At 63.7% G+C, this 115,343-nt stretch carries 98 protein-coding genes and 1 tRNA gene (2 of these 99 cut by a window edge); 41 read left to right on the forward strand and 58 right to left on the reverse strand.

The features are described 5' to 3' along the window. The 3 genes from PCO31110_RS04240 to PCO31110_RS04250 form a co-directional block, all read left to right on the forward strand. Nucleotides 1-20: the 3' end of an ABC transporter ATP-binding protein gene (locus PCO31110_RS04240; protein WP_010806703.1), read on the forward strand. The gene continues 682 nt to the left of window position 1, outside the view; the window shows 20 of its 702 coding nt (coding positions 683-702); its start codon lies beyond the left edge, outside the window; it ends in the stop codon at nt 18-20. A gap of 117 nt (nt 21-137) precedes the next feature. Then, entirely contained in the window at nt 138-1,400 is a 1,263-nt protein-coding gene (locus tag PCO31110_RS04245; protein WP_150689694.1) for a Zn-dependent hydrolase, read from the forward strand. Next, nucleotides 1,397-2,896, forward strand: a complete 1,500-nt coding sequence (locus PCO31110_RS04250; RefSeq protein ID WP_010806705.1) for a M81 family metallopeptidase — start codon at nt 1,397-1,399, stop codon at nt 2,894-2,896. The genes PCO31110_RS04245 and PCO31110_RS04250 overlap by 4 nt, the downstream gene beginning before the upstream one ends. 35 nt (nt 2,897-2,931) lie before the next feature. Here PCO31110_RS04250 and PCO31110_RS04255 read toward each other — a convergent pair whose 3' ends face one another. The 8 genes from PCO31110_RS04255 to urtA form a co-directional block, all read right to left on the reverse strand. Further along, nucleotides 2,932-3,960 (reverse strand): aliphatic amidase, encoded by a 1,029-nt coding sequence (locus tag PCO31110_RS04255; RefSeq protein WP_010806706.1) that lies wholly within the window; start codon nt 3,958-3,960, stop codon nt 2,932-2,934. Between the two features lie 79 nt (nt 3,961-4,039). After that, nucleotides 4,040-4,393 (reverse strand): FmdB family zinc ribbon protein, encoded by a 354-nt coding sequence (locus tag PCO31110_RS04260; RefSeq protein WP_010806707.1) that lies wholly within the window; start codon nt 4,391-4,393, stop codon nt 4,040-4,042. A gap of 52 nt (nt 4,394-4,445) precedes the next feature. Beyond that, on the reverse strand, nt 4,446-5,684 hold the full coding sequence (fmdA, locus tag PCO31110_RS04265; RefSeq protein ID WP_010806708.1) for a formamidase: 1,239 nt from the start codon (nt 5,682-5,684) through the stop codon (nt 4,446-4,448). Nucleotides 5,685-5,752: 68 nt separating this feature from the next. Then, nucleotides 5,753-6,442, reverse strand: a complete 690-nt coding sequence (gene urtE, locus PCO31110_RS04270; protein ID WP_150689695.1) for an urea ABC transporter ATP-binding subunit UrtE — start codon at nt 6,440-6,442, stop codon at nt 5,753-5,755. Nucleotides 6,443-6,456: 14 nt separating this feature from the next. Then, complete coding sequence (gene urtD / locus PCO31110_RS04275; protein WP_010806710.1) at nt 6,457-7,200, reverse strand: urea ABC transporter ATP-binding protein UrtD; 744 nt, start codon at nt 7,198-7,200, stop codon at nt 6,457-6,459. Then, the gene (gene urtC, locus PCO31110_RS04280) at nt 7,197-8,381 is read right to left on the reverse strand and encodes an urea ABC transporter permease subunit UrtC (protein WP_010806711.1); all 1,185 of its coding nucleotides are present in this window, start codon (nt 8,379-8,381) and stop codon (nt 7,197-7,199) included. Before urtC ends, urtD begins: the two co-directional genes overlap by 4 nt. Nucleotides 8,382-8,439: 58 nt before the next feature. Continuing rightward, nucleotides 8,440-9,357 (reverse strand): urea ABC transporter permease subunit UrtB, encoded by a 918-nt coding sequence (urtB, locus tag PCO31110_RS04285; RefSeq protein WP_010806712.1) that lies wholly within the window; start codon nt 9,355-9,357, stop codon nt 8,440-8,442. Nucleotides 9,358-9,412: 55 nt separating this feature from the next. After that, nucleotides 9,413-10,687 carry an urea ABC transporter substrate-binding protein gene (gene urtA / locus PCO31110_RS04290; protein WP_010806713.1) on the reverse strand — a complete coding sequence of 425 codons (1,275 nt, stop codon included), beginning with the start codon at nt 10,685-10,687 and terminating at the stop codon, nt 9,413-9,415. A gap of 207 nt (nt 10,688-10,894) precedes the next feature. Here urtA and PCO31110_RS04295 point away from each other — a divergent pair, with 207 nt between their 5' ends. Both PCO31110_RS04295 and PCO31110_RS04300 read left to right on the forward strand, forming a co-directional pair. Further along, nucleotides 10,895-14,320 (forward strand): ATP-binding protein, encoded by a 3,426-nt coding sequence (locus tag PCO31110_RS04295; RefSeq protein ID WP_168162945.1) that lies wholly within the window; start codon nt 10,895-10,897, stop codon nt 14,318-14,320. Continuing rightward, the gene (locus PCO31110_RS04300) at nt 14,283-15,269 is read left to right on the forward strand and encodes a response regulator transcription factor (protein ID WP_246189717.1); all 987 of its coding nucleotides are present in this window, start codon (nt 14,283-14,285) and stop codon (nt 15,267-15,269) included. Before PCO31110_RS04295 ends, PCO31110_RS04300 begins: the two co-directional genes overlap by 38 nt. Before the next feature lie 65 nt (nt 15,270-15,334). On the opposite strand, the gene PCO31110_RS04305 is transcribed toward PCO31110_RS04300, so the two are convergent. Both PCO31110_RS04305 and PCO31110_RS04310 read right to left on the reverse strand, forming a co-directional pair. Then, entirely contained in the window at nt 15,335-16,645 is a 1,311-nt protein-coding gene (locus PCO31110_RS04305; RefSeq protein WP_010806716.1) for an MFS transporter, read from the reverse strand. Further along, complete coding sequence (locus PCO31110_RS04310; RefSeq protein WP_010806717.1) at nt 16,642-17,832, reverse strand: M20 aminoacylase family protein; 1,191 nt, start codon at nt 17,830-17,832, stop codon at nt 16,642-16,644. Before PCO31110_RS04310 ends, PCO31110_RS04305 begins: the two co-directional genes overlap by 4 nt. 267 nt (nt 17,833-18,099) lie before the next feature. On the opposite strand from PCO31110_RS04310, the gene PCO31110_RS04315 reads away from it, so the two are divergent. From PCO31110_RS04315 to PCO31110_RS04325, 3 genes are all read left to right on the forward strand, one after another. Next, nucleotides 18,100-19,020, forward strand: a complete 921-nt coding sequence (locus PCO31110_RS04315) for a LysR family transcriptional regulator (protein ID WP_150689696.1) — start codon at nt 18,100-18,102, stop codon at nt 19,018-19,020. Between the two features lie 74 nt (nt 19,021-19,094). Then, on the forward strand, nt 19,095-20,480 hold the full coding sequence (locus tag PCO31110_RS04320; RefSeq protein ID WP_010806719.1) for a TAXI family TRAP transporter solute-binding subunit: 1,386 nt from the start codon (nt 19,095-19,097) through the stop codon (nt 20,478-20,480). Between the two features lie 133 nt (nt 20,481-20,613). Then, on the forward strand, nt 20,614-21,207 hold the full coding sequence (locus PCO31110_RS04325; RefSeq protein ID WP_010806720.1) for a GNAT family N-acetyltransferase: 594 nt from the start codon (nt 20,614-20,616) through the stop codon (nt 21,205-21,207). Nucleotides 21,208-21,220: 13 nt separating this feature from the next. On the opposite strand, the gene PCO31110_RS04330 is transcribed toward PCO31110_RS04325, so the two are convergent. From PCO31110_RS04330 to PCO31110_RS04375, 10 genes are all read right to left on the reverse strand, one after another. Beyond that, nucleotides 21,221-21,958 carry a glutathione S-transferase gene (locus tag PCO31110_RS04330; RefSeq protein ID WP_010806721.1) on the reverse strand — a complete coding sequence of 246 codons (738 nt, stop codon included), beginning with the start codon at nt 21,956-21,958 and terminating at the stop codon, nt 21,221-21,223. Between the two features lie 16 nt (nt 21,959-21,974). Further along, nucleotides 21,975-23,018, reverse strand: coding sequence for a diguanylate cyclase (locus PCO31110_RS04335; protein WP_010806722.1), 1,044 nt, complete (start codon nt 23,016-23,018; stop codon nt 21,975-21,977). Nucleotides 23,019-23,031: 13 nt separating this feature from the next. Then, the gene (locus tag PCO31110_RS04340) at nt 23,032-24,039 is read right to left on the reverse strand and encodes a chemotaxis response regulator protein-glutamate methylesterase (RefSeq protein WP_150689697.1); all 1,008 of its coding nucleotides are present in this window, start codon (nt 24,037-24,039) and stop codon (nt 23,032-23,034) included. Beyond that, the gene (locus PCO31110_RS04345) at nt 24,036-26,426 is read right to left on the reverse strand and encodes a hybrid sensor histidine kinase/response regulator (RefSeq protein ID WP_150689698.1); all 2,391 of its coding nucleotides are present in this window, start codon (nt 26,424-26,426) and stop codon (nt 24,036-24,038) included. The genes PCO31110_RS04340 and PCO31110_RS04345 overlap by 4 nt, the downstream gene beginning before the upstream one ends. Next, nucleotides 26,423-27,076 (reverse strand): chemotaxis protein CheW, encoded by a 654-nt coding sequence (locus PCO31110_RS04350; RefSeq protein ID WP_150689699.1) that lies wholly within the window; start codon nt 27,074-27,076, stop codon nt 26,423-26,425. Before PCO31110_RS04350 ends, PCO31110_RS04345 begins: the two co-directional genes overlap by 4 nt. After that, nucleotides 27,073-28,509 carry a CheR family methyltransferase gene (locus PCO31110_RS04355; protein WP_150689700.1) on the reverse strand — a complete coding sequence of 479 codons (1,437 nt, stop codon included), beginning with the start codon at nt 28,507-28,509 and terminating at the stop codon, nt 27,073-27,075. Before PCO31110_RS04355 ends, PCO31110_RS04350 begins: the two co-directional genes overlap by 4 nt. After that, complete coding sequence (locus PCO31110_RS04360) at nt 28,506-28,994, reverse strand: chemotaxis protein CheW (protein ID WP_150689701.1); 489 nt, start codon at nt 28,992-28,994, stop codon at nt 28,506-28,508. The genes PCO31110_RS04355 and PCO31110_RS04360 overlap by 4 nt, the downstream gene beginning before the upstream one ends. 35 nt (nt 28,995-29,029) lie before the next feature. Continuing rightward, nucleotides 29,030-30,679: a methyl-accepting chemotaxis protein gene (locus tag PCO31110_RS04365; protein ID WP_036663960.1), complete on the reverse strand. Its 1,650-nt coding sequence runs from the start codon at nt 30,677-30,679 to the stop codon at nt 29,030-29,032. Nucleotides 30,680-30,855: 176 nt separating this feature from the next. After that, nucleotides 30,856-31,698, reverse strand: a complete 843-nt coding sequence (locus PCO31110_RS04370) for a beta-keto acid cleavage family enzyme (protein ID WP_150689702.1) — start codon at nt 31,696-31,698, stop codon at nt 30,856-30,858. Beyond that, nucleotides 31,695-33,038, reverse strand: coding sequence for an aspartate aminotransferase family protein (locus PCO31110_RS04375; protein ID WP_010806730.1), 1,344 nt, complete (start codon nt 33,036-33,038; stop codon nt 31,695-31,697). Before PCO31110_RS04375 ends, PCO31110_RS04370 begins: the two co-directional genes overlap by 4 nt. A 264-nt stretch (nt 33,039-33,302) precedes the next feature. Between PCO31110_RS04375 and PCO31110_RS04380 the strand changes: the two genes are divergently transcribed. Next, entirely contained in the window at nt 33,303-34,235 is a 933-nt protein-coding gene (locus PCO31110_RS04380; RefSeq protein WP_150689703.1) for a MurR/RpiR family transcriptional regulator, read from the forward strand. Nucleotides 34,236-34,384: 149 nt separating this feature from the next. Then, nucleotides 34,385-34,798, forward strand: a complete 414-nt coding sequence (locus PCO31110_RS04385; protein ID WP_150689704.1) for a hypothetical protein — start codon at nt 34,385-34,387, stop codon at nt 34,796-34,798. Between the two features lie 115 nt (nt 34,799-34,913). Here the strand turns inward: PCO31110_RS04385 and PCO31110_RS04390 are convergent, their stop codons facing one another. Next, entirely contained in the window at nt 34,914-36,149 is a 1,236-nt protein-coding gene (locus tag PCO31110_RS04390; protein ID WP_150689705.1) for an MFS transporter, read from the reverse strand. A gap of 402 nt (nt 36,150-36,551) precedes the next feature. Between PCO31110_RS04390 and PCO31110_RS04395 the strand changes: the two genes are divergently transcribed. Next, entirely contained in the window at nt 36,552-38,156 is a 1,605-nt protein-coding gene (locus PCO31110_RS04395; protein WP_168162939.1) for an EAL domain-containing protein, read from the forward strand. Nucleotides 38,157-38,238: 82 nt separating this feature from the next. Here the strand turns inward: PCO31110_RS04395 and PCO31110_RS04400 are convergent, their stop codons facing one another. Continuing rightward, entirely contained in the window at nt 38,239-38,538 is a 300-nt protein-coding gene (locus tag PCO31110_RS04400; RefSeq protein WP_144265878.1) for a hypothetical protein, read from the reverse strand. Between the two features lie 275 nt (nt 38,539-38,813). Between PCO31110_RS04400 and PCO31110_RS04405 the strand changes: the two genes are divergently transcribed. Further along, complete coding sequence (locus PCO31110_RS04405; protein WP_246189718.1) at nt 38,814-39,617, forward strand: TOBE domain-containing protein; 804 nt, start codon at nt 38,814-38,816, stop codon at nt 39,615-39,617. A gap of 45 nt (nt 39,618-39,662) precedes the next feature. On the opposite strand, the gene PCO31110_RS04410 is transcribed toward PCO31110_RS04405, so the two are convergent. Beyond that, entirely contained in the window at nt 39,663-40,838 is a 1,176-nt protein-coding gene (locus tag PCO31110_RS04410) for an MFS transporter (RefSeq protein WP_010806737.1), read from the reverse strand. A gap of 179 nt (nt 40,839-41,017) precedes the next feature. Between PCO31110_RS04410 and PCO31110_RS04415 the strand changes: the two genes are divergently transcribed. Beyond that, nucleotides 41,018-41,926, forward strand: coding sequence for a LysR family transcriptional regulator (locus PCO31110_RS04415; protein WP_150689706.1), 909 nt, complete (start codon nt 41,018-41,020; stop codon nt 41,924-41,926). A gap of 38 nt (nt 41,927-41,964) precedes the next feature. Here the strand turns inward: PCO31110_RS04415 and PCO31110_RS04420 are convergent, their stop codons facing one another. The 4 genes from PCO31110_RS04420 to PCO31110_RS04435 form a co-directional block, all read right to left on the reverse strand. Next, nucleotides 41,965-42,855 (reverse strand): oxidoreductase, encoded by an 891-nt coding sequence (locus PCO31110_RS04420; protein ID WP_150689707.1) that lies wholly within the window; start codon nt 42,853-42,855, stop codon nt 41,965-41,967. A 67-nt stretch (nt 42,856-42,922) separates the two neighbouring features. Continuing rightward, entirely contained in the window at nt 42,923-43,750 is an 828-nt protein-coding gene (locus PCO31110_RS04425) for an EamA family transporter (protein WP_010806740.1), read from the reverse strand. A gap of 74 nt (nt 43,751-43,824) precedes the next feature. Further along, a complete protein-coding gene (locus tag PCO31110_RS04430) occupies nt 43,825-44,730 on the reverse strand; it encodes a LysR substrate-binding domain-containing protein (RefSeq protein ID WP_150689708.1) in 906 nt (301 codons plus the stop codon). A 234-nt stretch (nt 44,731-44,964) separates the two neighbouring features. Further along, nucleotides 44,965-46,260, reverse strand: a complete 1,296-nt coding sequence (locus tag PCO31110_RS04435) for an MFS transporter (RefSeq protein WP_246189719.1) — start codon at nt 46,258-46,260, stop codon at nt 44,965-44,967. A gap of 309 nt (nt 46,261-46,569) precedes the next feature. Between PCO31110_RS04435 and PCO31110_RS04440 the strand changes: the two genes are divergently transcribed. Together PCO31110_RS04440 and PCO31110_RS04445 are read left to right on the forward strand one after the other, a co-directional pair. Further along, on the forward strand, nt 46,570-47,463 hold the full coding sequence (locus PCO31110_RS04440) for a LysR family transcriptional regulator (protein WP_150583652.1): 894 nt from the start codon (nt 46,570-46,572) through the stop codon (nt 47,461-47,463). A 49-nt stretch (nt 47,464-47,512) separates the two neighbouring features. After that, on the forward strand, nt 47,513-47,887 hold the full coding sequence (locus PCO31110_RS04445) for a hypothetical protein (RefSeq protein WP_010806744.1): 375 nt from the start codon (nt 47,513-47,515) through the stop codon (nt 47,885-47,887). Nucleotides 47,888-47,933: 46 nt separating this feature from the next. On the opposite strand, the gene PCO31110_RS04450 is transcribed toward PCO31110_RS04445, so the two are convergent. Further along, nucleotides 47,934-48,296 carry a DUF2288 domain-containing protein gene (locus PCO31110_RS04450; protein WP_150689710.1) on the reverse strand — a complete coding sequence of 121 codons (363 nt, stop codon included), beginning with the start codon at nt 48,294-48,296 and terminating at the stop codon, nt 47,934-47,936. 192 nt (nt 48,297-48,488) lie between these two features. Here PCO31110_RS04450 and PCO31110_RS04455 point away from each other — a divergent pair, with 192 nt between their 5' ends. Next, nucleotides 48,489-48,911, forward strand: coding sequence for a hypothetical protein (locus tag PCO31110_RS04455; protein ID WP_010806746.1), 423 nt, complete (start codon nt 48,489-48,491; stop codon nt 48,909-48,911). A 108-nt stretch (nt 48,912-49,019) separates the two neighbouring features. On the opposite strand, the gene PCO31110_RS04460 is transcribed toward PCO31110_RS04455, so the two are convergent. From PCO31110_RS04460 to pepE, 3 genes are all read right to left on the reverse strand, one after another. Continuing rightward, nucleotides 49,020-49,931, reverse strand: coding sequence for a DMT family transporter (locus PCO31110_RS04460; protein ID WP_150689711.1), 912 nt, complete (start codon nt 49,929-49,931; stop codon nt 49,020-49,022). A gap of 39 nt (nt 49,932-49,970) precedes the next feature. After that, the gene (locus PCO31110_RS04465) at nt 49,971-50,945 is read right to left on the reverse strand and encodes a fatty acid desaturase family protein (protein WP_174979308.1); all 975 of its coding nucleotides are present in this window, start codon (nt 50,943-50,945) and stop codon (nt 49,971-49,973) included. 230 nt (nt 50,946-51,175) lie between these two features. After that, entirely contained in the window at nt 51,176-51,889 is a 714-nt protein-coding gene (pepE, locus tag PCO31110_RS04470) for a dipeptidase PepE (protein ID WP_010806749.1), read from the reverse strand. A 466-nt stretch (nt 51,890-52,355) separates the two neighbouring features. Here pepE and PCO31110_RS04475 point away from each other — a divergent pair, with 466 nt between their 5' ends. From PCO31110_RS04475 to PCO31110_RS04490, 4 genes are all read left to right on the forward strand, one after another. After that, nucleotides 52,356-54,536, forward strand: a complete 2,181-nt coding sequence (locus tag PCO31110_RS04475; protein WP_150689713.1) for a malate synthase G — start codon at nt 52,356-52,358, stop codon at nt 54,534-54,536. A gap of 109 nt (nt 54,537-54,645) precedes the next feature. Then, entirely contained in the window at nt 54,646-55,923 is a 1,278-nt protein-coding gene (locus tag PCO31110_RS04480) for a DUF445 domain-containing protein (RefSeq protein ID WP_150689714.1), read from the forward strand. Between the two features lie 293 nt (nt 55,924-56,216). Continuing rightward, complete coding sequence (locus tag PCO31110_RS04485) at nt 56,217-57,323, forward strand: porin (RefSeq protein ID WP_246177692.1); 1,107 nt, start codon at nt 56,217-56,219, stop codon at nt 57,321-57,323. 39 nt (nt 57,324-57,362) lie between these two features. Then, nucleotides 57,363-58,493 (forward strand): nucleoside hydrolase, encoded by a 1,131-nt coding sequence (locus PCO31110_RS04490; RefSeq protein WP_150689925.1) that lies wholly within the window; start codon nt 57,363-57,365, stop codon nt 58,491-58,493. An 88-nt stretch (nt 58,494-58,581) separates the two neighbouring features. Here the strand turns inward: PCO31110_RS04490 and PCO31110_RS04495 are convergent, their stop codons facing one another. Next, the gene (locus PCO31110_RS04495) at nt 58,582-59,619 is read right to left on the reverse strand and encodes a LysR family transcriptional regulator (RefSeq protein WP_010806754.1); all 1,038 of its coding nucleotides are present in this window, start codon (nt 59,617-59,619) and stop codon (nt 58,582-58,584) included. Nucleotides 59,620-59,816: 197 nt separating this feature from the next. Here PCO31110_RS04495 and PCO31110_RS04500 point away from each other — a divergent pair, with 197 nt between their 5' ends. Continuing rightward, nucleotides 59,817-61,211 carry an NCS2 family permease gene (locus tag PCO31110_RS04500; protein ID WP_150689715.1) on the forward strand — a complete coding sequence of 465 codons (1,395 nt, stop codon included), beginning with the start codon at nt 59,817-59,819 and terminating at the stop codon, nt 61,209-61,211. Nucleotides 61,212-61,275: 64 nt separating this feature from the next. Beyond that, complete coding sequence (locus PCO31110_RS04505; protein WP_150689716.1) at nt 61,276-62,385, forward strand: adenosine deaminase family protein; 1,110 nt, start codon at nt 61,276-61,278, stop codon at nt 62,383-62,385. Nucleotides 62,386-62,670: 285 nt separating this feature from the next. On the opposite strand, the gene PCO31110_RS04510 is transcribed toward PCO31110_RS04505, so the two are convergent. Further along, entirely contained in the window at nt 62,671-62,985 is a 315-nt protein-coding gene (locus PCO31110_RS04510) for a DUF4148 domain-containing protein (RefSeq protein WP_174979311.1), read from the reverse strand. A gap of 355 nt (nt 62,986-63,340) precedes the next feature. On the opposite strand from PCO31110_RS04510, the gene PCO31110_RS04515 reads away from it, so the two are divergent. Further along, nucleotides 63,341-63,535 (forward strand): hypothetical protein, encoded by a 195-nt coding sequence (locus PCO31110_RS04515; RefSeq protein ID WP_010806758.1) that lies wholly within the window; start codon nt 63,341-63,343, stop codon nt 63,533-63,535. A gap of 218 nt (nt 63,536-63,753) precedes the next feature. After that, complete coding sequence (locus PCO31110_RS04520; RefSeq protein ID WP_150689718.1) at nt 63,754-64,017, forward strand: hypothetical protein; 264 nt, start codon at nt 63,754-63,756, stop codon at nt 64,015-64,017. A gap of 168 nt (nt 64,018-64,185) precedes the next feature. Here PCO31110_RS04520 and PCO31110_RS04525 read toward each other — a convergent pair whose 3' ends face one another. Both PCO31110_RS04525 and PCO31110_RS04530 read right to left on the reverse strand, forming a co-directional pair. After that, nucleotides 64,186-65,037, reverse strand: coding sequence for an undecaprenyl-diphosphate phosphatase (locus tag PCO31110_RS04525; protein ID WP_150689719.1), 852 nt, complete (start codon nt 65,035-65,037; stop codon nt 64,186-64,188). 160 nt (nt 65,038-65,197) lie between these two features. Then, nucleotides 65,198-66,514 (reverse strand): O-acetylhomoserine aminocarboxypropyltransferase/cysteine synthase family protein, encoded by a 1,317-nt coding sequence (locus tag PCO31110_RS04530; protein WP_010806761.1) that lies wholly within the window; start codon nt 66,512-66,514, stop codon nt 65,198-65,200. A gap of 385 nt (nt 66,515-66,899) precedes the next feature. Here PCO31110_RS04530 and PCO31110_RS04535 point away from each other — a divergent pair, with 385 nt between their 5' ends. Continuing rightward, nucleotides 66,900-67,706, forward strand: coding sequence for a dienelactone hydrolase family protein (locus PCO31110_RS04535; RefSeq protein ID WP_246189720.1), 807 nt, complete (start codon nt 66,900-66,902; stop codon nt 67,704-67,706). Nucleotides 67,707-68,223: 517 nt separating this feature from the next. Here PCO31110_RS04535 and uvrA read toward each other — a convergent pair. Beyond that, on the reverse strand, nt 68,224-74,154 hold the full coding sequence (gene uvrA / locus PCO31110_RS04540) for an excinuclease ABC subunit UvrA (protein WP_150689721.1): 5,931 nt from the start codon (nt 74,152-74,154) through the stop codon (nt 68,224-68,226). A 276-nt stretch (nt 74,155-74,430) separates the two neighbouring features. Here uvrA and PCO31110_RS04545 point away from each other — a divergent pair, with 276 nt between their 5' ends. Further along, nucleotides 74,431-76,080, forward strand: coding sequence for an SH3 domain-containing C40 family peptidase (locus PCO31110_RS04545; protein WP_150689722.1), 1,650 nt, complete (start codon nt 74,431-74,433; stop codon nt 76,078-76,080). A 23-nt stretch (nt 76,081-76,103) separates the two neighbouring features. Here the strand turns inward: PCO31110_RS04545 and PCO31110_RS04550 are convergent, their stop codons facing one another. The 3 genes from PCO31110_RS04550 to PCO31110_RS04560 form a co-directional block, all read right to left on the reverse strand. Next, nucleotides 76,104-77,336, reverse strand: coding sequence for an NAD(P)/FAD-dependent oxidoreductase (locus PCO31110_RS04550; protein ID WP_150689723.1), 1,233 nt, complete (start codon nt 77,334-77,336; stop codon nt 76,104-76,106). 99 nt (nt 77,337-77,435) lie between these two features. Then, nucleotides 77,436-77,789, reverse strand: coding sequence for a RidA family protein (locus PCO31110_RS04555; RefSeq protein WP_010806766.1), 354 nt, complete (start codon nt 77,787-77,789; stop codon nt 77,436-77,438). A 100-nt stretch (nt 77,790-77,889) separates the two neighbouring features. Then, on the reverse strand, nt 77,890-78,549 hold the full coding sequence (locus PCO31110_RS04560) for a TetR/AcrR family transcriptional regulator (protein WP_010806767.1): 660 nt from the start codon (nt 78,547-78,549) through the stop codon (nt 77,890-77,892). A 156-nt stretch (nt 78,550-78,705) separates the two neighbouring features. Between PCO31110_RS04560 and PCO31110_RS04565 the strand changes: the two genes are divergently transcribed. The 3 genes from PCO31110_RS04565 (at nt 78,706) to blaPNC (ending at nt 82,233) form a co-directional block, all read left to right on the forward strand. After that, nucleotides 78,706-79,998: an NAD(P)/FAD-dependent oxidoreductase gene (locus PCO31110_RS04565; RefSeq protein WP_150689724.1), complete on the forward strand. Its 1,293-nt coding sequence runs from the start codon at nt 78,706-78,708 to the stop codon at nt 79,996-79,998. Nucleotides 79,999-80,135: 137 nt separating this feature from the next. Continuing rightward, a complete protein-coding gene (locus tag PCO31110_RS25590; protein ID WP_010806769.1) occupies nt 80,136-80,468 on the forward strand; it encodes a DUF3331 domain-containing protein in 333 nt (110 codons plus the stop codon). 535 nt (nt 80,469-81,003) lie between these two features. Then, entirely contained in the window at nt 81,004-82,233 is a 1,230-nt protein-coding gene (gene blaPNC, locus PCO31110_RS04575) for a PNC family class C beta-lactamase (protein ID WP_150689725.1), read from the forward strand. A 40-nt stretch (nt 82,234-82,273) separates the two neighbouring features. Here the strand turns inward: blaPNC and metC are convergent, their stop codons facing one another. The 7 genes from metC to PCO31110_RS04610 form a co-directional block, all read right to left on the reverse strand. Beyond that, complete coding sequence (gene metC / locus PCO31110_RS04580) at nt 82,274-83,464, reverse strand: cystathionine beta-lyase (RefSeq protein ID WP_150689726.1); 1,191 nt, start codon at nt 83,462-83,464, stop codon at nt 82,274-82,276. Nucleotides 83,465-83,542: 78 nt separating this feature from the next. After that, nucleotides 83,543-85,144 carry a rhodanese-like domain-containing protein gene (locus PCO31110_RS04585; RefSeq protein WP_150689727.1) on the reverse strand — a complete coding sequence of 534 codons (1,602 nt, stop codon included), beginning with the start codon at nt 85,142-85,144 and terminating at the stop codon, nt 83,543-83,545. A gap of 157 nt (nt 85,145-85,301) precedes the next feature. Next, nucleotides 85,302-85,898, reverse strand: coding sequence for a cysteine dioxygenase family protein (locus PCO31110_RS04590; RefSeq protein ID WP_010806773.1), 597 nt, complete (start codon nt 85,896-85,898; stop codon nt 85,302-85,304). 77 nt (nt 85,899-85,975) lie between these two features. Further along, entirely contained in the window at nt 85,976-86,749 is a 774-nt protein-coding gene (locus PCO31110_RS04595) for an amino acid ABC transporter ATP-binding protein (RefSeq protein WP_281350601.1), read from the reverse strand. A gap of 29 nt (nt 86,750-86,778) precedes the next feature. Next, nucleotides 86,779-87,471 carry an amino acid ABC transporter permease gene (locus PCO31110_RS04600; RefSeq protein WP_010806775.1) on the reverse strand — a complete coding sequence of 231 codons (693 nt, stop codon included), beginning with the start codon at nt 87,469-87,471 and terminating at the stop codon, nt 86,779-86,781. A 4-nt stretch (nt 87,472-87,475) separates the two neighbouring features. After that, nucleotides 87,476-88,168: an amino acid ABC transporter permease gene (locus PCO31110_RS04605; protein WP_010806776.1), complete on the reverse strand. Its 693-nt coding sequence runs from the start codon at nt 88,166-88,168 to the stop codon at nt 87,476-87,478. A gap of 15 nt (nt 88,169-88,183) precedes the next feature. Next, the gene (locus PCO31110_RS04610; RefSeq protein WP_010806777.1) at nt 88,184-89,008 is read right to left on the reverse strand and encodes a transporter substrate-binding domain-containing protein; all 825 of its coding nucleotides are present in this window, start codon (nt 89,006-89,008) and stop codon (nt 88,184-88,186) included. Nucleotides 89,009-89,198: 190 nt separating this feature from the next. On the opposite strand from PCO31110_RS04610, the gene PCO31110_RS04615 reads away from it, so the two are divergent. Then, a complete protein-coding gene (locus tag PCO31110_RS04615) occupies nt 89,199-90,077 on the forward strand; it encodes a LysR substrate-binding domain-containing protein (protein WP_010806778.1) in 879 nt (292 codons plus the stop codon). Nucleotides 90,078-90,221: 144 nt separating this feature from the next. On the opposite strand, the gene PCO31110_RS04620 is transcribed toward PCO31110_RS04615, so the two are convergent. Next, on the reverse strand, nt 90,222-91,082 hold the full coding sequence (locus tag PCO31110_RS04620) for a class I SAM-dependent methyltransferase (protein WP_150689728.1): 861 nt from the start codon (nt 91,080-91,082) through the stop codon (nt 90,222-90,224). A gap of 98 nt (nt 91,083-91,180) precedes the next feature. Beyond that, nucleotides 91,181-92,047 (reverse strand): nickel/cobalt efflux protein RcnA, encoded by an 867-nt coding sequence (locus PCO31110_RS04625; RefSeq protein ID WP_150689729.1) that lies wholly within the window; start codon nt 92,045-92,047, stop codon nt 91,181-91,183. Nucleotides 92,048-92,169: 122 nt separating this feature from the next. Here PCO31110_RS04625 and PCO31110_RS04630 point away from each other — a divergent pair, with 122 nt between their 5' ends. From PCO31110_RS04630 to PCO31110_RS04655, 6 genes are all read left to right on the forward strand, one after another. Further along, entirely contained in the window at nt 92,170-92,439 is a 270-nt protein-coding gene (locus tag PCO31110_RS04630; protein WP_036663987.1) for a metal/formaldehyde-sensitive transcriptional repressor, read from the forward strand. 28 nt (nt 92,440-92,467) lie between these two features. Continuing rightward, entirely contained in the window at nt 92,468-93,652 is a 1,185-nt protein-coding gene (locus tag PCO31110_RS04635; RefSeq protein WP_150689730.1) for a DUF6136 family protein, read from the forward strand. A gap of 13 nt (nt 93,653-93,665) precedes the next feature. Further along, nucleotides 93,666-94,295, forward strand: a complete 630-nt coding sequence (locus tag PCO31110_RS04640) for an ABC transporter ATP-binding protein (protein ID WP_010806783.1) — start codon at nt 93,666-93,668, stop codon at nt 94,293-94,295. Nucleotides 94,296-94,401: 106 nt separating this feature from the next. Further along, the gene (locus PCO31110_RS04645; protein ID WP_217427259.1) at nt 94,402-95,823 is read left to right on the forward strand and encodes an MFS transporter; all 1,422 of its coding nucleotides are present in this window, start codon (nt 94,402-94,404) and stop codon (nt 95,821-95,823) included. Between the two features lie 146 nt (nt 95,824-95,969). After that, on the forward strand, nt 95,970-97,856 hold the full coding sequence (locus tag PCO31110_RS04650; RefSeq protein ID WP_010806785.1) for a methyl-accepting chemotaxis protein: 1,887 nt from the start codon (nt 95,970-95,972) through the stop codon (nt 97,854-97,856). 111 nt (nt 97,857-97,967) lie between these two features. Next, a tRNA-Leu gene (locus PCO31110_RS04655) sits at nt 97,968-98,052 on the forward strand. Nucleotides 98,053-98,136: 84 nt separating this feature from the next. On the opposite strand, the gene PCO31110_RS04660 is transcribed toward PCO31110_RS04655, so the two are convergent. The 3 genes from PCO31110_RS04660 to PCO31110_RS04670 all read right to left on the reverse strand — a co-directional run bounded on the left by PCO31110_RS04660 (nt 98,137) and on the right by PCO31110_RS04670 (nt 101,043). Next, a complete protein-coding gene (locus tag PCO31110_RS04660) occupies nt 98,137-98,865 on the reverse strand; it encodes a superoxide dismutase (protein WP_246189721.1) in 729 nt (242 codons plus the stop codon). A gap of 30 nt (nt 98,866-98,895) precedes the next feature. Next, the gene (locus PCO31110_RS04665) at nt 98,896-100,017 is read right to left on the reverse strand and encodes a chromate transporter (RefSeq protein WP_144265905.1); all 1,122 of its coding nucleotides are present in this window, start codon (nt 100,015-100,017) and stop codon (nt 98,896-98,898) included. Between the two features lie 69 nt (nt 100,018-100,086). After that, complete coding sequence (locus PCO31110_RS04670) at nt 100,087-101,043, reverse strand: chromate resistance protein ChrB domain-containing protein (protein ID WP_150689731.1); 957 nt, start codon at nt 101,041-101,043, stop codon at nt 100,087-100,089. Nucleotides 101,044-101,298: 255 nt separating this feature from the next. On the opposite strand from PCO31110_RS04670, the gene PCO31110_RS04675 reads away from it, so the two are divergent. Next, on the forward strand, nt 101,299-101,682 hold the full coding sequence (locus PCO31110_RS04675; protein WP_010806789.1) for a single-stranded DNA-binding protein: 384 nt from the start codon (nt 101,299-101,301) through the stop codon (nt 101,680-101,682). Nucleotides 101,683-101,689: 7 nt separating this feature from the next. Here PCO31110_RS04675 and PCO31110_RS04680 read toward each other — a convergent pair whose 3' ends face one another. Genes PCO31110_RS04680 through PCO31110_RS04695 form a run of 4 tightly spaced genes read right to left on the reverse strand, consistent with a single transcriptional unit; the run spans nt 101,690 to nt 108,016 of the window. Beyond that, entirely contained in the window at nt 101,690-103,336 is a 1,647-nt protein-coding gene (locus tag PCO31110_RS04680; RefSeq protein WP_150689732.1) for a gamma-glutamyltransferase family protein, read from the reverse strand. Beyond that, nucleotides 103,333-105,933 carry a branched-chain amino acid ABC transporter ATP-binding protein/permease gene (locus PCO31110_RS04685; protein ID WP_150689733.1) on the reverse strand — a complete coding sequence of 867 codons (2,601 nt, stop codon included), beginning with the start codon at nt 105,931-105,933 and terminating at the stop codon, nt 103,333-103,335. Before PCO31110_RS04685 ends, PCO31110_RS04680 begins: the two co-directional genes overlap by 4 nt. After that, a complete protein-coding gene (locus PCO31110_RS04690) occupies nt 105,930-106,808 on the reverse strand; it encodes a branched-chain amino acid ABC transporter permease (protein WP_010806792.1) in 879 nt (292 codons plus the stop codon). Before PCO31110_RS04690 ends, PCO31110_RS04685 begins: the two co-directional genes overlap by 4 nt. A gap of 56 nt (nt 106,809-106,864) precedes the next feature. After that, nucleotides 106,865-108,016, reverse strand: coding sequence for an ABC transporter substrate-binding protein (locus PCO31110_RS04695; RefSeq protein ID WP_174979348.1), 1,152 nt, complete (start codon nt 108,014-108,016; stop codon nt 106,865-106,867). A gap of 468 nt (nt 108,017-108,484) precedes the next feature. Here PCO31110_RS04695 and PCO31110_RS04700 point away from each other — a divergent pair, with 468 nt between their 5' ends. The 3 genes from PCO31110_RS04700 (at nt 108,485) to PCO31110_RS04710 (ending at nt 111,081) form a co-directional block, all read left to right on the forward strand. Then, on the forward strand, nt 108,485-109,462 hold the full coding sequence (locus tag PCO31110_RS04700) for a polysaccharide deacetylase family protein (protein ID WP_150689735.1): 978 nt from the start codon (nt 108,485-108,487) through the stop codon (nt 109,460-109,462). Between the two features lie 128 nt (nt 109,463-109,590). Next, on the forward strand, nt 109,591-110,436 hold the full coding sequence (locus PCO31110_RS04705; protein ID WP_370855805.1) for a GntR family transcriptional regulator: 846 nt from the start codon (nt 109,591-109,593) through the stop codon (nt 110,434-110,436). Between the two features lie 9 nt (nt 110,437-110,445). Then, the gene (locus tag PCO31110_RS04710) at nt 110,446-111,081 is read left to right on the forward strand and encodes a flavin reductase family protein (RefSeq protein WP_010806796.1); all 636 of its coding nucleotides are present in this window, start codon (nt 110,446-110,448) and stop codon (nt 111,079-111,081) included. 66 nt (nt 111,082-111,147) lie between these two features. Here the strand turns inward: PCO31110_RS04710 and PCO31110_RS04715 are convergent, their stop codons facing one another. The 3 genes from PCO31110_RS04715 to PCO31110_RS04725 all read right to left on the reverse strand — a co-directional run bounded on the left by PCO31110_RS04715 (nt 111,148) and on the right by PCO31110_RS04725 (nt 114,434). Next, entirely contained in the window at nt 111,148-111,936 is a 789-nt protein-coding gene (locus PCO31110_RS04715; protein ID WP_150689736.1) for an alpha/beta fold hydrolase, read from the reverse strand. Between the two features lie 149 nt (nt 111,937-112,085). Further along, complete coding sequence (locus PCO31110_RS04720) at nt 112,086-113,420, reverse strand: MFS transporter (protein ID WP_246189722.1); 1,335 nt, start codon at nt 113,418-113,420, stop codon at nt 112,086-112,088. 132 nt (nt 113,421-113,552) lie between these two features. Beyond that, complete coding sequence (locus PCO31110_RS04725) at nt 113,553-114,434, reverse strand: isocitrate lyase/PEP mutase family protein (protein ID WP_150689738.1); 882 nt, start codon at nt 114,432-114,434, stop codon at nt 113,553-113,555. A gap of 238 nt (nt 114,435-114,672) precedes the next feature. Between PCO31110_RS04725 and prpR the strand changes: the two genes are divergently transcribed. Beyond that, nucleotides 114,673-115,343: the 5' portion of a propionate catabolism operon regulatory protein PrpR gene (prpR, locus tag PCO31110_RS04730; protein WP_150689739.1), read on the forward strand. 1,330 nt of this gene lie beyond the right edge of the window; 671 of the gene's 2,001 nt are visible here — the first part of the coding sequence; it begins with the start codon at nt 114,673-114,675; its stop codon lies beyond the right edge, outside the window.

Genomic DNA, 115,343 nt, shown 5'->3' on the forward strand with positions numbered 1-115,343 from the left:
TCGGCGTGGGCGTGGCGTGATCCGCGCGTCCCGCATTCCCCCGGCGCGCGTCGTCAAGCCGCTAGGCGAGCGCGCCGTTCTGCCAACGCATGCGTCATCGTGAACCGCGCGGCGCACGCTCTGAAGGACTTGTGAACATGGAACGTCTCGATCAACCGGCAGCCGCAGTGCGCGTCGACGGCGCGCGCCTGTGGGACAGCCTCATGCAACTCGCGCAAATCGGCGCGACCGCCAAGGGCGGTGTCTGCCGTCTGGCGCTGACCGAACTCGACCGCCAGGGCCGCGATCTGTTCGTGAAGTGGGCAAAGGAGATCGGTTGCACGGTGCGTATCGACGCCATCGGCAACATCTTCGCGCGCCGCGCCGGACGCAACAACGCATTGCCGCCCGTCATGACCGGCAGCCACATCGACACCCAGCCGACCGGCGGCAAGTTCGACGGCAACTACGGTGTGCTCGCCGGACTGGAGGTGCTGCGCGCGCTGAACGACCACGCCATCGTGACCGAAGCGCCGCTCGAAGTTGCCGTCTGGACCAACGAGGAAGGGTCGCGCTTCGTCCCCGTGATGATGGGGTCCGGCGTCTATGCCGGCGCCTTCACGCTGGAGCACGCGCTCGCACAGAAAGACCACGACGGCGTGAGCGTCGCCGAAGCGTTGCGCGCCATCGGCTATGCCGGCGCGGCATCGGCAGCCGGTCAGACAGGGGCTGTCGGGGCGTACTTCGAAGCCCACATCGAACAAGGCCCGGTGCTCGAAGCTCACGAGAAAACCATCGGCGTAGTGCAGGGTGCATTGGGGCAGCGCTGGTACGACGTTACCGTCACCGGGATGGAGGCGCACGCGGGCCCCACACCGATGGAATTGCGGCGCGACGCGTTGCTCGCCGCTGCCCAGTTGATTCAGGCAGTGAATCGCATCGCGTGCGAGCACGCACCGCACGCACGCGGCACCGTCGGCTGGGTCGACAACTATCCGAACTCGCGCAACGTCATTCCGGGCCGGGTGAAGCTCTCCGTCGATCTGCGCGCGGCCGACGACGCCACGCTCGACACCCTGAACGCCAAGCTGCGCGCCGAGTGCGCTGCGTTGAGCACGAAGGGCATCGACGTCGCCATCGAACAGGTGGTGTACTTCCCGCCGCAACCGTTTGCGCCGGCACTCGTGGACGCGATTCGCGATGGCGCCAAAGCGCTCGGCCTGTCGTCGATGGATGCCATCAGCGGTGCCGGGCACGATGCGGTTTATCTGGCGCGCGTGGCCCCGACGGCGATGATCTTCGTGCCGTGCAAGGACGGCATCAGCCACAACGAAATCGAAGATGCCGATCCGGCACACCTCGAAGCCGGTTGCAACGTGCTGTTGCAGGCGATGCTGCAACGCGCGGGAGGTGCCGCATGAAGGTCATGATCGCGCGAATGAATCACGAGACGAACACATTCTCGCCGGTGCCCACACCGCTCGAAGCCTTCGGCAATCACGGACCGACGTACGACGAGGCCGCCTATCGCGACAACAAAGGCATGCGCACGGCGATGGCCGCGTTCATCGACCTGGCCGAAGCCGCAGGCGCCGAAATGGTGACGCCCGTCTCCGCCAGCGCCAATCCGAGTGGCCCGGTGGCGGCCAGCGCCTATGACGAACTGTGCCGCCGGATCGTGGCGGCGGCAAGCGGCGTCGACGCCATCCTGCTCGATCTGCATGGCGCGATGGTCGCCGAGAACAGCGACGACGGCGAAGGCGATTTGCTCGAACGCGTGCGCGCAGTGGCGCCCGGCACGCCGATTGCCGTGGCCCTGGACCTTCATTCGAACATCACACCGAAGATCGTGACCCATGCGGATATCGTCGTGGGCTTCAAGACATACCCTCACATCGACATGTACGAAACCGGCGAGCACGCCGGACGGCTTCTCTTTGAGAGGCTCGCAGGCAAGCGCCGCCCCAAGGTGGTGTGGCAACAGCCGCCGCTGATGGTGCACACGCTGCGCAGCACCAGTCACGGCGGCGCGATGAAACGCGCCCTCGACGCCGCGCGGCGGGCCGAAGCCGAGGAGGGCATCCCGGCGGTGTCGGTGTTCTCCGGCTTCTCGCTCGCCGACATACCCGCGCCGTGCATCAGCGTCGTGGTCACAGCGGACGACGGCGAGGCGGGCGTGGCGCGTGCGCAGGCTGTCGCGGACCGTATCGCGGCACAGATCTGGGACGAACGCGACGGCTTCGTCTATCGCAGCGCACCGCTGGCCGAATCGATTGCGCAAGCGAAGCAAATGGCCGACGGTGCCGACAAGCCGGTGCTGCTGCTCGATCACAGCGACAACTGCATGTCGGGCGGCACCTGCGACACGATGGACGTGCTCGAAGCCGCACTCGCGGGTGGCCTCACGGGCATCGGCGTCGGTCCGCTGTGCGACCCGGAAGCAGTGGCGACGTTGATCGCCGCAGGCGAGGGCGCCGAAGTCACGCTGGCCGTCGGCAACAAACGGCCGATGCCGCAATTGGGCATTACCAAGACGCCCCCGGTCCTCACGGGCATCGTGCGCAAGATCGGCGATGGCGAATACGTCGTCACCGGACCGACGTACACGGGCCAACGCTGCTACATGGGACGCACGGTGCTGTTCGATATCGGTCCGGCGCGTATTGTCGTGACGGAACGCACGCACGAGGCGTGGGACCACGGCGTCTTCACCTGCGTTGGCCTCGATCCGCGCAGCGAACGCTTCCTGCTGCTCAAGTCGCGCATGTATTGCCGTCCGGTGTTCGTGCCGATCTCGGCAGGGCTCGTCGAATGCGATAGCGACGGCGTGACGAGTTCGAATTACGCGCTGTTCCCGTTCTCGCACCTGAACCGTCCGGTGTATCCGCTGGATCGGGAGGTGAAGTTCGGCGGATAAGTATGCGGTGGCGGGCCTTCACGGCCCGCCCCCACTCAACCTCCCCCACAAGGAATCCCGTCAATCGGGCATTCTTCAGTCCCGGGTGTCGAGCGGGTGATGGCCTCGACTTTGCGCTGCGTGCCTTCCGGGTCGGTGACCCAATCGCGGTAGAACCCGAACGGGCAATCGGCTACACCGTTCGCGCTTTCGCCGGAATGGATCGTCCCGGTGTATCCGCGGTGAAGCAGCTTATACAGATGGTTCTGCGACTGCATGTTCTTGCGCGCGTCACGAATCGCGCTCACGGACAGCTCCGCGTATTGCACGCCCATCTCCTCCTCGCCGCACTCACCGAGTGTGCGGCCATCGAAGCCGACGATCGCCGAGTGGCCGAAGTACGAATACACACCGTCCCAGCCCGTCGCGTTCGCGACAGCCACATACGTGTTGTTCATCCACGCCATCGCCTTCGCCACCAGCACCTGCTGATCCTTGGCCGGATACATATACCCCTGACAACGCACCACCAGCTCCGCACCGTTCATCGTGCAATCCCGCCAGATCTCCGGATAGTTGCCGTCATCGCAGATGATCAGACTGATCTTCAGCCCCTTTGGCCCCTCCGTCACGTAAGTGCGCTCGCCGGGGTACCAGCCTTCGATGGGTGTCCACGGCATAATCTTGCGGTACTTCTGCACGATCTCCCCGCGATTGTCGATCAGCACCAGCGTGTTGTAAGGCACCTTGTTCGGATGATCCTCGTGCCGCTCCCCCGTGAGCGAAAACACGCCCCACACATTCGCCTTGCGACATGCCGCCGAGAAAATGTCCGTCTCTTCGCCCGGCACCGTCGCTGCGGTGTCGAACATCTCCTGACGGTCGTACATGATCCCGTGCGTCGAGTACTCGGGAAAGATCACGAGATCCATGCCGGGCAACCCCTGCTTCATGCCGACGACCATGTCGGCGATCTTGCGCGCGTTCTCCAATACCTCAGCCTTCGTATGCAAACGCGGCATCTTGTAGTTGACGACCGCAACGCCCACACAGTCGCGGCTACTCGAAATATCCCCATGTCGCATGAATTCCTTCTCCTTCAAAACTCGCGGTCCCGACGCACGGCCCGCAGACCCCGGGCCGTACCGAACCCTTCCAAGAGAATCAGTGGCTGATCATCCAGGGCCTTCCCGCCGGCCGCTTCAGCCCGCCCGTTGCCGTGGACGTCTGCCCACCCGCCCCCGCCAGCGACACCTTGCCGCCGGTGCAGCAACTGCACCCCGGTCGATGACGCGACGACGGCCCGTCGCCCGAATGACGCGGTGCATGTGCAGCCCGCTCGTTCGTGGCGTGCGCCGCGCGACTCGCACTTCCCATCAACGCAAGCGATGGCGCCGTCATCACGCGCGTGCCCTCACCCCCACAATCCGGGCAGTGGCACGGCGTGTCGCGATCCGCCATGCGCCGCATGACGGCGAACGGTCCGCACGTCGCACATTCGAAGTCGTAAATCGGCATCTCCGCCTCCTGTTGTCCTATCTCGTGAGTGATGCGCGTGACGCACGCCGCGTCAGCCCTTCACCAGATCCGGCGAACACGGCATGTCGACGCTACCCGTCACATGACGAATCGGTCCGTCGGCATTCGGACGGATGTCGAAGTCGAAGATCTGCGTCGGCAACCACAACGTCGCACACGCATTCGGAATGTCGACCACGCCGCTGATATGCCCCTGCACCGGCGCACAACCGAGCAACGAGTACGCCTGTGCCCCCGAGTAGCCGAACTTCTTTAGATACTCGATGGCGTTCAGACACGCTTGACGATAGGCGAGCGTGACATCCAGATAGTGCTGCCCGCCCTGCTCGTCGACCGAGATACCCTCGAAGATCAGATAGTCGTTGTACGCCGGCGTGATGGGACTCGGCTGGAACACCGGATTGCGAATGCCGTATTTGGCCATGCCGCCTTTGATCACGTTGACACGCATGTGCACCCACCCCGCCATCTCGATGGCGCCGCAGAACGTGATCTCACCGTCCCCCTGACTGAAGTGAAGGTCGCCCACAGACAGCCCTGCGCCATCGACATACACCGGGAAGAAAACCTTCGAGCCGCGCGAGAGATCCTTGATGTCGCAGTTCCCACCATGCTCGCGCGGCGGCACCGTGCGCGCGCCTTCGGCGGCAGCCTTGTTGCGCGCGTCGCCCGTCAGCTTGCCCATATGCGCCGTCGCGGCGAACGGCGGGTTGGCCAGCGGCGGCACGCGGTCCGGCGCCGTCGCGATCAGGCCGACCTCGCGCTCGTTCCACGTCTGAAGCAATTTCGGATCCGGCAGACAGCCGATCAGTCCCGGGTGAATCAGTCCGGCGAAATTCACGCCCGGAATATGCCGCGAACTCGTGTAAAGCCCGTGGAAATCCCAGATCGACTTCTGCGCATGCGGAAAATGATCGGTCAGAAAGCCACCGCCGTTCGTCTTCGAGAAGAAGCCGTTGAAGCCCCACTGACTGTCCTGCTTCGCGCCGATGTCGAGTAGATCGACGACCAGCAGATCGCCGGGCTGCGCGCCATGCACGCCCACCGGCCCCGAGAGAAAATGCACAATCGACAGGTCGATATCGCGAACATCGTCGGCGCTGTCGTCGTTCTTGATGAAGCCGCCGGTCCAGTCGTATGTCTCGAGAATGAAGTCGTCGCCGGGATTCACCCAGCACGCCATCGGGATGTCCGGATGCCAACGGTTATGCACCTGCTCGTTTTCATACGCGGATTGGTTCAGGTCGACCTTGATGAGAGTTTCGGCCATTGCACTCGCTCCTGGTTTCAAATGCCGGTGCCAGACACCGGCGATCAATGACGCCACGCGGCGTCGGATTACACGGAGAGGTATTCGCGTATGCGCCCGGCATCGCCGGTGTCCCGCGTGCTCTGATGAACGAAGCGCCCGCCCTCGATAACGAACAGTCGGTCCGCCACGTCCATCGCGAAACTCAGCACCTGCTCGGAAACGACCACGGCGATGTTGCGCGTCGCGCGAATGTGATTGAGCGCCCGGGCAATGTCCTTGATGACGGACGGCTGAATCCCCTCGGTCGGCTCGTCGAGCAGCAGTACCTTGGGATTGGTCGCGAGCGCGCGCGCAATGGCGAGTTGTTGCTGCTGTCCGCCGGAGAGATTGCCGCCCTTGCGGCGGCGCATGTCGAACAGCACGGGAAACAACGCGTAGAGATCGTCGGGAACGGACTGACTCGCCGCATTCTCGAGCCCGGTCTGGATGTTCTCTTCGACGGTGAGCGATGCAAAAATCTGGCGGCCCTGCGGAACGTAACCGATCCCCTTGGCCACGCGCCGGAAGCTCTCCTCCCTCGACACGTCGACACCGTCCACACGAACGGTGCCGCGATTCGCGGGCAACATGCCGATCAACGACTTGAACAACGTTGTTTTGCCCATCCCGTTGCGGCCCATCACCGCAACGCTTTCGCCGCTGGCGACGGAAAAGCCGATGCCGTGCAGCACCTCGCTCTGGCCATAGCTGACGACAAGATCATCGACTTCCAACATGATGTGTCCTCCGATCAGTGTCCGAGATAAACATCGATCACACGCGGGTCGGATTGCACCTTGGCCATCGGGCCCTCGGCGAGAATCTTTCCCTGATGCATCACGGTGACCTTGTGCGCAATCCGCTCGACGAAAGCCATGTCGTGCTCGATGACGATCATTGAGCGGTTGCGACAGATTCGATCGAGCAGCTCAGCCGTCAGCTCGCGCTCGCGCACGCTCATACCGGCAATCGGCTCATCCAGCATTAAAAGTTCGGGATCCTGCATAAGAAGCATACCAATTTCCAGCCACTGCTTCTGTCCGTGCGACAGCAAACCGGCTTCGAGGTCGAGCAAGGCCGACAGACCGATCTCTTCAGCAACGGATCGGACACGATCCGCAACCTCGCTATCCGTGCGGTAGAAAAGCGCACCGAACACGCCGCGCCCACGCGGGAACGACACTTCGAGGTTCTGCGCGACGCTCAGGTTTTCGTAGATCGACGGCGTCTGAAACTTGCGGCCTATCCCCTTGTGCACGCGTCTGAACTCGGCCAGTCGCGTGATTTCCTCGTTGCGAAACTTGATGCTGCCCGCCGTCTCCTTCGTCTTGCCGCAGATAAGATCGAGCAGCGTCGTCTTGCCGGCGCCGTTGGGACCGATCACGACACGCAACTCACCACGCTCCAGATACAGATTCAGGGAATCGATCGCCTTGAACCCATCGAACGAAACAGTGAGATCTTCTATCGCCAGAAGAAAGTCGGTGTTGCTCATGCTTTACGCTCCCTTTCTGCCTTGCTCCCGGCGCCGAGAAAACGGCGAATTCGCGGGCGCACATGCGCATCGAAAAGACCGGCCAGACCGTTCGGGAAGGCCATCACCACGCCGATGAACATGGCCGCCATCAGATACAGCCAGAGGTTGGGGAAACTCTCGGAGAACCAGCTCTTGCCCAGATTGACGAGAATCGCGCCGTACACCGCGCCGACAAGAGACATACGTCCGCCGACCGCCGCATAAATCACCATCTCGATGGACGGCACGATGCCCACGAACGACGGCGACATGAAACCGACCTGAAGCGTGAACATCGCGCCGCCGATCGCAGCGAGCAACGCGGCGAAGCAGAACGAGAACACCTTGAACATCGAGACGTCGTAGCCCGAGAACCGCACGCGGTCCTCCTTGTCTCGCATGGCCAGCAGCAGCGTACCGAGCTTGCCGCGCTGCACCCACCGGCACAGCAGCAACGCGACGATCAGCAACGCCGCGTTGACAAAGTAAAGAACGAGCTTCGCGTGGTCCGTGCGAATGTCCCAGCCGAGCAGCGTGCGCAGATCGGTGATGCCGTTCACCCCACCGGTATATCCCTGTTGGCCGATGATGAGCACCGACAGAATCAGCGCGACGGCCTGCGTGATGATGGCGAAATACACGCCGCCGACCCGCCGTTTGAACATCGCGTAACCGATCACGAAGGCAAGCGCCGTCGGCACGACGAGCACCGCGAGGATCGAGAACGGCAGATAGTGAAACGGCTTCCACCAATCCGGCAGCGCGGTGAGCTGATTCCAGTCCATGAAGTCCGGAATGCCCGGGGTGGTCTGCGTGCTCGTGGCTGCGGCGCTCGACGCTTCGAGCTTGAGAAACATCGCCATCGCATACCCGCCAAGCCCGAAGAAGACGCCCTGCCCGAGACTGAGCACGCCGCCGTAACCCCATGCGATCACCAGTCCGACGGCGACGAATGCATACGTCAGGTACTTGCCCATGAGGTTCAGGCGAAACGCGTCGAGCGCGAGCGGAAACACGACGACGATGAGCACGGCCAGTATCACGATGCCCGCGTAGCCCGAAGCATCGAAGCGCGCCAGCATTGCGCGCCAGCCGACGGGCGGGACGGGGGCCTCGGCTCGGAGGGAGACGCCGCCCGCCGAGGTTTGGATGGGTTCCATGTACATCTCTCCATACAGAGGAATCGGTCGACGACCGGGACACCGGCGCACCGGCGAATCACACGCGCCGGACTTTCGAGGCGAACAGGCCCTGCGGGCGCAGCATTAGAATGACCACTACGGTGAGGAGCGTCACCACGCGGGCAATCGAACCGGAAAGGAAAAACTCGCTGATCGACTGCATCTGCGCAATGCCGAAGGCCGAGGCCACCGTGCCGAGCAGGCTCGCCGCACCGCCGAACGTCACCACCAGGAACGAATCGACGATATAGAGCGAGCCGCTGGTCGGCCCTGTCGACCCGATGGCCGTGAACGCCGCACCGGCGACGCCGGCGATGCCGCAGCCGATCGCGAATGTCATCCGGTCGGTGCGGCGGGTATTGATGCCCGCCGCATTTGCCATCGGCCGGTTGGCGACGGTCGCGCGCACACGCAGCCCCCAACGCGAGCGGTACAGCGCCAGCAACAGGCCGCCCGTCATGACGAGCGCGAGCGCCATCACGAACATGCCGCTCACCGGAATGTCGAGACCGGGTGCCGGCTCCCACGACCCCATGAGCCAGTCGGGCAGCGCCGGGCTGACTTCTTTCGGTCCGAACGTCGAACGGAACACTTGCTGCATGCCCAGACTCAGGCCCCAAGTAGCGAGCAACGTGTCGAGCGGACGCCGGTACAGATGCCGGATCAGCGCCCATTCCGCCAGCCATCCCGCCCCGAAGGCGAGCACGAAGGCAGCGACGATGGCGAAGAAGAAATACACGGGCGCGAATACCGGCCAGACGTTCTGGGTGACCCACGAGAACATGTAGACGGTATAGGCGCCGATGGTCATGAATTCGCCGTGCGCCATGTTGATGACGCCCATCTGCCCGAAGATCACGGCCAGTCCGAGCCCCATGAGCAGCAGAACGCTGAACAGGCGCAGTCCCGCAAAGCCTTGCATCAGCGTGATATTGAAAATGTCGTTGGCGGACATCTGACGCTCCTCGCGCGACGACCGTCCGGTCGTCGCGCCTGTGCGGGTTGAGGGATTACATGTAGCCCTTCGGGAACGGATCCGGATGGATCGGCTCCGGCGAACTCGCCACGACCTTGAACTGTCCGTCCGCCTGCCCTTCGCCGATCAGCGATCGGCTCCACAGGTGATGGTTCGGATCGACCTTCGCGTAGCCCTGGGGTGCGTTGGGCAGTTCAATGCCCGCAGACGCGGCGACCACCTTGTTCACGTCGAAGCTGCCCGCGCGCTCGCACGCGGCCTTCCAGATCCAGGGGCCGAGGTAGGCCGCCTGTGTCACGTCGCCGATCACCGATTTCGCGCCGTAACGCGCCTTGAATGCGGCGACGAACTTCTTGTTGTTGTCGTTATCCAGCGACTGGAAGTACTTCATCGACGAGTAGAAGCCTGCGAAGTTTTCGCCGCCGATACCCAGCACTTCGTCTTCCGTGACGGAAAGGGTCAGCAGGAATTGCTTCTGGGGCGTGATGCCCGCTGCCTTGAGTTGCTTGTAGAACGCCACGTTCGAGCCCCCCACCACCGTCGCGAAAATGCAGTCGGGACGTGCGAGCTTGATCTTGTTCATCAGCGAATTGAACTCGGTCGTGCCGAGCGGGTAATACTCTTCGCCGACCACCTTCGCGTGAAGATGCTGCTCGATATGACGGCGCGCGATCTTGTTCGACGTGCGCGGCCAGATGTAGTCGGAGCCGATCAGGAAGAACGTCTTGGCCTTCTTCGTGTTCGACGCCCAGTCGAGCGCCCAGAGAATCTGCTGCGTGGCTTCCTGACCGGTATAGAAGACGTTCTTCGACTGCTCCAGACCTTCATAGAACGTCGGGTAGTACAGCAAGCCGTTGTCCTTCTCGAACACCGGCAGCACCGCCTTGCGCGAGGCCGACGTCCAGCAACCGAAAACGGCCGCGACGTGGTCGTTCTCGAGCAGCTTCTTGGATTTCTCGGCGTAGGTCGGCCAGTCGGATGCACCGTCTTCCTGAATGATGTTGATCTTACGTCCGAGCACACCGCCCATCGCATTGATCTGTTCGATGGCAAGACGCTCTGCCTGAATCGAGCCCGTCTCGGAGATCGCCATCGTGCCGGTTGCCGAGTGCAACTGGCCGACCGTGACCGTGGTGTCGGTCACGGCGAGGCCGGTGGTGTTCACCTTGGCCGTCGGCGGCACCTGTGCGAACGACGTTCGCGGCAGGCCCAGCGCCACGAGCGGGGCCGCGGCGAGGCCGCCGAGCAACCGCCTGCGCAACGGCGAAGCCATGCGCTCGTCATCTTCGAATCGATCGTCTGCGGACATCACGTTCTCCTGATCATAGGCCCTGTGCGAGAAGCGCGGCGGGCGGGTTTCACGGGTTTGAACGCAATGTAGGGAGCCAATTTGACGATCGGAATACGTCGATTGACGTATTCCCCGGGTGGGGCGGTGGAATGTAATTTGCTTTGGGCTTTACACCCGACGCTTTTTTGCACCAATCCGGATCGTCTTCACGTCTTCATGGCCAAGATGCACCAAAGTTCAGTCAGCGCGCTCAGCACTCAGCGCATCGTGAAGGTGCGGCGGGATTACAACGCCTGGGTCGGCGACGAGACGCTGGAAGACTATGCGCTGCGCTTCACCCCGCGCTCGTTTCGCCGCTGGTCGGAATTACGCGTCGCGACCACGGCAATCGGCGGCGTGTCGTTTCTGGTGCTGGAGGCCATCGGCGGCAGCCTTGTCATCAATTACGGCTTCACCAACGCGGTCTGGGCCATCGCCGCCGTCTCGATCCTGATTTTCCTGACGAGCCTGCCGATCAGCTATTACGCGGCGCGCTACGGCGTGGACATGGATCTGCTCACGCGCGGCGCCGGCTTCGGTTACATAGGCTCGACGGTGACGTCGTTCCTTTACGCCATCTTCACATTCCTGTTCTTCGCGCTCGAAGCGGCCATCATGGCGCTGGCGTTACAGCTCTATTTCCACATCTCGCTGGCGCTCGCGTATGTCGTGAGTTCGCTCGTCGTGATTCCGCTGGTGATGTTCGGCATCACGCTCATCAACCGGCTGCAAAGCTGGACGCAGCCCCTGTGGATCGTGTTGTTCGTGTTGCCCTACGCCGCAGTGCTGTGGCACCACCCTGGGATGATGCGCGAGTGGACCACGTTCGCGGGATTCGCCCCGCAAGGCCGGGCGTTCAGTCTCATTGCGTTCGGGCAGGCGTCGACGGTCGTGTTCGCGCTGATCGTGCAGATCGGCGAACAGGTGGACTATCTGCGCTTTCTGCCGCCGCTGACGGCGCGCAACCGCAAGCGCTGGTGGCTCGCGCTATTGTCCGCCGGTCCGGGCTGGATCGTACCCGGTGCGCTGAAGATGCTCGGCGGCGCCTTCCTCGCATTCGTGGCGATCCAGCATGAAGTGGGTGTCGCACAAGCCGCGCAGCCCACGCAGATGTATCTCGTCGCGTATCACATCCTGCTCGATCCGGCAGGGCTGGCTAGCTGGGCGCTGCCGGCCATGACGCTTTTCGTCATCGTCTCGCAACTCAAGATCAACGTGACGAACGCGTATGCAGGATCGCTGGCCTGGTCGAACTTCTTTGCACGTCTCACGCACAGTCATCCGGGGCGCGTGGTGTGGCTCGTCTTCAACGTGATGATCGCGTTGCTGCTCGTGGAGATCGGTGTCTTCGAGGTGATCGGCAAGGTGCTCTCGCTGTATGCGAATGTCGCCGTGGCCTGGATAGGCGCGCTGTGCGCCGATCTCGTCATCAACAAACCATTGGGATACAGCCCGCGTCACATCGAGTTCAAACGCGCGCATCTCTATGATGTGAATCCCGTCGGGCTGGGCGCGATGTTGCTGGGCGTCGTGGCGGCCCTCACGGCCCGGGCCGGCGTCTTCGGCGAGCTTGGCGAGGCGATGTCGCTGTTCCTCGCCTTCGGCGTGGCGTTCGTCTGCGCGCCGATCATTGCCATCGCGACACGCGGCAAGTACTACCTCGCGCGCGAGCCGCAATCGACCGGCGACGCCGGATCGCTGCGCTGTGCGATCTGTGAGCACGCATTCGAGCCGGAGGACACGGCCCACTGTCCGGCATATGGCGGCACGATCTGCTCGCTTTGCTGCTCGCTGGACTCCCGCTGCCACGATCGCTGCAAGCCGCACGCGCGCTTCTCCGCGCAGGCCGATCGCGCATTGCACTCCGTGTTTCCGCGCCTGCGACTGGGGCCGGCCGCGTTGCGGCTCATTCGCTATGCGAGCCTCGTGCTGGCCATCCTTATCGTGTTGGCCGGCGTTCTGCTTCTGATCTGGTCGCAGAGTGTGGCGTCGATCAGCGCGGCGGAAGTCGGGGTCATAGGCAGCAGCTTCCTCAAGATCTTCTTCTCGCTCGCCCTCGTGGGCTGCATCGCGGCGTGGTGGTTCGTGCTGGAGCGCGAGAGCCGCCGCGTCACGGAAGAGGAATCGCAACGGCAGAACGAATTGCTGATGCAGGAAATCGAAGCGCACCAGAAGACCGACGAGGCGCTCAAGCGCGCGACCGCAGCCGCCGAGTCGGCGAATCAGGCCAAGAGCCGTTATGTATCGGGCCTCAGTCACGAACTACGGACGCCGCTCAACAGCATCCTCGGCTACGCGCAGCTTCTGATGCAGGCGAAGGAAGAACTGTCCCCAACACGCTACAACGCGGTTCGCACCATCCATCGCAGCGGCGAGCATCTGCTTGCGCTGGTCGACGGACTGCTGGACGTCGCGCGCATCGAGGCCGGCAAGCTGCAATTGAACATCACGAAAGTGTCGCTGACCGATTTCGTGTCTCACGTGTCGTCGATGATGAGTCCGTTGGCGATGGAAAAGGCGCTCGCCTTCGATGTCCAGACCGTCGGTCGAATTCCGGGAACGGTGAAGTGCGATCAGAAGTACCTCGGGCAGATTCTCACCAACCTGATCGGCAACGCGATTCGCTTCACGTCGGCAGGGACGGTGACGCTGCGCGTGAGTCACGCGCTGGACACGCTGAAGTTCGAAGTGATCGATACCGGACCCGGCATCGCCCCTGAGGAAATGGCGCGTCTCTTCCTGCCGTTCGAGCGCGGCGACGCCGCCCATGCGAACGATCACGGCGCGGGCCTCGGACTGACGATCTGCCGATTGCTCACGCATGCGCTCGGCGGCAGTCTGGACGCGCACAGCGAGGTCGGACGCGGCACGCGCTTCATCGTGAAACTCTTCGCACCGGCGGTGCGAAGCGCACCCGACGTCTACACCGAGTTGGCGGGCATTCGCGGGTACGCCGGTCCGCGCCGCACGATTCTGGTGGTGGACGACCTGGCCGATCAGCGGGGGATCGTCGTCCAACTGCTCACGCCGCTGGGCTTCGACGTGACCGAAGTCGCCAGCGGTCCCGACGCGTTGCGATGGCTCGGCACCCACACCGCCGACGCGATCATCATGGACATCTCCATGCCGTTGATGGATGGCTACGAAACCAGCCGCCTGATTCGCGAGAATCAGCTCTCGGAGGCGCCCGTCGTATTGCTCTCGGCCAACGCTTTCGCCGACGATCGCGAGCGTGCCGGCGCGTCCGGCTGCGCAGGCTATCTGGCCAAGCCGTTGCAGGTGAATCTGTTGCTCGACAAGCTCGCGCAACTGCTTTCGCTGGAATGGATTGCGTCGGAACCGACGGCGCCGCCCAGCCGGGCGCGGGCGGAAACATCGGCGGCGACGTCCGGCGCCATCCAGCTCGCGCTGCCCGAGGGGGTCTTGCAGCGTATCCGCGAGCATCTCGACGTCGGCTATGTGCAGGGGGTCGTCGAGCAACTCGACGAGGCGCGTCGCGTCCACCCGGCGTTGTCCGCCCAGATCGACACGCTACGCGCACTTGCCGAACGCTTTCAGCTAAGGGAACTTGAAAATGAGCTTGTCCACCTGCCCCGCGCCACCGGCGCATGACGTACGCACGGAGGCGAGCGACCCGCCGGAGTGGCTGGGAAACCGTCCTGTCGTGCTCATCGTGGACGACACACCCGACAATCTCGCCTTTCTCTCCGATACCCTGCAAGCGAACGGTTATGCGGTGCTCGTCGCGTTAAGCGGCGAGGCGGCATTGAAGTGTCTGTCGCGGGTCACGCCGGATGTCGTGCTGCTCGACGCGATGATGCCCGCGATGGACGGCTTCGAGACCTGCACGCGGATCAAACAGGACCCGCGTCACGAGCATCTTCCGGTCATCTTCATGACGTCACTGACGGAAAGCGAGCATGTCGTGCGTGGCTTTCGCGTCGGGGGTATCGATTACGTGACGAAACCCGTGCGCCCGGAAGAGGTGTGCGCGCGCATTGGCGCGCATGTGGTGCGCTCGCGCGCGCAATCCTATGCACAAGCGGCGCTCTCGCTCGACGCGCGCGCGGCGCTCATCGTCTCGGAGGACGGCACGATCCGCTGGCAGAGTCCTCAGGCGGCGCGGCAGATCGCGGCCTACGGGGCGACGCACGAGGACGTCGTCGAACCGCGTTTGCCTGCGCCATTGCTGCATTGGTTCGTAACCTGGCTTGCGCACGGCGCGCCGGCGGACGTCGTCCATGAATGCGTACTCGAGAACGTTCGCCGTTCCGCCACGGCTGCCCCGGCCCCGAAGAGCGGTGAGTGGATCGTCACGCTCACGGAAGCCGACGACACCGCTTACTGCACGGCGCTTGCCCTGCGCTTCGGCCTGACCGCACGCGAAGCCGAAGTGCTCCTGTGGGTGTCGCGCGGCAAAGCCAATCGCGACATCGGGGACATCCTCGGCATGGCGCCCCGCACGGTCAACAAGCACCTCGAACACCTGTTCCGAAAGCTCCACGTGGAAACCCGCGCGACCGCCGCCGCGCTGGTGGTGAAGGTCCTCGATCGGCGGTGAAGTCGGCCTTCATGCAGCGAGACTGATTGGCACGGCGTTCGCACGGGGCCACCTATCTCGGACGATTACTCGTCGAGCGCCTTGTTGCCGGTTTCCTCGAACATCGATACGGCGATGAGCGAGATGACCACGCAGGCGATCATGTACCAGGCCGGCGCCATCTTGTTGCCGGTCGTGCGAATCAGCCAGCCCGCGACGAGCTGCGCCGTACCGCCGAACACCGACACCGCGATGGCATACGCGCTCGACATGTAGCCCGCACGCAGATGCTTCGGGAAGTTCTCCGGCATCAGCGCGTAAGCCGGGGCCGAGCCCATCGTGTAGCAGAGCATCAGCACGATCAGGGCGGCAAGCACCACCGGCAGCGACGGGAAGTGCGTCATGATCCAGAACGCCGGATACAGCAGCACGATGAGCCCCACGCGCCCGGCAATCGTAAGCGGCTTGCGGCGGCCCATCTTGTCCGACAACGCGCCGTAGATCGGGCACATCACCAGCGAGATCGTGCTGGCGGCAACGCCGGCGAGCATCGACATCTTCGGCGGCAGGCCCAGGTACTGAATGCAGTACGTCGGCATGTAGTACATCATCACGTACGTCGACACCGACATCCCCATGATCGAGAAGATCGTGAGGAACCAGTTGCGCACGTACAGGCCATGCTTGGGATCGTCACGACCGGCAACAGTCTTCGGCTTCGGCGGCTCTTCCTGAATGTGACGGCGCAGGTAGATACCGACCGGCGCGATCAGCGTGCCCAGCAGGAACGGGATACGCCAGCCCCAGCTATGCATGGTGTCGTCCGAGAGCAGGAAGCCGAGGCTTGCGGCCAGCCCCGAGCCGAGCAGCGCGGCCGCGCCCTGGCTCGCCAACTGCCAGCTTGCACGGAAGCCACGGCTCTTCGCACCCCCCATTTCCAGCAGCGTGGCCGTCGCCGCGCCAAACTCGCCGCCTTGCGCAAAGCCTTGCAGCAAACGCGCCGCCACGATCAGCAGCGGTGCCGCCAGACCGATCTGCGCATACGTCGGCGCAAGGCCGATGGCCACCGAACCGAGTGCCATCAGACCGATGGTGAGCGTGAGCGCCGGCTTGCGCCCGGCACGGTCGGCATAGCGGCCGATCACGATGCCGCCCAGCGGGCGCATCACGAAGCCCACGGCAAACACGGCGAACGCGAGCAGCGACGACGTGATGGGGTCGTCCGCCGGGAAGAACTGCTTGCCGATGGTCAGCGCGAAATAGCTGTAGACCGTGAAGTCGAAGAACTCCAGCAGGTTGCCGATGACGGCGGCGAAAACGATCTTGCGCTGCTGCGCCGGGCTCATTGTCGACGGCTGTGCGCCGTCAACCGGGAACGATTGCGTTGCGATGCTCATGCGCGATCCTTGCTGAGAAAGCGTTCGACCAGTCGCGTCCAGAAGGCGGCCCCGATGGTCAGATTGTCGTCGTTGAAGTCGTACTTGGCGTTGTGCAGCATCGGCTTGCCTTCGCCGTTACCCAGGCGAATGAAGCAGCCCGGCACCTTCTGCAGGTAGTAGGCGAAGTCCTCGCTGCCCGCGATCGGCGGGAACGGCGAGATGATGTGCTCGGCACCGACCAGCGCTTCGGCCACGCCGCGCGCAAATTCCGTCTCTGCCTCGCTGTTCACCAGCACCGGATAACCGCGGATGTACTCGATGTCGGCGCTCGCGCCGTAGCCTTCCGTATGCGACGTCACCAGCGCGCGGATACGCGCTTCGAGCGTGGCGCGCACCTTCGCAGAGAACGAGCGCACGCTCAGTTCCATCGTGGCGTCTTCGGGAATCACGTTGGGGGCAAAACCGGCATGGAACGTGCCGACGGTGACCACTGCGGCTTCTGTCGGGTCGATATTGCGTGCGACCACGGTTTGCAAGGCCATCACGAGGCTGCTGCCGATCACCACCGGATCGATGGCCAGGTGCGGGCGCGCCGCGTGGCCGCCACGGCCGTGAATGCGGATCTTGACGGTGTCGCACGCGGCCATGAGCGGACCGGCGCGAAAACCGAACGTGCCCGTGGCCACGCCAGGGTGATTGTGCAGACCGAAGATCGCTTCGCACGGGAAGCGCTCGAACAGGCCGTCGGCAATCATCTGCTCGGCGCCGCTGTTCGAACCGGCTTCTTCCGCCGGCTGGAAAATCAAATGGACGGTGCCGTCGAAATTGCGCGTCTTCGCCAGATGTTGTGCCGCGCCGAGCAGCACGGTCGTATGGCCGTCATGGCCGCAGGCGTGCATCTTGCCGTCGTGCACGCTGGCATACGCGAGACCGGTCTGCTCGTGAATCGGCAGCGCATCCATGTCGGCACGCACCCCCACCGTGCGACCGCTCGTGCCCACGGTGAGCGAGGCCACTACGCCGTGACCGCCAACGTTACGCGTGACCTGATAACCCCAGCTCTCGAGCTTCTCCGCCACGTAGCGCGACGTGTCGACTTCCTCGTAGGACAGCTCGGGGTGTTGGTGGATATGGTGACGAATGTCGGCCAGTTGCTCGCGGGCATCGGCCAGATCACCCACTTCGCAATAGCGAATCTCGCTCATCGGGGACTCCTCATTTTTTTGAATATCGCGGAGTATTGCACCGACGAAAATCCCCACCCATGACGTAAACCACGGCAAAATGTTGCTCTCAAGTCAACAATTGGACTCGCTGTCACGATAGGTAAATACCGGCATCGACGGCACAAATCATTTCCAATTCAATGGCTTACAGAGAATCACCGGCGCATTGGACGCGTCCGGCGGCGGCCACCGGGTCAACGCCGGGGCGGACCGGCGTATTCGCTCGAACGTAACAGTGAAGCAAACATGGCAAACGCGTCGTGGATGGACGACATTGGCGAGCGTCCGCTCAAATATCTCGCCGAAATTGCCGCGACGGGCGGCGTGCGCATGGCCGCCGAAGCGCTGAGCGTGAATCCGTCCGTGGTCAGCCGGCAGGTCGCGGCACTTGAGCGGCGTCTGCGTTTCCCGTTGATCGAGCGGCGCGGACGCAATGTGAGCGTCACCGAGATCGGTCAGGTGCTCATCGACTATTACCGCGACGGTCAACGCCGTCAGCACGACCTGTCGGCGCGGCTGGAGGAATACCGGCATCTGAAGCGCGGCAGGGTCGCTATCGGGGTCGGGGAAGGTTTCATCGGCCGCCTGATCGCGCAGGCATTGCAACGATTCTCGATGAGCTATCCGGACATCCTCGTCGAGATTCGCTCCGGCCCGACGCCCGCGGTGCTCTCGCTGGTGCGCGACGACGTGGTGGATATCGGCCTGTGCGCGCGCTCGGCGGACGATCCCGCCATGCGCATACACCCGTTCGCACCGAAAGCCCTTTGCGCCGTGGTCGCGCCCACGCATCGCTTCGCCAGGATGACGAGCGTGCCGCCGTCGGAACTGGTGCACGAGCGGCTCATCTTCATGACCGAGGCGCACGGTGTGCAGCACTTCGTGCACTCGGTGCTCGACACGGCACGTCTGAACGTGACGCCCGCCTATCGCGTCGATCTGTTCAACACAGCGCAAACACTCGCGGCGGCGGGCCTGGGCGTGGCCTTCATGTCGGCCATTACGGCGCGGCGCGGCATCGAACTCGGCGAGTTGGTGGCCGTGCCCATCGACCACCCGATTGCGATGGGCTTCTCCAGCCAGATGATGACGCGCGTGGGACGGCGTCTGTCGCCCGCTGCCGACCACCTCTGGAAACAACTCGCGCAAAGCCTCGCACATCGCTGATTTGCCCGCGCGGCGTCGCCAGTTGCCGCGGATGGCGTATGATCGGCCGGGTGCTGGATATGCCTGCCTGTTAGATGACAACCGACTCGAACCCACCCGCCCACCGGCGACTCCGTGCGCGCTTCGTCGCCATTTCCTGGCGCGATCTCGCCGTGTCCTTCGGCCCCGTGGTGCTCATCGCGATTGCGGCCGTCTGGCTCGCGGTATGGCTCGTGAAACCAGCGCCGCCGCGCACCGTCACGCTCAGTGCCGGCCCGGAAGGCAGCTCCTTCTGGAACGCCGCACAACGCTACAAGACGATCCTCGCGCGCGACGGAATCACGCTCAACGTACTCACCTCCGAAGGCTCGCGCCAGAACGTCGAGCGGCTCGCCGACGAAACGCAGGATGTCGACCTCGGACTGGTGCAGGGCGGCGTATCGCAGGGTCTCGGCGTCGACGGTCTCGTGTCGCTCGGCAGCGTGTTCTACGCCCCGATCTCCGTGTTCTATCGCGGCGCGCGCGTGACCAAGCTCTCGGACCTGACGGGCAAGCGCATCGCCATCGGCCGCGAGGGCAGCGGCGCCCGAACGCTGTCGCTCACGCTGCTCAAGGCGAACGGCATCGAGCCGGGCGGTGCAACCACGCTCACCGCCTACGACGGACAAGAGGCCGCGCAAGCGCTGATCGACGGCCGTGTGGACGCCACCATGCTCACCGGCGACACCGCCACCGGGCCGACGATGGGCAAGTTGATGCGCACCCCCGGCGTGCATCTGATGGATTTCGCGCAAGCCGACGCGTACACGCGCCGCTTCACCTATCTGAATCAATTGACGCTACCGCGCGGGGTCTTCGATCTCGGACGCAATCTCCCGGCGCACCCGGTGCACGTCATCAGCCCGACAGTCGAACTCGTGGCGCGCGACAGCTTGCATCCGGCGCTGTCGGACCTGCTCATCGAAGCCGCCAAGGAAGTGCACGGCAAAGCCAATCTGTTGCAGCGAGCCGGAGAATTTCCGTCGGCGCAGGTGCATGAATTCCCGATCTCGGACGACGCCGCGCGCTACTACCAGTCGGGCAAGGGCTTCCTGTACCGGCATCTGCCGTTCTGGATCGCGAGCCTCGCCGACCGCATCGTCGTACTGCTCGTGCCGATCATCGTGGTGTTGATTCCGGCATTCCGGCTGGTGCCGTCGCTGTATAGCTGGCGCGTGAAATCACGGTTATATCGCTGGTACGGGGCGCTCATCGCATTGGAACGCGAAGCGCTGGCCAACGACGCGCACGTCGAGTACCGGAACCTTCGCCACCGGCTCGACGCCATCGAAGCCGCCGTCAATCGTCTGAAGATTCCGCTCGCCTACGCCGACCAGTTCTATGTGCTGCGCGAACACATCGGCTTCGTGCGTCAGCGCCTCGACACCATGAATGCAGAATCGAGCGCTGCCGGAGGCGAGGAAAGCGTGCAGGGCGCTTGAGCATCTCAAAGCAATGCTTATGCGATTCATAATCAGCACCAGCTTTTCTTATGAACGGACAAAGCGCAAACTGCTGACAGTCCTGGGCCGGAACACCGGCCCGTCGTGAAATTCAACGTCCTGGTCTGTTCGTATGCCGTCGTCCTCCTCACCTTCCTCCGCTCCCGGCGCACCGCAACGCGTCGGCGTCGAACTGGCGCGCAGCGCATGCACGGTGCGCGCCGTGTGCGACGAGGATCTGCCGGCCATCACGGCCATCTACGCCCATCATGTGCGTACCGGCACCGCATCGTTCGAGGAAGTGCCGCCCGACGAGGCCGAAATGCGCACCCGTTGCGCGAAAGTGCTCGACGCGGGGCTGCCGTATCTCGTCGCCGAGCGCGACGGCAAGCTGCTCGGCTACGCGTACGCCACGCATTACCGGCCGCGTTCGGCCTACCGCTTCACGCTGGAAGACTCCGTGTATATTGCCGCCGATGCGACCGGGCAGGGCGTGGGCCGCGCGCTGCTGCTCACACTCATCGCGCAGTGCGAAGGCGGTCCGTGGCGGCAGTTGATTGCCAACGTCGGCGACAGCGGCAACGCGGCATCGCTCGCCCTGCATACCGCGTGCGGCTTCGTGCAGGCGGGCGTGCTCAAATCCGTCGGCTTCAAGTTCGGCCGCTGGATCGACACCGTGCTCATGCAACGGCCGCTGAGCGCGGGCGACACAACGCTGCCGGCCTGACCCGCCCGCCGCGTCAAAACGGCGAGGCGCGATCCAGTTCCTTGTAGTGGCGGAAGATGCCGGTAGTGTTGAACGCGATGCGGCGCGATGACTTCAGATACGCCGCGATCCGCGGCACGCGCGCCACGGCGTCATGCGTCGCCTGACAGCGTGGAAACGCCTTGGCGAATTCCGACATCGCACGCGGGAACGCGTAACGCAGGCCCTCGACGACCTGAAACAGCGAAAGGTCGGCATACGACATTTCGCCTTCGGAAAGCCAGCCACCGGCGTGTGGGTTGTTCGCCAGCACGCGTTCGAAGTATTCGAAGAACTTCGGCAGACGGTAGTCGATCAGTTCCGCCGTGCGCTTGCGCGCTTCCGTGCGCTGATTACTGTAGTACAGACGACCCGCGATGGGATGGTGAGCGTCGTGCACTTCGGCCACGAGATCGGCCAGCGTCAGTTGCAACTGGTTGACCCAACGGCGCGCGCGGGGCGACGCGCCCACGAGGCCGAGCAACGGTCCGAGATACGCCAGAATGTTTGCCGTCTGCCCGATCAGTTCGTCGCCCACGCGCAGAAAGGGCGGCGCGAAGGGCGGGTCGGTGCACAGGGGATCGTCCATCGTGCGCAGCAGGCCGTCCATACCCTGACCGGGCGGCTCGCCCTGCACGATCTCGACATACGGCGTGCCGGTGGCCTCGAAGGCGAGGCGGACAAACTCGCCGCGCCCTTGCAGGCCCGGCCAATAGAACAGTTCGAAGGTCATGTCCCCCCCTCAGGCTTCAGGAAGCGCCCGGCTGCATCTCCACGCGATTCTTGCCCCGTTGTTTGGCGCGATAGAGCGCCAGATCCGCCGACTCGATCAACGACGTCGACGCCATGTGAGTGCGCGGAACCAACGCGGCGCCGCCGAGGCTGATCGTCACGTGGCGGCCGTTGGCCGAACCCACGTGGGGAATCGCCATCGCGTCGATCTGCGCGCGCACCTTCTCGGCGATGACTGCCGCGCCGTCGCCCGCCGTATTCGGCAGCACCATCACGAACTCTTCGCCGCCGAAGCGCGCGGCAAGATCGGCCGGACGCGACGCAGCATCGGCAATCGTGCTGGCAATGCGGCGCAGCACATCGTCACCCGCGATGTGGCCGTACGTGTCGTTATAGATCTTGAAGTTGTCGACGTCGATCATCAGCAACGCCATCTCGCGTTGCTCACGCAACGCGCGACGCCATTCCGCACCGAAATACTCGTCGAAATAGCGGCGGTTCGCCAATCCGGTGAGGCCGTCGGAATGCGTCAGCCGCTGCAACTCCAGATTCGTTTCCAGCAACTGCTGCTGACTCTCGCGTAGCGCACGATACGCCTCATCGCGCTGAAGCAGGTTCATGTACGAGCGCGAGTGGTAACGAATGCGGGCCACCAGCTCGATGGTGTCGGGCAGCTTCACCAGATAGTCGTTGGCCCCCGCCGCGAAGGCTTCGCGCTTGATCGTCGACTCTTCCTTCGTCGAGAGCACGATGATCGGAATGTCGCGCGTGAGCGGACTGGCGCGATACTGTCGTACCAGCGACAAACCGTCGGTGCCCGGCATCACGAGGTCCTGAAGGATCACGGTAGGACGCGTCTGTTCCGCCACGCGCACTGCGTCGTCGGGATTCGCGCAGTAGTGGAAGTCGATATTCGGCTCGTTGGCCAACGCTCGCCGGATCGCTTCGCCGACCATCGCCTGATCGTCGACGAGCAATACCATCGCCGACGAATCGTTCAGGCTACTCGCGGCGCCAAGCGTTTGCTCCACCGGCTTCGGTTGACGTGGGGTCGTCGTCATGATTTACGTCCTGTCATACAGTTCCAAACAACGCCACCAATTGTGGCGCAATGGTCGGTAGCGCCAGAATCTCCGACGCCGCGCCCGCTTCGGCTGCCGCTTTGGGCATGCCGTACACGGCGCTCGTCGCGCGATCCTGAGCGATCGTAATAAAGCCTCGCGCGCGCATGGCGCCGAGCCCGGACGCACCATCGCGCCCCATGCCCGTGAGCAGCACGCCCACCGCGCTCGAGCGCCAGTTCTCGGCCACGCTTTGCAGGAAGACGTCGATGGACGGCCGATACACGGCATCCTTGGGATCGTCGGTATACACGCAACGGCCGCTCGCCTCGACACGCAGATGACGATTGCCGCCCGCGAGCAGCACCACCCCCGTCGCCGGGCGCTCGCCCGCCTGCGCCAGACGCACGGTGAGCGGTGTTTGCTGATCGAGCCAGGTCGCCATGCCGGGGGTAAACGCATCGTCCACATGCTGTACGACGATCACGCCCGCGGCAAAGTTCGCGGGCAGCCGTCCAAGCAGCGTGGCGAGCGCGGCCGGCCCGCCAGCGGACGCACCGATGGCCACCAGCGCGTCGGTACTCGTAGCGGCGACGGGTGCGATCACGGGTTGCGGCACCCGCGCGTCGGCCTGCTGCGCAGCAATGGCGTCGATCTTCGCGAGCAGCGACGACGCCGGGCGCGCCAGATCCGACGCCCCGAGCACCGGCGTGTCGACGGCGTCCACGGCACCTGCCCCCATCGCGTCGAACACGAGGCTCGCATGATGGCCGACGTCCGAGGTCACGATGAGAACCGGACAGGGCGTGCGGCGCATGATCTCGCGTGTGGCGGCCACGCCGTCCATCACCGGCATGACAAGATCCATCAGCACGAGATCCGGCGGCACAGGTGCGCACATCGCCACCGCCTGCGCGCCGTCGTGCGCCACCCAGGCCACGTCGAATCCCGGGCGTTGCGCGAGCGTGCGGCGCAGCGCTTCGACGGCGATGATCGAATCGTTCACGATCCCGATTTTCATGAGCCCGACTCCCCGATGAGATCCACCACGGCACGCAGCAGCGTGTCGTCGTGGAAGCTGCCTTTCGCAAGGTAATAATCCGCGCCCGCGTCGAGTCCGCGCTGGCGATCTTCCTCGCGATCCTTGTATGAAACGATCATGACCGGTACATCGGCAGTGCGTGCGTCGCGCTTGATGAGCGAGACCAGTTCGATGCCGTCCAGGCGCGGCATGTCGACGTCCGTAATCACCATGTCGAAGGTTTCGCTGCGCACGGCATTCCAGCCATCCATGCCGTCGACGGCCACGCTGACGTCGTAGCCGCGCGCGGCGAGCAGTTTACGCTCGAGTTCGCGCACGGTCAGCGAATCGTCGACGACCAGCACGCGCTTGCGGCCGCGCCCGCTCGCCTGTGCGGCTCTCACCGGCAGCCGTTCGAGCGACCCCATCTCCACGGCCTTCGCAATCGAGCGCACCAGATCGGCCGTGTCGATGATGAGCAGCGGCGAGCCGTCTTCGGTGAGCGCACCGGCAGCGATGTTGGGCACCTTGCCCAGCCGCGTATCCAAAGGCTGTACAACGAGCATACGTTCGCCGAGGAATTTATCGACGGTCAAACCGTAGCGCGCATCGCCCTCGCCGAACACGACCACCGGCTGGTCTGCGGCCGCCGCAACAGGTTCGCTGCCGCACAGCACCTGCTGCGCACTCACCAGCCCGATCTGTTTGCCGTCCAGCGTAAAGTGCGGGCGGCCTTCGAGCATGGCGATATTCTCCTGTGGCAGCGCCAACGTGCGCGACAGACTCGCCAGCGGCAGCGCATACGGCTCGCCGTCGATCTCGACCAGCAAGCTGCGCACCACCGACAGCGTCAGCGGCAATTGCAGGATGAACTTCGTGCCGCGCCCCGGCGCATGCTCGATACGCACCGTGCCGCGCACCAGCGCCGCCATGGCCCGTACCGCATCGAGGCCGACGCCTCGGCCCGAGACATCCGTCACTGTATCGCGCAGCGTGAAGCCGGGCAGCATCAGGAATTCGAGCAGTTCGTTGTCGTCGAGCTGCTGCGCGGTGTCTTGCGCAACCAGCCCGCGTGCGATGACCGACCGCCGCACGCGCTCGAGATCGATACCTGCGCCGTCGTCGGCCACGCTCACGAGCAGCAGACCCGCGCTGTGCCGCGCACTCAGCGTGATGACACCCTCGGCAGGTTTGCCTGCCGCAGCACGCTCGGCCGGGCTCTCTAGTCCGTGGTCGACGGCGTTGCGCAGCAAATGGCCCAGCGGCGCTTCGAGCTGATCGAGAATGTCGCGGTCGACTTGCGTGTCTGCGCCGCGAATTTCCAGCCGCGCCGGTTTGCCGAGCGCGCGGCCCAGATCGCGCACCATGCGCGCGAATCCGCCCAGCCGGTCGTCGAGCGGCCGCATACGGCAAGCGAGCGCTTCGTCGTATAACCGCTGCGACAGTTGTGTCGAGCGCCGGTCGAACTGGTCAAGTTCGTGGATCTGCTCGGCCAGCAACGATCCGCCTACACCGAGTGCACGTCGCAGATCGGCCAGTGCCGCGAGAAGCTGCTGACGATCTTCGTCGGAACGATCTGCCGCTCGCGCGAGCGCCGAGCTTACCCGGTCGAGCGCATCGCCCGCTTCGTGTTGGTGCCGCTTGAGCCGTTGCAGCGATTGCGCAAACGGCTGCGACCAGCGCGAGGCCACCAACGCCTCGCTCGACAGCCGCAATAGCCGGTTCAGGCTATCGGCCGATACGCGCAGCGCGCGCGAGGCGTGATCCGTACCTTCATCGTCTTCTCGCGCGTGATATTCGGGGTCGGCGGGACGAGTATCGCGCGTGTCGTGCGACGCGGGGGCAAGCGGCGGCTCCTCCGTCCCCCCAGGCACCGGCCCGGACACAACGGATGGCTGCGCCGTCTCCATGCCATAGCTGGCGTAATCGAACGACTCGGGCGCGTGTGAGGTGGCAGCTTCCGGCGTCGCACCGCTCGTCAGCGTGGCGAGTTGTTCGGTGAGTGCGGAAACGAAGGTGTCGATCTCTGCCTTGCCGGCGCCTTGCGCCCAGAGCGCATCGCGGCCCGGCGGATGCGCCAGCCGCATAAGCAGATCCACGCCCTGCAGCAGGCGGTCGATGATCGCCACATCAAGAACCAGCGCGCCGCGTTGCGCCGCCACGAAGGCATCTTCGAGCACATGCGCGAGCGAGACGCCGGCCTCGATGCCAACGATGCGCGCCGCGCCTTTGAGCGAGTGCGCCGCGCGCATGCAGGCTTCGAGGCGCGACGCGTCGGCTGGTGTTCGCTCCAGCGCCAACAGCCCATCGCCAAGCACTTGCGCCTGCGCCTCAGTCTCCATACGGAACAGGTCGAGCAATGTGGCGTTCTGCAGATCGTCGCTCATGCGAGACTCCGGTCGAACGCCGCACCAACGCGCAACGGATCGAGCACGCCAACGACATGTTCGCGCCAGCGCAGTACCGCGACGGCGAAACCGTCGGTCGCACCCAGCGTCGTAGCAGGCACAGACCCCATTGCCGTTTTTGCCGGTGTGACGGTGCCGTGGACTTCCGTCACGGGAAACACACTCAGATGGTGACCATGACGCAGTGCCAGCAGACGCGACGTACTCGTGCGCAAGAGACTCGAGGGCGCGGCCTGAGCTTTCGGTGCGGGTTGCACACCGAGCAGTTTCTCCAACGACAGGCAAGGCACCAGCGCGCCACGCAAGTTGACCAGCCCAAGCAGGGCTCGCTGACGATGCCCCGGCACCGAATGCCAGGCACGCATCGGCGCCACCTCTTCGATGGTCGAGGCAGGTAACGCCAGCCATTCGTCGGCTACACGGAACAGCAGCAGCGACGGGCCGCGCGCCGCTTCGTCCTCACCGGGAACGGCGCGCCAGGGCGATGGGTCGACGGGCACGACCGGCAACCGGTCGAGCAACTCGGCCGCCTGCCGATGCAAGGCATGCGTGTCGGCGTTCAGCCTGAGATTCGGGTCGCGCTCGCCGGGGGCAAGACCGGTCTCACGCGCGATTTCGCGATTTGTCATCGATGTCGAGTCCCATCGCGATGTGCGTGGTCATGAGGTTCGGTGGCCGAGGCGCCAGCCGTGCCTGCCGTGCTTTGTATGCGTTCGGCGCGTTCGAGCATCCGTTTGGCACCGTCAGCGTCGCCTCGCGCATCGAGCTGCGCAGCACAATGCACGAGCGCTTCGTAATGTGCCGGATCGAGATACAACGCGCGACGGTAGTGAATGAGCGCCCCTTGCGCGTCGCCGCGCGCGTCTTCGACCAGTCCGAGCAAATATTCCGCCTGCGCATTGGCACGCTCCGTCGCGAGCACGTGGCGGCACAACGCCGCCGCGCGGACGAAATCGCCCGCATCGGCAGCAACGCGCGCCTGCTCGAGTTGTTCGCGAATGTCGGCGGTGGCGGCAACGCTCGGCACAACTGGCGGGGTCACCGGTGGCGTTGGTGGCAACGGCACGAAGGCGCGGGCGGGGCCGGCGGGCGCCACGCGAATCGCCGGCGTGCGCCGTTGCGCAGCCGCATCGACGGGACTCACCGGCAGTGCCGTATTGAACGAGCCGAGTGTCCCGGCGATATGAGATATGCCGGCGGACGAGGGCGCCACATCGCTCACGGGCCCGGTTGCACGGAACGAAAACGCCTGTACGTGCCCGGTCGACGTCATCCCGTTGCTGGTCAGCGTGCCGCCTTCGGCCGGTCCGGCGAAGAGCGTCGCGCCCAGACGCATGAGACGCAAGAGCGCGGCAATCGCACGGCACTGGCCCTCGCGGTCGAAATAGATCAACACGTTACGGAAGAACACGAAGTCGAACGTGCCAAGCCGGTCGGCGAGCGACGCGTCGAACAGATTGCCCGAATGCCAGCGCACCTGCGTACGCAGTGCATCGACGATGCGAAAGCTGTCGTCTTCCTTCGTGAAATAGTGCTCGCGAAACTGCATCGATGCGGGCGGCCCGCGAAATGAATTGCGCCCGTATACCCCCTCGCGGGCCACGGCGAGCGCACGTTCGCTGATGTCGAGCGCGTCGACGGTGAATTCATTCGCGGCGAAGCCAGCGTCCAGCATCGTCATGGCGATGGAGTACGGCTCCTCACCGGTGGCACAGGGCAGACTCAACAGTCGTAACGCCTGCCCCTCGCGCATCGTCCCGCTTCGTGCATTTCGTTCGTCGCGCGCCATTTGCGCCAGTGCCGTGAAGGCGTCGCGGTGACGGAAGAACCAGGTCTCGGGCACCACCACCGCTTCGATCAGTGCCTGAAGCTCCTGCGGCGATTGTTGAAGTTGCTGCCAGTACTGCGAATAGGAGGACGCATCGTGCAAGTCATGCAGGTCGGGCGACAGCGCGGCGAGCCGGGCACGCACGGCGCGCTCGATGGCATTCGCCCCGAGCGTTTGTGCGTCGAGGCCCATGGTGTCGCGCAGCAAACGTTCGATGTTTCGCACATGGCTCATGACGACGCCTCCGGCGCTTCGGCCAAGGCGTCGCGCGACGCATCGAACAGCAACGCGCGCGCTTCGTCGGTGAGCAATTGATCGACGCGCACCCACTGCACGAGTCCCTCATCGGTATCGAGCACCGGGCCGAGGTAGCGGCCTTCGGGCAGATCGACGCCGCTTGCCTGGAAGGCTGAAGCGTCGGCACGCAGCATATCCGTCGCGCGCTCGACGAGGATGCCGAGGCGACGCGCGTTGGGGCCGGGCGCCGGGTAGTGCACGAGTACCAGACGCGTCGACCGGCGCTCGGGCGCTCCCGCGCCGGTGGCGAGCCGCGTCAGATCGATGACGGGCACCGGCTCGCCGCGATAGCTGAACGCCCCCGCCACCCAGGCCGGTGCGGCGGGCATGCGCTTGAGCGCGAGCCACGGCAGCACCTCGGCCACATGTTGGGCTTCGATGACGTAATGATCGGTCGCGATGGCGAAACGCAGGAACAACATGGCGATGTCCGCGAATGACGAAGAGGGCCGTTACTTCACACCAGCCCCGAGGGCGGCAGGGCCAGCACCTTGAAGCGCGACACGCCGCTCTTGAGGCCGTTGGCGACGTGATTGAGTTCTTCGATGGCCTGGCTCGACTGTTGCAGCGATTCGGCCGTCTGCTGTGCCGCCTCGGAGAGCTGCACCAGCGCCTGATTGATCTGTTCGGCACCGGTGGCCTGCGCCTGCATGCCCTCGTTGACGACCTGGAAGCGCGGCGGCAACGTCTGCACCTGCGCAATGATTTGTGCGAGCTGATCGCCGACCTGACGCATCTCGTCCATGCCGCGCCGCACTTCCTCGGCGAACTTGTCCATGCCCATCACGCCGGCCGACACCGCCGACTGGATCTCCTTGATCATCTGCTCGATGTCGTAGGTGGCGACAGCCGTCTGGTCGGCCAGACGCCGGATCTCGGTGGCCACGACGGCAAAACCGCGTCCGTACTCGCCTGCCTTCTCGGCCTCGATGGCTGCGTTGAGCGAGAGCAGGTTGGTCTGGTCGGCAACCTTCGTAATCGTGGTGACGACCTGATTGATGTTGCCCGCCTTCTCGTTGAGGATGCCCAGCTTGCCATTGACCGAGCCCGCCGCGTCCATCACATGGCGCATGGCGTCTTCCATGCGCGTGAGGCCGACGTGGCCGGTGCCCGCGAGCGAAGCTGCGTGGTTGGCCACCCCCGCCACTTCGGTCATGGTGTGCGCCAGATCGCGCGACGTGGCGAAGATCTCGCGCGACGTCGCGCCGATCTCCGTCGTGGTCGCCGCCGTCTCCGACGCCGTGGCCTGCTGCTGACGCGACGTGGCGGCAATCTCGGTCACCGACGTCGTCACCTGCAACGCCGACTTCTGCGCCTGCCCGACGAGCCCCGTCAACTCATCCGTCATCCGGTTGAAACCGGATTCCAATGCGCCGAATTCGTCGCGGCGCGCCAGATCGAGACGCTTGGTCAGATCGCCCGAGCGCATGATTTCCAGAATCTGCATCACGCTTGCGAGCGGCACGCTGATCGCCCGGAACAGCAACCAGCCGCACAACACCGCGCACCCCAATGCCACGGCCAGCGTGATGAGCAATGTCGCCTTGGCCGCCCTCACCGCTTCGGCAATGTTGCGAGTCGACTCGTCGGCGAAGGTCTTGTTGGTGTCGACCAGGCGCTGGATGGCGGAGCGCCCGCGCCCCCATTCCGGCAGGAGCTGATCCGATAGCATCGCGCGCGCGGCGGGCATCTGGCCATCGCTCACCAGCTTGAGCACCTGATTGCTGATGCGGCCGTATTGCTGGCGAATACCGCTCACCTCGTCGTACTGCATGCGATCGACAGCGCGGTTGACGGTGGTGGCGTAGTCCTTGATCCAGCCATCGATCGTCGTATCCGCAGTACGAAGCGCGTCGAGATCGATCGCGCGGGTCTTGTCGTTCTCGTCGATGGCCACGACTTGCTGGAGCAACTGGTAGCTCTCGAACCAGGCGCCGCGCAGCATTGTGCTGTAGTACAGCCCCGGCGTGGAATCGGTCTCCACGCTGTGCGCCTCCTGCTCGATGGCCGCCAGCCGGGTATAGGCGACGCCCGCCATAAGAGCCATCAGGGCCAGGATCAGGCCAAAACTGGCCAGAATGCGATGTCGGATCGACCAGTGTTTCACGCCGCGCTCCCGTTCGTTGTTCACGCCCGGTGCCGGGGGAGGGCGACGCGGGCCTCTTTGAGGTTACGCCGATTCTATTACAGCGGCCCGGCCGGGCAACGCCGGTCAGGCCATGTATTTGGGTTTATTTTCGATTTCGGCGGACCGGCCAATGCAAGCGAGGCTCGGGCCTGCGCTCAGCGGGTGAGGTCGCGCAAGGCGTCCGCCGTCATGGGGACGAGCGAGAGCGGGGTTGCCGCCGCAGTCAGTGCTGCGAGCGACGCCGCGTTGTCCGGCGAAACGCTGCCGTCCGGCAGGTGGAGATTGTTTTCGAAGCCGATGCGCGCGTGGCCGCCCTGCAACACTGCCGCCAGCGCGCACTCGGCCTCGCGCGGGCCAAAGGCGCACATCGCCCAAGGGGGGGCGGCGGCAGCTTCGCCCAGCGCTTGCACGCCGTTCTGCCAGGCCGAGAGAAACGGCAGCAGATCGGAGGGCGACGACAACTGCCCCTTGCTGTACCGGCCCAGCACGAACAACACCCAATGGCGGCCCGCCCGGATCGCCCCGCTCGCGCGCAGACGCCAATAGTGCGCCACGTCTTCGGTGTCGTACAGGATGTATTGCGCGGTGATGTTCTCCTGCCAGAGCCACGAGAAGAACGCTTCGGCCGCCGGCGCGTGCGCCGCATCGGGCGACACTTCGCGCAATGCCACCGAAATCGCTTCGGGATGCAGCGCGTACACGGTCGCGATCTGCTGCGCCGGCGAATAGATACCTACCGCCTCGGTCGTCACCTGCAATACGAGTTCGTTGCCCACGGCTCGCTGCACGGCGGCGATGCCGGCCGTGTAGTCCGGCACTTCGAGACTGTGCGTGCCGTCGGCCTTGCGCACGTGCAGGTGGATCATCGCCGCGCCGGCGTCCAGACACGCCTTCGCGCACGCGCCAAGGGCTTCCGGCGTCATGGGCAGCGCGCGATGGTCGACATGCGTGCGACGCGCGCCGTTGGGCGCCACAGCCAGGGCAAAGGCTCGCGTCATGCGGCACCTGCGGCTTTCACGCCGGTGACATCGGCCACCGCCAGCGCCAACCGTTCGACGATGCGATCGATGTCGTCCGGCCCGCAGATGAACGGCGGCGCGATCAGCGCATGGTCGCCATGCACGCCGTCGACCGTCCCGCCCATCGGATAGATGAGCAACCCGCGCTCCTTGGCGGCGGCCTTCAGACGCGCATGGGTCTTGTCAGCCGTAGGCAGCGTTTGCTTGGTGGCACGCTCGGCCACGAATTCGACACCGACGAAAAGCCCCCGGCCGCGTATGTCGCCCACGTTCGGGTGATCGGCGAAGACTTCGCGCAGACGGGCGCGCAGTTGCTCGCCGCGCGTCTTCACGTTCTCCAGCAGATGCTCTTGTGCAATTGTGCGTTGCACGGCCAGCGCCGCCGCGCAGGCCATCGCGTGGCCCAGATAGGTATGACCGTGCTGGAAGAAACCCGACCCGCCGACCACGGCGTCGAATATCTTGTCGGAACACAGCATTGCCCCGATCGGCTGATAACCCGCGCCCAGCCCCTTGGCGATCACCAGAATGTCCGGCACCACGCCGTCTTCTTCACAAGCGAACAGATAGCCCGTGCGGCCCATGCCCGACATGACTTCGTCGAGCAGCAGCAGCACACCGTACTTGTCGCACACAGCGCGGATGCGCTTGAAGTAGTCGCCCACCGGCGGCACGGCACCGGCGGTGGCGCCCACGACGGTCTCCGCCACGAACGCGATCACCGTGTCGCCGCCGAGTTCGAGAATTTTCGCTTCGAGTTCGTCGGCCAGACGCTGCACGTACGTCGCATCGCTTTCGCCCTCGAACCGCTCGCGATACGCGAAGCAGGGCGAGACGTGGTGTGCCGGCACCAGCAGCGGGAGGAACGGCTCGCGTCGCCATGCGTTGCCGCCGATGGCCAGCGCACCGAGTGTGTTGCCGTGATAGCTCTGACGGCGCGCGATGAAATACCGGCGTTGTGGCTGTCCGATCTCGACGAAGTATTGCCGCGCCAGCTTGAGCGCCGCCTCCACGCCCTCCGACCCGCCGCTCACGAAGTACACGTGGTTCAGATCGCCGGGCGCGCTCGCGGCCAGCATGTCGGCCAGATGCTCGGCGACTTCCGTCGTGAAGAACGACGTATGCGCGTACGCCAACTGGGCCGCCTGCTGCTGCATCGCCTCGATCACACGGGGATGACCGTGCCCAAGACACGAGACCGCCGCGCCACCGCAGGCGTCGAGATAGTGCTTGCCGGTGCTGTCGATCAGCTCGATTCCCTGGCCGCCGACCGCGACGGGCAACGTTTGGCGCGGATTGCGGTGAAACACATGAGTCATGCCTGAACCCCTGACGGAAAGATGGTGCGTCGCGCGATGGCCCCAACCACCCGCATGCGAACAATGTCGCCAAGTGTAGGCGTATCTCCGCTCGTTTGCAACATATGTTTCATGCATTTTGTCGTCGCAACACTTCGCGCAATCCCCTGACCACCTTCGATGTCTCCGCGAAGCCCACGAGCATCGGGGGGAAAGCACGTGCGCGGCTGGGGCATTTCATGCAACAATCGTTACATTCTTTCGTTGCCGTGTTGCGATCCCCCAATGCCAGAAGCCCCAGCGCTGCCACAAACGCTCGATCAACTCAACGCGCAGTTGCGTGAGCGCTATCCCCAGCTCAGCCCGCAGTTTCAGGCGGGCGCGCGTTTCCTGCTCGATCATCCGCAGCGCGTACCGATCAGTTCGATGCGGGCAATTGCCGCCGAGGCCGGTGTCCAACCCGCCACTTTCGTGCGGCTCGCGCAACATCTCGGTTTCGAAGGCTGGCATGGCTTGCGTGAATTGTTTCTCGAATCGATCCGGCTCGGGCCGCAGCCGTATGCGAGTCGCGCACGTCAGGTGATTCGCGAAGGCGACGCTGCGCGCATGGTGCCCGAGATGTTCCGCGTGCAACACAACAACCTCGACCTGACCGAGGCAGGCGCCAATGCGTCGCTGGGCGCTGCCGTCGATCTGCTCGCCAATGCGGGCACCGTCCATGTGGCAGGCTTTCGCGCGTGCTTCCCCATCGCGTTCACGTTTCAGTACGTCTATCGGCTGTTCCGGCCGACGGTGCACCTGATTCGCGGCGAGGCCGGCACGTTGGAGATGGAGTTGCGCGCGCTCTCGGCGCGCGATGTGGTCGTCGTCATCAGCTTCGCACCCTATTCCAATGAAGCGCTGATTGTCGCCCGCGCCGCCCGGGCCGCCGGTGCACGCGTGCTCGCGCTCACGGATTCCACGGTCTCGCCGCTCGCCCTCGACGCCGACGTGACGGTGCTCTTCTCGCACGAAAGCCCGTCGTTCTTCCCCTCGATCACTGCGGGCATCGCCGTGGTGGAGACGCTTGTGGAAATGCTGCTCGCCCGCAAGGGGCGCGGCGCGGTGCGCGCGCTGGCGCTGGCCGAAGACCAGTTGCACGGCACCGGCGCCTACGTCAGGCCGGGCGCAGACGGCGACAGTGCTGCCAGCGGCGAGCGCGCCAAACCGGACGCGTGAGTTGTGACGTGCGCCAGCGACGCGCCGGGATGACTCCACGCGCAGTTTCTTTTATGATCGACGTGCTCCCTGCGGCCGGACCGTCGACGCAAGTCCCGGCACGGCCTTATGCAGGACTCATCCCCTGTCGACAATCTCAAGGACTCCGAATGTCGCATTCTCATCTGTCGCGTGCCCGCCGGGTCGCACTCGGCACGGCGCTCGTCATCGGCGCCAGCCTGGCCGCCCCCGCGTTTGCCGCTTCCAATCTCATGTTCATGAGCAACTCGCCGCTGGCCTACATGAAAAAGGCCGACAACGAGTCGTTCGCCAAGGCCGCCGACGAGGTCCTATCCACCAAGCAGGACAACGAAACCGTCGTGTGGACCAACAAAGGCACGCACAACTCGGTCGCGATCACGGCTCACCTCACGCCGACCAATACCCAGAAGGACGACACCAAGACCTGCCGCGACCTGAACGTGCTGCTCGGCGCGAAGGGTCAGGAAGTCTTGCTCAAGCTCCCCGCCTGCAAGAAGGGCGACACCGGCCGCTGGGAACTGCAAAAGCGCGGCACGCAGTAATCCCCCTTGCCTTCGCGGCATCAGACAAGAAAAACGCCGGCCCCGAAATCTCGGGCCGGCGTTTTTCATTGCGTCGCAGGTGTACAGGCACCGGCGAATCCTGCAAGCAGCGGCCTCAGGCCGCAGCCACCTTCTTTTTGCCTTCGACATCAGGCAGCAGAATCGTCACGATACCCAGCAGCGGCAGATAGGCGCACACGTGGTAGACGAAGTCGATGCTCGTCGAGTCGGCGAGTTGCCCCAACACGGCGGCACCCACGCCTCCCATCCCGAACGCGAAGCCGAAGAACAGCCCCGACACGGTACCGACCTTGCCCGGAATCAGCTCTTGCGCATAGACGAGAATGGCCGAGAACGCCGAGGCGAGAATCAGGCCGATCGCAACCGTCAGAATGCCGGTCCAGAAGAGATTCGCGTACGGCAGCATCAGCGTGAACGGTGCCGCGCCGAGGATCGAACCCCAGATCACATACTTACGGCCAATCTTGTCGCCCAGCGGCCCGCCGATCATCGTGCCCGCCGCCACAGCGAACAGGAACACGAACAGATGTACCTGAGCGCTTTGCACCGACACGTGGAACTTGCTGATCAGATAAAACGTGAAGTAGCTGCTGATGCTCGCGAGATAGAAGTACTTCGAGAAGATGAGCACCAGCAGAATGCCGATGGCAAATATCACCTTGCCGCGCGACAGGTGCGCGTGGCCGCCCCGGCGCGCCGCCGGCTTTCCCTTGCTCGCGGCGCGCTGCGAGGCATACCAGCGGCTCACCTGGAACAGCACCGCAATCGCCACGAGCGCCGCCACGGAAAACCACGCCACGCTGCCGCGGCCATGCGGCACGATGATCAGCGCGGCGAGTAACGGGCCAAGCGACGAGCCGACGTTGCCGCCGACCTGGAAGAACGATTGCGCCATGCCGTGGCGTCCGCCCGAGGCCATGCGTGCGACGCGCGAGGACTCCGGATGGAACACCGACGAGCCCATGCCGACGAGCGCAGCCGCGACCAGCAGCACGCCGAAGTTCGGTGCGACCGCCAGCAACAGCAGGCCGACAAGCGTGAAACCCATGCCGACCGGCAGCGAATATGGCTTCGGATGCTTGTCGGTATAGAGACCGACGACCGGTTGCAACAACGACGCCGTGATCTGATACGTGAGCGTGATCAGACCGACCTGGCCGAAGCTCAGGTCAAAGCTCGCCTTGAGCAGCGGATAGATGGCCAGGATCAACGACTGAATCATGTCGTTGAGCAAATGGGAGAAGCTGATCGCAGACAGCACGCGAAACGCCGTGCCCTGCGCAGCCGGCGAGGAGGCGCCGGGAAGGGACGTTGCAGGTTGACTCGACATGGGATGAGGATTTACGTCAAAGGCTTTGGAAAATCGAACTTTCCGGCGGCTTTCGTGCAGATATGCATGAAAGTTGGGATATATCCCATTTTCTGCCGAAAATTGAATAAGTGAAGTGTAGAGCATGCGTAAATCGTCGTTACGCCAAGTTTTGTCGCGATTCCGCCATCCCAGCCCACCGCTGCATGCGTTGTAGAAAACGACAAGAGGGGCTCGGCAGGTGGTCGCGGATCTGGCCCCTGATATACCACCGACGAGCCGGCCCGGCCCTTTATCGCAAGGGTTTGTGCGGGTTTATCGGGCGTTGGTCGGCGTCAGGGATTCGTGTAGAGTCGATTGACGAGTTGTGCCATGCAGCACAAAGCACAAGGGCCCTACTCCTTCCTTGGTTCGCGGCAAAACATGATTCAACATTCCAGAGTCGTGCAGTGGCTGGTGACCGGGCTTGTGGTGACGGTCACGCTTCTTATTGTTCTCCTGCTCGGCTGGTTACGCGTCGTCGGCGCATCGCAAACGATTTTGCAGGAAGAGGCCGAACGCCAACGCGATGCGCTCGAGCGCATTGTCGACCGCGCCGACACCACGCTTCAGGGTGCCACCGCCTGGGTCGGGCGCAACTGTAGCGAGGTCAACAGCGCGCTACAGGCCGAAGGTACGCTCAGCCCTTACTTTCGTTCCATCTGGCTTGTGTCTCACGGCAAGATGTATTGCTCGTCGGTGCTTCGCACGAACGAGGCCATCGATATGCCGCTGCCGAACGAACTGGTGCCGTTACTCACGGGAACGCGCGCCCTTTTTGTCGCCAGCACGCCTTATGTTCGAGACGCCCCTGCGTTGGCGATTTTCGTTCCCACCTCCGCCACCGACGGCGTGCTGGGATTTGTCGACGGGGTGTACCTCACCGAGTCTTTACATAGCGTGAAGAACAACAATCTCGAATGGACGGCGATGACCATCGGGAAGCTATCGCTGACGTCCGAGGCGCCAACGCTGGAATCCGCCAATGTCGCCACGCGCGGCGCGCAAACTACACTCACCTCGGAACTCTTCGCGACGTCGCTCGCGGGTAGCCCGTCGTTGACCCGCAGGCTGATTGCCAATTACACCCCCATCTTTCTATCCTTCGGCGCCGTGATCGCGGTCTTGCTGGGCATTCTGACGTTCCGCCATCTCAGCCCGGCGCAGTTCATGCGGCGACAGATCGCACTCGGCATCAAACGCAACGAATTCAAGGTGTACTACCAGCCCGTGATGGAGCTGGCGACGGGACGCTGCACCGGTGCCGAGGCGCTGGTGCGCTGGCATCACCCCGTGGCCGGTCTGGTCCGGCCCGACGCCTTCATTCCCATCGCGGAGGGCAACGGTCTGATTATCGAACTCACACGTTCGTTGCTTAAGCTGATTCGCAACGACGTTGCGAAGGGCGCGTTACCGCAAGGCTTTCATATTGCGATCAATCTCGCCGAGCGCCACTTGCGGGATAACACCATCGTGCAGGATATCGAACGGATTTATGGGTCGCTGAACGACACCTATCCGCTCATCGCCGAGATCACCGAACGTTATGTCATTCGCGACTCGGCAGCCGCGCGCAACGTGATGGCGGAACTCCAGCGCCGGGGTATCGAAACGGCACTGGACGACTTCGGCGCCGAGAACAACTCCATCGGCTACCTGAAGCGCTACGACTTCAACTATCTGAAGATCGACAAGGAGTTCTTGCCGGTTACCGAAGACGACGTGGTCACGCGCAACATCTGCGACTCCATCATCGATCTGGCCGAGCGCATGGGGATGACGATCGTTGCTGAGGGTGTCGAGAGCGAAATGCAGGCGAATTATCTGCGCGAGCGCAACGTCACCTACGCACAGGGATACCTGTTCGCGCGGCCGATCTCGTTCGACGAATTGGTGCCGTTTGCGGTGGCCCATGCGGGCGCGACGGTGAAGCAGGTGTCTGCGACAGTCACACCGATCACGCCCCTGACGCAACCCAAGGCGGTTTGAGCACCAGCGCAACGCACGACGAAAACGCCTGACCGGAAAACACAACCGGCCAGGCGTTTTGCCTGACGGTACTGCGAAGAGATCAGAAGACCAACTGCGGCATATTGTTGCGCGGTGCGGGCATAGCTGCCGCACGCGTGCTATCCCTCATTTCGGCGCGCAGCAACCACAATCGCTGTGCGACGAAACGTCTGAAGCGCATTTCACCCGCGGAGAAAGAGATTTGCATCTGATGTCGCTTGCCGTTGGGCAGCGTGCGAACCAGACGATAGTATCGAGCCCCGTCAACCGTTTCCTTGATATTCCTGACGCGCATCATTTCACCCCGTTTCTGTTGTGTCAGGTGAGTGGGCACTTCGGCAAACGTCGCATTCCCGGTCAAGCCGCATCAAACCTGAACTTCAGCCTGACGCGACGCCGACCGGCACTGGGGGGGCATGCGGCGAAATTCAATGTAGTGGAGAAACGTCCCCCATTCGTCCCCCAAAAGGGCGGCCGAAGTGCGCTTCGTTGGTGCGCCGCAACACTTCCGCGTCCAGCGCCGGTTTTCGCTGGTTCGCCCACCTTCTACAATGCGGTCACCTGCTGCGTTTGATCGAGAAAATCACTATGGTTTCCGAACCTTCTTCAATGCCGGACGGCGTTTTACACGACGAAATGAATGACGCCCTGCAAGTGAGCGGTTCGCTTTGGCTGCATCGCGGCAACTCGTCGCTCGGTGGTCAGGCCCGGATTGCACTGCTCGAACAGATTGCCGCACACGGATCGATCACTGCGGCGGCAAAGGCCACGGGCATGAGTTACAAGGCGGCATGGGATGCCGTGGATGCGATGAATCAGCTTGCCGGCGAGCCGTTGGTCGCGCGCAGCACAGGCGGTCGCGGCGGTGGCGGCACACGCCTTACCGCGCGCGGCGCGAAACTCGTGGCGGCCTTTCGGGCGGTAGAAGCGGCCCAACGGCAATTCCTCGCGCGCGTGGCCAACGATCTGGAACATTTCGACGAGCAGTGGCCCGTGATCGCCCGGCTCGGTCTGCAAACGAGTGCACGCAATCAGTTGCACGGCACCATCACCGACATTCGACGCTGTGGTGTGAACGACGAAGTCACGCTGACCTTGCCCGGCGGCGAAGCGATTACGGCGTCACTCACGCATCACAGCACGCAAACGTTGGGGCTTGCCATCGGTGGCGATGCGTTCGCGCTCATCAAGGCGCCATGGATCGATATCGCGCGCGGCGCAGATCTCGCAGGACTGCCAACGGCAAACCGGCTCTCGGGCACGGTCGACGCCATCACCGACGACGCCGGACAAGCCGAAATCATGCTGGCGTTGCCCGGTGGCAGCCGGCTCGCCGCCGTCATGCCGCACGAGACGCTGGCGGCTCGGGGACTGGCGGAAGGCGTTGGCGCAACAGCCGTATTCCCGGCCGCCAGTGTGATTGTGGGCGTGATGGCCTGACGCAAGGGCGTCAGGCCATCGAGCACGTTACAGCGCAGGCGTTTCTCAGTTCGTCGCGACTTGCAGGCTCGCATCGCGACGGTCCAGGCGCAGGCTGAGCAACGCAACACCCACGCCGGCCAGCGGCACGAGCGCGGCCACCCAGGGCACCGCCGCCAGACCCGGACCGTGGTCGATGACGAAGCCCCCCAGCCACGCGCCGATGGCGTTGCCGAGATTGAAGGCGGCGATGTTGAAGCTCGATGCGAGGCTTTCCCCCGCCCCCGAGGCCTTTTCCATCACCCACAGTTGCAGCGGTGCGACTGTCGCGAACGCTGCCGCGCCAAGCAGGGCCACGAACACGATGGCCAGCCAGTGCGAGTGCAGCGCAAAGGTCATCAGCCCGAGAACGACGGAGAGCGCCAGCAAGCTGCCCAACACGGTCGGCACCACGCGACGATCCGCGAGTTTGCCGCCAAGCAGGTTACCGATCACCAGGCCGCCGCCGAAGATCAGCAGAATCGGCGAAACGGCACCTTCGGCAAAACCGGTGACTTCGGTGAGCAGCGGGGCAATGTACGTGAATACGCCGAACACACCTACCCAACCGAGCACCGTCGTAAGCAAGCCGAGCAGCACCGGACGGCGTGCCAGTGCACGCAGATCGGCACGCCAGTCACCCGCATCCTTCGGTGCTGCAATCTTCGGCACGAACCAGGCGATCACGAGGAACGCGAGTGCGCCAATGACCGTGACCGCCCAGAAGCTGGCGCGCCAGCCGAAGTGCTGACCCAGCCACGTACCGAACGGCACGCCGAGAATGTTGGCGACGGTCAGCCCCGTGAACATCACGGCAATGGCCGACGCACGGCGCTCACGCGGCACCAGACCGGTTGCGACGACCGAACCGACACCGAAGAACGTACCGTGGGCGAACGACGTCAGCACGCGGGCAGCCATCAGCGCCCCGTAGCTCGGCGCCAGCGCACACGCGGCGTTACCGATGGTGAAGATCGCCATGAGCACCAGCAGCACCGTCTTGCGCGGCCAGCGGGCGGTGGCGGTTGTCATGAGCGGGGCGCCAACGACGACACCCAGCGCATAACCGGAGATAAGCAAGCCTGCGGCCGCGATCGAGACACCGAAATCGGCGCCGACGTTGAGCAGCAGACCCATGATGACAAATTCCGTCACGCCGATGCCGAAGGCACCGGCGGTCAGGGCGTAGAGGGCGATGGGCACGGAAGACTCCTGTCTGAATATAAGGAAAGGTCACGCCGCCGAGGTGACAGCCGTAACCGATGTGCGGAATATAGACGCCCTCGCATTGATGAAATAGACTGCGCGAAGGAAAATGATTTGTGACTTGGCGTCACAGCGTCGCGCAAAGCCAGTTGTGGCAAGGGACAGGGACACATTCGATGGGTCGACAGGACGTCAATCGCTCAGGCGATATGGAAGTTTTCGTGCGGGTCGTGGCGCATGGCGGCTTCTCGGCGGCGGCGCGCGCGTTGCATATGACACCGTCTGCCGTAAGCAAGCTGATTGCCCGGCTCGAGTCTCGCCTGGGAGCGCGCCTGTTCAATCGCTCGACGCGTCGTCTGCAACTCACGCCCGAGGGCACGTCGTTCCACGAGCGCGCGTTGCGCGTGCTGGCCGACATCGAAGCGGCCGAGCGCGAAGCTGCGGCCGGGGCCGTGCCGCGCGGCCTGCTGCGCGTGAATTCGAGCGTACCGATCGGCTCGCTCTATCTGTTGCCGGTGATTCCGGCATTTCTGGCGCAGTACCCCGAGATCCGTCTGGATCTGACACTCACCGATACGGTGGTCGACCTGCTGGAGCAGCGTGCCGACGTTGCCGTGCGCGCAGGTCCGCTGCGTGACTCGCGGTTGGTGGCCCGCAAGCTTGGCGAGAGCCGCCTGCATGTGGTCGCGTCGCCCGAGTATCTCGCGCGCAACGGCCCGTTGCGATCCCCAGCCGACCTGATTCATCACAACGTCATGGCCTTCAATTTCGACCGTCAGGTGCAGGGGTGGCCGTTTCTCGACGGCGCCGGCGGTATCACGCACTATCCGCAGATCGGCAACATGGCCGTGAGCGACGGCGATACCATGCGCAAGCTCGCGATCGAGGGGCTGGGTCTGGCCCGCCATTCGCGCTATCACGTCGATGCCGATTTGCGTGCGGGACGGCTCGTCACCGTGCTGGAAGACTACAATCCCGGCGATCTGGAACCGGTGCATGCGGTGTATGTCGGGCAGGGCGGCCACTTGCCCGCGCGCGTGCGCGCGTTTCTCGACTTTCTCGTGGCCAACGTTCACCTGCCCTGAACCCGCAGAGATTCTGCCCCCTTCCCGGACTCCGCGACTTAACCTGGCCCGTCACTGGCCGCAGCCAGAAGTGGCACGATCAGATCGCTGATTGGCGTAGGGATGCCGCGCGCACGCGCATATCGCTGCACCACCCCGTTTCGGCTGTCCCATTCGAGCGGGCGCCCGGCTTGCCGGTCGGCGAGGATCGACGTGCCCAAGTCGGGCGGGGAATGGGCAAATTGATCCACGATCGCTTGCGCGACGTCGTCGCCCAGTGTTGCACCCGCCGCACGAGCCACCTCAAGACACTCCCGTAGATAGGCGAGCGCCAGCCCGGCGATGTCGCTTCGGGAGAACATGCCTGCGCGACGATTTGTCAGCACCATCAACCCTGCTACCGCGTTCTGTAGGAGCTTTCGCCAAGCGACGGATGTGAAATCCGTCGCGACGTCGACCGAACACCATGTGCCACGCAAAGCCTCGAGCACCAGGCGGGTCCCCGGCGCGTCAGGCAATGTGAGGCGCGCTTGGCCACGCAGCCAAACCGAGGCATCCGGTTCGCGTTGTGCGGGAAACCAGACCACCGAGGGCAGCACTGGCCCCCCATGCAAGTGCGGCGCAACAAGCGCTTTCTGCTCAAGACCGTTTTGCAGCACGCAGACCACCGTCCTTGCGTCGCACAGTGCCGAAAGCAAGGAGGCGGCTGCCGCCACCTGTGTCGACTTGACCGCGACGAACACCAGATCGAATGTGCCCCTGATCTCGACAGGATCAATCCGCACCGGACCAGGAACCACAATGCGATCGCTATCGATACGCAGCACCAGGTGCTCATGCATCGTACGGCCGTATATCGCCGGCGTGCGTCCAACCGCATGCATCGCAGCAGCGACAGTCGTGCCAATTGCCCCCGGGCCCAGGATGGCAACGGATGGATTCTCAGACATCGTGGTGGTTCTCCTGTCGTCTTGTCATTCCGGTCATACGAGTGCGCGACGCTCGTTAATGTGAGCGTCATCCGATGATCGCCGCCCCGATGGCAATGACGGTGCACGCCAGCATCTTCCGAACGGTCAACGCATCGCCAAGGAAGAAATACCCAATCAACGCTGCGAAAAGCACGCTGGTTTCGCGCAGCGCCGATACCGCCCCCATGGGCGCGCCAGCCATGGCGTAGATCACAATCCCGTAGGCCAGAAGAGAGACCAACCCGCCGACAAATGCCTGGGTGAATCCGGGGCGGATGGCCAGCAAACTACCTGCGCCGCGCAGCCCGATGTACACCACTGGCATCAAGATGCCCCACAAGGCGCACATCCAGACCGTGTAGGCCAGCGGAGCGCCGGACAGGCGCACGCCGATGCCGTCTGCCACGCTATAGGCAGCAATGAAACACCCGGTTCCCAAGGCGTACGGCAGGCTGGTGACCGCAAGCCCGCGCCCGTTGAAGGCCAGGAAAACGATACCGCCTGACACCAGCACAACGCCGAGCAGGGCATCGATCCCGATTTTCTCTCCAGCGAACGCCGATGCCGCGACGACGATCATCACGGGGGAGGAGCCTCGTGCAATCGGATAGGTCTGCCCGAGTTCGCCCGCGCGATAGCTCCTGACAAGAAACAGGTTATAGCCAACGTGCAGCACCGCGGAAAGCACGGCATACCCCCAACTGGCTTCGGCTGGCGGCTTCAGAAACAGGGCGATTGTGGCGCTGGCGATCGCAACGGCCACACACATGATCGTCATCGACCAAAGCCGGTCGGCCCCGCCACGCAGCAGCGCATTCCAACTGGCGTGCAGAAGGGCCGCCATCAGTACCAGGAGAACGATGTGAAAAGGCATGCGCCATACTAAGCATCGTCGGCCCCTTGGTTAAGCGAAGTCTCCTCATTGCATGATGAGTCAATCCTCATGGGTTACCGATAGCTTTGCTGAGCCTTGCCGGACTCCGCCAGCAGCCAGTGGCGAAAGTTGACGATGTGGGGCTGTGACTCGACGCCCTTCGGGCAGACAAAGTAGTAGGCCACCGGAGAAGGGAATGGGACGTCAAACAGTCGGACCAGACTGCCGTCGCCGATCTCGGCTTCAACGTGTCCACTTCTTGCCAGTGCAATCCCCTGCCCCAACAGCGCCGCTTCAATCGTCATGTTGGTGTCGGCAAATCTGACGCTTTCCTTGAGCGCCGATATGGCCACCCCGACGTGTTGAAACCAAAGCGCCCATTTCGGCACCAAATCTGAGCCATCACGCGTGAGCAGCGGGTAGCGTAATAATTCGACAGGTTCGCACGGTACGCCAAAGCGGTTCAGAAGATCGGGACTGGCCACCGGAAAAATCTGCTCCCTGAACATGAAATCCGAATGCAGTGCCGGGTAATTTCCACTACCGAAACGGATCGCAACCTCCGGTTCCGTGCTCGAAAACTTGATGGCAGTGTCGGTGGTTTCGAGTGTGACCAGAATTTCCGGGTGCTGCCGGGACAGACTCGGCAGCCGGGGCAACAGCCATTTCAGGGCAAAGGAATACGTCGTACTGACCCTCAGCCGGACTCGGCCTTTTTTCTCTCTCAGGTCGGCGAGCGTTGCCCCCAGACTCATGAAGAACTCACGCACGATCGGCGCGAGGGCTGCACCTGCAGGTGTCAGGCGTAATGACTTGCCTCGCTCGAACAGCTGCAACCCCCACAGGTCTTCGAGGTGCTTTAGCTGATGACTGACCGCACTTTGGGTGATGTGCAGCTCCTCTGACGCAGAGGTAAACGTCGCGTGCCGTGTCGCGACCTCAAATGTGCGCAAAGTGGCGGTAGGCGGCAGATCTCTCATGTCATCGCTTCCTCGGTGAGCGTTCCAGAATTTCACACGTATGAATCGATGCTCATGATGGGGCCTCTCGCCGCAGCGCTCAAGATGCCCGTTGGCGATGTCCTAACGCCCCCCCCTAAGGGCTAGGGATGCGAAAGCGCTCGCGCCGCTTCGCGACCAACGAATAGGCCACGCAACGCATCCCCCTCAGCCATGTCGACTCCCGATGACCGCGCTTATGACTTTCGCCAAGGCTCAGCCGCGCGACCGGTCGCGATGCGACCAGACAAAGAGCGGCCACGCCAGCGCGGCGCAAATCAAGCCACCCGCCCATACCAGCCCCCAACCGCCAATCGACAGCAGCAGCGGGATCGTGAGCGGCGTAAGGAACATCGTCAGGAAGACGCCTGTGTTACCGATGCCGAGCGCTGTCCCGGCACGTGAGGCGCCCGCGAGCGTTGCCAGCTCCGTGAATGCGACACCGTGCCACGCCGACGCGACGACGCCGCCCGCAATCAACAGCGCGATCAACCACGGTGTGCCGTGTGCGAGCCAATCGGGGCGATGCGCGAGCGCCGTCACGAGCAGCGCCAGAAGCGCGAAAACCACGCCGACGACAATCGTGCACACGCGCAAATACACCGGGCGATTACGACGCTTGTCCGTATAACGCCCGCTCCACACACGCGTGATCGCAGCCCCCGTCTGCACAGCGACTAGCGTGAACGAGATCGTCGCCACGCTCACGTGCGCAAAGTCATGCAAAAACACGGTGCCGAACGTCAATACGGCGACTTGCGGCATCACGAGCACTGCCATGCCCAGCGCTGTGCTCAGTAAGCGCGCGTCGCGCAACGGGGTGTAGCTCGCGGCGGGACGCCCGCCCGTAGCGCTCGCGGCACGGGCTGCCGTGCTCACCTTGTCATCCGGTTCGTGCGGTTCCTCCGGCGGCTCAATCAACCACAGCCACGCCATGAATGCGGCGGCGACACACGCGAGCGCCAATTCGAAGTACACCGCGCGGAAGCCGAAATACAGCGCCGTGCCCGGCAATACCAGCGCACCGATGCCGCCGCCCATCGGCACGGCGCATTGCCGCACGCTCATCGCCAGACCGCGCTCGCTATCATGAAACCAGCGCATGATCGCGCGCCCGCTCGATCCGTTCACACTGCCACCGAGTACGCCGATGGCCAGCATCCCCGCTGCGAGCATCGGCATCGACGGCACGAAATGTGCCGTCGGCACCCCCCACAACGCCAGGCCGGCGAGCGCCGCCGCCGTCACCAGCAGCCCGACAAGCAGCACCCGCCTGTCGCCCCAGCGATCGGTGAGCATGCCCCACGGTAATTCGGAAATGGCGATACCCAGGCCGATCATGCCGAGCACGATGCCGAGATCGCCGTTAGCCAGCCCGTAAGCGCTGCGCATCTGCACGGCGGTGGCGGGAATGCCGCCCATGGCGGCAGCAAAGCTACCGTTGGCCGCCACGCCGACGCCCAATACCTTCCAGCGATGGTTACGACCGAGGGCGTGGGTAACGGTTGGCACAGCCGGAACGGCCAGAACAGGTGGCGCCTGATTGGCGGTAGCAGGGGCAGTACATAGGCGTTCATTCATGTGTGACACGGTGCGCGGCCCACAGGCACGCGGCTCAGAGGAGAGAAGTCGCGGCGTCCATCTCCCCGTGAAGCCTGGGTTCAAGACGCCATGCTCCGCATCCTACGGATAGACAATCCATCGGAAAAGCGGGAAAATTCGATGCCTTATATCGTTTTTTCCGGATTAACTCCGAATGTAGGCGGTGTGCGGTGCGCGCCTCCGACGCCTCTTCAAAAGCGAGACTTCCCAAGAGCCACCATGAACGCCCGCGCCTTCGATCTCACGCAGTTGCGTACCTTTATCGCCGTTCACGACGCCGGCAGCATTTCGGCAGCCGCAGAGCAGATCTTTCTGTCGCAATCGAGCGTCAGCGAGCAGCTCAAGAAGCTCGAAGCGCGTGCCGGACAGCCGTTGCTCGTGCGTTCGCGCAAAGGCATGCGACCCACCCCCGCCGGCACGCGACTGCTCGCCTATGCGCGGCAGATCTCGGCGCTGTCCGAGGCGGCGTTCGAAGACCTGCAAGGCGTGCTGCTCGATGGCGAGTTGCGCATCGCCATCACCGATTACTACCGTCCGCACGACGTTGGCCGTGTCCTCAAACGGTTCACGAGTCTGTATCCGCGCCTGCGCCTGCATGTGAGCGCCATGCAAAGTGCGCAGATCGAGCGCACCGCGCTGACTGGCGAACACTTCGATGTGGGATTGGCGTTGCGCCTGATGAACGAGGATGTCGGCCGAGGCGCCAAAGCGCTGGGCTATCGAACGCCGGGCACGCTGGTGCGCCGCGAACGTCTCGTGTGGGCGATGTCGTCGTCGCTGGCCGAGCCCGTCGGCGAACCGCTGCCGCTGGTGACGCTGCCGCCGTCGTGCGCGCTGCAAAGCCTCGTGCTCGGTGTGCTCGAGCGACACAAAGTGCCTTACCGCGTCTCTCACTCCGCAGCGGGCGTGGCCGGCATGCAACTGGCGCTCGGTGCAGGGCTGGGCATCTCGTGCCTGAACGAATCGGCACTCACGTCCGATCTCATCGTGTGCCCGCCGTCCCTCGGTCTGCCGCCGCTGCCGCGCGCAGAATTCCACCTGCTGCCCGGACGCGCCGACGAAACCGATCTGATCCGGCACGCCCGCAATGCGCTGCTGCGACTCTTCGCGTGATACCTTTGCCCCCTGATCCCGATTTTGTCCGCTTAATGCGGTTGCCGTCATGCCGGAAGCCACTCCGATTCGTCTGAATTTCAACACCCGCCGCGCGCTGCTGTTCGCGTTGACGGCCGAGCGTCTGTCGGCGTTCTACGAGCATGGACAGTGGATGACGGACAAGCAGGGCGCCACACTCGCGCAAATGTGGCTATCGCGCTCGAAGCTGCAATTGCCGCTGGAAGAACGGCGTCTGCTCTCGACGCTGAGCGACGACTTCGCGCGCGAGCTGGCTGGCTCACTCTCTCGCGAAGCCGGCTTGTACACCGCGCATGAAATGATGGAATCGCTCGACGCAGACTACGCGTACGCGTCGGTCGTCGCGCAAGATCTGCTGGAAGATTGCACGCGACGCCTCGTCGAGGCGGGGGTTACAGAATAACCGCGAGGCATCACGCCGCATCGGGAGCGGCCGCAACGCCGATTCATTACACGACGATGCCGCGCTCCTGCACCAGCACCCAGGGCGCCACGACGACGGCCCACAACGCCGGCGTGCGCGCGGCGAAATCGGTCGCGTGTTCGGCCTGCATACGTTGCACCATACCCGACGAAAGCCATTGGGACACGGTGTCCTTATCGTCGTTGGCAACCGCCTCGGCGACCGACACGAGATCAACACCGGGGGCAACGTATAGCAGCACGCCGCGCGCGAAAAAGGACTCCAGATCCTTCCAGTCGATCTTGGCAGTTTCGCCGAGCAGGCGTATATAGACATCGCTCGCCCCCGGCGTGGCGTTTTGCGGCGACTGACCGGCTTGGGCGGGCTTTGACGACTTTGGCGAATCCATGACAGCGTGGCTCCAGGGCAGCGCAGGCCGAAGAGCGGCGGCGTGCGGAAAACCGGAAATATCGAAAACCCGCATTGTAATGCGCCCCGGCGTGCGCGACGGTGGTAGCATCGGAACCCCACGTATGACGCCGGTGTCGCAGCGACATGGCACGGCCGCTACGTGGTGGCTAACGCTTTACCGAGGAACCGCATGTCCAAACAAAAAACCGATCCCAAGCTGGAACAAGCGCTGACGCGCGGCGATCTCGCCATGCGCCAGATCAACTCTGCCCGTGCAACTGCGCTACTGCGCGCGCTTGGCGAGATGATCGTGGCGGCGTCGGCAACGATCGGCGTCGAAGCGGTGGTAGACGTGCCTAACGGCGACAAGGTCTACGACCCGGAAAACGGTGTGTGGCCGCAGGCACTCGTGCTGTCGTTCGACGGCCCCATCGACGAGGCCGAAGAAGAAGAGCTGCGCACCGTGCAGTTGATCGCCGACAAGTATCCGGAGACGTTCCGGGTGGTGTGGCATCGCGCCGATGGCAAGATGGGCCGCCATGAAGCGCGTCCGCTCGCGATGGTCGCCTTCCTGACCGACGTCGAAGTGCCGTGGCTCGACGACGACGCCTGATACCGGATCGACACTGCCAGCACGAGGGACGGCATCGCCGCACTCCCTCATGACGCGTGCCGACCGACCGCCGCCCGAGGCTCACGCCCGGGCGGCGGTTTTGTTTGGTCACTCGGCTGATGCGCTATGCAAACATCGGTCGGGCCGATGCCAGACCGCGATCAGGAGTCCCACCGCAATCAAACCTGCGCCAAGCATCCCTGCATCGCTCAATCGGTCGCCAAGCAGCGCGAATCCAAAAAGCGTGGCAAACAGGGGATCGCTGGTCTCGATGATCTGCACTTTGCTGGCTTGCCCGCCTTCCACCGCACGCGTTGTGAAATAGAAGCCACCGATGGTGGGAAGCAAGACGAGCGCACACACGGTTATCCATGTGGAACCCTCAGGTATCGCGAAGCCCTCGCGCAAAAGCGGCATCAGCAGAAACAGACTTCCGAATCCGAAGAGCCATACCAGTTGAGGCAATCCCGAACCGATCCTGAACCACTTGGAAAGGAAGATGAACAGCGCATAGCCGCACCCGCCAGCCAACGCCAGCACAATGCCGGACAAACTACCGGTCACGCCGTGCTCGAACAGGCTCATCAATCCCACACCCACGACGATCGCAGCGAAGGCGATAATCGTCTGGCGCGTGACCTTTTCCCCAAGCAACAGGCCGGATAACGCGATAGTGGCACCGCCTGCGGCATAGGTGAGGAAGGAAACCAGCGGAATCGACGCCTGCGCGAACGCCTTCGTTTCAAAGGAGTAAAGACCGAAGATACCCAGTAGCGAAAGACACGCAAACTGCGGCCAGCGTCTGACGAGACTGACGGTTTGCTGCCTTAGCTGCGGTCGACATGCGCAGAGTCCAGCGACCAATACGAATGCGCCGAAGCACTTCCAGAAGGCGATCAAGCCGGGCGTTGCCCCTTGATCGAATCCGGTGCGCGTCAATACACCGATCGTGCCGTTCAAGAGGGCGGCGAGCAGCGCACAGGCCTCGGGCCCATAGCTCGTTCGAGCGAAGAAGCGCATTTCGAATATGGCGTTTGCGGTGGCGCTGAAACGGCACCGTCAGGGCGTCGAGGGTGTTTTCACGAAGTGGATAAAGGACACTCGGCTTTTACGGTCCGACGAGAAGATGCCGCCCCACCTGTCGTCCCATTCCGCGAACGCACGGTCTGCCCTGAGAATCCGGGTCGCGGCAGCGAGATGCCAATGGGGAACGCCGGGCAACAGATGATGTGTCAGGTGAAACGAGTCACCATGCATGCCGATGAACAGGCGCTCGACCCAGAAGGAATATCGGTTTCGCGAGCTGAATGGCCACTCGTTGGCCGCCTCCATGAATGGGTAATGCTCCGATAACTCGCTGAACCAGCCGACGAGGGGAAAGACCAGAACCAAAGGGATCCACCAAAAGAGCATCAGGCTCCCCAACCAGCCGTAAGCGTAGGCAGTGGCAGCGATGGACACATGAAAGGCGACGATCAACCAAGACTCGATCTGCGTCTCGTTCGGCCGGGATGAGAACGACAAGCGACTCAGGAGGAGAGATTTGATGTACCGGATCGTCAAACGACCGCCTATCGCGCTTAGAACGAATCGCCGGAAAAAGCGCGGACCTCGTGGGGTCTCATACACTCCCGCGTCGTTCAATTCCCGGAAATCCGGATCGCGAACGGCATCGCCCAATCGGGCGTGGTGTGCGATCACGTGGGATCGGCGATAAGCCAGCATGGATTGCATGACTGGCCAGCCGCAAAAGACTCGGCCCGCAGCGCGATTCAATCCCTGGAATCTGAATAAGATTCCGTGCGATGCGTCATGAAAAAGACTTGCCAATGCGCGCTGTCGTGTCCCGATAATCAGGATCGACAAGGGGTACAGCAACGGATGTACCTTTAGCGACAGCGCACAAGCCGCAAGGATCCAGACGTAGTCGGAAACAAGGGAAACAACCCCTCGGTAATTGTTTCGCTCGCATAGTGCTTTGATGCTGCGCTTCTGGTCTCGGGTCAGTTCGAGATTCGTGTATTTGCGTACCATGCTCCCCCCATCGAACATGCCGACGACGGTTGAGGGGCATCCCCATCTCCCGTCATCCCATCTCACGCTCCGAGGGGAAAGCGCGCATCCAGTTTGACCTTGCATTCTGCCAGCGGAAGTACGCCAGCAGAACGCGATCGGGTGCGAAAAGTCAGAATTCAGAATTTTCGGATGACTGATCTTTCACGGCGTCATCCGTCAGATGCGCAGTCGCATCGAATCCGCACAACTCAGATTGACGCCAGCGCAAACGTACTGCCCGTCGCGATCTTGTCGACGGCGCCGCCCTGCCTGAAGTGCAACGCGTCGAATTCGCCGAGCACCGTGGCGTTCTCCCCCTGCACGTGCAGTGCCGTGCCTTCGGGGATACCGACGACGCTCTCGTCCGGATTGATCGCCAGATACTCGGCGAGACGCTCCTCGCGCGACTCGCCGTTATGCCCGGCCGGCTTGCCGCTGATGAAGTGCGGATTCACCTGAAACGGAATCAGGTTGAGCGCCTTGAGTGTCGGCGGCTCAACGATGGGCATGTCATTGGTCGTGCGAATGGTCGGGCAGACAACGTTCGCCCCGGCGCTCCATCCCACGTACGGCATGCCGGCGTTCACACGCTCGCGCAACAGACCCACAATCCCCGCGTTGTACATGCGGTCGAGCAACGCGAACGTATTGCCGCCCCCCACCACAACGGCTTGCGCCTGTTCGATGGCCGCCCGCGCGTCCTTGTGGCGATGAATCGATTCGAGCACGTAGCCCAGCCGGTCGAACGTCGGTTTCACGCGCGCTTCGTACTCGTCGTAGCTGAAGGTGATGCCCCCGGCGTAGGGCACGAACAGGACGCTTTTCACGCGCCCCCTGAGCACCGCGTGCACCTGATCGCCGGCGTGCGCCAGAAAGCCCAGGTTGCCCTTGCGGGAGCTGCTCATCATCAAGATCTGTTTCACGACTCATGCCTCCTGGGCAGATGTTCTCGGGGGTGCGGCCAGGTTCCGGCGCACAGCGTGCATTCGGTGCAGACGAAGAGTGTACCCGGCGGCCCACGCATTCCCCTGCCAATCGTGGACATCGCCATTTCGCATTTGCGACGCCCACGCTTCTCATGAAGTGAAATGTCATACCGAATGCTGCAATCGCACACGAGAAATCGAGCACCGGGCGCAAAGCCTTATGTCACGGGTGTCATATGCCAACCCATATGCCACCTATAAGCTACGGGGGGTCTGACGGATCGCAATCCTGGGTTTCCGATCGCCCGGAGAAGGATTACACTCAAACTCTTATATAAGACTGCCCCTTATCGTCTGTTCCGTCTGTCCTGGCGAAGCGCTTTCCGGCAAACAATATGCCGTTACGCGCGCCGGGGCCGGACGACATCGCGTCAAACTGGTTTTCAAACTCGAGTACAGCATCATGACTTCCACTTCCCAGCGTGGCGGCCTGAAGGTCGCAGACAATCTGATCGCGTTCATCGAAAAGGAAGCCCTGCCGGGCACCGGCGTCGATGTGGAGGCGTTCTGGAAAGGCTTCGACGCCATCGTCCACGACCTCGCCCCGAAGAACCGCGCCCTGCTCGCCGAGCGCGACCGCCTGCAAGGCGAACTCGATGGCTGGCACCGCGCCAACCCGGGCCCGATTGCCGACGCCGCCGCCTACCGTGCGTTTCTCGAAAAGATCGGTTACCTGCTGCCGGCACCGGCCAGCGTCAAGGCCACCACGGCCAACGTCGACTATGAAATCGCCGAACAGGCCGGCCCGCAGCTCGTCGTGCCGCTCTCCAACGCCCGCTACGCCCTGAATGCCGCGAACGCGCGCTGGGGCAGCCTGTACGACGCGCTTTACGGCACCGACGCCATCGCCGAAACGGGCGGCGCCGAGAAGGGCACCGGCTACAACCCGAAGCGCGGCGAACTCGTGATCGCCTTTGCGCGCGGCTTCCTCGATCAGGCCGCGCCGCTGGCCGACGGCTCGCACAAGGACGCCACCGGCTACAGCGTCGAGAACGGCAAGCTCGTCATTGCGACCAAGAGCGGCAAGACCGCACTGGCAACGCCTGCCCAATTCATCGGCTATCAGGGCGACGCTGCCGCGCCGGTCGCCGTGCTGCTCAAGCACAACGGTCTGCACTTCGAGATCCAGTTTGACGCCACGCACCCGATCGGCAAGACCGACGCGGCCCATATCAAGGACGTGCTCGTCGAAGCCGCCGTGACGACCATCATCGACTGCGAAGACTCGGTCGCCGCCGTGGATGCCGACGACAAGGTCGACCTGTACCGCAACTGGCTCGGCCTGATGCAAGGCACGCTCACGGAAGACGTGTCGAAGGGCGGCAAGACCTTCACCCGCCGCCTGAACGCCGACCGCGAGTACACCGGTGCCGATGGCAAGCCCGTGAAGCTGCATGGCCGCTCGCTGCTGTTCATCCGCAACGTCGGCCACTTGATGACCAACCCGGCGATCACCGACCGCGAAGGCCGCGAGATTCCCGAGGGCATTCTCGACGGCGTGGTCACAGTGCTCGCCTCGCTGCATGACCGCAAGCATCAACTGAACTCGCGCACCGGCTCGATCTACATCGTCAAGCCGAAGATGCACGGCCCGGCCGAAGTCGCTTTCGCCGACGAGCTGTTCAGCCGCGTCGAAGACCTGTACAGCCTGCCGCGCAACACGCTCAAGATGGGCATCATGGACGAAGAGCGCCGCACCAGCGTGAACCTCTCGGCCTGTATCGCCGCCGCCGCATCGCGCGTCGCGTTCATCAACACGGGCTTCCTGGATCGCACGGGCGACGAAATGCACACCGCGATGGAAGCCGGTCCGATGATGCGCAAGGGCGACATGAAGTCGTCGGCATGGATCACCGCCTACGAGAAGAGCAACGTGCTCGTGGGTCTGGCCGCCGGCCTGCGCGGCCGCGCACAGATCGGCAAGGGCATGTGGGCCATGCCGGATCTGATGCACGCCATGCTCGAGCAGAAAATCGCGCATCCGAAGGCCGGTGCGAACACGGCCTGGGTGCCGTCGCCGACCGCCGCCACGCTGCACGCACTGCACTACCACATGGTCGACGTGCAGGCTGTCCAGCAGGCACTCGAGAAGATCGATTACGCCAAGGAACGCGACACGCTGCTCACGGGTCTGCTGACCGTGCCGGTCGTGGCCAAGGCCGAGTGGAGCGCCGACGAGATCCGCAAGGAAATCGAAAACAATGCGCAGGGCATTCTCGGCTACGTCGTTCGCTGGATCGATCAGGGCGTGGGTTGCTCGAAGGTGCCGGACATCAACGACATCGGCCTGATGGAAGACCGCGCCACGCTGCGCATTTCGAGCCAGCATCTGGCGAACTGGCTGCGTCACGGCGTGGTCACGCGCGCGCAGGTCGAAGAGACGCTCAAGCGCATGGCCGCCGTGGTCGACAAGCAGAACGCCGGCGACAAGCAGTATCGTCCGATGGCGCCGAACTTCGACGACTCGCTGGCGTTCAAGGCCGCAAGCGCGCTGGTATTCGAAGGTCTGACGCAGCCCAACGGCTACACCGAGCCGCTGCTGCACAAGTACCGTCTCGAGTTGAAGGCCAAGCAACGCGGATAATCGCCTGAGGTGATCGCCCGACGATAAGTCAAAGCCGCACAGGACTTATCATCCGACGCCCGACGGGGTAACCTGTCGGGCGTTTGTATTTTCAGGAGCCGGCCTGCGCATGGACCCCGCCATCGCCCTGCAACGCGCCGAACGGCGTGCCCTGTCCTTCCTGCTGGTAGCGCTGGCGATTTTCATCGCTACGCTCTTCATGCCCGTGCACTTCGCTACGGGCTGGATTCGCGCGGCGGCCGAAGCCGCGATGGTCGGCGGACTGGCCGACTGGTTTGCGGTCGAAGCGCTGTTCCGGCGCATTCCGATCCCCGGCCTCGCCCGGCATACCAACATCCTGATCCGAAAAAAGGACGCCCTCGGTGACGGCCTCGCCCGCTTCGTGCGCGAGAAGTTTCTCGACACGCCGTCGGTCGTACGGCTCATCCAGCAACAAAATCCGGCGGATGCCGTCTCGCACTGGCTCGGCTCGCACGAGAACACGCGCCAATTGAGTGCGGTGTTGGTGAAAGTGGCGAGCGGCGTGCTCGACGTGATGGACGAGCGCAACGTGCAGGCCTTCATCCGCCGCGCGCTCGACACGATGATCGACCGGCTGGACCTGTCGCAATCGGCGGCCGCCATTCTGGACACGCTCACGCGCGACGGCCGCCATCAGGCACTGCTCGACGAGACGCTCGACTATCTTGTCGAACTTCTCAACGAGCCGCAGACGCGCGAATTCATCTCGGCACGCATCGTCGACTGGCTCAAGACCGATCATCCGAAGAAGGAAAAAGTGCTGCCGTCAGCGTGGCTCGGCGACAAGGGCTCGGACATGATCTCGGCGGCCGTCACCCGCCTGCTTGCGCAAATGGAGGCCGACGAGTCGCATCAACTCCGTCAGGCATTCGATCGAGCGGTGGCGGGGCTGATCGAACGGCTGAAGCACGACGCCGAATTTCAGGCGAAGCTCGACGCATTCAAGACACAACTCAAGGGCGACACGGCGCTGAACGCCTATGCAGGCGGTCTGTGGAACGAATGGCGAAGCTGGGTGAAGCGCGATCTTGCACGCGACGATTCGGTGATCGGCGCCAAGATCACCGGCGCGGCAGCGTGGATCGGTCAGGAACTGGCGCGCAGCGCATCGCTGCGAAAAGCGCTCGACGCGCAATTGCTCGACGCCGCCGAGCGCATGGCGCCGGGCTTCGCCGACTTCGTGACGGATCACATCCGCTCGACGGTGCATGGTTGGAACGCCGAGCATCTGTCCCGGCAGATTCGCCTGAGCGTTGGGCAGGATCTGCAATACATCCGCATCAACGGCACCCTCGTCGGCGGACTGATCGGTGCGGTGCTGTATCTGATCGCGCAAGCGCCGGTGCTTCTCGCGCGCGCCCACTGACGACTCCCCCTCCGGCAGCCCGGCAGACACCACCGCTCAGGCCGGTGTCTGCCTCGCGCAACGCTAAGGCGGCGGGTCACGACACTCGCCCGGCGTCCGCCTTCCCGAGATGCCACGCGGCTTCCCCGTTTATATCGATTCAATTTATCGATATATAAAAAATCAAAATTATATTTATACAACCTCGTTCCCTATAGTTCGGTCCCAGCCGCGCCGTCTCTCGCAAGCGCGCAGATGCTTCCCGAATACCCTAGAGAACGCCACACCTCATGAAGACCACGATTCTGGCCCGTATGGGCTTTGCCGGCGCATGCGCCGCAGTGAGCCTTGCCGCGACCACCGCGCATGCGCAAAGCAACGTCACCATTTACGGCCTGATTTCGGGCGGCGTGGGCTACGTGAGCAATCAGGGCGGCAACAAGACGTGGCAGGCGCTCTCGGGCACCAACCAGAATCCGCGCTGGGGTTTCCGAGGCTCGGAAGATCTCGGTAACGGCACCAAAGCCATCTTCACGCTCGAAGCCGGCTTCAGCATCGTGAATGGCACGGGCGCCCAGAACGGCCGCGCCTTCGGCCGTCAGTCGTTCGTCGGTCTGTCGGACAACACCTGGGGCACGCTCACGCTGGGTCGTCAGTACGACACTATTCACGATTACGTCGGCCCGATCATCATCTCGAGCAACGGCGTGAACATCGGCGACAACGACAACGGATACAACGATATCCGCATGCAGAATTCAGTGAAGTGGGTGAGCCCGACGCTCGGCGGCTTCCACGGCACGGCGCAATACGGCTTCTCGAACTCGGCCACGGGCTTCCGTAACAACAATGCCTACAGCTTCGGCCTCGCCTACAAGTACGCCGACTTCGACTGGAATGCGGCCTACGCGCAGTACAACAACCCGTTCAGCGGCACGAACAACGACGGCGCCATCGCCAACGATTACGCCAGCCCGCTGCTGATCTTCTCGAAGAGCGCCACGCGTGCGAACGTCTACGCGAACCAGCAGCGCATCTTCGCCACGGGCGGCTTCTACCGCTGGGGCCCGGCCCTCATCGGCGCGATGTTCTCGGACGTGCGTTATACGTACCTCGATGCGTCGCACCTGCATCTCCAGAACTACAACCTGACGCTGAACTACAACATCACCCCGGCCCTCGTGCTCGGCGCAGCGTATGGCTTCACATCGGGCAAGTACGATGTGATCAATACGCGTCCGCAATGGCATCAGGTGAACCTGCAAGCCGATTACTGGCTGTCCAAGCGCACGGACGTCGCGCTCACGCTCAACGCCCAGCAAGCCGCCGGCGATGCGCGATACGCCCAGCTCTTCGGCTACGCGGCCTCGAGCACGAAGCGCCAGATGGCCGTGACGCTCGGCATGCGCCACACGTTCTGACGCGCGCTGTCTTCCTCAATGCATAACAAGTTCGACACCATGGCCGACCTGAACGAACCGAACGCACCGCTCGACACGAGCGCATCGCGCCATCGCAGCCGCCGCAGCTTCCTGCGCACGTCGCTCGCCGCCTCGCTCGCCACGTTGGGCTCGACCGGCGCCGGCAGCGCTTTCGCAGAACTCACGTCGACCGAAGGCGCCACCCGTCTGGCGGCCGGCGGCACCGCACGCCGCAGCGTCATCATCGACTGCGACCCCGGTCAGGACGACGCGATCGCCATCCTCTTCGCCCTGGGCGCGCATGACCAGATCGACCTGAAGGCGCTCACCGCCGTGGGCGGCAACGTGCCGTTGAATCTGACCGAGCGCAACGCCCGCATCGTGCGCGACTGGGCGGACAAGACGACGACGCTGCCGGTCTACGCCGGTTGCCCGAAGCCGCTCATGCGCGAGCTGATTACCGCTGCGAACGTGCACGGCCGCACGGGTCTCGATGGCGTGACGCTGCACGAGCCGCGCGGCCCGCTCGCTCCGCAGCACGCCGTTACGTATCTGATCGATACCCTGCGCGCCGCCGCGCCGGGCAGCGTGACACTCGTGGCGCTCGGTCCGCTGACGAATATCGCCACCGCTCTCACCGCCGCACCGGAAGGCGCCAAGGCTCTGCGCGAGATCGTGTTGATGGGGGGCGCGTGGTTCGAGCGCGGCAACATCACGCCGGCGGCCGAATTCAACATCTATGTCGACCCGGACGCCGCGAGCATTGTGCTCGGCGCGGGCGTGCCCGTGACGGTGTTGCCGCGCGACGTCTGCGTGAAGGCACCGATCACGCCGGAGCGCGTGGCCCCGTTCCGCGCGCTGAAGAATCGTTGCGGCCCGATCGTCGCGGACATTCTCGCGGCGGAAGTGGCGTACCAGAAGGGACGTCGCGGTGTGGAATCCGCTCCGATGTACGACCCGTGCACCATCGGCTATCTGGTCGATCCGACAATGTTTGGCGGCCGCCGTGTGAATGTAGCCGTGGAGACGACGGGCCAGCTCACGCTGGGTGAGACGGTCGTGGACTGGAATGGCCGCTCGAAGCGCGCCGTGAATGCCACGTGGATCGCCGATGTGGACGCCGACCGCTTCTACGACACGCTGCTCGCCCGTATCGCACGACTGCCGTAATTCGTCGCCATGAAGACGTCGGCGTAGAAATAACGCGGTGGCCCGGAACGGCCGCCGCGTTTTTGCGTGACACACGGCGCGCGGCCAATCACGTTGCGAGATGCCTCACGATCCAGTCGCGGCAAGCGCTGACCTGCGGGCCGCGCTCCTTGCCTTCAAGCGACATCAGCGCCACGGTGCGCGTGACGCGCGGCGCCGTGACCTCGAGGGCGACGAGCGCCGGGTCGTGCAGATGCAAGGTGTAGAGCCTGGGCAGAATCGCCAGGGCAAGCCCGCTGCGCACCAGCGCGTAAAGCGGCTCGGTGTACTCCATGCGGTACTTCGGTTCGAGCCGCAGATTCTGCGAGCCACCGGTGCGTTGCAGGGAATCGCTGACGTTGCCGCGCACGAAAACCGCGAGGTCGCGCTCGGTGAGCTGCGTCCATGTGACAGACGCCACCGAAGCGAGCGGGTCGTCGCGACGCGCCACGAGCACGATCTCATCGTCGAACAGGTCGTCGCACCGAAAGCCATCGGCACGCGCGGCGTGACCGGCCTCGTCGGCATCGTCGCGAACGCCGACGCCGAGGTCGATTTCACCGCGCGCGAGGGCTGCGACGAGTTCGCTGTTCGGCAGATCGGACAGCGCGAAGCGCACATTCGGATGGGCCTCGCGCAAGGTGCCGAGCACCGGTAACAGACGCGCCGCGACCGACGGAATGAAGCCGATGCGCACCGTCTGGGCTTGCAGCGCGAAGGTGCTCGTCATGTCGTCGAATGTGCCGCGCGCGGCGTTGAGCAAACGCTCGGCGAGCGGCAGGATGGTCGTACCGGCTTCGGTCAGCGTCAGGCGGTGCGCCGAGCGCTCGAACAACCGGCCACCGAGCAGGAATTCGATCTGCCGGATCGCCGCCGTGAGGGCCGGCTGCGTGACCGAGAGCGCGTGCGCCGCCTGCGTGAAACTGCGCGAGTGGGCAAGCGCCACGAAGTACTGCACCTGACGCAACGTGAGCGCGGGCAGCGGTGGCACCTGCGAAACCGCCGGGTTCGGCGAACCCGGCGCCGCTATCGTTGGGGCAGCCCTGGATGCCTTCGGCTCGCTCGCACTGGCCGCAGCGTTCTGGGTACGTCGGGACGAAGTCGCCATGGCGAGTTCCTGTTGTGTGTCCTGACGAGGGGACAGGACGACGATTTCGCAAGACCACGGAAGCCCCGGATACCTCAGGAATCCACGGCCTTCGTGAAGAATAGATTCGAATTATCGAATCATAAGTAATTTCATTTTTTATTTATAGTCGCGTGCACGTACAGTGCCATGCAAAGACCCCCCACTATTCTTGGCTTATGCAGACTTCTACTCCTGAGCGCGACACGGCGCGTCCGACGGCTCGCGCGACGCCCCTGGGCCAGACTGCGCCCGCCCAGGGCGGCTGGCTCGAGCGCCGCTTCGCCATCGCCAGGCGCGGTTCCAGCGTGCGCACCGAAGTGCTGGCCGGCATCACCACGTTCCTCGCCGCCGCCTATCTGCTCGTTGTCATTCCGTCGCTGCTTGCCACCGGCGGCATGGATCGCGGCGCGGCCACCACGGCCGTCATGCTGGTCTTCGTGCTGTTCTCGGTGCTGATGGGTCTGTACGCGAACCTGCCGTTCGTTGTCGGGCCGGGCATCGGCGGGTCGGTCATCGTGGGGGTCACACTTGCCGCCACCGAACACGTGGCCTGGCAGACGGGCATCGCCATCGCGTTCCTGTCGGGCGTGCTGTTCCTGTTGCTGACTGCCGTCGGTGCACGCAGCGTGGTGGCGCGACTGATTCCGACGGCCATCAAGCTCGGTCTGGGCGCTTCCATCGGCTTGTTCATCGCCGTACTCGGCGTGCGCAATGCCGGCATGGTCGTCGCCAACGCCAAGACCAACGCGTTCGCGCTGGGCGACTTCAGCAAGCCGGGCACGATCGTCGCGCTGATCGGTCTGGGCACCGCCGTGCTGCTGCAAGGCCGCAAGGTGCCGGGGGCCATCCTCTGGTCGATTCTGGCCGCCGCAGTCGCGGGCGTGCCGCTCGGCGTGACCAAGTTGCCCGAGTCGTTCGTCTCGCTGCCGCACAGCATTGCGCCGGTGGCCTTTCAGCTCGACCTGAGCAGTGCGCTCACGATTGCGGCGCTGCCGTATCTGTTCGCGTTCTTCGCCGCCGAGTTCTTCTCGACGCTGGGCACCACACTCGCGGTGGGCGGCAAGGCCGGCCTGCTCGACGAGCACGGCAATATGGAGAACATCAACCGTCCGTTCCTCGTCGATTCGATTGCCGCGACGGGCGGTGCATTGCTGGGCATTCCCGCGCTGACAGCGCTGGTCGAGTCGGCAGCGGGTGTCGAAGCCGGGGGCCGCACCGGTCTCACGTCGATTGCCGCTGCCGTGATGTTCGCGCTGATGTGCTTCTTCGTGCCGGTCGCGTTGGCCGTTCCCAAGGAAGCCACCGCGCCCGCGCTGATCCTCATCGGCCTGTCGATGTTCAGCACGATCCGTCATGTGCCGTTCGACGATTTCAGCGACGCGTTCCCGGTGCTGGCAATGGTGCTGCTCACGCTCCTCTCCAACAGCTTCGGCACCGGCATTGCGGGCGGTCTGCTGTGCTACGTGCTGGTCAAGGCGCTGATGGGCCGCTTCAAGGAATTGCCGTGGGGACTGTACGTGCTGGCACTGCCGCTGGCGTATTACTTCTGGACGGTGGTCGGACGCCATTGACCGGCCCCCTGTTCGCCCGGCGGATACCCCGTCTGCCGGTGGCTTCAAGACAAGACCAGACGTTATGACAGAGACACTGGGCTACATGCCCGCCGCACGCACCGGCGTGCAGATTCAGGAGGCGCATCGCACGTTCTTCCATGCGATGCCGAAGGTTGAATTGCATTGCCATTTGCTCGGCACGGTGCGTCACGACACGTTCGTGGCGCTCGCGCAGAAATCGAATGCGCCGCTTGCCCGCGCCGAGATCGATGCCTTTTACACGCGCGACGAAAAGCCCATCGGGGTGTTGCGCGTGCTGCGCGCCCTCGACGAGCATCTGCTGAACACGCCGGACGATCTGCATCGCATCGCCTACGAATATCTGGCCGACGCGGCGGCTCACAACGTGCGCTACAGCGAATTCTTCTGGAACCCGACGGGCACCGTGCGCACGTCAGGCATTCCTTACGTGAGCGCGCAGGACGCCATCGTCGCCGCCATTCGCGATGCCCGGCGCGATCACGGCATCGTCGGCCGTCTCGTGCCGAGCATCGACCGCGAAGCCGATCCGCGCGAAGCCGTCGAGATGGTGGAGTGGATGCGCGCGCATCGTGCCGACGAAGTGATCGGTATCGGCATCGACTATCGCGAGAACGACCGGCCGCCCGAGCTTTTCTGGAAGGCGTATCGCAACGCGCGTCTGGCGGGCTTCAAGACGACGGCGCACGCGGGCGAATTCGGTATGCCGTGGACGAACGTCGAGACGGCCGTCGAACTGCTCAAGTGCGACCGCATCGATCACGGCTACACCATCGTCGACGCCCCTGACTTCGCGCGCGAGTGCGCGGAGCGCGGCATCGTCTTCACCGTGGTACCGACCAACTCGTATTACCTGCGCACGCTCACACCGGAGCGCTGGGCGCAGGATCACCCGATTCGCCGCATGCCGGGCCTCGGCCTGAAGATTCACCCGAATACCGACGATCCGACGTTGCATCAGGTCAACCCGGCACGGGCATGGGAACTGATGTACAGCCACTTCGGCTTCTCGCTCGACGACTTACGCGCCTTCATGCATAACGGCCTCGACGGCGCGTGGATGGACGACAGTATGCGTCGCGAATGGCACCGCGACTTCGCTGTGGAATTCGACACGGCACACGACACGCTTACCCGAACGCTGGCGGCCTGACGCCGCTGCAACTGTGCTTTTCCTTGGTCCCACCCGACCTTCAGCCGCCTTCGGGCGGCTTTTTTTGCTCAGGCGTTCCTCGGAAAATCGGCATTCAGGCAGATGCTCGCTGTGCTGCGATCCAGCGCGGCACGCGCGAGCGCGTCGAGAGATTTTTCTTGTGCCACGCCGCACGCGCGCTCACATCGCGCTAAGCGTTGCCATCGCGGTTTTCCACAACGCAAAAAAACCGGCCTGAGCAGGCCGGCTGTGTCGCATCGCTTGGGGTCGACGCGTTAGTGCAACTTACGAACGGTTGTCCAGATCGAGCAGGTTGCGGTCGTTCAGTTGGGCACGTACGTCAGCGCGCGTCAGCGAATCTGCCGGCGCAGCCTGTTGCGTTTGCGTTGCCGTGACCAGCGGCGTGCCGGTTTCGACTTGATTCAGTTGACCGTTGGCGCTGGCTTGCACCAGTTCGCTGCGCACTTCGGCGCGAGTGACCTGGCTTTGGGCAGCCACTTGCAGGTCGGAAACGTTATTGTCGTAACGGGCATCAGCGAAAGCAGAGGCCGAGACGAACGAAGTGGCGGCGACAACGGCAGCAAGGATACGGGCGTTCATGGTAAGACTCCTGTCAATAGTTGATAACGGCTTCATCAGCTAGCGTTCGGGGCATCGGCAGCGATGGGTGCCCTGAGGCACTTCGTTTTGCTGCGTTGCGGTGTCCGTCGCGTTGGCATGGATGAATCTTAGGGAAAACCCGTGGTTTTTTCGCAACTGAGCGTCTACAAAACGCAACCGATCGTCCGATTCGGAAAATCTATTTGAAATCAATAGGTTACTACCGATAAATCGGGTAAATGACGCACGGATGGCGCTTATCGGGCAGCGACTCGACGGGAAATGCCGCGATATGCAATGACTTGTTTGATCTAAAGGGGTTTCTTGCAGAGGGTGACAGCAGTAGAGTGAGCTCATGATGAAGTCAATCGGCATCGTAAGTCGCGAGGTGCGCCGCACCGCGAACGACGCCGGTTCGTACAGGAGCAATACCATGGCTGCCCTCGGTTCTTTCCTTCTGCTGGCGTGCGCTTCGCTGCTCACCGCTTCGTATCTGCGCAGCCGTGCCGCTCGTACGCACCGTCAACAGGCGCGAGTGACGCGTCGCTGATCCGGTTCACCGGTCAACTCGTTCCCCATAGGTATCGTCGGTTCGTTTGCGCGGTCTTATCGTTTCGCGCGATGAATCGGCCTTTCAGACGTTTCATTATTTCGTTTTCAGCAATGCGCCCTTCCTCGGGATCGCATTTTTCTCCTTCGCCGGCGAGCGTAGATTGTCGGCAATGACGACGCCCACGGTGGACGTCTCGCCAGACAGGAGAAATGAAAATGAAACAAGTTCTGATCGCTTCGGCCTTTGTTGCCGCATGTCTTACCGCAGGTGCTGTGAGCGCCGCCGAAAAGTCGCAACCGGCCGCACAGCCCCAGCAAACCCAGCAACAAGCACAAGCGCAAACGCAGGTGCAAACGCAGGTGCAAACGCAAGCCCAGCCGGGCCCTGTGGCCGCCTCGGTGCAAACGTCGACGGTCGCACCGGTGTATGAAGTGCCGGGCCGCGTGAATCGCGCCGGATCGATCTACTTCGGTCAGTAAGTCTGTAAAAAAAACGGCAGGCCGGGGAGTCATCCACCGGCCTGCCGGGGTCCCGGTTCGCGGGACGTTCTGCTCGCTTCCTCCTCAACTCCCCCCGCTTCCCCTCAATAGGTTCGCGTCATCGCGAAGGCAGCACCTGACGGGCTACCCTCGTCGAAGTCCATCGCTTTACAGAGACTGACTTGCGGCCAGCACGACGGCCGAGGCCACGAGACAGTAGATGCCGAACAGATACCAACGGCCGCGTTCGAGCCAGCGCGACAGCCAGCGCAGCGCCACCAGACCGGCGAGGAAGCTGAACGCCATGCCGACGAGACTCGGCGTGAGCACCGTCATGAAGTGGCCCGAGAATGTCTGCGCGCCGCCGGACTTGTACAGCCGATAGGCCTCTTTGACGATCACCGGCGGTGTGAGCACCACGGCCAGCGCGAAGCTGAATTCTTCGACGCGAACTTTATCGAGTCCACGCAGCATGCCCGTCGAGATGGTCGAGCCCGAGCGCGAGAAACCGCGGAAGGGCAGGCAGATGCCTTGCACCGCACCGATCCAGGCGGAGTCGGCGCCGCGCATCGGACGATCGCCCATCGGCGGACGCCGGGTGCCGGAGATCAGAATCAGAATGCCCGCCATCGCGAGACCGGCCGAGATGATGTACATGTTGCCGAACAGATGCTCGATCTCGGAATGCCCGGTGCCGCGCATCAACACCTTCTCGATGAAGAACATCAGCGCCAGCCCGATCACCCCGGTGAAGGCTGTCGCGATGATCACCTGTTTGGCGTTGTGAATGAAATCGTACTTCGACGAGAAGTAGCGCTCTCTCCACGACTTCCAGAAATAGACGATGACCGCGAGCATCGTGCCGGTGTGCAGCATGACCAGCAACAACGTCATGGCAGGCGCCGACGGATCAAGCCCCATGAGCTTCTCGGCCATGATGACGTGCGCCGAACTCGACACGGGAAGCAACTCCGCCACGCCCTGCACAATCGCGAGCACAAGCACTTGCAGATAATCCATGCGTAATCCTTGAGAAATGGGCAAGGACGGTACGCCGCATTCGTGACATTTTCGTGACAGTCACATGACGCCGGCAGCCGGTTGCCTGCCCCCAACCGGCTGCCCGGCATCATACTCCGACTGAATTGGCAGGAAATGAGGTATTGAGTCGGCGGGACAATCAACCGGCCAGACCACGCAGTGCCTGATCGAGATCCGCGAGCAAATCGTCGATGTGCTCGATGCCGATCGACAGGCGCACCGTCTCTTCGCTCACCCCCGCCTTGCGCAGTTCATCCGGCGAGAGCTGACGGTGCGTGGTCGACGCCGGGTGCGTGGCGAGCGACTTGGCGTCGCCGATGTTGACCAGACGCGTGAAGAGTTGAAGCGCATCCTGAAACGCTGCGCCCGCTGTGCGTCCCCCCTTCACGCCGAAGGTCAGAATGCCTGGGCCGCGCCCCGACAAGTACCGTTCCACGAGCGCGTGATCCGGATGCTCCGGCAGTCCCGCGTAGTTGACCCATTCCACCTTCGGATGCGTCTTGAGAAACTGCGCGACCTTCAGGGCGTTCTCGGTGATGCGATCGAGCCGCAGGGCCAGTGTTTCGATGCCTTGCAGGATCTGGAACGCGTTGAACGGCGAGATGGCTGCGCCCGTATTGCGCAACGGCACCACACGCGCGCGGCCGATATACGCTGCCGCACCGAACGCCTCCGTGTACACGACACCGTGATAGCTCACGTCCGGCTCGTTCAGACGCTTGAAACGCACCTTGTGATCGGCCCACGGGAATTTGCCGGAGTCGACGATAGCGCCGCCCAGGCTCGTGCCGTGGCCCCCAAGATATTTCGTGAGCGAATGCACGACGATATCCGCACCGTGCTCGAACGGGCGCAGCAGATAGGGCGACGGCACCGTGTTGTCGATGATGAGCGGAATGCCGTGACGGTGCGCAATCTCCGCGAGCTTCGCGATATCGGTGATGTTGCCCAGCGGGTTGCCGACCGACTCCGCGAAGATGGCCTTGGTGTTGGCATCGATGAGCGGCTCGAACGATTCCGGCTCGCGCGGATCGGCGAAACGCGTGGTGATGCCCGAGAGCGGCAACGTGTGCGCCAGCAGGTTGTAAGTGCCGCCGTACAGCGTGCTGGCGGCGACGATATTGTCACCGGCCTCGGCGATCGTCTGAATGGCGTAAGTGACAGCGGCCTGACCGGACGCGAGCGCCAACGCCGCCACCCCGCCTTCGAGCGCGGCGACACGCTGCTCCAGCACGTCCTGCGTCGGGTTCATGATGCGCGTGTAGATGTTGCCCGGCACCTTGAGGTCAAACAGATCGGCACCGTGCTGCGTGTCGTCGAAGGCGTAGGCCACCGTCTGGTAGATCGGCACCGCCACGGCGCGCGTGGTCGGATCGGGCCGGTAGCCGCCATGTACGGCCAGCGTCTCGAGACGCCATTGCGGGGCTTGCCGGGTTGCGTCGGTCTTGTCGGTCATGTCGAATGTCTCCGGATAAACGTGATGTTCCATTGGTGGAACGATTTGATTAGATATCCAACGGCATTCTAAACGGCAGCGCGCGCCTGGCTTATCTCCGATTGGCAGATGCTTAGCGAGGCACGTCCCGCAATCGTTCGTAATACGACATGCGACGGGCGCGCTATCTGACACGCTACCGGCTGGCTATACTCGTTCGCACGCCGCCACAGCACCTTCCGGGAGACGCATTGCCATGCTATTCAGCCTTATGGATCTTGCGCACCAAACGCATCGTATGAGCCGCGTCTCGTTGCGAATTGCGCGGCGCGTCAGATCTCGGCTCGCCATTGCAATTGCCTGTGTCTCATTCGGATGGCTTGGCAGCGCCTTCGCGCAGGAGAAGGTGAGCTTCCCTTCGCTGGATACCGGCAACAACGGCGTGCCCGTGATGATCGACGCCTATTTGTTTCGAGCGGCCAACGCCAGCAGCCCCACGCCCGCCGTGGTCTTCATGCATGGCTGCAACGGGATGTTCACACGCAAGGGCAAGATCGACGGCCGCGAGCTCGATTGGGCGCGGCGGTTGAACGCGCAAGGCTACGCAGTGCTGGCGGTGGATAGCTTCACCTCGCGGGCGCAGCCCAGCGAGTGCGCCAACAACGGCCCCGTGCGGCCTTCGGTGGAGCGTCCCGGCGATGCCTACGGCGCATTGCGCTACCTTCAGGCCTTGCCGGACATCCGCCCGGATCGCATCGCTTTGATGGGTTGGTCGCACGGCGGCGGCACGGTTTTGTTCTCTATCGGCCCCAAGAGCCCCGGACGCACGCGGGACAAGGACACCCAACCGGCGCCGGATTTTGTCGCCGCCATCGCGTTCTATCCCGGCTGGTGCAACACGAAGGCGCAGGGCGCGGACTGGTCAACGCCGATCCCGCTGTTGCTCCTCACCGGTGCCGACGACGTCTGGACCAAAGCCGTTCCCTGCGACGCCTTCGTGCACGACGCGACCGCTCGGGGTGCACCGATCACGTTCCACATCTATCCGGGTGCGGTGCACGACTTCGACTACCCCAATCTGCCCGTACGCAATCGACCGGAATTCGCCAACCCGCGCACCCACGTCGTGCCGATCACCGGCACCCAGCCGGAAGCCAGAGACGATGCCATCGCGCGCGTGACAGCATTTCTTGCAAAAGCGTTCGGGAAGTAATTGTCGAGCGAATTCGGTAGTGCATTCGCCACATCGGCCAGAAGTGCCCGTCCCATGGTCGTTTCCAGGCGAAATGACGAAACTTTTCCACTGGAAATCCACAGCTTATTCATGAAAAAAGCCGGGGATATCCACAGGAAATCCACCGGCTTGCTCTGGGTTGTGCACGGCATATCCACCACCTATCCACAGGATATTCACCGGTTATCTGTATTGCTCAGGCGACTTATCCCCTGGCTTTCCACCGGCTATCACCTGGCTATCCACAGGGTTGCCCACAAGGGCTTCACAGCTTACTCACAGTGTTATCGACAGACTTGTCCACAGACGCCCCCTTGTGGGTCAGCACCCATCTCATCAAGTTACGTATCAAGAAAGCGCACAACGCAAGATCCGTCGCCCCGGCACCTCCCGCTGTGTCCTGCGAACGCCCATGGCCCTCCCAAAAAAACAGGACGCCATCAGGCGTCCTGTATGTGGCCCGCGAACTGCGCGAACCGAGGGTCGACTCGACCGGCTACTTCGCCGTGGCGGCTTCCTCCGACTTCGTTGTCGATACCCCGGACGCCGCCGTCTGCGCGAGTACCGGTTTGAGCGCAACACCGGTATGACTCGCAGCAACCTTCGTCAGCGCATCGGGCGACATCGCCGCCACCACTGTCCCGCCGTTCTTGCCGCCTTCCGGCCCCATGTCGACGATCCAGTCCGCCTCGGCAATCACATCGAGGTTGTGCTCGATCACAACAACGGTATGCCCGCCGTTCACCAGCCGGTGCAGCACATTGATGAGCCGCGCCACGTCCGCCATGTGAAGGCCAACCGTCGGCTCGTCGAGTACATACAGCGTGTGGGGCGGCTTCTGCCCGCGCCGCGTGATGTCGTCGCGGACCTTGGTCAACTCCGTCACCAGCTTGATACGTTGCGCTTCGCCGCCCGACAGCGTCGGCGACGGCTGTCCCAATGTGAGATAGCCAAGCCCGACGTCCTTCATCAGTTGCAGCGGATGGGCAATGCTCGTCATCGACGCGAAGAATTCGACGGCTTCGTCCACTTCCATCGTCAGCACATCGCCAATGCTCTTGCCGCGCCAGGTGACGGCCAGCGTCTCGGCATTGAAGCGCTGACCGTGACACACGTCACACAGCACCTTCACGTCGGCAAGAAAGCTCATGCCGATGGTGCGCACGCCTTGTCCTTCGCATGCCGGACAACGGCCGTCGCCTGTGTTGAACGAGAATCGCGATGCCGAGTAACCGCGCGCACGTGCTTCGAGCGTATCCGCAAACAGCCGTCGAATCGTGTCCCAGAAGCCGATGTATGTGGCCGGGCACGAGCGGGGTGTCTTGCCGATGGGCGTCTGGTCGACTTCGAGTACGCGATCAATCGCCTCCCAGCCGGTCACCGACTCGCAGCCATGCCACGCGTGCACCACCGGACGGCGCGGTTCTGCGGATACCGCCGACTTCGCGCGCGGCTTGCCATCCGCTTTCACTGCATGACGCACCGTGCCCTTGCGCGCACGTCGCTCCGCCGGTGACGACAATACCGAACGCCCCACCGCATCGAGCAGGTTCGTCATCAGCACGTCGCGTGCCAACGTCGATTTTCCGGAGCCGGAGACACCGGTAATCGCCGTAAGCCGCGATAACGGCAACGACGCCGTCACGTGCTTCAGGTTATGCAGCGTTGCACCGTGCACCGCCAGCCAGTTCGGCGGCACCGCCTCGACACCCTTGGCAGACGCCCTCACCTCACGGCGCGGTTCAAGCGGATGCTGCAACGGATGCGCCAGGAACTTGCCGGTGAGCGACTCGGGGTGGGCGGCCAGATCGGCCACACTGCCCTGCGCGACGAGCGTGCCGCCTCGTTTGCCCGCGCCCGGACCAATGTCGATGATGTGATCGGCGCGACGAATCGTATCTTCGTCATGCTCGACCACGACCAGCGTGTTGCCCTGATCGCCCAGCTTGCGCAACGCGCCGAGCAGAATGCCGTTATCGCGCGGGTGCAAGCCGATGGTCGGCTCGTCCAGCACATAGCAAACGCCCTGCAGGTTGCTGCCCAACTGCGCCGCCAGGCGAATGCGTTGCGACTCGCCGCCCGAGAGCGTCGGCGCGGCGCGATCGAGCGTGAGGTAGCCGAGCCCGACTTCCTCCAGAAATTCCAGACGCCCCTGAATCTCGCTGATCAGATCGCGCGCGATGCTCGCATCGCGCCCGTGCAGTTCGAGTTGCTGAATCCACGCGCGCACGTCGCTCACGGTCCACTGCGCGACGTCGGAGATCGCGTGTTCGTCGAACGTCACCGCACGCGCGACGGTATTGAGCCGTGCACCGTGGCAATCCGGACACGGCTGATCGCCCACGTCTTCCGGCTCCTGCTCCTGCGACGGCAGCGAATGCTCACGCCCCCGGTTGTCCTGATTGAGCACCGTGTCGTCGAACGCTTCGCGCTGCTCGCGCGTAAGCGCGAGACCCGTGCCCACACACGTCGAACACCAGCCGTGCTTGCTGTTGAACGAGAACATGCGCGGATCGAGATCCGGATAGCTCGTGCCGCACACCGGGCACGCGCGCTTGACCGAGAACACCTCGATCTCGCCCACGCCTTCACCCGGCTGTTCATTGGACATGGTGTCGCCGAGACCGTCGAGCGGGGCGAGCAGATGCATGACACCCTTGCCCAACTCGAGCGCCGCCGCGAGCAACGTGCGCAGCAAGCCTTCGTTCTCGGGCGCGATCACCACGTCGCCCACCGGCAGTTCGATCGTGTGCTCACGGAAGCGATCGAGCTTCGGCCACGGATCGACCGGCAAGAACACGCCATCGACACGCAGGTGCGAATGCCCGCGCGCCTTGGCCCACTTCGCCAGATCGGTGTAAATCCCCTTGCGGCCCACCACCAGCGGTGCGAGCAAGCCCACGTGCTGGCCGCGACGGTCACGCATCAGTTGTGCAACGATGGAATCCGGACTCTGCGCCGTGACAGGCGCACCGTCATGAATGCAGTGCTGAATGCCGAGCTTGACGTACAGCAGACGCAGGAAGTGCCAGACTTCCGTCGTCGTTGCCACGGTACTCTTGCGCCCGCCGCGCGACAGACGCTGCTCGATGGCGACGGTCGGCGGAATGCCGTACACGGCGTCCACTTCCGGACGCCCCGCCGGCTGCACGATGGACCGCGCATAAGCATTGAGCGACTCGAGATAACGGCGCTGCCCTTCGTTGAAGAGAATATCGAACGCGAGCGTCGACTTACCCGACCCCGAAACACCGGTAATCACACTGAACTTGCCGCGCGGAATCGCAACGTCGAGCGACTTCAAGTTGTGCTCGCGTGCATTGACGATACGAATATCATCGCCACCCGCAGGCTTACGATGCGCGCGCGCTGCACGCAACGCCGTTTGCAGCGGCATGCCGGGGTCGCCAGCAGGTCTGGCCGCCGCCACCGCTTGCCCCGGCGCGACCACCGTGCGTTCGTAGTCGGCCAAGGCGCGTCCGGTATGCGAACCCTCGCACGCGATCACCTGCGCAAGGGTGCCCGCGCACAGTACTTCGCCACCGCCTTCGCCGCCTTCCGGCCCGAGGTCGATGATCCAGTCGGCGGCACGCACCACGTCGAGGTTGTGTTCGATGACGAGCAGCGAGTTACCGCCATCGAGCAACTTGCCGAACGCCCGCATGAGCTTGGCGATGTCGTCGAAGTGCAGCCCCGTCGTCGGCTCGTCGAAGATGAAAAGACGACCGCGATGCGCGACCTTCTGTCCGCTCGCGGTCTTCTTCTGCGCAGCTTCCGCGAGGAAGCCCGCCAGTTTCAGACGCTGCGCTTCGCCGCCCGAGAGAGTCGGCACGGGCTGCCCCAGCTTCACGTATTCGAGACCGACGTCCACGATCGGCTGAAGCACCCGCAGCACATCGCGATCCGACGAAAACAGCTTGACGGCCTCATTGACCGTCAGCTCGAGTACGTCCGACACGCTCAGTTCGCGTATCGCCTCGCCCGGCACGGCGCGTCGAATCTTCACGTCGAGCACTTCGGCGCGATAACGCTTGCCGTCGCAGTCCGGGCAACGCAGATAGACGTCGCTCAGGAACTGCATCTCCACGTGCTCGAAGCCCGAGCCGCCGCACGTCGGGCAGCGTCCGTTGCCGGAGTTGAAGCTGAAGGTGCTCGCGGAGTAGCCGCGTTGCAGCGCCACCGGCTCGGCCGCGAACAGTTTGCGAATCTCGTCGAAGGCGCCCACGTAGCTTGCCGGGTTCGAGCGCGCCGTCTTGCCGATGGGCGACTGATCGACGAACACCACACCCGACAGTTGTTCGGCACCGAGGAGTTCGTCGTGTGCGCCCGGCGCTTCGGTCGGGTTGCCAAAGTGACGCGCCAATGCCGGATTGAGCACGTCTTGCACCAGCGTCGACTTGCCCGAGCCCGAGACACCGGTCACACACACGAGGCGGCCGAGCGGAATCTCGACGTCGACATGCTTGAGGTTGTGCTCGCGAGCCCCGCTCAACGTCAGACGCGGTGTGCCGGCATCGACCGGACGCGCCCGCCAGTTCGACGCATTCGCCACATGCTTTCGTCCACCCAGATAGTTGCCGGTCAGCGTGTCGGCGTGACGTACTTCCTCGGGCGTGCCATCGAAGACGATCTGACCGCCACGTTCGCCCGGCCCCGGTCCCATGTCGATCACGCGGTCGGCCGCGAGCATCACCGCCGGGTCGTGTTCGACCACCACGAGCGTATTGCCCGCGTCGCGCAGACGATGCATCGCGGCGACGATACGGTCCATGTCGCGTGGATGCAGGCCGATACTCGGCTCGTCCAGCACGAAGAGCGTGTTGACGAGCGACGTGCCAAGCGCCGTCGTGAGGTTGATACGTTGCACTTCGCCCCCCGAGAGCGTACGGCTCTGGCGGTCGAGCGTGAGGTAGCCGATGCCGACGTCGCACAGATACTTCAGACGCGTGCCGACTTCCTCCTGCAACAGCTTGAGGGCATCGTCGAGCAGGCTCGACGGCAAGGTAAGCGAATCGAAGAACTGACGCACACGCGAAATCGGCATGAGCATCAGGTCGTGCATGGTGAGGCCCGGCAGCGCTTCGAGTTGCTCGCGCGACCACGACACCCCGCGCGGCATGAAGCGCTGGGCGGGCGGCAGCACGGCGTCGGCGTTCTCTTTCGAGCCGAGGCGCCACAGCAGGCCTTCCGTCTTCAGGCGAGCGCCGCCGCAAGTCTCGCAGGTCGTGTAGCTGCGGTACTTCGAGAGCAGCACGCGGATGTGCATCTTGTACGCTTTCGACTCGAGATACCCGAAGAAGCGGCGAATGCCGTACCACTGCTTGTTCCACTCGCCTTTCCAGTCGGCATCGCCTTCGATGACCCACTCGCGATGCTCGGGCGAGAGCTTCGACCACGGCGTATCGCGCGGAATGCCGGCACGGCCGGCGTACTCGAGCAGGTCGTCCTGAATCTCTTTCCAGGCGGGTGTCTGGATGGTCTTGATCGCACCGCCCCGTAGCGTCTTGCGCTCGTCGGGGATCACCAGACCGAGGTCGACGCCGATCACGCGGCCGAAACCGCGACAGGCCTCGCACGCGCCGTAGGCGGAATTGAACGAGAAGAGCGCCGGTTGCGGGTCGGCGTAGTGCAGGTCGCTGTCGGGGCAATGCAAATCCTGCGAGTAGCGCCAGATATCGGGCTCGCCATCGTCGGCCAGCACGTAGACGTTCACCCGCGCGCGACCGCGCTTGAGCGACGACTCGATGGCTTCCATCGCGCGCACTTTTTCGGTGTTCTGCAAGCGGAACCGGTCGGCAACGACATCGAGTACCTTTCGGGTGCCGTCGGCCGTTGCGACTTCCCGCTCGGCCTGCACCCGCGTGTAGCCCGACGCCGACAGCCATTGCTCGACTTCATCCGCCGTAACGCTGCCCGGCAATTCGACCGGGAACGTGACAACCAGACGCGGATCGCCTTGGGCAGTGCGGGCCATCAAGTCGGCGTAGATCGTCTCAGGCGTGTCGTGACGCACGGGTTGCGCCGTCTCGCGATCGAACAGCGCCGCCGCGCGGGCGAACAACAGCTTGAGGTGATCGTTGAGTTCGGTCATCGTGCCGACCGTCGAGCGCGAACTGCGCACGGGGTTGGTCTGATCGATGGCGATGGCCGGCGGAACGCCTTCCACATGGTCGACCTGCGGACGATCCATGCGGTCGAGGAACTGGCGCGCGTAAGCACTGAAGGTTTCGACGTAGCGACGCTGGCCCTCGGCAAACAGCGTGTCGAAGACGAGACTCGACTTGCCGGAACCGGACGGACCGGTCACGACCGTCATCTCACCGGTCTGGAGATCGACGTCGAGGTTCTTGAGGTTGTGCTGGCGGGCGCCACGAATGCGAATGGCGTGGTTTGCCGATGGGTCGGGTTTCGGGGATGACTTGTCCACTTGGTATCAGGGCCGCTTGATTGACAATGAACAGCGTGAAGATAAACAGCGTGACATCTGACAGCGCGCATGCGCGCCTCGGGGGAACTACTGTATCAGGCCGATAAGACAGTCGCTGGCAGCATCCTGCGCTTCGCCCGGCACGCTGCGATTGTACTGTATATTTGTACAGCATAATCGATTCCCCCCATTACCGGTGTTCCTAATTCGAACGCCCGGGATTGCCCCCGCATCGATGGAGTAGCATGGCGGCTTCCGGGCTCTCTTTCGCACGCCATGGGTGCAATCCTTGCCGCACGCAGTGCCATCCTGCACGCCGCCACACACATCCCGCCGGGTCGAACGCCGGGGAATGCGCGCCTTCGCGCCGGCTTCCTCGCATGCCTCATGCCGCTCACCATGCTCGCCGCCTGCGCGAGCGCGCCGCATGCTCCCCCGGCATCGTCGCCGCCGACGGCAACCGCGACGCTCACCCGCTACAACGTCGACCGTTTCCCCATCGAGCATTACGATCAGGACGTCGATCACTGGATTCGGCCCGACGCCCCCGGCTACGATCAGCCGCTGCTTTCCGCGCAGGCACAAAGCCGGCGCTTCGACATCTTCCGTGCGCGCTACTTCGGCACCGCACCGCGCGACCCGTCGCCGTGGAACGGCGCATGGCTCTCGACATCGCTGCTCAATGCCGCCGGTGCGCAGCAGATCGCCGACTCGCAGGGCCGCCGCGTGAGACGTTTCGACAACAGTGCCCCCGGCGTGCGCACGACCTACGGTGAGAACTTCCAGCCGCACACCGCAGCGTGGAATCGTGCGATCGAAGCGAACATGGCGCTGGCACAACTCACTGCCGATCACGCGGATTGGCAATACGATCCGCGCCAGCGCGGCATCACGGTCGACAACGCGCTGGTGCGCCAACTGCCGACCAACGATCCGGCGTTCTACGATTTCCGTCAGGCCGGCGAGGGCTATCCGTTCGACGCGCTGCAAGACTCGGCACTGCGGCCCGGCACGCCGGTGTACGCGCTCGCCCGCAGCGCCGATGGCGCGTGGCTGCTCGTCTATTCACCCGATCTGATCGGCTGGGTGGATGCCCGCACGGTGGCGTCGGTTGACGAGCGTTTCGTCGCGACCTGGCGCGACGCCGCAATGCGCAACCTCGGCGCCATCGTGCGCGCCGACGCAGCACTTGCCGACACATCGTCCGGCACCACACCCCCTGTCTACCGGACCTTTGCGCCGATCGGCACCGTGCTGCCGCTCATGTCGTTGCGCGACGGGCGGCAGGCGGCGATGTTCCCCGTGGCCGACATCCATCGGCGGGCGCAGATTCGCACCGCCGTGCTCGACACGTCGGCCATCGTGCCGATGCCGTGGACGCTCACCCCCCGTCATATGGCGCAGGTAATGAAACAACAGATCGGGCGTCCTTACGGCTGGGGCAACACGCTGTTCTACAACGACTGCTCCGCCGAAACGCGCAGTCTTTTCGCCCCCTTCGGCGTGTGGCTTCCCCGCCATTCGTCGGATCAGTTACGCGCGGGGAAACGCACCGATCTGCGCGCGGCGGATATCGATACGCGACTGCGCACGCTGACCGAGCGCGGCCGTGCGCTGATGACGCTGATTCATATCAACGGACACATCATGTTGTATTTGGGCAGTGTCCAGCGCGACGGCGCAAGCGTGCCGATGACTTATCAGAACGTGTGGGGGCTGTCGCCGGCGGATAACAGCCGGCGCGACGTCATCGGCGGCTCGGTGATCCTGCCGCTGCTGAAGACCTATCCGGAAGATCCGGGGGCGCGCTCGCTTGCGGGCAAGTCGTTGTTCGAGATCAGTGTGATCGGCGGCGACATTCCCGAGGCGGGCGCAGACGCGCCACACGCACCGGGCGTCGATTCGCCGGAAGAGATGCCGCAATAAGCGCAACGCCGCCGGCCCGCAACTCAGAACCTCAGCGCGCTGAAGGGCGCGGGGTCGACGACCGGCGTCTCGCCCGTCATCATCTCGCCCACCAGGCGGCCCGTGACCGGCCCTAGCGTCAGACCGTGGTGTGCATGACCGAACGCGAACCACAGTCCGCGATGAGAAGGCGCAGGGCCGATGATCGGCATCATGTCCGGCGTGCAGGGGCGTCGGCCGAGCCACGGCGCGGCGTCAACTCGCTCGCCGAGCGGGAACGTCTCACGCGCGAGGGGTTCGACGGCGGCCAGTTGCACCGGCGTGGGCCGCGTGTCGCGCAGGCCGAGTTCCACGCCTGTGGTGAGCCGGATGCCACGCGTCATCGGTGTGATGAGAAAACCGTGCTCGGCATCGAGCACCGGTTGATTGAGCCGGGCGCCCGGTTGTGCGCGGTAATGCATGTGATAGCCGCGTTTGACCGCGAGCGGCAGACGGTAGCCCAGCGCCGCCGTCACCGTATCGGCCCACGGTCCGAGTGCGATGACAGCGCGTCGCGCTTCGATGTGCCCCTCCTGCGTCTGCACCGACCACTGCGGCTGCAAAGTCGTAGCGTCACCGTTGAACACGCGGCCGCCCAGCGACGCAAAGTGGCGTGCATACGCCGCCACCAACGCGCCCGGATCGCTCACGGAATCCGACGCCGTGTAACGTAGTCCACCCACGAGCGCGTGCGTGAGCGCGGGCTCGTCGTCACGCAGACGGGAGACGTCAAGCCGCTCGAACGGCACGCCGTACTCTTCGCGCCACCGCTCGGCATCGCGTTGGGCGGCATCCATCGCGGCAGCCGTGCGGAAGACCTTGACCCAACCGCCCTCACGCAACAGATCCTGCGCACCGGATGCCGCGATGAGTTCGCGATGCTCCGTCACGCAATGGGCGATGAGTGTGCTGTAGTGACGCGCGATCTCCGCGTGCCGCTTCGGGGCAGAGTGGTACCAATAGCGCGCGAGAAAGGGCGCGATCGTGGCCATCGCCGAGGGGTGATATCGCACGTCCGTCGAACGATTGCCCGCGTAGCGCAGCAGCGTGCCGAGGTCTCGCGGAAAGGCGTATGGATACACGCCCTCGCGCTGAATCAGCCCGGCGTTGCCGAACGAGGTTTCGCTGCCCGGCGGCTTGCGGTCGACGAGCGCCACCGACAGGCCGCGCCGCTGCAAATGCACGGCGACGGACACACCGACGATTCCGGCACCAAGCACTAGCGCGTCGAATCTCATGAGCGTTGCGTCAAACAGTCAGGGGAGCGGGGGGCGCAGCAAGGCTCACGCGCGATGCAAACGAGGTGCGCGGCGGTGAGCCTGGCTCGTGCAGTGCGATTACGCCAGCGCGGTGACGGAGATTTCGACATCAAGACCGGCGCGCATGAGCGGCGACTGCACGCAGGCGCGCGTCGGTGCGTGGCCTTCGGGCACCCAGGCGTCCCACGCGGCGTTGAATTCGGCGAAGTGCTTGGCGTCGGACAGCCAGATGTTGGCGGTCAGCAGACGCGACTTGTTGACGCCGGCTTCGGCGAGCAAGGAATCGATACGGGTGAGGATTTCGGTGGTCTGCTGCGTGACCGGCACGTTGGTCGTGTCCGGCACCTGACCGGCCAGATACACCACGCCGTTGGCGATCACGATCTGGCTCATGCGAGCGTTGGTATGCAGACGCTTGATTTCGTTCGACATAGGGGGGCACCGTAAGAAGAAAACGGGCCGGGAGTCGGCCCGGGTGGCGCTATCTTATACGACGACGCCTACGACACCTGCGCGCCCCTTCATCCCCGGATCACTGCCGAATCAACGCCATGGCGCAATCGAGCACCGTGCGCTTGAGATCGGCCATGCCTTCGGGCGGCAGGAACGGGCCCATCATGTGGCGGTACGAAACCGTCTTGCTGATGGCGGACGTGAGCATGAAGAACATCACGTCGGCGTCCGCCACGGGGCGCTTCTGCGCTTCGAGCCAATCGGCCACAAGCGGCACCATCACGTTGCGATACGGACGCACCAGCCGTTGCGTGAGAACGTCGAGCCGCTCGCCTTCTTCGGTCGCTGCGGTCGAGAAGAACATGCCGACGTCGGGATTCTCGAATACCGCATCCACGAACACGCGTACCGCCTGTTCGATACGCTCGGCCGGTCCCAGCGGTGAGTGCTGCAGCGCATCGGTCTGCTCGATGAGCGAGTGCGTAAGCGATGCGATCTGATCGACGACTGCGACCCACAGCGCCTCCTTCGAGCCGAAGTGGTGCGAAATCAGCGCCGCGTCGACACCGGATGCCTCCGCGATCTGCCGCACGCTGCTCGCATAGAACCCTCGCTGCGCGAAGATGCGCCGGGCGTTGAGTAACAACGCGTCGGCACCATGCGTGCAATCGCACGTGGGGCGCCCACGTGCGCGTTTGCGGGGCGGAGCGGCTTGCGGGACGGCTTTGTTCGGAGTCATTGAGCGATGGGGTGTTCGAATTCGCAACAGCAATGCGCCAAGTCTACCCGACCCTAACGCACCTGCCTGCCCAGACATTTGCTATTTGACACGCCCGGGCCACGCTCGCTATTATGCGCTTATTCATCACTTGTTGAATTTGACATTTTCCCCCAAATGTCTCGCGCAAACCGGATCGTGATTGTCGGTGGCGGTATCGCCGGCCTGAGGCTGGCAACGCGTCTGGGCCGTACGCTCGGGCGTGCCGGTGCTGCACGCGTGACGCTTGTCGACAGTCATCCTACCCACCTTTGGAAGCCGATGCTGCATACCGTGGCGGCCGGCACGCGCGATGGCGCACACACACAGGTGACGTATCTCGCCCATGCATGCAGCAATGGCTTCACGTATCAGGCGGGTCGCATGTGCGGGCTGGACCGTTCGCGCCGGGAGGTCGTGCTGGGGGAGATGGAAGCGCCAGACGGCTCGCGTCTGCTGGGCGAGCGTCGCGTGCCATACGATGCGCTCGTGCTCGCGCTCGGTTCGCAAGCCGACGATGCCGGTCTGCCGGGCGTGCGCGACGTCTGCCATTTCATCGACAGTCAGCCGCAGGCCGAGGCCTTCCATGCGGCGTTGCGCTGCAAGGCGTTACGCAGTGCCGTGAGCGACGACGCGTTGCGTGTCGTGATCGCCGGCGGCGGCACCACGGGTGTGGAACTTGCCGTCGAGTTGAGTCGCACGTTTGCCTTGGCCGCCGGTTACGGCGATCCGCAGATTTGCGAGCGTCTGAAGCTCACGCTCGTCGAGAGCGGCCCGCGTGTGCTGGGGGCGTTCCCTCCCGACGTGTCCGAGGCGTCGCAGGCACAGCTTGAACGTCTGGGTTTTCATGTACTGACGGACACACGCGTCGTGTGTGCGGACCGCGACGGCTTCTATCGAGATGACGGTCAGTTGATTCCCGGCGATCTGCTGGTCTGGGCGGCGGGCGTGAAAGCCCCGGACTGTCTGCGGGACATCGGAGGGCTTATCACCAACGATGCCAACCAGATCGTGGTGCGCAATACGATGCAAACCGCGCAGGACGAGCGGATTTTCGCGCTCGGCGACTGCGCATCACTCACGCTTGCGCAGGGTGAGTGCCCGTTGCCTCCGACGGCGCAAGTAGCGACCCAGCAGGCGGCGCATCTGGGCCGTCACCTTGGTGCGTGGCTCGAAGGCCGCGCAATTCCGCCGTTCGCTTATCGCGATCCTGGTGCGTTGGTATCGCTGTCTGACTACAACGCGTTCGGCACGCTCGGGCGCTTCGGTTTTTTCAAAGGTGGCATCGTGCGCGGACAGTTTGCGCAATGGAGCCACGCCATGTTGTACCGACGCCATCAGCATGCACTGCACGGGTTTGCCCGCGCTACAGTGCTGCTGGGCGCGGAAAAACTCGGCGGCCTTCGCGGGCCGCGTATCCGGCTGGCCTGACCATGCGAAGCGACCGAACCAATTGCCCCAACCGAAGCGGCAGCAGCCGCGCCCAAGGGACATCCCCGACCTCCCGTGCCTCGCGCACGTCACGCAGCGCCTTGCGGACTCAGGGTGTCTGGCAGCACACCGTTGCGATGCTCGATGCCGAGCCCGTCGTGTGCCAGCCGGTCATTCCCTACACGCGACGCGCGCCCAGCGTCCGGGTGCTGGAGATCTCCAGCGAACTGACGATTACCGTGTCGTGGAACGACGCGACGGGCGGCAACTACGGTGCGCAGATCTGGCGCATTCGCCGTGCGCATCATCCGGGCATTTGTGCGTTGACGGGTGAGACGATCGACGTTGGCGACTTCGTCTACCGCCCGCTATTCGGTGACGTACCGCCGCTCAACGCCGACGCGATGATCTCGGCCGACGCCATTCGCGTCATGCGTGCATCGCTGAGCCGCGAACTCGAACCGGCGTAAGACGACGACCGGCACCCCGCGCGGATCTGCTGCCGGGGTGTACTCCGCGAAGTCGTGTTTTCATCAAGGACGCTGCACCCGCACCCGGCGGGACGGATCCCCGATCCCCGATCCCCGATTCGTCCTGGTCTACGATCATCTGTCCCTTCTGACAACGCTCCGCATTCAGTGGAGCATTGCCTCCCACATTCCTGCCTCTCTGAACCTACCCCGGGTGCTGCCCGTCGACATCTGGCGATGTCTGCGAATTGCGTATGGGAGATGTGGAAGTGCTGAAGGACATTCGCCTGACGTTCGATTAAGCAGCACCCGAACGGGGAAGCACAGACCGATAGGCGCAGTGCATGATGCACTCGCGCCTTATGCGCCCCGCGTTGCATCCATTACATCGGTTACGTCCGTTACGAGGCCATATCGCCTATGGACACCCATATGCGATTACGCTTCGGGCATGGCTCGCCCCGCTTTACAGTGACGCTGAATCGCCTCGGCGCCTTTCCGTCCGAAGAGCCTCCCCACACGGAGACGACCCTCGATGACAAGACCCTACCTCACCCTTTGTGCCGCGCTCACGGCGACGACCGCCATTGGTTGGATGGCGTTCAGCGCCCATAGTTACGCTGCCGAGCGCGGTGCCGCAGCCCCCACCGAGCCCCGGCAAGCCGAAATCAAAGCGCTCGTCGACAAGACAATCACCCCGCTCATGGCCAGGCAGAACATTCCAGGTATGGCGGTCGGCGTCGTCTTCGACGGCCGGACCTATGTCTTTAACTATGGCGTAGCGGACAAAGCCACCAAGAAGCCTGTCACAGCCGACACGCTTTTCGAAATCGGTTCCGTCAGCAAGACCTTCACCGCAACGCTCGCGGCCTACGCGCAAACTACCGGCGCGCTCTCGCTCACGGACAAGACCAGCCGCTTCGTGCCCGAACTCGCCGGCACCCCGTTCGGTGACGTGAAGCTGGTGAATCTCGGCACGCACACCACTGGCGGCATGCCGCTTCAGGTGCCCGACGATATCCACAACATCGACCAGATCCTCCAGTACCTCAAGGCGTGGAAACCGGCGCAGCCGACAGGCACCGTGCGCACCTATTCGAATGTGAGCCTCGGCGCGTTCGGCTGGATCACTGCGCGCGCCATGCATGGCGACTTCTCCACGCTCGTCACCGAGCACGTCTTCAAACCGCTGGACATGAAACACACCTTCATCCGCGTGCCGGAAGATCAACAGGCGAATTACGCATGGGGTTACGGGAAAGACGACAAGCCCGTTCGCGTCACGCCAGCGGTGTTCGAAAAGGAAGCCTACGGCGTGAAAACCACCGCGAGCGATTTGCTGCGGTTCGTGCGAGCCAACCTCGGAACGCCCGTGCGCGACAACTCACTGCAACAGGCAATCCACGCGACACACACCGGCTATTTCGCCGACAAGCCGATGACGCAGGATCTGGTTTGGGAGCAGTATCCGTATCCGGTCAGCGTGGATGCGCTACTCGAAGGCAACTCCGCCCGGATGGCGCGCGAATCAACGCCCGCGCGTGAACTCTCGCCCCCCATGGCGCCGACGCCCGCCGCATGGGTCAACAAGACAGGATCGATGCGCGGCTTCGGCACCTACGTCGCGTTCGTTCCGTCGAAGCAAATGGGCATCGTGCTGCTGGCGAACAAGAACTACCCGATGGGCGAGCGCATCCGCGCGGCGCATCACATCCTGACGACGCTCGACGGCGGCACGCGCACTGCCGCAGCTTCACGAAAGTGATAGCGCCTGTGGTGTTCTGACACCTGAAGACGCCTGCGCGTTACTTCCCGAAGACCTGCTCGAGCGCCGCCGTCATATCCTCGATCAGGTCCTGCGGATCTTCCAGGCCGATGTGCAGACGCACGATCGGCCCCGCCGACGTCCAGTCCTCGCACGTGCGCGTGCCTGCGATGTTCGTGACCGTCGCCAGACTCTCGAAGCCGCCCCACGACGCGCCGATGCCGAACAGCTCGAGCGCGTCGACGAAACGATCCGCTTGCGCCGTCGTGGCATTGCCGAACTCGAACGAAATCAGCCCGTTCGTACCGAGGCAATCGCGCTGCCACAATGCGTGGCCCGGATGCGTCGGCAACGCCGGACAGAACACGCGGGCGACGTCGGGAAGACTTTCGAGCCAGTGCGCGATCTCCAGCGCATGACGTTCATGCATCTGCAAACGGGCTGCCAGCGTGCGCGTGCCGCGCAGCACAAGATAAGCATCATCCGGACTCACCGCCACCCCTTGCGCATCGGCCATGGTGGAGAGCGTCTGCCAGACTTCCTGCGTCGTGGTCACGGTGCCCATCATCACGTCCGAGTGACCACTCAGGTACTTGGTCGCGGCCATGATCGAGACGTCGGCCCCCAGCATGAGAGGACGGCACTGCACGCCGGAGCCCCACGTGTTGTCGGCCACAAGCAGCGCGCCGCGACGGTGTGCAAGATCGGCCAGTGCCGGGATATCGCACATCTCGTAGACGAGCGAGCCCGGCGTTTCCACGTAGATCAATTTGGTGCCCGCCGTGAAGTGCGCTTCGGCGTCGCTGCCGTCGGCGCGGAAGTAGGTCACGTGCACGCCCCACGGTTTCAGAAACGTCTCTACGAAGTGACGCAACGGCTGATACACGCAGTCTGAGATCAGCACGTGGTCGCCCGGACGCACGTAGGCGAGAAACACCATCGAGATCGCCGCGAGCCCCGTCGGGAAGAGACGCGTGCGATAGCCGCCTTCCAACTCGGCAACGACGTCTTCCAGCGCAAAGCCGGTCGGATTACCGCGAGCGCCGTAGGTGAACATGCGCTCTGTACCGCGACGGCGGCGAGCATCGTTCATGTCGTCCATGGTGTCGAACAGCACGGTGGATGCGCGCACCACCGGCGGATTGACGGCGCGTCCGCCGACGACAGTGGTATGTGTACCGCCCTTGACTAAGCGGGTGGCGAGACGTTTGGGGGGCGATTGTCGGGACATGATCGGGGGCGTGGATGAAAACGATTCGAAAGCCGTGTCGTGGCGTGCGCAAAAGAACGCGCACGCCAGTGCCGGAGCTTACTTCGCGGCGGCAGACTCACCAATACGGAAAGCACCGCGCTCCTTCTCGTCGAGCTGCGCGAGAAGGCCCGTCTCCCACGCCAGATACTGCCGCGCCGCCGCCTTGTTGCCGTCGTGACGGTCGTGCACGAAGAACAGATAGTCGATGCACTCGGCGTCCGGCGGCAGGTCGGGCGTGCTCTCGACCGGGTGTCCGGCCGCGGCCCATGCTTTGAAGCCGCCAGCGAGCACCGAGACCGTACGCGGGTCGCCGGCATTCGCACGGCGCCAATCGGCCGCGAACAGTTCTGCGACGCCGCGCTCGTCCGCAATGAGCACGATGTTACGCGACGCGCTCAGATTCGGCAGATGGGGACGAATCGCCCACTGCGCGCCAGCGACATGCTCGCGGCGGTAGCTCATGCTCGAACGCACATCGACCACGGTCACACTGCCATCGGCCAGCGCACCGGCAAGCGCGGCGACATCGATCTCGGGCAGCGTCGTCTCGACAGCCGGCGCACGCACCGGCAGCGACGCGCCACTGGCAAGTCCATCGCGCAACACATAGGCGTCGTGGCCCAACTGGCGCAACCAGCTTGCGACGATAGGTGCACGCACACCGTCGTTATCGAACAGCACCACGCGGGCATGGCGCACGCCCACGTACTGATCCGTCGCCTGAATCAACTGACCGCCCGGCGTATGCTGTGCGCCCGGCAGCGACCCGGCGGCGAACTCTTCCGGCGTGCGCACATCGCACAGGAACAACGAGCGCGACGTGTCCGATGCCCATTGCGCGAAGGTCGACGCATCGACTTCCGGCACGGCGAACCGCTCGGCCAGCGCGCCACTCGCTTCGCGCATTTGCGCGAGGCTGGACGGCGCCACCGCATCGGGATAGCGGCGCGTGCTGCCATGCTCCAGCGGCAGGTCTTCCAGATACCAGCCTTGCGTGCCGTTCTCCAGCGCCATGACCGGATTGGGAATACCCAGGTTGATGAGCGTCTGCGCGCCGATGATGCTGCGTGTGCGGCCGGCGCAATTCACGACGATGGGCGTGGCGGGGTTCGGCACCAGTTCACGGATGCGATAGCCCAGTTCGCCGTTCGGGCAGCAGATCGACGACGGGATCGTCATTTTCAGGTACTCGCTCACGGGACGGCCGTCGAGAATCACCAGGTCGTCGCCGCGCTCGCGCATCGCCGCCAGGTCGCGTGCCGTGATGCGCGGCGTGTGATACGCCATCTCCACCAGTTCACCGAACGTCTTCGACGGCACATTCACGCCAGCGAACAACGTGAAGCCGGCCTGTTGCCAGGCATCGGTGCCGCCTTCGAGCACGTACACGCCGGTGTAGCCGAGTGCGGCCAGACGCTGCGCTGCCTGCACGGCAACACTCGCGTCGGTGTCGTAGAGCACCACGCGGGCATCGCGACGCGGGGCCAGCCGCACGATATCGATTTCGAGCCGGCTGTAGGGCAGCGTCACGCCGTAGAAGAGATGCGCCTCGCCGTACTGGCCGTGCTCACGCACGTCAAACACGGCGATCTCGGCGCCATCGTGCAGCCATTCCTTGAGGCGGGCGGACGGCACAAATTGAGGAGTGAACGAGGTCATAGCGTTGCGTCGGTGTCAGGTTTCGCCAGGCCATTGCCAAAGCGTAGGGATGAGCGGGCCCGCACCCCCCGCAGGGGCGATGTGATGCGGGTGGCGCGAAGTCCGTTCGCGCCGTCAGGAATTTCGCCGCCGGTCTTCTCCGGCGGTCACTGCGGAATTAGCGGCGAGTCTTCACACCGATATCCATCACTTGATACGTGCCCTTGGCAAGATCGAAGGTGATGCGCTCGGTGAGCGTTTCCAGCGCGCGGCCATACATGTGCAGGTGACGAATCGGCGCTTCGCCCTTGATCTCGACCGCATGAATGTCTTCCGAGGCCAGCGCAATGCCATTGCCCGGATCGACCACGACGGTGTCGCTCACTTCTAGCGTGCCGACGCCCGGCGTCTTGCCGTCGTCCGTACGACGGTAGACGTAGTTGTATTCCACGCCGTCGACCGCCGCGATGCAGGCCCACGTCGTGTGGTTATGCGGCGTGATCTTCTTGCCCGGACGCATGACGTTCAGATACAGCGCGTAGGTCTTGTCGGCATCTTCGTGAATCAGATAGCGCGCTTGCAATTCACCGTCGGTCGGCGGCGGGAAATCGGCCTCGCTCCACAGCGCAGTGCGCGCGGCGAGCGATTTGACCTGATCGAGCACGGCGGCCAGCGCGGGACGCGTCTCGCCCTCGGGCGCCAGTGCGGCCTTCATGGCGTTGATCGCGTCGCTGACGACGCTCTGACGTTGTTCGGAAACGGTGGGCGTGGACATGGTGAGAGTCTTCTCCGTAGTACTTTGTTTTGCGAAGTGCCCGCTCGGGGCGCTGTCGTATGTTTGTGGGCTCGCCGTCAGGCGGGCACGGCATCGATCGGCATACCGATCATCGGCGACGGACGCAGCACGTCTTGCAGGAAACGCTGGGCGCGCGCATGCTTCGGCCGGCTGAAGAACTCTGCGGGCGGCGAGTCTTCGAGCAACTCGCCCTGATCCATGAACCAGACGCGGCTCGACACATCGCGTGCGAAGCCCATCTCGTGCGTGACGATCATCATCGTGAGGCCATCGCCGGCCAGCGAACGCATGACTTGCAGAACCTCCTGCACCATCTCGGGATCGAGCGCGCTCGTCGGTTCGTCGAACAGCATGAGCGGCGGCTTCATGGCGAGCGCGCGCGCGATCGCCACACGCTGCTGCTGACCGCCCGAGAGGTTCGCGGGCATGGCGTCGATCTTATGGGCGAGGCCAACCTTGGCGAGCAGCGTCTCTGCCTGAGCGACCGCTTCGTCGCGCGACATGCCCAGCACTTTCGTCGGCCCGAGAATCAGGTTCTGGCGCACCGACAGGTTCTGAAACAGGTTGAAGCTCTGGAACACGAAGCCGATACGGGCGCGCAACTGATTGAGCTTCACGTCGCGCGCGGTGACGTCCTGGCCTTCGAACAGGATACGTCCCTTCTGGATAGCTTCGAGCCGCGTGACGGTGCGAATCAGCGTCGATTTTCCCGAGCCCGACGGCCCGCAAACGACAACGACTTCGCCGCGTCCGATGGTAGCGTTGATGCCCTTGAGGACATGATGTTCGCCGTAGAACTTATCGACATTCTCGAATGCGAGCATGCTCATGATCGCGTTCTCCTTCTTGAATCCTGCGTTCACGCCAACCCCGCGCGCTGACGGGCGATGCGACGCTCGAGCCAGCCAGCGAAGCGCGAAATGGCGAAACACAACACGAAATAGAAAGCTGCGAGCACGAGGAACGTCTGCAGCGGCTTGGTCAGCACGATCGTATTGACCTGTGCGGCCGAGTACGTCAGCTCGGGCACCCCAATCACATACGCCAGCGATGTCGCCTTGATGATCGACACGAACTGATTGACGATGGACGGCAGCATGTTCGCGAGCGCCTGCGGCAATTGCACGTAACGCATGCTTTGCAGCCACGACAGCCCGTTCGAGCGCGCCGCTTCCATCTGTCCGCGCGGCAAGCCCTCAAGGCCGGCGCGCACGATCTGCGACAGGAAGGCGCTTTCGTAGACGATAATCGCGCACACGGCCGTGGTGAACGCCGACACCTCGGCGCCCACGAGCAGCGGCACGGCGAAGTACGCCCAGAAGATGATCATCAGCAGCGGAATGCCGCGCACCAGCCGTGTCCAGACGCCGGCCACGCGACGCATCCAGCGCCACGGCGAAACCTGCGCCATGCCGATCACGACCGAGATGGGGAACGAGATCACCAGCCCGAGCGCCGAGAGAATGAGCGTGATCGCCACGCCGCCGAGCGGGCCGTTAGGCCAGCTCCCGACGAGGAACAACGCGAGATAGTCATGCAGAATCTCGTACATCGTCTCAGACTCCCGAGGGCGCCGTGCGGCGTTTGGCGAAGTGCTCGGAGAGCGCCATCAAGGCCAGCGTGCCGATCAGATACAGGATCGTCGCCACCAGAAACACATCGAAGGTGCGGAAGGTCAGGTTATCGATCTGACGCGTGCGGTACAGCAATTCGTGCACGCCGATCGCCATCGCCAGCGAACTGTTCTTGAAGAGCAGCAGTGCCTGATTGAGCAATGCGGGCAATGCCACGCGAATGCCCTGCGGCAGGATGACGTAACGGAACGACTGCAAATACGTAAGACCGATGGACCACGCGGCTTCCTGTTGCGTGTGCGGAATCGCGCGCAACCCCGAGCGCAGGTCTTCCGAAATGAACGCGCCGGCGTTGAGCGACAGCGCGATCGTCGCGAAGAAGAACTCGGTGTTGCCTGCGTTGATCCAGTCGCGCAGGCCTTCTGGCAGCAGTTGCGGCACGCCGAAATACCACACGAGGATCTGCACCAGCACGGGCACGTTGCGATGGTACTCCACCACCACGATCACGAAACCCTTGAAGAGCTTGACTGGCAGGGCGCGCAGCGTGGTGAGCGTGATGCCCACCACGATGGACAGCAGGCCCGACACCACGAACAGCCGGAGCGTGGTCAGCACACCGTCGCGAAGCAGCTTCAGGTAGCCGTCTTCGAGCAAAAACGAGAGATCGAACATTGCGCGTCGTCTCGCTTACTGCACCTTGATCGGCTCGACCTTATAGTCGCGCGTGAACTTGTAGACCGACTTGCTGCCGAGCCACTTGTCGAAGCTCTCCTGCAAGCCGTTCGACTTGTCGTAATCGAGCAGGATCTTGTTCACAGCAGCGAGCAACGCCGGCTCGTTCTTGTTCATCACCACGCCCCAGCGCTCTTCGAAGACCGGCTTGGCGAGCAAGCGATACTGCTGGCCGCCCTTGGCCGCCGCTTCGTTGGCAAAGCGCGCCAGAATCAGTTGACCCGCCACCAGACCTTCGACCTTGCCCTGTTGCAGCGCGAGGAACGCCGACGAGATGTCGTGGAAGGTCAGCAGGTTCGAGTCGGGCAGACGTGTGACGGACACGGCGGCCGAGCTGGAACCCTCGGACGCGGCAATCTTCTTGCCCGCGAGTTGATCGAGCGTTTGCAGCGGCGAGTCGGCGCGCACCAGCACGCGGATCGGCGCGACGAAGTACTGATCGCTGAAGTCGACCTGTGCGGCGCGCGCAGGCATCCAGGCGACAGCGGCCGCGAGCACGTCGACGCGGCGCGTCTTGAGTTCGGGAATACGGGCGTCTGTCGACAGGGCACGGTGTTCGAGCTTCACGCCAAGCCCCTTGGCGATCGCGCGGCACACGTCGACGTCGAAGCCGACGATCTTGCGCGTGGCGGCGTCGGGGAACGCATACGGTTCGCTGGCGTTTTGCGTGCCGCAAACGAGCGTGCCGCGAGCCTTGATGTCTGCCAGTTGGTCGGCGCGCGCGACGCCCGTCATGGCGAGTGTCGCGAACAGCGCGGCTGCAAGGTGTCTTTGCCACATGATCCTGAGTCTCCTTGAGTTCGACCTGAGGGGGCGAATCGATTAGCGGGGGACCGGTCAACGCCGGCTTCCGCCCCGGTCACATAAATATTGCTTGAGTGTTAGGCAGGTTATCGACCAAAATTCCTGAGAACAATTTAATTTTTATCTTAGAAACATTAGTGTTTCTGAAGTATCGACCCAAACAACCATGCGAAACCTCGACATCGATCTGTTGCGTACTTTCGTGGCGATTGCACAGCACGAAACCTTCGTGGCGGCCGCCGCGCGCGTGGGTCGCACGCAGTCCGCCATCACACAGCAGATGCAGCGGCTGGAGCAGGAAATGGGGTGTGCGCTATTCGAGAAGCAGGGGCGGCAGAAGACGATGACGGCCGACGGCATGCGGCTCGTTGCCTATGCGAACAAGATTCTTGCGCTCAACGATCAGGCCGTGCAGGTCATGCACACGCGCGGCCCGGCGGAGAAACTGCGCATCGGCTCGCCGCACGATGTGGCCGATTCGATCCTGCCCAGCATGTTGCGACGGCTGTCGAAACTCTCGGCGGAGTTGCAGTTGGAGATCAACGTCGGACGTAGCCCGCACCTCATGGATGCGCTGCGCGACAAGGAACTGGATCTGGCGATCTCGACACGTTACGACGAAGGATTTCCGGGGATCAAGCTGCGCACGTCGCCGATGGTGTGGATCTGCGCTGACGATTTCATCTTCAACTCGGCCGCCCCGGTACCGCTCGTGATGGCCGACGAGTTGAGCCTGTTCCGGCGGCTGTCCATCGAACGTCTGAACGCAGCGGGTATCGCTTGGCGCACGAGCTTCATCTCACCGACGCTGACCGGCATCAAGGCGGCGATCAGTGCGGGCCTCGGTGTCACGGCCCGCACGACCGAGCTGCTCGACGCCAACATGCGCGTACTCTCGGAGGCGGATGGTCTGCCCCGCCTGCCCGACGTCGCGTTCTATCTCTACGTGCAACCGACGTGTACCAGCCAGGTGCTGCGCGAACTGTTCGAGTCGACGGAGCACATCGCCACGCGTTTCGGACCGCCGTTTCTGATGGGCGAGTAATCGGCGCACCGGCACTCATCCGCGCAGCGACAAGGTCAGCGTCATGCCACACGACTCCGTGGTTATTTTTGTGGGAACTCCGCAGCGCAGCATATCGCGACCTTGCCCGTTTCGCCCGACAGGATGAAGGAGACCGGCGCGCACTTACGTCGTTGCGATAAGCAGTTCTTCGGCGTTGGCCGGTGGGCGCAAGCCATCGTCGCGGTTCGAGAAATAGCGTTGGCTCAGGGTCGCCGCCGACACATGCGACGCGTCTTTGAAGCCATTCTCCCGGGCGAACGCCATCATGTCCTGCGGTGTGAAGACGCTGATGAACGGCGTGCCGCTCTCGCGTGCCCCTTTTTCTGCCATCTCGAGGCCGGGACGCACCTCGGGGTCGGCCATCTCCAGGGGCAGCAAAAACGTCATGGCCAGCGTGGAGCCGGGCGCGAACGACGACACTTCGCGCAACGTCAACGCATTCGCCTCACGGGTCAGATACATGCTCACGCCTGTGGAGACGATCACCGCCGGCCGGCTGGCGTCGAAGCCGTGCTGCAAGAGGGCGTCGCGCCACGACTGTCCGGCCTCGAAATCCACCGGTACGAAGTGAAGCCAGTCTTGCACGCCATAACCCAATGCGATAAGCCGGTCGTACTTCCAGCGTTGCGGCCCCGGGCGGTCGATTTCGAAGATCGTGAGCGATGCGGCGAGTTCGGGGTGCCGCTGCGCAAAGCTATCGAGGCCCGCGCCGAGAATCACATACTGGGTGACGCCGTGCCGCAGTTGCTCCATCACGAGGTCTTCGATGAAGCGAGCACGGGCAACGATGGACGCGCGAAACGGGCGCGTGAACTCGGGGTTCATGTCGCCGCGCTCACGCCAATCGTCCGGAGGTTCGAGCAACTTCAGACCAATGTCGTCGGTGAGTACGTGTGGCGTGGCGTCGACTTCGAGATGCAGCGCACGCCATAGTGCTACGCGCGCTGCCGTGCTGTCGGGGGCGATGGCTTTGTGATCGGTCATGGCGCATACCTCGTGGGTCAGGTACGGGATGCATCGATTCTTGCACAGCTACGGCAACGCTGCCGGGAAATCGCTCACGGCCGGCGATAGTGTTCCGGCTAGCCTTTGAAGAAGAGATGAGCCGCGCCTTGATAGCCGACGTACAGCCCGACCAGAATGATCAGGCCGCCCGAGAAGTACGGCGCCTTGCGCGCGAAGTCGCCGAAGCCGCTCCACCGGCGCGACACATGCCGCACGCTGAGCGCCGCCAGTGCACCGGACGCGACCATCGTCATCGCAAGCCCGATGCTGAAGCACAGCACTAGCCCCGCACCCAACGCAAAGCGCTTGAGTTGCAGGCAGAGCAGCAAGACCGTGATCGATGCCGGACACGGCACCAGGCCGCCCGTCAGGCCGAACATGACAATCTGGCCGGTCGTGACTTCGCGGCCGGTGAACCGCTTCTGAATGTCCCGGGCATGGGCACGCTCGTGGGCATCCTGAAAATCATCCGAGGACAGGTCGACGCCATGCGAATGTGAATGCGACGCGTGAGCGTGGCCGTGGTCATGGCCGTGGTCATGGCCGTGGTCGTGGTCGTGGCTGTGGTCGTGGCCATGGTCATGGTCGTGCGCATGCGCCCGAGCGTTGTCGCGCCACGTGCGCCAGAGCATCCAGCCGGCGACTGCCAGAATCAGGACACCCGACGCGAGTTGAAAGTACGGCTCGGAGGCGTCGGCGTCCCAGTTGCGTCCGAAGTACAGCCCGGCAAATGCGACCAGCCACACCACAGCGGTATGCGACGCCGTCGCCGACAAACCGAGCAGCACCGCCTGCCCCACAGTGCCGCGAATGGCGACAATGAACGCCGCCATCATCGTTTTGGAATGCCCCGGTTCCAGCCCATGCAGCGCGCCGAGCAAGATGGCGCTGGGGACGAACAACCAGGCGTTACCTTGCTGAAGTAGGGTCGAGAACTCGGTCATGTGACATCTCACGAACTATGGAAAAGAGAAGGGACGGCGGCCGCCAATATACTCCCCTATAGTATTTTTGTGTTAGAGTTTTTCGCGATTTGGCCAACCTGAAACAGGAGCGCGACCCGCCTGTGCATACGATTCGAGACAAGAACAAGCTGTTGGCACGCGTTCGTCGCATTCAAGGGCAGACGCAGGCGCTTGAGCGCCAGTTGGACCAAGAGGGCGATTGCGTCGAGATCCTGCAGCAGATCGCCGCCATTCGCGGCGCCGTGAACGGCCTGATGGCTGCCGTCATCGAAGGACATCTCGTCGATCATCTCGTCAACGAGCCTGAACTGGCGAATCGCGAGGCCGAGCTGGACCCGGTGCTGCATGTCATCAAGGCCTACCTGAAATAACCCCCACTGTGTGCCGGAGTTGCGCGTGATGCTGTCCCTTCGATTGCATTGGTACGCCCTGGAGACATCGCGAGTGCTGCGCAGGCACTGGCAAGTCCTTTGCCTGACAATCATGCTGGTGCTCCCGTCGATGCCGGTTTTCGCGCAAGCGCGAATTCTCGGAGCCCCTGTGCTCGCCACGCTCGCCCCAGCGCGCGGCGTCGAATGGCAGTTCCTTTGGGTGCACGCGCTTGAAGCCGTTGGCGTGCTGTGGGTACTCGCGCAGCGACGTGCCATCTCCGGCGGCTCGTTCGCCACCTTCACCCGGTCGTTGCCCGTTCCCGCATGGCGCCTGCGGGGTGTCGATGCGGCGGTGGTGGCGCTCGCCAGCACACCGCTGTTGCTCAGCGTGGCAGCAGCGCTCGTCGCGCTCGCCTTCACACCCGAGAACGGCATCCCTTCCTTCTATGTGCTCGATCTGACGCTCATTACACTCGGCGCGCAACTGGCGGTGCTCAATCGAAGCCTGCGAAACGCCGTGCCGCTCGTCACGGCCAATGCGCTGCTCGTGGCGGGGCTGCAAACGTCTGGCTCGCTGGCATTCTCAATGCTCGCAGGTGCGCTGGGCGTCTCGGTGTGGACGTTGATCCGCGTGCCGGCCGTTCCAGCACCGCGCCAATGGCAACTGGGCTCGCTGCAGGTCATCGCTCCTGCTGCGGGCTTGCTCTCCCCGAGTGGGTGGGTGCAGGTCGGGATACTGCGCTCGCATGCGAGCACGGTTACCGGCCGGGGCGCGCTGATGGCCGCGACGGCCGCCGCGACGTGCTATCTCAGCGCGCTCTGGGCATTCGACATCCGTGCCAAGGCGCTCGTCTTGATGGCTCAGGCCGTGATCCTTGTGATCGCCGCCATGCATTTCCGCGAGTTGAGTCAAGCCCACCACCGGGCGGCGCACTTCACCCGCTCGCTGCCACGCCGGCCGATCTGGCAGACGCTCGCCGATATCGCAACGGTGCTATGTGTTGCATTCGTGTTTGTGGTCATCGGCCCGGTCTTTCTCGCGATCAATGGCGCGATGCCGTTCTGGCAGACGCCGCCGCTCTTACTCGCTGGCATACCGCTCGTGGCAGTGCTGCGCTTGCCGCAGCGATTTGCTCCACGCCAGTCCGTGCTGCTTGGCGCGACACTTGCCGCGTTGTGGGTCGCCGCCGTCTGGCCGTACTTCGTTCACTGATTTCCCTCCGCTCATGCTCCGCTTCGCTAATCTCACCAAACGCTTCGGCACCCGTACCCTCTTCGAGAATCTGCACTTCAACGCAAACGCAGGTTGCGTGGCGTTGAACGACGAAAACGGCAGCGGCAAGTCCACCCTGCTCGGCATGCTCGCGGGCACCGTCGATGCGGATGGTGGCGATATCTGGCTCGATGGGCATTCCCTGCGCGAAGCGCCACTGGCCGCAAAATCCGTGCTCGCGTATGTGCCCGACGATTGCCTCGCGTATCCGTTTCAGACAGGGCGCGCGCTGCTTGACCTCGTGGCGTCGACCAAAAAGACGAGCGTCGATGCGGGCGTGCTCGATCTCGCCCATCGTTTCGGGTTGGCACCCCACATGGAAAAGCGCTTCGAGCAAATGTCGCTTGGTACGCGCCGCAAGTTCTTCCTGAGCGCAACGCTGATTGGCGCGCCACGCGTGATCATCGCGGATGAGCCCGGCAACGGCCTGGACGCCGCCGCGCGCGCTGTCCTCATCGACTTGTTCACCACACTGGGTAAAGATCGCTGCGTGTTCTTTTCCAGCCACGATCCGGATCTCACACGCGCCTGCCATGCCACGACGGTCGCCTTCGCCGATTTCGCGCCCCAACGCGCCATCTGACACACCGTTTCGCTTTGCGCGCGCCGCGATAGTTCATCTCGCGTCGAAACATCCTCGCGTCGCGCGCCCCTAGACTCCGGCCATCGTCATCACCGGCTGGAAAACCATGAATACCGACTGCGGCACGCGATCTCCTGAGCGCATCAGCGCCGTACAACACGATGCGTCCAACATGCGGCGGATTCTGAACGCCACATGCGTCAGCTACGTCGTCGTTCTGCTGGACACGTCGATCGTCAATGTCGCGCTTGAGCCGCTAGCCCATGCCTTCGATGTGCAGATGACCGGGCTGCAATGGGTTGTCAGCGCCTACACACTCCTGTTCGCGAGTCTGCTGCTCACGGGCGGCACACTCGGCGACCGATGGGGTGCGAAGCGGGGCTATCTCGCCGGCCTGCTGATTTTCATGATGGCATCGCTCGGCTGCGCACTCGCACGCTCGCCGTCGATGCTCATCGCCGCCCGCGCGCTTCAGGGTATCGGTGCGGCGTTGCTCGTGCCGTGCTCGCTCAAGCTCATTCATCAGGCGACGCCCGACCCCGCCGAGCGGACACGCGCCATCGGCCGATGGGTTGGACTGGGCGGCATTGCACTGGCCGCCGGCCCGCTCGTCGGCGGCGTGCTGATCCACTGGCTCGGCTGGCGCAGCATCTTCCTGGTGAACGTGCCGGTCTGTCTCGCGGGCGCGGTGATGGCAGGGCGCATCGCCTGCGCGCCGCCTGCGCCTGCACAGTCGGGCACCAACCGCGTCGATCTTTCCGGGCTGATGACGGGCATGGTCGCGCTTGCCACCCTGATCGGGGTGCTCATCGAGGGCCATGCGCTCGGCTGGACATCCGCGTGGATCGCCGCCGGTGCCATCTTGTCTGCCCTTGCGTGGCTTGCACTGCTGCGCATCGAGGCCCGTCATCCCCATCCGATGCTGCCGTTGACGCTGTTCCGAAGCGGGATATTCACCGGTTCGACGGCCGCGTCGATGGCCTCCGCTTTCGTGTTCTACGGCTTGTTGTTCGTGGTGAGCCTGCATTTTCAGCAGGTGCGCGGATACACCGCACTACAGACGGGCATGGCCTTACTGCCCATGACCGTCATGGTCGCCGCCGGAAGTCTGCTGGCGGGGCGCCTGGCGGGTCGCTTTGGCCCGGTGCGTCCGGTGCTTTGGGCGTTCGTCGCCTACGCGGCGGGAGCCATCGGGCTGGCGTTCGTCACGGCCAATGTGCCGTATGCGTTCGCCGTGTTGCCCATGCTGGCCATCGGTGCGGCGTCCGGCGTTGTTTCACCCATTGCAACGGCACCGGCGTTGCAGACGGTTGCACCGGCGCGGGCGGGGGTCGCAGCCGCCGTTCTGAACACTGCGAGGCAAGCGGGTGCGGCACTCGGTGTTGCGATCTTCGGCTCCCTCGCGGGCACCGTGCCGCCGGCGGAAACCGGGCTGTACCCCGCGCTGGGCCTGGCTGTCGGGGTCAGTCTCGCGATGTTGCCGGCGTGGCGGCTGGCGTTACGCGAGTGGGGCCCGCATGCGCTTTGATCGGCACTCGTTAAAGTTACTGCCCCAATGCGCCGTAAGCGCAAAGAGTGAAGCAGTCATGTATCGATGCGATGGCACCCGCGGTACTGCCGGAGCGGTAACCCCCCAATTCAACGGCTCGCTTGCGAGCCTACCGATGAAAGCCCATGAAAGTCACTTCGTTGCGAACCCGGATTCTGCTCATCACCTGCTTGACGGTGGTTGGGGCACTTATTCTCTCTGGCATTACGACTTACGTGATCGTGCGCGACAGCATGATGTCGAGCATTGCGCACACGCTCTCGGCCGTAGCCAACGGCAATGCAAGCGCCATTGAGCGCTGGTCGGCCGACAAGGCGCAGGCGGTCGTGGCGACGTCGCAGGTCGTCGAGAAAGGGGACCCGAGCCTCGTGAAGCTCATGGGCAAGACCAACGACTTCCCGATCACGACCGTCGGCTGGTCGGACAAGACATTCTTCTCCACCACCAACACCACGCCGCCGGGCTACGACCCGACCACCCGCCCCTGGTATAAGAGCGCAGTCGCGGCGGGCAAGTTGGCCATCACCAAGCCGTATGGCGATTCGGGGACCGGCATTCTGTACGTGGCCTTCGCCGCGCCGATCGTGCGTGACGGCCAGACTGCCGGTGTGGTCAGTGGCGCCGTGCCGCTCACCGGTGTTCAGGACATCGTCAAGGCGGTGCACCCCACGCCGTCGAGCCTCGCACTGGTTGTGGCAAGCGACGGGCAGGTGATCGCCCACCCGGACAACAAGTTCTCGCTCAAGCCGTCGACGGAGGTGGCCGCCGCGCTCACCGCCGACTCGCTTCAGGGCATGACCGCCGACGACGCCGCACCGGTCGCCATGGAACTCTCGGGAGCCCCCAAGCTGCTCAAGGCCAAGCGCATTCCCGGCACGGACTGGTATCTGGTGGTCGCGCTCGACCAAGCGGAAGCCACGGCCGGCCTGACGCATGTGCTGAGTGCAACGGCCATCACGCTGATCGTGCTGACGTTGATCTCGCTGGCCATCGTGTCGGTCTTCACGTCGCGCGCTTTCAAGCGTCTGTCGACCGTGCGCGACGCCATGGACACCATCGGTTCGGGCGACGGCGATATGACGCAGCGCCTGGACGTCATCGGCCACGACGAAGTGGCGCAGATTTCGACGTCGTTCAATGCATTCGTCGACAAGATCAGTACGGTAATGCTCGATGTGCGCTCGGGCGTGTCGTCGATGACCTCGGCGACGAGCGAGATCGAAATGGGCAACCGCGATTTGTCGCAGCGCACCGAAGCGTCGGCAGGGTCGTTGCAGGAGACATCGTCTGCGCTCACGGAGCTGACCTCCAGCGTCAAGCAGACGGCCGACACCGCCGAGCACGCGACGCGTCTGGCCAACGAGGCGAGCGCTGCCGCCGCGCGGGGCGGCCAGGTTGTCACCGATGCCGTGGGCACGATGGCGGCGATCACGCAGTCGTCGGAGCGCATCACGGAGATCATTGGTGTGATCGACGGCATTGCGTTCCAGACCAACATTCTGGCGCTCAACGCCGCGGTGGAAGCGGCGCGCGCGGGTGAGCAGGGACGTGGCTTTGCGGTGGTGGCAGGTGAGGTGCGCACACTGGCCCAACGCAGCGCCGCTGCGGCACAAGAGATCAAGGCGCTCATCGAGACGTCGGTGCACAACGTGAAGAGCGGTACGGAACGCGTACAGGCTGCGGGTACGACGATGCACGAGATCGTCGACGGGATTACGCGAGTGCAGCGTCTGGTGAGTGAAATCCACGCGGCGATGACCGAACAGAGCGCTGGCATCAGCCAGATCGACCGTTCGGTCTCGGAGATGGATCAGGCGACGCAGCAGAATGCGGCGCTGGTCGAAGAGTCGGCGGCCGCGTCGGCGATGCTGAGCGAACAGGCCCGCATGCTTGCCGAAACGGTGGCACGCTTCCGTCTGCGCGAGGGGCATCGCAACGATTCGCACGGCTTTGGCGCGCCGCATGCGCCGTCGCTGTCGGTGGTGGGCTCGTCGCAGCGTCTGGCCGCTTGAGGACAGGGCGAGGGCGGCGCGGTATCGGGGAAAAGGCCGAGCGGCGATGTGAACGCTTCATACGCGAGGCGTTCACAAAATCCGATTTTCCCGTTACAATCGCCGTCCCCTGCCCAGGTGGCGGAATTGGTAGACGCACTATCTTGAGGGGGTAGCGCCGAGAGGCGTGCGGGTTCGAGTCCCGCCCTGGGCACCAAAACAGCCTCATCTGGCAATACTTCCCCCGGTTATTCGGCGTAAATTTGGCGTAGGCGTATAGCGTTGGCGTGAGTTTCCCGCCTCAACGGCGCGCGAGGCTGATCGCCGATAAGCGCTGAGCCGCATTATCCCAATTCAATATCTCAGCGATCGCTTTGACGTACTCCGCGCGGCGGTTTTGATATTTCAGGTAGTAGGCGTGCTCGAAGACGTCCAACACCAGTATTGGTTGAACACCCCAAACAGCCAGCTTCTGATGGTTTTCGCACTGGAGCGTCATGAGGCGTCCGGTAGCCGTGTGAAAGCCGACCACCCCCCATCCTGACGCCTCCACAGCGATCGTTGCGGCAAGCAACTGGGCTTTGAACTGCTTGAACGATCCGTAGTCACGGTCAATCAGTCTGACGAGTTCTCCCGTCGGCTCCTGACCTTTGCCAGAAATACTGGTCCAGTAAATGGTATGCAGCACGTGGCTCGACAACTGAAACGCTAGTTCTTTCTCGTAAAACTTCACCAGCGCAAAGTCCCCGGTCTCGCGCGCCTTTGCGAGCGCCGCTTCAGCATTGTTTGCGGCCGTCACCGCTGGCTTGTGGTGAAAGTTGTAGTGAAGTTCAACCGTACGCGCGTCGATATGCGGCTCAAGCGCGTCAAGGGAAAACGGCAGAGGTGCCGCTGCATACTTGCCGTCCGCACCTACCAATGTGTCGACGTAACCACCGCTGGACAACGCCGTCTCGGCATGGGCACTTGAAAGCATGATGCCTGCCGTGGCGACACTCGCCTGCCTGACAAACTTGCGACGCGATTCCATTGCATCCTCCGTCTCGGTACGCCCGCAACTTCAATGCGAATGCATCATGGGATAGACAATCAAACCAAAGATGGCGGCGGCCACGACAATCACCGGCTCCTGAAGCTTCTTGAAACGCCAGAGCAGAAGCACCGTGACAACCGCCACGAGCGCGGTCGGGATATCAGATATCGAACGCTTTGCGATAACGAGAACCGAACCGGAGATAGCGCCAACGGCAGCCGCCGTAATGCCGTCAACGAACGCCTTGACGCCCGGTAAGTGCCCGTATTTTTTGAAGTACGGTGCCGGCAAAACGGTGAACAGATAACAAGGCAAGAAGGTTGCCAGCGACGCAACACATGCGCCAGCGAACCCCGCGACCAGATATCCGATGAAGCCAACGGTGATCACGACCGGACCCGGGGTAATCATCGCCACCGCTACGGCGTCGACAAACTGCCGCTCATTCAGCCAGTGGTGCTCGGTTACGACTCCGCCATAAAGGAAAGGCACAATCGCCAACCCAGACCCGAAGACAAACGCCCCCGCCTTCGCGAAGAAGATGCCGATTTGCGCAAGCAGCGGCACATCGATGCCGCTCAACAGCCCTGAAGACACTGGAACGTAAGCCGCCGCAATCCCGTTCACGGAGCCTTTGTTCAACCACTTCGGCGGCGCACGCCAAAGCCAGCCAATGATCCCCGCAGCAATAAATAGCCAGGCGATTTCGCTTTCGGTAACGAACGTCGTGACGAGCAACGTGAGGTAGATTGCCCACAGAAGCTTGTCGGAACCCACGGTCTTCCGAGTCAGCTTGTAGCCGCTCATCGCGATAATTCCGACGACCGCCGCGCCCACGCCGTAGAACACGGCCTGCATCCACGAGAGTCCACCGAAGTGCGCGTAGGCCCAGCCAAGCGCAACCACCATGAAGAACGATGGAATGACGAATGCAATGCCGGCCAGCGTTGCCCCAAGAATCCGGTAGTGCACGTAGCCGAGATATATGGCGAGTTGCGCTGCCATCGGCCCAGGGGCGAGCTGCGCGAGCGCTATCCCTTCCTTGTAGTCGGCCTCTGAAATCCAGCCCAACCGCTCCACGAGGTCACGTCGCATATAGCCGGCGAGGGCAACAGGACCGCCAAAACCAAATGTGCCCAATCGAAGCATGTAGCCGACCAGCTGCGCCAGCGAATACCGTTCCGTCGTCTTCGCAACAGTACTCACGATCCCCCCCGTTCAGCTTTTCCTTTGAGGCGTTGCGTAGTGGGCTAGCATCGAGTCCAGCACACTGCCCAGTTCGGCCAGCATGGCCTCATCGTCAAGCCCCCTTTGCCGTGCACCCGCGACAACAGCTTCAAATCCGACCGCCTCCGGAATCGCAAACCCACCGATATCCAAAGCGTGGATCATCCGGCCAAGCGCAATCATTCCGGGAACGTCTTCCAGCGAGAAACTTGCAACCAAGACTTCAAACGTCACCATGTCGCCAACGTGAGTGAAGGCGGCGCCGTCAAAATCAAAGCCCAGCGCATCTGCCGGACACGTCGCGGGTGATTCGACCCAGATGAAAGTGGCCTTCGTATCGATGAATCGATTAATCAACCAAGCACTTGCGACCCGGTCGACCCACATACGTCGGCGTGTCGCCCAAGTACGGCCCTGATAGTCCTCCCGCCGCAATGGGCGGATCACACCGTCTTCCGCGTGAGGCTCACCCGGTGACAGCACTTTGTTGGCGAGCGCAACGAACTCCTGAAGCGCCGCCTGCCCCGCCACCGATGCCCCGTTGGGGAAAAAGTCCATGGCCTGAATCGCCTCGAAGTCCTTCTTCAGCCGCTTCAATTGCTTTTCGACATCGGCTTCGGCAGCGCCAAGACTTTTCCTCGCTTCCGCGACGTCTCGCTGGAATATGGCGTACTCGGCAAACCTGTCGAAAAGTGAGCGCAAATAGCCCCTCTGCTCGTCATCCCGAGCGGAAACCAACAACAATTGGGCATTACCGCCCGCGTCATTGATACCAGCGGCCAAGTCATCCAGTTCAGTGAGTCGCTCGTCCGAAAATGGCAAAAGATATGCCCCATCCCGCAGGACGGCACAGCCCTTCGCTTTCAACGCACGCCAAAAGCGCATGCGCGCGGTAGCGTTGTCTGAAGGAAAGGTCAGGACGAGAAGGAGCCAGCCGATTTTGTTCATGCAACTAACTCTACAAAAATGTAGAGATAACTACAAGAATATTTTATGTGAAATGTTGCGCATCCCTGATGCAGGCAAGGGCCTCGACCACTTCTTCGCGGTTTTTTTGTTCTCCGCGCCGCTGACAAGTCTTCGTGACGGCCAGGGAAACATAGGGCAACATGAGCGCAAATCAAACTCGCTCCGGCAATGCCGGGGCGATCACACATGCACCATTTCGCGAGACGCTCAGCCGAATCGCTCAGGAGAAATACGATGATTGACGGTCTGGTTGGCGGCAAACTGTACGGCAAGGCAGCGCAGCGCACGGGACAGAATGGACACGCCTTCGTCACCGCCAAAGTTCGCGCGACAGGCGGAGACGGTGATGGCGACGCGATCTTCGTCAATGTGATCGCGTTTAGCGAGACGGCCAGCAATGCGCTGCTGGCGCTCGAAGACGGCGATAACGTGTCAATATCCGGCTCGCTCACGCCGAAGGTGTGGACCGACCGCAATGGCGAGACGCGCCCCGCGCTCGATATGGTCGCCACCCTCGTTATGACCGCCTACCAAGTCAAACACAAACGCGCCGCGACCAGAGGTGAACCCAGCCCGGCGCATGACTCGGATCTGGACGACAACGACGGCCCGCGCTGACCCACCGCTAGGCGGCCAACGCCGCACCATCGCTGCGCGGATCGTGCGCCCCCGTCGCCAGTCCGTCCACATCCATCGCAATGACCCCTGCCTGACCCGCCAGCGGGCTGTGCCTCGGCAGCGCGGCCAACGCATGGCCACGCTGCGTCAACGCGGCGAACACGTCGTCTCCCGCGTCGCACTCCAGCTTCAGATTGTCCCGGCTGTCCGAAAACGTGCGGCCCAGCAAGAAGCGCGGCTGCGAAAGCGCTTCGTACGGGTTCATGCCATAGTCGATCAACCGTGTGAGCAACGCGCATAGCGTCTGTGGCTGGCCGTCCGCACCCTGTGTGCCGTACAGCAGACGAGGGCGTCCGCCTTCCAGATACATGCCGGGATTGAGCGTATGGAACGGTCGCTTGCCCGGCGTCAACGCATTGGGATGTGCACTTCCCGCCGGACGAAATGCCGCCCCCCGGTTGTGCCACAGCACCCCGGTGTCGCCCGCCATCACGCCGCTGCCCCAATCGAAGTAGATCGTCTGCAACACGCTGACGGCGCGCCCGGCGGCGTCCGTCGCGGCGAAATAGACCGTATCGCCTTCACGAAAGCGATGCGGCCAGTCGAGCGCGACGTGATCGTCAATGCGCGCGGCAGCCGCGCTCAGATGCGCATCGGACAACATCGCGCTCACCGGGACATCGGCATATTCGGGGTCCGCCACATAACGGTCGCGATCGACGAACGCCTGCTTCACCGCCTCGACGAGCCGGTGGTAGTACGTCGCGCTCCCATGCGCACAATCGCGCAGCCCCAGTCGCGCGAGTATCCCCATGATTTGCAGCGTCGTCACGCCCTGCGTCGGGGGCGGCAGCGTCGCCAGCACACCATCGCCATACGACATCGTCAGCGCAGGCGACACATGCACCCGCGTGGCGGCAAGGTCGTCTCGCGTGAGCGGCGAACCGGCGTCTTGCAGCCCGCTCGCCATACGGGCAGCCAACTCGCCCTCGTAGAATTCGCGCGCGCCCCCCTCGGATAGCCGCCGCAATGTCCGCGCCAACGCCGGTTGCCGAAACCACTCACCCGACACGGGCGCGCGCCCGCCCGGCAGGAACGTTTGTGCGAAGCCGTGCCACGTAGCCGCATCGCCCATCTCGGTCGCCCGATACGCATACCAGAAGTCTTGCGAACGGCTCACCGCAAAACCGTCCTCTGCGGCAGCGATGGCGGGGGCGAGCAGCGACGCCCACGACATCGTGCCACCCCACGCCTCGCGACTCACGCGATACGCCGCTTCCCATGCGGCGACCGTTGCCGCCGTGGTCAGCGCGCTGGCGGGTCCGCGCACGGCAACGGGTCCGCCGTCCAGCAACGCCGAAGGCAGACGCTGTGCTGCCTGCCCGATGCCGGAAATCGCGAGCGGCGGTGTGTCGCCCTGCGCGCCGTCGGCAACCAACCAGAAGCCGTCGCCGCCAAGGCCCGTGAAGTGCGGCATCGTGACGCACAGCATGGCCGCGACGGCGATGGCCGCTTCAATAGCGTTGCCGCCTTGTTGCAGGACGTCGCGTCCAGCCGCGCTGGCCAGCGCATGCGGACTGGTGACCAATCCGGCGCGTCCGCTGGCAAGCGCTGGCGCTGACGTTGCTGCACCGGTAATGTCTCGCGCCGTCATGCCGCCACTCCTGCCCCATGTTGTCCGCCGAGATACGCCGCCGCCAGACGCGCGTCGCCCGCCAGCTCGCTCGCCGGACCGCTCACGCTCACGCGGCCCTCTTCCAGCACGTATCCGCGATCGGCGATGGACAACGCCATCGCCGCCATCTGGTCGACGAGCAACATCGACAGCGACTCACGCCGCAGCGCATCGAGCGACGCGAACAACTCCGCGATGACTTTCGGCGCCAACCCCAGCGACGGTTCGTCGAGCAACAACACGCGCGGCGCCGACATCAACGCACGCGCAATCGCGAGCATCTGTTGTTCACCGCCGGAGAGCAGACCCGCGCGCTGATGTTGCCGTTCGCGCAAGCGCGGATAGCGCGCGAACATCCGCTCGATACGCGCCTCAAGCGTCGCCCGAGGCAACCGGCCACACGGAAACGCCCCGAGCCGAAGATTGTCGAGCACCGACAGTTCCGCGAATACCTGCCGCCCCTCCGGCACCAGCACCACGCCCAATGCGGCAATCTTCGCGGCATCCAGCCGCGAAAGATCACGCCCGTCGAATGTGATGCCGCCGCTCACCGGGCGATGCAAGCCCGCGAGCGAGCGCATGAGTGTCGACTTGCCCGCGCCATTGGCGCCGAGCAACGCCACCAGTTCGCCCTCGCGTACCTGAATCGATACGTCATGCAAGACCGGTGCCGCGCCGTATCCCGCAGTGAGCTTGCCGACACCCAGAACTTCCGGCGTGGTCGCGACATCGCGTTCGCGCGGCTTGCCGGCTTCCGCCGTCTGCGCACCGAGGTACGCCTGACGCACGCGCTCGTCATGCCGAATGGCGCTCGGCGATCCCTGCGCGAGAAAACGTCCCGCATCGATCACGACGATGCCATCCGACACGCCCATCACCAACGACATATCGTGTTCGACCAGACCGACCGCCACCCCACTATCGGCGATCTCGCGCAGCAGTTTGCCCAGTTGCGCCTTGTCCTGCGTCGACAGCCCCGCTGCCGGTTCGTCGAGCAGCAGCACCGCCGGACGTGTCGCCAATGCGCGTGCGATCTCCACCAGACGCCGGTCGACGTGCGCGAGATCGGCGGCCATCAGTTCCACATCGCCGTGATAACCGCACGCGCGCAACAGGGCGATTGCCGCGTCACGATGTCTCTTGCTACGCATGCGGGCGACACCGAGCAAGCCGCCGAGTCGTCCCGCGCTCAACGCAAGCGTCACGTTATCCAGCACGCTCATGCCGCCAAACAGTTGCGACGTCTGATACGTGCGCGCCACGCCATGCCGTGCACTGTCGCATGCGCCTCGTGCGGCGAGGGCGTCGCCGCCGAGCGCACGCGTGCCGGCTTGCGGTCGATAAAAGCCCGAGAGCATATTCAGGACAGTTGACTTGCCTGCACCATTCGGGCCGATCAGACTCGTCACCTGTGCGGCCGGCAGTTCGAACGACAGATCGGCCACGGCCTTCACGCCGCCAAACGTCATGGCGAGGCCGTGTGCGGCAAGGCGCTTTCGTTGCGCTTGGGCCAGCACCGGCAGCGTAAGCGGCGCGCTCGCATCGACACTACCGTCGTTCGACGACGCGCCGCGTCGCGACTTCCACCACGTACCCAACACGCCAATCACACCATTCGGCGCACCCCACAACACAACCAGCAACAGCACACCGAAACACAGCAGACGCAGGTTCTCAAGACTTGCCAGCAACTCCGGCAGCAACCCGACGACCACTGCGCCGACGAGCGGCCCGGCAATCGTGCCCGCACCGCCGATCATCACGACCAGCACGAACAAGAGCGACTGAAGGAACGAGAACATGCCCGGCGTGACCATGCCTTGCAGCGGTGCGAACAAGCCTCCCGCCAATCCGGCCAGCGCCGCAGAAAACGCGAACGCCACCGCCTTGACGATCAGCGGATTCACGCCAATCGACGCCGCCGCCGTCTCGCTGTCGCGCACGGCACGCATGGCCGCCCCCCACGTCCCGCGAGAGATGCGCGCGTAGATCAGCAGCGCCACCGCCAGGACGGCGAGCGCCGCCATGGCCACCACGCGCTCGCTTCCGTCGATACCGAAGACGCCCGGCGGCATCACGCCCATCAAACCGTTCTGTCCGCCGGTCAGCGCGCGCCATTCCACCGCGCCGTGCTCGACGATGAAGCCGAAGGCAATCGTCACCATGGCGAGGCCCGGGCCACGCACCCGCAGCGCGGGCAACGCCAGCAAAGCGCCGCTCAGCGCGGCAATCGCCCCGCCCGCGAGCCATGCGGGCCAGAACGGCCAGCCCGCCTGCGTGGTCAGAATGGCCACGGCATACGCGCCGATTGCATAGAAGCCCACATGGCCAAACGACACTTGCCCCGTGAGTCCCAGCAGAAGATTGAGGCCCACGCCGCAGATCGCGAGCAATGCCACGCCCGCGATGACCACGACGAAATAGCCGTTCACCACACAGGCAGCACCCGCCATCGCCAGCAGCGCCGCCGCGAGGATCGCCGTAAGTGCCATGCCGTCGCGGGTCCGCGCGGCCCTCGCCCCCGAGGCCCCGGCTTGGACGGACGGCGACGCCAACCGCAAAGGAGAATCGCTCATACCTTACGTACCTCCGCGCGACCGAACATGCCTTCCGGACGCATCGCCAGCAACACGATGACCAGACCGAACGTAATGATCTGGGTGTAGCTCGATCCCAGCGTCGCGGTAATCATCGCTTCACTCACACCGAACAACAGACCCGCGATCATCACGCCCCAGGCGCTGGAGAGTCCGCCGAGAATCGCCACGGCAAATGCCTTGAGGCCGAACACGGTGCCCATGTCGGCCTGCACATTGAACAGCGGCGCGATCAACACGCCTGCCACCCCTGCGAGCAGCGTCGATACGGCGAACGCGCCGGCAATGGTGCGCTGAATGGGGATGCCCATGAGCCGCGCAGCGTCGCGGTTCTGTACCACGGCCAGCATGGCCACGCCCCAGCGCGAGCGCCGCAGCACGTAGTGCAATGCGCCCGCGAGCGCGAGACCGACCACCGGGATCACCAATTGCAGCGGATACACGCCAAGGCCCGCGTCGCCGATCTGCAGGGAGCTTTGCGCCAACGAAGACGGCAGACTGCGCGGCTCGGTGCCGAAGGTGAGCATGACCACGTTATCGAGCACGATACCCAGCGCGACCGTCGCCATCAGCCACGCACTGGACCCGCGTCGCACGAACGGTTGCACCGCGAGACGCTCCACCACCAGACCGTAGACGGCGCACAGTACGAGCGCGGCGACGATCGCCAGTGGCATCGGCCAGCCGAGCGTCTGTGCGAACGTGTACGCCAGCACGGCGCCCAGCATCATCGAGCTACCCTGCGCGAAGTTGACCGTCGCGCTTACCGCAAAGGTCAGATGAAAGCCGAGCGCCATGAGGCCGTACATACTGCCGAGCCCCAGGCCGGCGACAAGCGCCGAGATCCATTGCATGAGATGTCCTCCGGGACGCCGGCACGCGGCGCCCCTCAATACCGGTGACGTGCGACTTACTTCGCCGCGACCTTCGCGCCCTTGGCCGTCACGGGAACGATGCGGTTGTCGATAAATTGCGCCCACACGTAGTCTTGCGCAGACAGCGCGTCGTGCTGCTGGTCGTTAAACGGCTTCACATACGTCTTGATGAGCCCTTCGTAACGGTCGATCTTGTAGAAGCCGCCGCGAATCGCGTCGCCTTTCGTCGAGCCCGCCTTGTCGATGGCCAGCGCCGTCAGACGCATCGCGTCGTAGGCGTTCGCCACGCCAACGGCCGGGGTGATGTCGTCCACCCCCTTGATGTCGGAGTACTTCGCCTTGAGGGCGGCAACGACACGCGCGCTCACCGGCGACGTCGCACCGAAGAAGCTATACGTCTGCACGAAATGCACGGCCTTCGCGTTGGGGCCGGCCAACTCGGTGAAGCGGCCGCCCGCCGGGCCCCAGTGCGACACGATGGGCACCTTCCAGCCCATGCGGTCGAGCGACTTCACGACCTGCGCCGACGGCCCGACATTGCCGACCATCAGCAGCGTGTCGGCCCCGGCGGCCTTGAGGCGGCCCAATTGCGGCGTGACGTCCACGTCGTTGGCCTCGAACTTCTCCACCCCGGCGGGCTTCATGCCTTTGGCGGCCAGCGCGGCGACGATGCCTTTCTCATTCGATTCGCCCCACGGGTTGTTCACGAGAATCAGACCGAGCTTCTTCGCGCCGAAGGTCTCCTGCGCATGAGCGACCATGGCGCTGTCGACGATTTCATCGACGGCCGATACGCGAAACACGTAGTTCGGATTTGCACCGTTGCGCGTAATCGGCGTGCCCGCCGCCCACGGCCCCATGAACGGCACTTTCTCCTGATTCGCGATGGGCACGATGGCCATCGACACCGGCGTGTCGAGTCCGCCGAACAGCACCGCCACCTTGTCTTTGTAGATCAGCTCGCGAGCGGCAAGCACCCCTTTGGCCGGGTTGCCCTCGTCGTCGCGGCGCACCAGTTCGAGCTTGCGCCCGCCGAGAACACCACCGCCCGCATTGATCTCGTCGATGGCGATCGTCATGCCCCGCGTAAGCGCTTCACCCGCGCGCGCCGACTGCCCCGAGAGCGCCGTGACGAGACCGATCTTGATCGTGTCCGCCGCATAGCTCGATGCGCCGGCGAACGACATACCGGCGGCCGCCAGTGCAAACACACCGGCCCGGAGCCAGCGCCGGCGGGGTGAGGCCGATAGCGCCGTCGTGTCGCTGGCGGCGTTGGAACGTACAGATGCAGACATGAGCAATCTCCGTGAGGAAGCATCAGAAGCGAATCGAAAGCGGACCGATTACGGTCCCGGTGCCGGGGCATCGCCCGGACATATCCCCGCCGTATGCAAGAGGCATGCCACGTCGTCGACATTTCGCCTGAATCGCTCAGTACGATATGAATCACAACGTGTTGACGATCTGGCATCGAAATTGCGAACGATTGGTTGTAACGTTCGTTGACGATCTGATTTGCGCCAACTCGGAACACGCTCGCACAGTCGCGGTGCGTAGATGTTTCAAGTCGGCTCACGACGTGAGCACGAACGATGAACGAATGGACCCTGACATTGAGCACGCCTTGCCGCCATGCAAGGCAACGACGACACCCGATGACTTCTGCCCTGACGCTTACGGAACACGACGACTGCGCGAGCACCGACCCCCGCTTCGGTGCGCTTCGCACGCACGACCGCTTCGACTATCTACCGATCACGGCACGCGATACGTATCGCTGGCCCAACGGCGCGCGCCTTGCCGTCTACCTCGGTTTCAATCTGGAGCACTTCGCTTTCGGTGAGGGGTTGGGCGCGAACCTGGGCCCTGTCTCGCCGCAGCCGGACGTGCTCAACTTCAGTTGGCGCGAATACGGCAATCGGGTGGGCGCGTGGCGCTGTCTCGATCTGTTCGACGATTTGTCGATACCCGCCGGCGTGGTACTCAACACATCGCTGCTCGACCATTGCCCCGCGCTCGTGCGCGCGTGTGTGGCGCGCGGCGACGAGTTGATCGGACATGGACATACGAATGGGCATCGTCAGAGCGATTTCGAGTTCGCTCATGAGCACGATCTCCTCGCGCATTGCCGCGCGCGCCTCGCGACGGAGACGGGATATACCCCGACGGGGTGGCTATCGCCCTGGATATCGGAGACGCATGACACACCGGATCTGCTCGCGCTCACCGGTTATCGCTACACGTTGAACTGGTGTCATGACGACCGGCCGGTGCGCATGCGCACCGCGCACGGCACGTTGTGGTCGGTGCCGTATCCGCAGGAGGTGAACGACATTCCGATGATCGTGGGGCGTCAGCTCGATGGTGCGGCATTCGCCGACATGATTGCGGATCAATTCGACGAGATGTACGCGCAGGCGGAACATCCGACGCGCGCCCAGCCACTGGTGATGGGGATCGCCTTGCATCCGTACCTCGTCGGGCAACCGTATCGCCTGCGCCACCTGCGCCGCGTGCTCACCCCCATCGCCGACGCAGCGCGGCGCGGCGACATCTGGCTCGCAACGCCGGGCGATATTGCGGCGCACGTCACGGCCGTGAGCGCGACACAACCCGACGCCATCATAGGGTAAGGTGCGATATGACGCTCAAGCCGCATTGCCCGGCGTGTCCCGATTGCCCACCCTCGACCTTGCTACCGTCGCCGCCTATGCCTGCCGACAAACCGCTGACCCCTTCGCGCCGCGCCGCCGGAAAATCCGTGCGGTCCGCATCTGCGGCAACCGCTGCCGCGCCTGCGAGTGATGCCGAATCCCGTTTGCTGTCCTTGCACGCGCCCGTCCCGCAAGACCTCGGCGAGCAAAGCGCCGAGACGCGGATCGAGACGCACATCTACCGCACCATCGTCGATGGCGTGCTCGGGCATCGTCTGACGCCCGGCACCAAACTCCCGGAGCCTGAGCTTTGTCAGCTCTTCGACGTGGGGCGCGCGGTGGTGCGTCGCGTGCTGGAGCGTCTGGCGCATGACGGCATCGTCACGCTGCGCCCCAACAAAGGGGCAGTGATCGCGGAACCGACGCCGGAGGAGACTCGCGAAATCTTCGAGGCCCGGCGCGCGTTGGAGCGAGCGCTCGTCGAACTGGCCGTCGCCAATGTGACCGACGACGACCTCGCCATGCTGCGCCGTCAGCTCGACGCCGAGCATACCGCCATGCACCGCTTCGATCAGCCGTCATGGGCACGCCTCGCGAGCGACTTCCATTTGCGCGTCGCCGCGCTGGCCGGCAATGCGGTACTGCTGCGTTACCTTACCGAGTTGATCTCGCGCTGCTCGCTTATCGTCGGGTTGTACGAACCGCCCGGTTATGCCCCGTGCGAACACGACGAACACGCCGCCATCGTGGCGTGCATCGTCCGGCGCGATGCGGCCGGCGCCATCGCCCGCATGCAGTCGCACCTCGAAGAACTCGAGCGCCGTATCGAGACAACGCGCATGCGCGGGCAGAAAAGTCTGGCGTCGCTGCTTGGCTTACCGGAAGCGGTATCGCCGGAAGACGTTGCGCCGCCTGCCGAACCCGTCAAACGCCAACGCCGCCAGAAAACCTGAGGACATCGCATGGAAATCGACTTCCGCGAAATCACGGCGTACCAGCGCTACAAATTGATGGCGAGCCTGATCGTGCCGCGCCCGATTGCGCTCGTGACCACAATCAACGAGGGCGGCGCCGTCAATGCCGCGCCGTTCTCGATGTTCAACATGGTGGGTGAAGAACCGCCGATCGTGATGCTCTCGATCAACCGGCGCGACGACGATTCGCTCAAGGACACTGCGGCCAATATTCTGCGCAGCCGCGAATACGTCGTGCATCTCACCGATGAGCCGATGACGGCGCGAATGCATGCGTGTGGCGACCGGCTCCCACCAAGCGAAAGCGAGTTGACGCATGCGGGACTCACGCCGGTGGCAAGCAGCCTCGTCGCGCCGCCGCGCATTGCACAAGCACCGGTCGCCTTCGAATGCACGCTTTGGGAAACGCTGGAAACGCCGAGCCGCCATATCTTCATCGGGCGCGTCGAGCGCATGCACGCCCGCGACGAACTGATCGATACCCAGCAATGGCGTGTCAGGTTGCAGAACTACTTTCCTGTGGGACGCTTCGGTGCGAGCTTCTACGTCGACACCCGCAATCGCTTCTCGCTCGAACAGGACGGCGGCCAAACCACGGCCAGCACCGCCGTCGATGAGATGTAGACGCGAGCGCTTAAAGCGCGCGACGACGACGAGAGGCATAGCTTCGTGTCATCGTCGCGTGGTCTTTCATCGCGTGTGAGCCCTCAGGAACGTTTCCATTAGCGTTGCGAATGCCGGGGCATTCGTTTGCATCGGGTAATGCCCGCAGTCCTTCATCTCGGTTAGCTGCGCGTTCGGATGCCACGCGAGGAAGGTCTGCTTCATCGCCTCGGCATCCAGACCCGGGTCCTTGTCTCCTACGATCACCAGCCACGGGGTGCTCAACCCGCGCACCTCGTCGACGAAGTCCGTCATCGTCATCATGTCGAGATAGCGACGACGGCACGCCGCTGCCACAGACTCGCGGTTTCGGCGCAGCTTCGCGTCGACCCAATCGTCGGGGACACCCTTCACGCCCCCAGTCACGAACTTCACCAAGCGGCGAAACGCGTCGTCGTTCTCGCACGTCAACGCGAAAAACTCGGCAGCCTCCGGTGGCAGGCGATTGCCAGCCGCCGACAGCGGACACACCGCCACGGCACTCTTGATGCGCGAAGGGACATTGGCTGCGAGGCGTTGCGTCGCCATTCCGGTCATCGAATGACCGACGACATGGAAGCGCGTCCAACCCAACGCGTCGGCCACGCCGAGGCAATCGGTCGCGATCTCGTCGATGGTGTAGCAGCCGCGCAGGTGTTTTGAGCGTCCGTACCCGCGCAAGTCGACGAACACGTAGGTGAATGTCGCACCGTCGAGATACGGCAAGAGGGTGTCGTAATTCGTGTGATCGCCGAGCCAGTCATGCAAGACGAGAACGGGTTCAGGACCATTGCCGAATGGCGTGAAGCCCAGCATGGCGCAAGAGAGATTAGTCATTTCGATTCGTTCCTTTCTGGTGAATGAGATCCGGATCACGAAGTCCGGAAACCAAAAAGAAACGCCCCCCCGGCGGACCGGGAGGGCGTTCGAATTAGGACTTGATCGTATCGTCTCGTCCCCGCAAAGTCAACGCAACTTGCGGTGCATCAGTCGAAGCGGCGACCGCGTGTCTCGGGCATCTTCAGATAGACGATGAGCGAGATCGCCGCGCAGATCGTCACGTACCAATAGAAGTACGATTCGTGGCCGCTCGCCTTGAAGCGCAGCGCGACGAACTCCGTCGTGCCGCCGAGGATGGCCGTGGTCAACGCATACGGGCAACCAACGGCCAACGCACGGATGCGCGGCGGGAACAGCTCCGTCTTCGCCAGCATGTGCACCGACGTGAAGCCCGAGAGCATCACCAGCCCGGCGAACGACAGGGCAAACGCCACCACCGGATCTTTGGTGTGACTGAGCGCCGTGAAGAGCGGCACGGAGAACAGCGTCGTACTCACGCCGAAGATCATCAACACCTTGCGGCGGCCGATCACGTCCGAGAGCAGGCCAAACAGCGGTTGCAGCGGCATGTAAAGCAACAGCGCCAGTGTAGAGATGAACGTCGACGACTCTTTCGACAGTCCGACCGAATTCACCAGGAACTTCTGCATGTAGACGGTGAACGTGTAGAACGCCACCGTGCCACCGATGGTGATGCCGATGGCCAGCAGAATCTGACGCCAATGCCCCAGCACTTCGCGGGTAATCGATGTCTCGCGTTTTTTCGCGCTATCGACAAACGCCTCGCTCTCCGTCACGTTGCGACGCATATACAACGCGAAGAGCGCCAGCACGCCACCCAGCACGAACGGGATGCGCCATCCCCAATGCTCGATCTGTTCCGAAGTGAGCAATACGCGCTGCATCAGCAGCATCAGGCCGAGCGCCACGAGTTGCCCGGCGACCACGCTCACTTGCAAGAAGCCGAGGTAAAAGCCTTTGCGATGCTCCGGCGCGATTTCGCTCAGATAGGTCGCGCTCGTGCCGTACTCGCCGCCCATCGACAGGCCTTGCAACAGACGCGCCGCAATCAGCACCATCGGCGCGAAGATGCCGATGCTTGCGTAGCCGGGTGTGAGCGCAATCATCATCGAGCCGACACTCATCGCAAGCACCGATCCCGTGAGGGCTGCCTTGCGGCCGCGCCGGTCGGCATACAACCCAATGAGCCAACTGCCCAGCGGACGCGCCACATAGCCGACCGCCGCAATCGCGGCCGTATTCATCAGTTGGACGGTCGGGTTATCGCCGGGAAAGAACGCCTTGGCGAAATAGATCGAAAAGATGCTGTACGCGAGAAAGTCATACCACTCGATCAGGTTGCCTGCGAGGCCACCGACGATGGAGCCGATCTTGACCGGCGCACGCGTGCCGGGGGCCGCATGTGAAGTGTGTGAAGTGTTCGAGGGGCGGGCGGCAAGGGAATCCGAGGGGGGCGTCACAGTCTGTCTCCAATACTTGTTGTCTACTGCCATCGTGCAGCGGTGCCGTACTGCTGGAAGAGCGGGCGACGCCAAGAACTGCCGGCGTCGCCGTCATGCGTATTCAGGGGGGTGGGCGCGAGCTCCGCGCGCTTAGCTAGCGGCGTACTTCTTGTCGAGTGCGTCGTAGAACGGCTTGTTGACCAGACGCTGGCGCTCGGCAAAGGGCACCACGAGTGACGGGTCTTCGTCCAGACGCCCGCTGTCGCGCAGCGTACCCAGCGCCTTTTGCATGCCGAGCACGGCGCTTTGCAGCGCGGCGTTCGCATAGAGCACGATGCCGTAGCCCAGTTCGGCCAGACGCGGCTGCGATTGCGTCGGCGTCTTCCCGCCGATGACGATGTTGATCAACTGCGGACGATCGAACAGCGCCGGCAGACGTTCGATATCGGCCAGCGTCTCTGTCGCTTCGATGAACAGGATGTCGGCACCGGCGTCGATGAAGCGGTGACCGCGCTCGATGGCGGCTTCGATGCCTTCGACGGCAGCCGCGTCGGTACGGGCGATGATTTGCAGGTTGGCGTCTTCACGCGCGTCGACGGCAGCACGGATCTTGCCGACCATCTCGTCGGCGCCGATCACGGCCTTGCCGTTGAAGTGACCGCACTTCTTGGGCAACACCTGATCCTCGAACTGGATGGCATCGGCGCCGCTGCGTTCGAGCACACGCACCGTATGACGTACGTTGAGGGCGTTGCCGAAGCCCGTGTCGGCATCGACGATGATCGGCAGCGAGACGGCGTCGCGCACGCGGGCGGTGTGCTCGGCCATCTCGGCAAGCCCCACGAACGCGAGGTCGGGCAGGCCGAGCGACATGTTGGTCACCCCCGCGCCGGTGAGATAGAGCGCTTCGAAACCGGCGTCTTCGATCACGCGCGCCGAAAGGGCGTTGAAGGCGCCGGGCACGAGCAACCCTTGGCGGGCCTCGACCTTGCGGCGGAATTCGGCGCGGCGTTGCGCGGTCGTGGTGGTCATGGCGTATGTCTCCGTATCGGTAAATGGGTCTACCGTTCGCAATCTGCGTGCCAGTCGCCGCATCACTTGAGAACGCCAAGCAAATCGGCGTCAAATCATGGACTTGCGCTGGTCAGCCCGTTTTCTGCGGATGTGGCAGAATCGGCAAACCGAAAATGAAACGTTTCATGAAACGCTTGCGAAACACCGATGAAACGGTGAGCCATGCGTTTCGTCAGTGCCGTACGGAGACCTCGCAATGCCCCCCAGCCTTTCCGGTACCGTGCCGCCGCGTGCAACCGCGTCCGCACCGTCCGATCCCCGCGCCCGCCGTCCGGGCATCGCCCTCGTGAGCATCAGCCGGTTGCAGACCCTTTGCGAGACCGTCGCGCCGCGCTACACCGACCGGGCGCGCTTCTATTCCGTGCGCGAAGGCTATGGCGCGGCCGTGGCGGCGTTGCAATCGTATGTCGACTCGGGGGCCGTCGACGTCGTGCTCGCAGCGGGATCGAACGGGGCGTACCTGCGCGAGAACCTGTCGGTGCCGGTCGTGACGGTCAAGGTCAATGGCTTCGACGTCCTCAGCGCGATCACACGCGCGACCACAACGTGGCCGGACCAGCCGCTTGGCTTGGTGCTTCACGAGACGGTGTCGCGCGAGTTGGACGATCTCGGTCAGTTGTTGAAGATTCAGCTTCGGCAACGCGCCTATCGTTCCGTCGACGAGGTGCAGGCGGCTGTCGACACGCTGGCGGCGCAGGGGTGCAAGGTCATCATCGGCCCGGGCATGGCGTGCGATCTCGCGCAAGAGGCAGGGCTCGAACATGTCTTCCTCTACTCGCTCGGCGCGGTCGAAGAAGCCTTCGAGCGATCGGTCGAACTGGCGCGGGTAAGCCGCGACAAGGAATCGAAGCGCATGCGTCTGAATAC

The organism is Pandoraea communis (assembly GCF_902459745.1).
GTDB classification, from domain to species: Bacteria; Pseudomonadota; Gammaproteobacteria; order Burkholderiales; family Burkholderiaceae; genus Pandoraea; species Pandoraea communis.

Bases quoted from the DNA above. Each gene is read 5' to 3' on its own strand.
- PCO31110_RS04245 (WP_150689694.1), top strand. From the start codon at position 138: ATGGAACGTCTCGATCAACCGGCAGCCGCAGTGCGCGTCGACGGCGCG.
- PCO31110_RS04250 (WP_010806705.1), top strand. From the start codon at position 1,397: ATGAAGGTCATGATCGCGCGAATGAATCACGAGACGAACACATTCTCG.
- PCO31110_RS04255 (WP_010806706.1), bottom strand. From the start codon at position 3,960: ATGCGACATGGGGATATTTCGAGTAGCCGCGACTGTGTGGGCGTTGCG.
- PCO31110_RS04260 (WP_010806707.1), bottom strand. From the start codon at position 4,393: ATGCCGATTTACGACTTCGAATGTGCGACGTGCGGACCGTTCGCCGTC.
- fmdA (WP_010806708.1), bottom strand. From the start codon at position 5,684: ATGGCCGAAACTCTCATCAAGGTCGACCTGAACCAATCCGCGTATGAA.
- urtE (WP_150689695.1), bottom strand. From the start codon at position 6,442: ATGTTGGAAGTCGATGATCTTGTCGTCAGCTATGGCCAGAGCGAGGTG.
- urtD (WP_010806710.1), bottom strand. From the start codon at position 7,200: ATGAGCAACACCGACTTTCTTCTGGCGATAGAAGATCTCACTGTTTCG.
- urtC (WP_010806711.1), bottom strand. From the start codon at position 8,381: ATGGAACCCATCCAAACCTCGGCGGGCGGCGTCTCCCTCCGAGCCGAG.
- urtB (WP_010806712.1), bottom strand. From the start codon at position 9,357: ATGTCCGCCAACGACATTTTCAATATCACGCTGATGCAAGGCTTTGCG.
- urtA (WP_010806713.1), bottom strand. From the start codon at position 10,687: ATGTCCGCAGACGATCGATTCGAAGATGACGAGCGCATGGCTTCGCCG.
- PCO31110_RS04295 (WP_168162945.1), top strand. From the start codon at position 10,895: ATGCACCAAAGTTCAGTCAGCGCGCTCAGCACTCAGCGCATCGTGAAG.
- PCO31110_RS04300 (WP_246189717.1), top strand. From the start codon at position 14,283: ATGAGCTTGTCCACCTGCCCCGCGCCACCGGCGCATGACGTACGCACG.
- PCO31110_RS04305 (WP_010806716.1), bottom strand. From the start codon at position 16,645: ATGAGCATCGCAACGCAATCGTTCCCGGTTGACGGCGCACAGCCGTCG.
- PCO31110_RS04310 (WP_010806717.1), bottom strand. From the start codon at position 17,832: ATGAGCGAGATTCGCTATTGCGAAGTGGGTGATCTGGCCGATGCCCGC.
- PCO31110_RS04315 (WP_150689696.1), top strand. From the start codon at position 18,100: ATGGCAAACGCGTCGTGGATGGACGACATTGGCGAGCGTCCGCTCAAA.
- PCO31110_RS04320 (WP_010806719.1), top strand. From the start codon at position 19,095: ATGACAACCGACTCGAACCCACCCGCCCACCGGCGACTCCGTGCGCGC.
- PCO31110_RS04325 (WP_010806720.1), top strand. From the start codon at position 20,614: ATGCCGTCGTCCTCCTCACCTTCCTCCGCTCCCGGCGCACCGCAACGC.
- PCO31110_RS04330 (WP_010806721.1), bottom strand. From the start codon at position 21,958: ATGACCTTCGAACTGTTCTATTGGCCGGGCCTGCAAGGGCGCGGCGAG.
- PCO31110_RS04335 (WP_010806722.1), bottom strand. From the start codon at position 23,018: ATGACGACGACCCCACGTCAACCGAAGCCGGTGGAGCAAACGCTTGGC.
- PCO31110_RS04340 (WP_150689697.1), bottom strand. From the start codon at position 24,039: ATGAAAATCGGGATCGTGAACGATTCGATCATCGCCGTCGAAGCGCTG.
- PCO31110_RS04345 (WP_150689698.1), bottom strand. From the start codon at position 26,426: ATGAGCGACGATCTGCAGAACGCCACATTGCTCGACCTGTTCCGTATG.
- PCO31110_RS04350 (WP_150689699.1), bottom strand. From the start codon at position 27,076: ATGACAAATCGCGAAATCGCGCGTGAGACCGGTCTTGCCCCCGGCGAG.
- PCO31110_RS04355 (WP_150689700.1), bottom strand. From the start codon at position 28,509: ATGAGCCATGTGCGAAACATCGAACGTTTGCTGCGCGACACCATGGGC.
- PCO31110_RS04360 (WP_150689701.1), bottom strand. From the start codon at position 28,994: ATGTTGTTCCTGCGTTTCGCCATCGCGACCGATCATTACGTCATCGAA.
- PCO31110_RS04370 (WP_150689702.1), bottom strand. From the start codon at position 31,698: ATGACGCGAGCCTTTGCCCTGGCTGTGGCGCCCAACGGCGCGCGTCGC.
- PCO31110_RS04375 (WP_010806730.1), bottom strand. From the start codon at position 33,038: ATGACTCATGTGTTTCACCGCAATCCGCGCCAAACGTTGCCCGTCGCG.
- PCO31110_RS04380 (WP_150689703.1), top strand. From the start codon at position 33,303: ATGCCAGAAGCCCCAGCGCTGCCACAAACGCTCGATCAACTCAACGCG.
- PCO31110_RS04385 (WP_150689704.1), top strand. From the start codon at position 34,385: ATGTCGCATTCTCATCTGTCGCGTGCCCGCCGGGTCGCACTCGGCACG.
- PCO31110_RS04390 (WP_150689705.1), bottom strand. From the start codon at position 36,149: ATGTCGAGTCAACCTGCAACGTCCCTTCCCGGCGCCTCCTCGCCGGCT.
- PCO31110_RS04395 (WP_168162939.1), top strand. From the start codon at position 36,552: ATGATTCAACATTCCAGAGTCGTGCAGTGGCTGGTGACCGGGCTTGTG.
- PCO31110_RS04405 (WP_246189718.1), top strand. From the start codon at position 38,814: ATGAATGACGCCCTGCAAGTGAGCGGTTCGCTTTGGCTGCATCGCGGC.
- PCO31110_RS04415 (WP_150689706.1), top strand. From the start codon at position 41,018: ATGGGTCGACAGGACGTCAATCGCTCAGGCGATATGGAAGTTTTCGTG.
- PCO31110_RS04420 (WP_150689707.1), bottom strand. From the start codon at position 42,855: ATGTCTGAGAATCCATCCGTTGCCATCCTGGGCCCGGGGGCAATTGGC.
- PCO31110_RS04425 (WP_010806740.1), bottom strand. From the start codon at position 43,750: ATGCCTTTTCACATCGTTCTCCTGGTACTGATGGCGGCCCTTCTGCAC.
- PCO31110_RS04430 (WP_150689708.1), bottom strand. From the start codon at position 44,730: ATGAGAGATCTGCCGCCTACCGCCACTTTGCGCACATTTGAGGTCGCG.
- PCO31110_RS04440 (WP_150583652.1), top strand. From the start codon at position 46,570: ATGAACGCCCGCGCCTTCGATCTCACGCAGTTGCGTACCTTTATCGCC.
- PCO31110_RS04445 (WP_010806744.1), top strand. From the start codon at position 47,513: ATGCCGGAAGCCACTCCGATTCGTCTGAATTTCAACACCCGCCGCGCG.
- PCO31110_RS04450 (WP_150689710.1), bottom strand. From the start codon at position 48,296: ATGGATTCGCCAAAGTCGTCAAAGCCCGCCCAAGCCGGTCAGTCGCCG.
- PCO31110_RS04455 (WP_010806746.1), top strand. From the start codon at position 48,489: ATGTCCAAACAAAAAACCGATCCCAAGCTGGAACAAGCGCTGACGCGC.
- PCO31110_RS04460 (WP_150689711.1), bottom strand. From the start codon at position 49,931: ATGCGCTTCTTCGCTCGAACGAGCTATGGGCCCGAGGCCTGTGCGCTG.
- PCO31110_RS04465 (WP_174979308.1), bottom strand. From the start codon at position 50,945: ATGGTACGCAAATACACGAATCTCGAACTGACCCGAGACCAGAAGCGC.
- PCO31110_RS04475 (WP_150689713.1), top strand. From the start codon at position 52,356: ATGACTTCCACTTCCCAGCGTGGCGGCCTGAAGGTCGCAGACAATCTG.
- PCO31110_RS04480 (WP_150689714.1), top strand. From the start codon at position 54,646: ATGGACCCCGCCATCGCCCTGCAACGCGCCGAACGGCGTGCCCTGTCC.
- PCO31110_RS04485 (WP_246177692.1), top strand. From the start codon at position 56,217: ATGGGCTTTGCCGGCGCATGCGCCGCAGTGAGCCTTGCCGCGACCACC.
- PCO31110_RS04490 (WP_150689925.1), top strand. From the start codon at position 57,363: ATGGCCGACCTGAACGAACCGAACGCACCGCTCGACACGAGCGCATCG.
- PCO31110_RS04495 (WP_010806754.1), bottom strand. From the start codon at position 59,619: ATGGCGACTTCGTCCCGACGTACCCAGAACGCTGCGGCCAGTGCGAGC.
- PCO31110_RS04500 (WP_150689715.1), top strand. From the start codon at position 59,817: ATGCAGACTTCTACTCCTGAGCGCGACACGGCGCGTCCGACGGCTCGC.
- PCO31110_RS04505 (WP_150689716.1), top strand. From the start codon at position 61,276: ATGACAGAGACACTGGGCTACATGCCCGCCGCACGCACCGGCGTGCAG.
- PCO31110_RS04510 (WP_174979311.1), bottom strand. From the start codon at position 62,985: ATGAACGCCCGTATCCTTGCTGCCGTTGTCGCCGCCACTTCGTTCGTC.
- PCO31110_RS04515 (WP_010806758.1), top strand. From the start codon at position 63,341: ATGATGAAGTCAATCGGCATCGTAAGTCGCGAGGTGCGCCGCACCGCG.
- PCO31110_RS04520 (WP_150689718.1), top strand. From the start codon at position 63,754: ATGAAACAAGTTCTGATCGCTTCGGCCTTTGTTGCCGCATGTCTTACC.
- PCO31110_RS04525 (WP_150689719.1), bottom strand. From the start codon at position 65,037: ATGGATTATCTGCAAGTGCTTGTGCTCGCGATTGTGCAGGGCGTGGCG.
- PCO31110_RS04530 (WP_010806761.1), bottom strand. From the start codon at position 66,514: ATGACCGACAAGACCGACGCAACCCGGCAAGCCCCGCAATGGCGTCTC.
- PCO31110_RS04545 (WP_150689722.1), top strand. From the start codon at position 74,431: ATGGGTGCAATCCTTGCCGCACGCAGTGCCATCCTGCACGCCGCCACA.
- PCO31110_RS04550 (WP_150689723.1), bottom strand. From the start codon at position 77,336: ATGAGATTCGACGCGCTAGTGCTTGGTGCCGGAATCGTCGGTGTGTCC.
- PCO31110_RS04555 (WP_010806766.1), bottom strand. From the start codon at position 77,789: ATGTCGAACGAAATCAAGCGTCTGCATACCAACGCTCGCATGAGCCAG.
- PCO31110_RS04560 (WP_010806767.1), bottom strand. From the start codon at position 78,549: ATGACTCCGAACAAAGCCGTCCCGCAAGCCGCTCCGCCCCGCAAACGC.
- PCO31110_RS04565 (WP_150689724.1), top strand. From the start codon at position 78,706: ATGTCTCGCGCAAACCGGATCGTGATTGTCGGTGGCGGTATCGCCGGC.
- PCO31110_RS25590 (WP_010806769.1), top strand. From the start codon at position 80,136: ATGCTCGATGCCGAGCCCGTCGTGTGCCAGCCGGTCATTCCCTACACG.
- blaPNC (WP_150689725.1), top strand. From the start codon at position 81,004: ATGACAAGACCCTACCTCACCCTTTGTGCCGCGCTCACGGCGACGACC.
- metC (WP_150689726.1), bottom strand. From the start codon at position 83,464: ATGTCCCGACAATCGCCCCCCAAACGTCTCGCCACCCGCTTAGTCAAG.
- PCO31110_RS04585 (WP_150689727.1), bottom strand. From the start codon at position 85,144: ATGACCTCGTTCACTCCTCAATTTGTGCCGTCCGCCCGCCTCAAGGAA.
- PCO31110_RS04590 (WP_010806773.1), bottom strand. From the start codon at position 85,898: ATGTCCACGCCCACCGTTTCCGAACAACGTCAGAGCGTCGTCAGCGAC.
- PCO31110_RS04595 (WP_281350601.1), bottom strand. From the start codon at position 86,749: ATGAGCATGCTCGCATTCGAGAATGTCGATAAGTTCTACGGCGAACAT.
- PCO31110_RS04600 (WP_010806775.1), bottom strand. From the start codon at position 87,471: ATGTACGAGATTCTGCATGACTATCTCGCGTTGTTCCTCGTCGGGAGC.
- PCO31110_RS04605 (WP_010806776.1), bottom strand. From the start codon at position 88,168: ATGTTCGATCTCTCGTTTTTGCTCGAAGACGGCTACCTGAAGCTGCTT.
- PCO31110_RS04610 (WP_010806777.1), bottom strand. From the start codon at position 89,008: ATGTGGCAAAGACACCTTGCAGCCGCGCTGTTCGCGACACTCGCCATG.
- PCO31110_RS04615 (WP_010806778.1), top strand. From the start codon at position 89,199: ATGCGAAACCTCGACATCGATCTGTTGCGTACTTTCGTGGCGATTGCA.
- PCO31110_RS04620 (WP_150689728.1), bottom strand. From the start codon at position 91,082: ATGACCGATCACAAAGCCATCGCCCCCGACAGCACGGCAGCGCGCGTA.
- PCO31110_RS04625 (WP_150689729.1), bottom strand. From the start codon at position 92,047: ATGACCGAGTTCTCGACCCTACTTCAGCAAGGTAACGCCTGGTTGTTC.
- PCO31110_RS04635 (WP_150689730.1), top strand. From the start codon at position 92,468: ATGCTGTCCCTTCGATTGCATTGGTACGCCCTGGAGACATCGCGAGTG.
- PCO31110_RS04640 (WP_010806783.1), top strand. From the start codon at position 93,666: ATGCTCCGCTTCGCTAATCTCACCAAACGCTTCGGCACCCGTACCCTC.
- PCO31110_RS04645 (WP_217427259.1), top strand. From the start codon at position 94,402: ATGAATACCGACTGCGGCACGCGATCTCCTGAGCGCATCAGCGCCGTA.
- PCO31110_RS04650 (WP_010806785.1), top strand. From the start codon at position 95,970: ATGAAAGTCACTTCGTTGCGAACCCGGATTCTGCTCATCACCTGCTTG.
- PCO31110_RS04660 (WP_246189721.1), bottom strand. From the start codon at position 98,865: ATGGAATCGCGTCGCAAGTTTGTCAGGCAGGCGAGTGTCGCCACGGCA.
- PCO31110_RS04665 (WP_144265905.1), bottom strand. From the start codon at position 100,017: ATGCTTCGATTGGGCACATTTGGTTTTGGCGGTCCTGTTGCCCTCGCC.
- PCO31110_RS04670 (WP_150689731.1), bottom strand. From the start codon at position 101,043: ATGAACAAAATCGGCTGGCTCCTTCTCGTCCTGACCTTTCCTTCAGAC.
- PCO31110_RS04675 (WP_010806789.1), top strand. From the start codon at position 101,299: ATGATTGACGGTCTGGTTGGCGGCAAACTGTACGGCAAGGCAGCGCAG.
- PCO31110_RS04680 (WP_150689732.1), bottom strand. From the start codon at position 103,336: ATGACGGCGCGAGACATTACCGGTGCAGCAACGTCAGCGCCAGCGCTT.
- PCO31110_RS04685 (WP_150689733.1), bottom strand. From the start codon at position 105,933: ATGAGCGATTCTCCTTTGCGGTTGGCGTCGCCGTCCGTCCAAGCCGGG.
- PCO31110_RS04690 (WP_010806792.1), bottom strand. From the start codon at position 106,808: ATGCAATGGATCTCGGCGCTTGTCGCCGGCCTGGGGCTCGGCAGTATG.
- PCO31110_RS04695 (WP_174979348.1), bottom strand. From the start codon at position 108,016: ATGTCGTTCGCCGGCGCATCGAGCTATGCGGCGGACACGATCAAGATC.
- PCO31110_RS04700 (WP_150689735.1), top strand. From the start codon at position 108,485: ATGACTTCTGCCCTGACGCTTACGGAACACGACGACTGCGCGAGCACC.
- PCO31110_RS04710 (WP_010806796.1), top strand. From the start codon at position 110,446: ATGGAAATCGACTTCCGCGAAATCACGGCGTACCAGCGCTACAAATTG.
- PCO31110_RS04715 (WP_150689736.1), bottom strand. From the start codon at position 111,936: ATGACTAATCTCTCTTGCGCCATGCTGGGCTTCACGCCATTCGGCAAT.
- PCO31110_RS04725 (WP_150689738.1), bottom strand. From the start codon at position 114,434: ATGACCACCACGACCGCGCAACGCCGCGCCGAATTCCGCCGCAAGGTC.